The 115,343-nt window shown below is 34.4% G+C and carries 98 protein-coding genes, 2 pseudogenes and 2 riboswitches (2 of these 102 only partly in view); of the genes and pseudogenes, 19 read left to right on the forward strand and 81 right to left on the reverse strand.

What is annotated here, in order from left to right; translation table 11 throughout:
- The 12 genes from sucC to ACONDI_RS06440 form a co-directional block, all read right to left on the reverse strand.
- Positions 1-1,120: the 5' portion of an ADP-forming succinate--CoA ligase subunit beta gene (sucC, locus tag ACONDI_RS06385; protein WP_241080637.1), read on the reverse strand. 17 nt of this gene lie to the left of the window's left edge; 1,120 of the gene's 1,137 nt are visible here — the first part of the coding sequence; the start codon lies at positions 1,118-1,120; its stop codon lies off the left edge, out of view.
- Between the two features lie 56 nt (positions 1,121-1,176).
- Positions 1,177-1,716: a 2-oxoacid:acceptor oxidoreductase family protein gene (locus ACONDI_RS06390; protein ID WP_241080638.1), complete on the reverse strand. Its 540-nt coding sequence runs from the start codon at positions 1,714-1,716 to the stop codon at positions 1,177-1,179.
- On the reverse strand, positions 1,713-2,546 hold the full coding sequence (locus tag ACONDI_RS06395) for a 2-oxoacid:ferredoxin oxidoreductase subunit beta (protein ID WP_241080639.1): 834 nt from the start codon (positions 2,544-2,546) through the stop codon (positions 1,713-1,715). Before ACONDI_RS06395 ends, ACONDI_RS06390 begins: the two co-directional genes overlap by 4 nt.
- A gap of 1 nt (position 2,547) precedes the next feature.
- Positions 2,548-3,690 (reverse strand): 2-oxoacid:acceptor oxidoreductase subunit alpha, encoded by a 1,143-nt coding sequence (locus ACONDI_RS06400; RefSeq protein WP_241080427.1) that lies wholly within the window; start codon positions 3,688-3,690, stop codon positions 2,548-2,550.
- A complete protein-coding gene (locus ACONDI_RS06405; protein ID WP_241080640.1) occupies positions 3,683-3,901 on the reverse strand; it encodes a 4Fe-4S dicluster domain-containing protein in 219 nt (72 codons plus the stop codon). Before ACONDI_RS06405 ends, ACONDI_RS06400 begins: the two co-directional genes overlap by 8 nt.
- Before the next feature lie 143 nt (positions 3,902-4,044).
- The gene (locus ACONDI_RS06410; RefSeq protein ID WP_241080635.1) at positions 4,045-5,124 is read right to left on the reverse strand and encodes a TAXI family TRAP transporter solute-binding subunit; all 1,080 of its coding nucleotides are present in this window, start codon (positions 5,122-5,124) and stop codon (positions 4,045-4,047) included.
- 235 nt (positions 5,125-5,359) lie between these two features.
- Positions 5,360-6,730 carry a sigma-54-dependent transcriptional regulator gene (locus tag ACONDI_RS06415; RefSeq protein WP_241080641.1) on the reverse strand — a complete coding sequence of 457 codons (1,371 nt, stop codon included), beginning with the start codon at positions 6,728-6,730 and terminating at the stop codon, positions 5,360-5,362.
- The gene (locus ACONDI_RS06420; RefSeq protein ID WP_241080642.1) at positions 6,723-8,762 is read right to left on the reverse strand and encodes a transporter substrate-binding domain-containing protein; all 2,040 of its coding nucleotides are present in this window, start codon (positions 8,760-8,762) and stop codon (positions 6,723-6,725) included. The genes ACONDI_RS06415 and ACONDI_RS06420 overlap by 8 nt, the downstream gene beginning before the upstream one ends.
- 130 nt (positions 8,763-8,892) lie before the next feature.
- Positions 8,893-9,633 (reverse strand): sulfite exporter TauE/SafE family protein, encoded by a 741-nt coding sequence (locus ACONDI_RS06425; protein WP_241080643.1) that lies wholly within the window; start codon positions 9,631-9,633, stop codon positions 8,893-8,895.
- 113 nt (positions 9,634-9,746) lie between these two features.
- Positions 9,747-11,462, reverse strand: a complete 1,716-nt coding sequence (locus ACONDI_RS06430) for a potassium channel family protein (RefSeq protein WP_241080644.1) — start codon at positions 11,460-11,462, stop codon at positions 9,747-9,749.
- Positions 11,463-11,739: 277 nt separating this feature from the next.
- Positions 11,740-12,606, reverse strand: a complete 867-nt coding sequence (locus tag ACONDI_RS06435) for a nucleoside hydrolase (protein ID WP_241080645.1) — start codon at positions 12,604-12,606, stop codon at positions 11,740-11,742.
- A 167-nt stretch (positions 12,607-12,773) separates the two neighbouring features.
- On the reverse strand, positions 12,774-12,911 hold the full coding sequence (locus tag ACONDI_RS06440) for a hypothetical protein (protein WP_241080646.1): 138 nt from the start codon (positions 12,909-12,911) through the stop codon (positions 12,774-12,776).
- Positions 12,912-13,184: 273 nt separating this feature from the next.
- Between ACONDI_RS06440 and ACONDI_RS06445 the strand changes: the two genes are divergently transcribed.
- On the forward strand, positions 13,185-13,814 hold the full coding sequence (locus tag ACONDI_RS06445; protein ID WP_241080647.1) for a hypothetical protein: 630 nt from the start codon (positions 13,185-13,187) through the stop codon (positions 13,812-13,814).
- Between the two features lie 24 nt (positions 13,815-13,838).
- On the opposite strand, the gene ACONDI_RS06450 is transcribed toward ACONDI_RS06445, so the two are convergent.
- From ACONDI_RS06450 to ltrA, 13 genes are all read right to left on the reverse strand, one after another.
- Positions 13,839-14,330 (reverse strand): hypothetical protein, encoded by a 492-nt coding sequence (locus tag ACONDI_RS06450; protein WP_241080648.1) that lies wholly within the window; start codon positions 14,328-14,330, stop codon positions 13,839-13,841.
- Between the two features lie 39 nt (positions 14,331-14,369).
- Positions 14,370-15,107, reverse strand: a complete 738-nt coding sequence (locus ACONDI_RS06455; protein WP_241080649.1) for a hypothetical protein — start codon at positions 15,105-15,107, stop codon at positions 14,370-14,372.
- 149 nt (positions 15,108-15,256) lie between these two features.
- Positions 15,257-15,811, reverse strand: coding sequence for a DUF488 domain-containing protein (locus ACONDI_RS06460; RefSeq protein WP_338086486.1), 555 nt, complete (start codon positions 15,809-15,811; stop codon positions 15,257-15,259).
- A 108-nt stretch (positions 15,812-15,919) separates the two neighbouring features.
- Positions 15,920-18,469 carry a pPIWI_RE module domain-containing protein gene (locus tag ACONDI_RS06465; protein ID WP_241080650.1) on the reverse strand — a complete coding sequence of 850 codons (2,550 nt, stop codon included), beginning with the start codon at positions 18,467-18,469 and terminating at the stop codon, positions 15,920-15,922.
- Positions 18,462-21,752, reverse strand: coding sequence for a pPIWI_RE_Z domain-containing protein (locus ACONDI_RS06470; protein ID WP_241080651.1), 3,291 nt, complete (start codon positions 21,750-21,752; stop codon positions 18,462-18,464). Before ACONDI_RS06470 ends, ACONDI_RS06465 begins: the two co-directional genes overlap by 8 nt.
- Positions 21,752-22,843 (reverse strand): restriction endonuclease-related protein, encoded by a 1,092-nt coding sequence (locus ACONDI_RS06475; protein ID WP_241080652.1) that lies wholly within the window; start codon positions 22,841-22,843, stop codon positions 21,752-21,754. The genes ACONDI_RS06470 and ACONDI_RS06475 overlap by 1 nt, the downstream gene beginning before the upstream one ends.
- 148 nt (positions 22,844-22,991) lie before the next feature.
- The gene (locus tag ACONDI_RS06480; protein ID WP_241080653.1) at positions 22,992-23,192 is read right to left on the reverse strand and encodes a hypothetical protein; all 201 of its coding nucleotides are present in this window, start codon (positions 23,190-23,192) and stop codon (positions 22,992-22,994) included.
- Positions 23,193-23,315: 123 nt separating this feature from the next.
- A complete protein-coding gene (locus ACONDI_RS06485) occupies positions 23,316-24,578 on the reverse strand; it encodes an McrC family protein (protein ID WP_241080654.1) in 1,263 nt (420 codons plus the stop codon).
- Entirely contained in the window at positions 24,565-25,518 is a 954-nt protein-coding gene (locus tag ACONDI_RS06490) for an McrB family protein (RefSeq protein WP_241080655.1), read from the reverse strand. The genes ACONDI_RS06485 and ACONDI_RS06490 overlap by 14 nt, the downstream gene beginning before the upstream one ends.
- Positions 25,491-25,991 carry a hypothetical protein gene (locus tag ACONDI_RS06495; RefSeq protein WP_241080656.1) on the reverse strand — a complete coding sequence of 167 codons (501 nt, stop codon included), beginning with the start codon at positions 25,989-25,991 and terminating at the stop codon, positions 25,491-25,493. Before ACONDI_RS06495 ends, ACONDI_RS06490 begins: the two co-directional genes overlap by 28 nt.
- A complete protein-coding gene (locus ACONDI_RS06500) occupies positions 25,988-26,671 on the reverse strand; it encodes a M48 family metallopeptidase (protein WP_241080657.1) in 684 nt (227 codons plus the stop codon). The genes ACONDI_RS06495 and ACONDI_RS06500 overlap by 4 nt, the downstream gene beginning before the upstream one ends.
- 1 nt (position 26,672) lies before the next feature.
- A complete protein-coding gene (locus ACONDI_RS06505) occupies positions 26,673-29,018 on the reverse strand; it encodes a type I restriction endonuclease subunit R (protein WP_277397842.1) in 2,346 nt (781 codons plus the stop codon).
- A 166-nt stretch (positions 29,019-29,184) separates the two neighbouring features.
- Positions 29,185-30,510: a group II intron reverse transcriptase/maturase gene (gene ltrA, locus ACONDI_RS06510; protein ID WP_241079995.1), complete on the reverse strand. Its 1,326-nt coding sequence runs from the start codon at positions 30,508-30,510 to the stop codon at positions 29,185-29,187.
- A 578-nt stretch (positions 30,511-31,088) separates the two neighbouring features.
- On the opposite strand from ltrA, the gene tnpA reads away from it, so the two are divergent.
- The 3 genes from tnpA to tnpC all read left to right on the forward strand — a co-directional run bounded on the left by tnpA (position 31,089) and on the right by tnpC (position 33,369).
- On the forward strand, positions 31,089-31,397 hold the full coding sequence (tnpA, locus tag ACONDI_RS06515; RefSeq protein ID WP_241078388.1) for an IS66 family insertion sequence element accessory protein TnpA: 309 nt from the start codon (positions 31,089-31,091) through the stop codon (positions 31,395-31,397).
- Entirely contained in the window at positions 31,391-31,747 is a 357-nt protein-coding gene (tnpB, locus tag ACONDI_RS06520) for an IS66 family insertion sequence element accessory protein TnpB (protein ID WP_241078389.1), read from the forward strand. Before tnpA ends, tnpB begins: the two co-directional genes overlap by 7 nt.
- A 65-nt stretch (positions 31,748-31,812) precedes the next feature.
- Positions 31,813-33,369, forward strand: coding sequence for an IS66 family transposase (tnpC, locus tag ACONDI_RS06525; RefSeq protein ID WP_241078390.1), 1,557 nt, complete (start codon positions 31,813-31,815; stop codon positions 33,367-33,369).
- A 31-nt stretch (positions 33,370-33,400) separates the two neighbouring features.
- Here tnpC and ACONDI_RS06530 read toward each other — a convergent pair whose 3' ends face one another.
- The 11 genes and pseudogenes from ACONDI_RS06530 to ACONDI_RS06580 form a co-directional block, all read right to left on the reverse strand.
- Positions 33,401-34,411 carry a type I restriction endonuclease gene (locus ACONDI_RS06530; protein ID WP_241080658.1) on the reverse strand — a complete coding sequence of 337 codons (1,011 nt, stop codon included), beginning with the start codon at positions 34,409-34,411 and terminating at the stop codon, positions 33,401-33,403.
- 13 nt (positions 34,412-34,424) lie between these two features.
- Entirely contained in the window at positions 34,425-35,666 is a 1,242-nt protein-coding gene (locus ACONDI_RS06535) for a restriction endonuclease subunit S (RefSeq protein WP_241080659.1), read from the reverse strand.
- Complete coding sequence (locus ACONDI_RS06540; RefSeq protein ID WP_241080660.1) at positions 35,663-38,227, reverse strand: type I restriction-modification system subunit M; 2,565 nt, start codon at positions 38,225-38,227, stop codon at positions 35,663-35,665. Before ACONDI_RS06540 ends, ACONDI_RS06535 begins: the two co-directional genes overlap by 4 nt.
- A gap of 242 nt (positions 38,228-38,469) precedes the next feature.
- Positions 38,470-39,414 carry an HNH endonuclease gene (locus ACONDI_RS06545; protein WP_241080661.1) on the reverse strand — a complete coding sequence of 315 codons (945 nt, stop codon included), beginning with the start codon at positions 39,412-39,414 and terminating at the stop codon, positions 38,470-38,472.
- Between the two features lie 114 nt (positions 39,415-39,528).
- A complete protein-coding gene (locus ACONDI_RS06550) occupies positions 39,529-40,485 on the reverse strand; it encodes a helix-turn-helix transcriptional regulator (protein ID WP_241080662.1) in 957 nt (318 codons plus the stop codon).
- Between the two features lie 164 nt (positions 40,486-40,649).
- The gene (locus tag ACONDI_RS06555; RefSeq protein ID WP_241080663.1) at positions 40,650-41,000 is read right to left on the reverse strand and encodes a hypothetical protein; all 351 of its coding nucleotides are present in this window, start codon (positions 40,998-41,000) and stop codon (positions 40,650-40,652) included.
- A gap of 43 nt (positions 41,001-41,043) precedes the next feature.
- Entirely contained in the window at positions 41,044-41,286 is a 243-nt protein-coding gene (locus ACONDI_RS06560) for a DUF4352 domain-containing protein (RefSeq protein WP_241080664.1), read from the reverse strand.
- Between the two features lie 85 nt (positions 41,287-41,371).
- Entirely contained in the window at positions 41,372-41,878 is a 507-nt protein-coding gene (locus tag ACONDI_RS06565) for an RRXRR domain-containing protein (RefSeq protein WP_241080665.1), read from the reverse strand.
- Between the two features lie 241 nt (positions 41,879-42,119).
- On the reverse strand, positions 42,120-42,335 hold the full coding sequence (locus ACONDI_RS06570) for a hypothetical protein (RefSeq protein ID WP_241080666.1): 216 nt from the start codon (positions 42,333-42,335) through the stop codon (positions 42,120-42,122).
- Between the two features lie 139 nt (positions 42,336-42,474).
- Positions 42,475-42,708 carry a hypothetical protein gene (locus ACONDI_RS06575; protein WP_241080667.1) on the reverse strand — a complete coding sequence of 78 codons (234 nt, stop codon included), beginning with the start codon at positions 42,706-42,708 and terminating at the stop codon, positions 42,475-42,477.
- A gap of 21 nt (positions 42,709-42,729) precedes the next feature.
- A pseudogene (locus ACONDI_RS06580) lies at positions 42,730-43,247 on the reverse strand (methyltransferase domain-containing protein); the annotation flags it as partial.
- Between the two features lie 120 nt (positions 43,248-43,367).
- Here ACONDI_RS06580 and ACONDI_RS06585 point away from each other — a divergent pair.
- Together ACONDI_RS06585 and ACONDI_RS06590 are read left to right on the forward strand one after the other, a co-directional pair.
- On the forward strand, positions 43,368-43,703 hold the full coding sequence (locus tag ACONDI_RS06585) for a DUF3796 domain-containing protein (RefSeq protein ID WP_241080669.1): 336 nt from the start codon (positions 43,368-43,370) through the stop codon (positions 43,701-43,703).
- On the forward strand, positions 43,703-43,915 hold the full coding sequence (locus ACONDI_RS06590) for a helix-turn-helix transcriptional regulator (protein ID WP_241080670.1): 213 nt from the start codon (positions 43,703-43,705) through the stop codon (positions 43,913-43,915). Before ACONDI_RS06585 ends, ACONDI_RS06590 begins: the two co-directional genes overlap by 1 nt.
- 8 nt (positions 43,916-43,923) lie before the next feature.
- On the opposite strand, the pseudogene ACONDI_RS15815 reads toward ACONDI_RS06590, so the two are convergent.
- The 11 genes and pseudogenes from ACONDI_RS15815 to ACONDI_RS06640 form a co-directional block, all read right to left on the reverse strand.
- Positions 43,924-44,010: pseudogene (locus tag ACONDI_RS15815) on the reverse strand (CPBP family intramembrane glutamate endopeptidase); the annotation flags it as partial.
- Between the two features lie 81 nt (positions 44,011-44,091).
- The gene (locus ACONDI_RS06595) at positions 44,092-44,718 is read right to left on the reverse strand and encodes a GNAT family N-acetyltransferase (protein ID WP_241080671.1); all 627 of its coding nucleotides are present in this window, start codon (positions 44,716-44,718) and stop codon (positions 44,092-44,094) included.
- Between the two features lie 44 nt (positions 44,719-44,762).
- On the reverse strand, positions 44,763-45,041 hold the full coding sequence (locus ACONDI_RS06600; RefSeq protein ID WP_241080672.1) for a hypothetical protein: 279 nt from the start codon (positions 45,039-45,041) through the stop codon (positions 44,763-44,765).
- Positions 45,042-45,114: 73 nt separating this feature from the next.
- Complete coding sequence (locus ACONDI_RS06605; protein WP_241080673.1) at positions 45,115-45,231, reverse strand: ketopantoate reductase family protein; 117 nt, start codon at positions 45,229-45,231, stop codon at positions 45,115-45,117.
- A gap of 22 nt (positions 45,232-45,253) precedes the next feature.
- Entirely contained in the window at positions 45,254-46,048 is a 795-nt protein-coding gene (locus ACONDI_RS06610) for a CPBP family intramembrane glutamic endopeptidase (RefSeq protein WP_241080674.1), read from the reverse strand.
- Between the two features lie 194 nt (positions 46,049-46,242).
- On the reverse strand, positions 46,243-47,850 hold the full coding sequence (locus ACONDI_RS06615; protein ID WP_241080675.1) for a SpoIIE family protein phosphatase: 1,608 nt from the start codon (positions 47,848-47,850) through the stop codon (positions 46,243-46,245).
- A 35-nt stretch (positions 47,851-47,885) separates the two neighbouring features.
- Entirely contained in the window at positions 47,886-50,978 is a 3,093-nt protein-coding gene (locus ACONDI_RS06620) for a PAS domain S-box protein (protein ID WP_241080676.1), read from the reverse strand.
- A gap of 263 nt (positions 50,979-51,241) precedes the next feature.
- Positions 51,242-53,029, reverse strand: a complete 1,788-nt coding sequence (locus ACONDI_RS06625) for a sensor domain-containing diguanylate cyclase/phosphohydrolase (RefSeq protein ID WP_241080677.1) — start codon at positions 53,027-53,029, stop codon at positions 51,242-51,244.
- Between the two features lie 27 nt (positions 53,030-53,056).
- Entirely contained in the window at positions 53,057-54,151 is a 1,095-nt protein-coding gene (locus ACONDI_RS06630) for an HD-GYP domain-containing protein (protein ID WP_241080678.1), read from the reverse strand.
- 152 nt (positions 54,152-54,303) lie between these two features.
- Positions 54,304-54,924: a diguanylate cyclase gene (locus ACONDI_RS06635; protein ID WP_277397845.1), complete on the reverse strand. Its 621-nt coding sequence runs from the start codon at positions 54,922-54,924 to the stop codon at positions 54,304-54,306.
- 318 nt (positions 54,925-55,242) lie between these two features.
- Positions 55,243-55,587, reverse strand: coding sequence for a helix-turn-helix transcriptional regulator (locus tag ACONDI_RS06640; RefSeq protein WP_241080679.1), 345 nt, complete (start codon positions 55,585-55,587; stop codon positions 55,243-55,245).
- A 255-nt stretch (positions 55,588-55,842) separates the two neighbouring features.
- On the opposite strand from ACONDI_RS06640, the gene ACONDI_RS06645 reads away from it, so the two are divergent.
- Entirely contained in the window at positions 55,843-56,271 is a 429-nt protein-coding gene (locus tag ACONDI_RS06645) for a universal stress protein (RefSeq protein WP_241080680.1), read from the forward strand.
- A 90-nt stretch (positions 56,272-56,361) separates the two neighbouring features.
- Here the strand turns inward: ACONDI_RS06645 and ACONDI_RS06650 are convergent, their stop codons facing one another.
- Complete coding sequence (locus ACONDI_RS06650) at positions 56,362-57,315, reverse strand: CvpA family protein (RefSeq protein ID WP_241080681.1); 954 nt, start codon at positions 57,313-57,315, stop codon at positions 56,362-56,364.
- 229 nt (positions 57,316-57,544) lie between these two features.
- Here ACONDI_RS06650 and ACONDI_RS06655 point away from each other — a divergent pair, with 229 nt between their 5' ends.
- From ACONDI_RS06655 to ACONDI_RS06660, 3 genes are all read left to right on the forward strand, one after another.
- Positions 57,545-58,933, forward strand: coding sequence for a dihydroorotase (locus tag ACONDI_RS06655; protein ID WP_241080682.1), 1,389 nt, complete (start codon positions 57,545-57,547; stop codon positions 58,931-58,933).
- A 76-nt stretch (positions 58,934-59,009) separates the two neighbouring features.
- Positions 59,010-59,297: a DUF1294 domain-containing protein gene (locus ACONDI_RS15750; protein WP_338086472.1), complete on the forward strand. Its 288-nt coding sequence runs from the start codon at positions 59,010-59,012 to the stop codon at positions 59,295-59,297.
- Between the two features lie 61 nt (positions 59,298-59,358).
- Positions 59,359-60,291 carry a bile acid:sodium symporter family protein gene (locus tag ACONDI_RS06660; RefSeq protein ID WP_241080683.1) on the forward strand — a complete coding sequence of 311 codons (933 nt, stop codon included), beginning with the start codon at positions 59,359-59,361 and terminating at the stop codon, positions 60,289-60,291.
- Between the two features lie 144 nt (positions 60,292-60,435).
- Here ACONDI_RS06660 and ACONDI_RS06665 read toward each other — a convergent pair whose 3' ends face one another.
- Positions 60,436-61,887: a tryptophanase gene (locus tag ACONDI_RS06665; RefSeq protein ID WP_241080684.1), complete on the reverse strand. Its 1,452-nt coding sequence runs from the start codon at positions 61,885-61,887 to the stop codon at positions 60,436-60,438.
- 200 nt (positions 61,888-62,087) lie between these two features.
- Here ACONDI_RS06665 and ACONDI_RS06670 point away from each other — a divergent pair, with 200 nt between their 5' ends.
- Positions 62,088-63,197 (forward strand): AIR synthase-related protein, encoded by a 1,110-nt coding sequence (locus ACONDI_RS06670; RefSeq protein ID WP_241080685.1) that lies wholly within the window; start codon positions 62,088-62,090, stop codon positions 63,195-63,197.
- A 103-nt stretch (positions 63,198-63,300) separates the two neighbouring features.
- Here the strand turns inward: ACONDI_RS06670 and ACONDI_RS06675 are convergent, their stop codons facing one another.
- The 4 genes from ACONDI_RS06675 to ACONDI_RS06690 all read right to left on the reverse strand — a co-directional run bounded on the left by ACONDI_RS06675 (position 63,301) and on the right by ACONDI_RS06690 (position 69,485).
- Complete coding sequence (locus ACONDI_RS06675; protein WP_241080686.1) at positions 63,301-63,810, reverse strand: hydrolase; 510 nt, start codon at positions 63,808-63,810, stop codon at positions 63,301-63,303.
- 161 nt (positions 63,811-63,971) lie between these two features.
- The gene (locus ACONDI_RS06680; protein WP_241080687.1) at positions 63,972-65,657 is read right to left on the reverse strand and encodes an aldehyde ferredoxin oxidoreductase C-terminal domain-containing protein; all 1,686 of its coding nucleotides are present in this window, start codon (positions 65,655-65,657) and stop codon (positions 63,972-63,974) included.
- Between the two features lie 123 nt (positions 65,658-65,780).
- Entirely contained in the window at positions 65,781-67,190 is a 1,410-nt protein-coding gene (locus ACONDI_RS06685; protein WP_241080688.1) for a solute carrier family 23 protein, read from the reverse strand.
- A 381-nt stretch (positions 67,191-67,571) separates the two neighbouring features.
- Positions 67,572-69,485: a sigma-54-dependent Fis family transcriptional regulator gene (locus ACONDI_RS06690; protein ID WP_241080689.1), complete on the reverse strand. Its 1,914-nt coding sequence runs from the start codon at positions 69,483-69,485 to the stop codon at positions 67,572-67,574.
- 145 nt (positions 69,486-69,630) lie between these two features.
- On the opposite strand from ACONDI_RS06690, the gene ACONDI_RS06695 reads away from it, so the two are divergent.
- The 4 genes from ACONDI_RS06695 to ACONDI_RS06710 all read left to right on the forward strand — a co-directional run bounded on the left by ACONDI_RS06695 (position 69,631) and on the right by ACONDI_RS06710 (position 75,469).
- Positions 69,631-71,574 carry a DUF294 nucleotidyltransferase-like domain-containing protein gene (locus ACONDI_RS06695; protein ID WP_241080690.1) on the forward strand — a complete coding sequence of 648 codons (1,944 nt, stop codon included), beginning with the start codon at positions 69,631-69,633 and terminating at the stop codon, positions 71,572-71,574.
- Positions 71,575-71,705: 131 nt separating this feature from the next.
- The gene (typA, locus tag ACONDI_RS06700; RefSeq protein WP_241080691.1) at positions 71,706-73,517 is read left to right on the forward strand and encodes a translational GTPase TypA; all 1,812 of its coding nucleotides are present in this window, start codon (positions 71,706-71,708) and stop codon (positions 73,515-73,517) included.
- A gap of 145 nt (positions 73,518-73,662) precedes the next feature.
- Positions 73,663-73,863: a cold-shock protein gene (locus ACONDI_RS06705; RefSeq protein ID WP_241080692.1), complete on the forward strand. Its 201-nt coding sequence runs from the start codon at positions 73,663-73,665 to the stop codon at positions 73,861-73,863.
- Between the two features lie 211 nt (positions 73,864-74,074).
- Positions 74,075-75,469: an ammonia-forming cytochrome c nitrite reductase subunit c552 gene (locus tag ACONDI_RS06710; RefSeq protein ID WP_241080693.1), complete on the forward strand. Its 1,395-nt coding sequence runs from the start codon at positions 74,075-74,077 to the stop codon at positions 75,467-75,469.
- 68 nt (positions 75,470-75,537) lie between these two features.
- On the opposite strand, the gene ACONDI_RS06715 is transcribed toward ACONDI_RS06710, so the two are convergent.
- The 19 genes from ACONDI_RS06715 to ACONDI_RS06805 all read right to left on the reverse strand — a co-directional run bounded on the left by ACONDI_RS06715 (position 75,538) and on the right by ACONDI_RS06805 (position 97,305).
- Positions 75,538-76,344: a response regulator transcription factor gene (locus tag ACONDI_RS06715; RefSeq protein ID WP_241080694.1), complete on the reverse strand. Its 807-nt coding sequence runs from the start codon at positions 76,342-76,344 to the stop codon at positions 75,538-75,540.
- Positions 76,345-76,346: 2 nt separating this feature from the next.
- Positions 76,347-77,969: an ATP-binding protein gene (locus ACONDI_RS06720; RefSeq protein ID WP_241080695.1), complete on the reverse strand. Its 1,623-nt coding sequence runs from the start codon at positions 77,967-77,969 to the stop codon at positions 76,347-76,349.
- Between the two features lie 202 nt (positions 77,970-78,171).
- Positions 78,172-78,447, reverse strand: coding sequence for a 4Fe-4S binding protein (locus ACONDI_RS06725; protein WP_241080696.1), 276 nt, complete (start codon positions 78,445-78,447; stop codon positions 78,172-78,174).
- The gene (locus ACONDI_RS06730) at positions 78,434-78,697 is read right to left on the reverse strand and encodes a chaperone NapD (protein ID WP_241080697.1); all 264 of its coding nucleotides are present in this window, start codon (positions 78,695-78,697) and stop codon (positions 78,434-78,436) included. The genes ACONDI_RS06725 and ACONDI_RS06730 overlap by 14 nt, the downstream gene beginning before the upstream one ends.
- Before the next feature lie 21 nt (positions 78,698-78,718).
- Positions 78,719-81,013 (reverse strand): molybdopterin oxidoreductase family protein, encoded by a 2,295-nt coding sequence (locus tag ACONDI_RS06735; protein ID WP_241080698.1) that lies wholly within the window; start codon positions 81,011-81,013, stop codon positions 78,719-78,721.
- Positions 81,014-81,853 carry a 4Fe-4S binding protein gene (locus tag ACONDI_RS06740; RefSeq protein ID WP_241080699.1) on the reverse strand — a complete coding sequence of 280 codons (840 nt, stop codon included), beginning with the start codon at positions 81,851-81,853 and terminating at the stop codon, positions 81,014-81,016. It lies immediately after the preceding gene.
- Positions 81,854-81,881: 28 nt separating this feature from the next.
- Positions 81,882-82,412 carry a 4Fe-4S dicluster domain-containing protein gene (locus tag ACONDI_RS06745; protein ID WP_241080700.1) on the reverse strand — a complete coding sequence of 177 codons (531 nt, stop codon included), beginning with the start codon at positions 82,410-82,412 and terminating at the stop codon, positions 81,882-81,884.
- A gap of 187 nt (positions 82,413-82,599) precedes the next feature.
- Positions 82,600-84,705, reverse strand: coding sequence for an acetate--CoA ligase family protein (locus ACONDI_RS06750; protein WP_241080701.1), 2,106 nt, complete (start codon positions 84,703-84,705; stop codon positions 82,600-82,602).
- A gap of 156 nt (positions 84,706-84,861) precedes the next feature.
- Entirely contained in the window at positions 84,862-85,473 is a 612-nt protein-coding gene (locus tag ACONDI_RS06755) for an SOS response-associated peptidase (RefSeq protein ID WP_241080702.1), read from the reverse strand.
- A 131-nt stretch (positions 85,474-85,604) separates the two neighbouring features.
- A complete protein-coding gene (locus ACONDI_RS06760) occupies positions 85,605-86,405 on the reverse strand; it encodes an MBL fold metallo-hydrolase (RefSeq protein WP_241080703.1) in 801 nt (266 codons plus the stop codon).
- 18 nt (positions 86,406-86,423) lie between these two features.
- A complete protein-coding gene (locus ACONDI_RS06765; protein WP_420848185.1) occupies positions 86,424-87,725 on the reverse strand; it encodes a UbiD family decarboxylase in 1,302 nt (433 codons plus the stop codon).
- A 112-nt stretch (positions 87,726-87,837) separates the two neighbouring features.
- Positions 87,838-88,596, reverse strand: a complete 759-nt coding sequence (locus tag ACONDI_RS06770) for an energy-coupling factor transporter transmembrane component T family protein (RefSeq protein WP_241080705.1) — start codon at positions 88,594-88,596, stop codon at positions 87,838-87,840.
- 1 nt (position 88,597) lies between these two features.
- Positions 88,598-90,187, reverse strand: a complete 1,590-nt coding sequence (locus ACONDI_RS06775; RefSeq protein WP_241080706.1) for an ABC transporter ATP-binding protein — start codon at positions 90,185-90,187, stop codon at positions 88,598-88,600.
- Between the two features lie 53 nt (positions 90,188-90,240).
- The gene (locus ACONDI_RS06780) at positions 90,241-90,807 is read right to left on the reverse strand and encodes a hypothetical protein (protein WP_241080707.1); all 567 of its coding nucleotides are present in this window, start codon (positions 90,805-90,807) and stop codon (positions 90,241-90,243) included.
- 130 nt (positions 90,808-90,937) lie between these two features.
- A riboswitch (cobalamin riboswitch) is annotated at positions 90,938-91,115 on the reverse strand.
- Between the two features lie 49 nt (positions 91,116-91,164).
- Positions 91,165-91,554 carry a prenylated flavin chaperone LpdD gene (lpdD, locus tag ACONDI_RS06785; RefSeq protein ID WP_241080708.1) on the reverse strand — a complete coding sequence of 130 codons (390 nt, stop codon included), beginning with the start codon at positions 91,552-91,554 and terminating at the stop codon, positions 91,165-91,167.
- A gap of 4 nt (positions 91,555-91,558) precedes the next feature.
- On the reverse strand, positions 91,559-92,113 hold the full coding sequence (locus ACONDI_RS06790; RefSeq protein ID WP_420848186.1) for a UbiX family flavin prenyltransferase: 555 nt from the start codon (positions 92,111-92,113) through the stop codon (positions 91,559-91,561).
- Positions 92,114-92,213: 100 nt separating this feature from the next.
- A riboswitch (cobalamin riboswitch) is annotated at positions 92,214-92,430 on the reverse strand.
- A 70-nt stretch (positions 92,431-92,500) separates the two neighbouring features.
- On the reverse strand, positions 92,501-93,793 hold the full coding sequence (locus ACONDI_RS06795) for a two-component system sensor histidine kinase NtrB (protein WP_241080710.1): 1,293 nt from the start codon (positions 93,791-93,793) through the stop codon (positions 92,501-92,503).
- Positions 93,783-96,698: a CheR family methyltransferase gene (locus ACONDI_RS06800; RefSeq protein WP_241080711.1), complete on the reverse strand. Its 2,916-nt coding sequence runs from the start codon at positions 96,696-96,698 to the stop codon at positions 93,783-93,785. The genes ACONDI_RS06795 and ACONDI_RS06800 overlap by 11 nt, the downstream gene beginning before the upstream one ends.
- 151 nt (positions 96,699-96,849) lie before the next feature.
- Complete coding sequence (locus tag ACONDI_RS06805) at positions 96,850-97,305, reverse strand: PPC domain-containing DNA-binding protein (RefSeq protein WP_241080712.1); 456 nt, start codon at positions 97,303-97,305, stop codon at positions 96,850-96,852.
- A 361-nt stretch (positions 97,306-97,666) separates the two neighbouring features.
- Between ACONDI_RS06805 and ACONDI_RS06810 the strand changes: the two genes are divergently transcribed.
- Entirely contained in the window at positions 97,667-98,311 is a 645-nt protein-coding gene (locus ACONDI_RS06810) for a TVP38/TMEM64 family protein (RefSeq protein WP_241080713.1), read from the forward strand.
- A 91-nt stretch (positions 98,312-98,402) separates the two neighbouring features.
- Here the strand turns inward: ACONDI_RS06810 and ACONDI_RS06815 are convergent, their stop codons facing one another.
- Positions 98,403-98,633 carry a DUF3892 domain-containing protein gene (locus ACONDI_RS06815; RefSeq protein WP_241080714.1) on the reverse strand — a complete coding sequence of 77 codons (231 nt, stop codon included), beginning with the start codon at positions 98,631-98,633 and terminating at the stop codon, positions 98,403-98,405.
- A gap of 145 nt (positions 98,634-98,778) precedes the next feature.
- Between ACONDI_RS06815 and cls the strand changes: the two genes are divergently transcribed.
- On the forward strand, positions 98,779-100,242 hold the full coding sequence (gene cls / locus ACONDI_RS06820) for a cardiolipin synthase (RefSeq protein WP_241080715.1): 1,464 nt from the start codon (positions 98,779-98,781) through the stop codon (positions 100,240-100,242).
- A gap of 151 nt (positions 100,243-100,393) precedes the next feature.
- Here cls and ACONDI_RS06825 read toward each other — a convergent pair whose 3' ends face one another.
- Together ACONDI_RS06825 and ACONDI_RS06830 are read right to left on the reverse strand one after the other, a co-directional pair.
- A complete protein-coding gene (locus ACONDI_RS06825; protein ID WP_241080716.1) occupies positions 100,394-102,028 on the reverse strand; it encodes a methyl-accepting chemotaxis protein in 1,635 nt (544 codons plus the stop codon).
- 187 nt (positions 102,029-102,215) lie between these two features.
- The gene (locus ACONDI_RS06830) at positions 102,216-103,073 is read right to left on the reverse strand and encodes a stalk domain-containing protein (RefSeq protein WP_241080717.1); all 858 of its coding nucleotides are present in this window, start codon (positions 103,071-103,073) and stop codon (positions 102,216-102,218) included.
- Between the two features lie 174 nt (positions 103,074-103,247).
- Here ACONDI_RS06830 and ACONDI_RS06835 point away from each other — a divergent pair, with 174 nt between their 5' ends.
- Positions 103,248-103,688, forward strand: a complete 441-nt coding sequence (locus ACONDI_RS06835; protein WP_241080718.1) for a TIGR00725 family protein — start codon at positions 103,248-103,250, stop codon at positions 103,686-103,688.
- A 45-nt stretch (positions 103,689-103,733) separates the two neighbouring features.
- On the opposite strand, the gene ACONDI_RS06840 is transcribed toward ACONDI_RS06835, so the two are convergent.
- The 3 genes from ACONDI_RS06840 to ACONDI_RS06850 all read right to left on the reverse strand — a co-directional run bounded on the left by ACONDI_RS06840 (position 103,734) and on the right by ACONDI_RS06850 (position 109,064).
- Complete coding sequence (locus tag ACONDI_RS06840) at positions 103,734-105,353, reverse strand: exo-beta-N-acetylmuramidase NamZ domain-containing protein (protein WP_241080719.1); 1,620 nt, start codon at positions 105,351-105,353, stop codon at positions 103,734-103,736.
- Positions 105,354-105,478: 125 nt separating this feature from the next.
- Complete coding sequence (locus ACONDI_RS06845; RefSeq protein ID WP_241080720.1) at positions 105,479-107,926, reverse strand: AAA family ATPase; 2,448 nt, start codon at positions 107,924-107,926, stop codon at positions 105,479-105,481.
- On the reverse strand, positions 107,913-109,064 hold the full coding sequence (locus ACONDI_RS06850) for a metallophosphoesterase family protein (protein WP_241080721.1): 1,152 nt from the start codon (positions 109,062-109,064) through the stop codon (positions 107,913-107,915). Before ACONDI_RS06850 ends, ACONDI_RS06845 begins: the two co-directional genes overlap by 14 nt.
- 219 nt (positions 109,065-109,283) lie before the next feature.
- Here ACONDI_RS06850 and ACONDI_RS06855 point away from each other — a divergent pair, with 219 nt between their 5' ends.
- Positions 109,284-110,645: a TrpB-like pyridoxal phosphate-dependent enzyme gene (locus ACONDI_RS06855; protein WP_241080722.1), complete on the forward strand. Its 1,362-nt coding sequence runs from the start codon at positions 109,284-109,286 to the stop codon at positions 110,643-110,645.
- 113 nt (positions 110,646-110,758) lie between these two features.
- Here ACONDI_RS06855 and menA read toward each other — a convergent pair whose 3' ends face one another.
- The 3 genes from menA to ACONDI_RS06870 all read right to left on the reverse strand — a co-directional run.
- Positions 110,759-111,646: a 1,4-dihydroxy-2-naphthoate octaprenyltransferase gene (menA, locus tag ACONDI_RS06860; RefSeq protein WP_241080723.1), complete on the reverse strand. Its 888-nt coding sequence runs from the start codon at positions 111,644-111,646 to the stop codon at positions 110,759-110,761.
- A 164-nt stretch (positions 111,647-111,810) separates the two neighbouring features.
- Complete coding sequence (locus ACONDI_RS06865; protein ID WP_241080724.1) at positions 111,811-113,070, reverse strand: efflux RND transporter periplasmic adaptor subunit; 1,260 nt, start codon at positions 113,068-113,070, stop codon at positions 111,811-111,813.
- 21 nt (positions 113,071-113,091) lie between these two features.
- Positions 113,092-115,343, reverse strand: the 3' portion of a protein-coding gene (locus ACONDI_RS06870; RefSeq protein ID WP_241080725.1) for an FtsX-like permease family protein. The gene runs 130 nt beyond the window's last position; 2,252 of the gene's 2,382 nt are visible here — the last part of the coding sequence; its start codon lies off the right edge, out of view — the gene reads right to left on this strand; its stop codon occupies positions 113,092-113,094.

Below are 115,343 nucleotides of genomic sequence, written 5' to 3' on the forward strand. Positions count from 1 at the left end.
CTACATCAGCCCCTTCCTTTGCAAGCTCAACTACTTTTTTGGCCGCTTCATCCATCATCCTATAAGCAGTTATTCCGTTATCTTTTAGCATTTGAACCCCTTTTTCATCGTTTGTACCCATCAATCTAATCACAAGTGGAACAGGGATTCCCGTCTCATTTTTGACCTGTATTAGTGCGCTTGCTACATCATCACACCTGGTTATTCCACCAAAGATATTGATTAACACTGCATTAGGGTTAGTGGATAGAAGTACTTCTAAGGCCTGCTTGGTTAGTTCTACACTTGCTCCACCACCAGCATCCAAAAAGTTTGCTGCACTACCGCCAAAGTAACTGATTACATCCAAGGTGGTCATAGCCATACCTGCTCCATTAGCCATAATTGCTATGTCACCATCTAGTTCAACAAAGGAAAGCCCCATCTCTTCTACTTTCTTTTCAAGTTCTGTTTTGTCGCTTATCTTTGGCAGGTCTTTATGGCGAAATAGCGCATCCTCATCAATGTTTATCTTCGCATCTGCCGCAACGACTTTTTCTCCGGAAACAACTAGTGGATTTATCTCAACTAGTTCAGCATCATAATTTTTAAATAGGTCATAAATTTTCTTCATAATCTTTGTAACCTGTTTACTAACAATTTGGTCTAGCTCTAATTCGTCTAATATTTCTCTTGAAACATAGGGGTCTACCCCCCATTTTGGGTCCACATATCTTTTTACTATTTTGTCTTCAGGAACTTCTTCTATATCCACGCCACCTTCTTTTGATGCTATAACAACAGGCTTTTTATTAACTGGATCTATTGCTATGCTTAGATATAGTTCCTGGTCAATTCGTATTTTTTCTTCTATTAAGATAGTGTCTACTTTATAACCTTTGATTTTCATATCAAGAAGTTCTTCGGCAGCTTCAGATACTTCTTCTGGCTTTTCGGCGAATTTTATGCCTCCAGCCTTACCTCGTCCTCCTGATAAAACCTGACTTTTGATTGCAACAGGCGTGTCCATTTCTTCTGTCTTTTGTTTTGCTTCACTTGTGGAGCCTGCCACCTCTCCTCTTGGTACAGGGATTCCATTTTTACCTAGTAATTCTTTGGCCATGTATTCGTAAAGTTTCATTAATCTTCCCCCTTGTAAAACTCATAGTGCTTAACAAACTAAAATCTAATTCTCTTTTATTGATTCTTTTCCCCAAGCTCGTACCCACTCTCAAAAGCTTTGCAGTTAAGATCTTCAGTACCGGGAGGCACATTTTCTTTTATCGCTTCCTTAGTAGCATCAGGAGATGTCACATCACTGCACGCCACAATGGCGCCAAGAGCTACCATGTTAGCTACTATAGGTTTAAGTTTTTCTTTAGCAGTACTTAATATAGGAACGCTGTACAAGTTCTTTACTTTTGAATCTACCCCGTCACAGTCCACACTGTCGTCAACTATAACCATTCCATCTTCCTTAATGTCAGTTATATATTTGTTTAGAGCCTCTTCTGTTAGAGCTAATAAAAAATCCGGCTCTGTTACTTTTGGATAATCAATTCTCTCATCACTTATCAATACTTCTGATTTACTAGCTCCGCCTCTGGCCTCAGGGCCATAGCTTTGGGTCTGAACTACGTTCTTACCTTCTTTAGTTGCTGCTGCTCCCAAAATTATCCCGGCAAGAATTAGACCCTGACCACCTGATCCACTAAGTCTCATTTCAAATTTTTTCATCCTGTTGTCCCCTCCTTCTTACTGACCTTTTCGATAACTTTTTCGTATTCTTCTACGTATTCAGGTCTATCTGCAACTTTGTGAAGCTCTCCGATCATTATCTTCTCTTGTTGTTCTTCTGGTGATAGCTTCTCGGCAGCCTTCTTTTTGATAGTTACATCCTTTTGCCACTGTAACATGTCTACTGCTGTCTTTAGGTTATTCCTTCTACCATAATAAGTAGGACATTGGCTAATACCTTCAACAAAAGAAAATCCTTTGTGATCTAAAGCAGAAGTTATCAAAGTGGTTAGCTGTTTTGCATGATAGGTTGCACCACGTCCAACGTAAGATGCTCCAGAAGAAATCATAAGATCACATAAATCAAATGCCTGGTCAACATTTCCGTATGGAGCAGTTGTACCATAGGCACCCTTTGGTGTAAGGGGTGAGTACTGGCCGCTGGTCATGCCATATATGTTGTTATTAAATACAACTGTTGTTATATCTATATTCCTTCTAGCTGCATGGATCAGGTGGTTACCTCCAATTGCTGCACTGTCACCATCACCTGAGAGTACAATTACATTTAAGTCAGGGTTACCTAACTTAACACCTGTGGCAAATGCCATTGCCCTACCATGGGTAGTGTGAAGAGTATTAAAGTTTAGATAACCTGTTGCTCTAGAAGAACAACCTATTCCAGATACTACTACAGTCTTTTCCTGATCTAAGCCCACTTCATCTATAGCTCTTATCAGACTATTCAATATTATCCCATGCCCGCATCCGGGGCACCATATATGAGGTAATTTATTAAGACGCAAGTATTTTCTCAAATGAACTGCCATTTTAGGATTCCTCCTTAACGATAGCTTCTAAAATTTCTGCTGGGGTTATAAGCTCCCCGTCTACTCTATTTACACCTACTATATTTTGAGATAGGTTGATACAGTTCTTTATTTCACCTTTTATTTGACCAAGGTTCATTTCTGGAACAACTACAGTTTTTACATCTTTTAGTAGGTCAGTTAGTATTTCTTCAGGGAATGGCCAAATGGTTTTCAGGGTAATAAGGCCAGTTTTTATCCCTTTTTCTCTGGCTTGATCCATGGCAGTAGCTGCAGTCCTAGCTGCTGAACCGTATGCAACAATTACTACTTCTGCATCATCTAAGTTCTCTGTACTATATTCAACAATATCATCTTTGTTATCTTCTACTTTATTTACTAGCCTTTCTGTTAGGCCTCCAATTACATCTGGGTTTTTTAGGTCGGGAAATCCTGTTTCATCGTGAGATAGACCTGTTACATGGAATAGATACCCTTCTCCATAATTTGCCATGGGAGGAATCATATCGTCATCTGCTTTGTAAGGTAGGTAATTATCAAGATCTTTTGCAGGTTTTTTCCTTTCTACAATCTCTAGTTCATCCTGTGTTGGTAAAACTACATTTTCTCTCATATGACCTATTACTTCATCTATTAGTAATACAACAGGAGTTCTGTATTTTTCTGAAAGATTTATCGCCCTTACTGTTAAGTCAAAAGTCTCCCTAACAGAAGCTGGGCACAAAGCTATAGCCGGATGATCTCCATGGGTACCCCATTTGGCCTGCATCATGTCACCCTGTGATGGCAGCGTAGGCGCACCTGTACTTGGGCCACCTCTTTGAACGTTAACTACAACACAGGGCACTTCAGCCATGGCAGCAAAACCTAGATTCTCCTGTTTCAAAGAAAAACCCGGGCCACTTGTTGCCGTCATACTCTTTGCCCCGGCTAAAGAACCACCTATTATCGCCCCCATGCTTGCGATTTCATCTTCCATTTGTATGAATCTACCACTTACCTTTGGAAGCTCTTCTGCTAATCCTTCGGCTATTTCACTTGATGGGGTTATGGGATAACCTGCAAAAAATTTAATACCTGCTGCAATTGCAGCTTTTACACAAGCTTCATTTCCTTGGATTAATTGTGGCTTTTTTTCACTCATTATCTTTCTCCCCCTTTTTTACAACAATCGCAAAATCCGGGCAGCGAAGTTCACATTGTTGACATTTATTACAATCCTCTGGGTTTTTGACATAAGATTTACCCTTGGAATCAAAGTCTAATACTTTCTTGGGACAAAATTCTATGCATATTCCACAGCCTTTGCACCATTTGCCTGCGATAACTACTGAACTAATATTATCATTATCCATATTTAATCCTCCTTCTTGGTCATTGCGCTTACATAGATTCTATTTGTTCGGTTTTGGTCAATGTTATTTCTTAACATAGTTATGTTGGGGAGACCCTAAACAAAGGGGTCCCCCATAACTATGTTAAAAGTTATGCTAAAACATTACTCAGCAACACTGTCGTCCCAATCTGAGTTCCAAGCATCATGGTCTTCCAAGAACATTTGTAAACCTGGATGAATATCTACATGGTCAACTGAAGATTCAATGCCTCTTACCTGAATCTCTACCATATCTTCGTTAATCTGGGCAAATGACTCGTCTTGCTGTGCAAGTTCATCAGAATATTCATGGATTACATTTAACATTTCATAGACATCTTCCGCCGCAACTTCAGGTCCCATATGAAAACCGTAGAAGAAAGGAATCCTTTTTACAGTATCCACATCCATGTCGGATTCAAACACATCTGCATCAATCTCTACAATTTCATATCCAGCTTCATTTAATATTTCTATCTCTTCATCACTAGGGTTTAAAACTTGAATATCAGTTGCTAGCTCTGCCTCCAAAAGCCATCCCGGCACAGTACTTTCACTTGAAGTATAAGCATTGATACCAGCAATGTGACCTGCATCCAAAGAAGATGCAACCATATCTAAGTCAATTTCGTTATATTCGTAGTCCATTTCAAGAGCATCCTGTAGAGGTATTCTAAGTGCTGCTCTTACATCCCAAGCAGCCGGACCGGTAAATAAAACTTCTCCCTCTAGATCTCTCCATTCATCATAATCATCATAATCATTACCATGTACTGCAAGACCTACTTCCAAAGTATATCCCCAAAATGTTTGAACTAGCTCTCTCTCTGCGCCTTCATAATCAAAGTCTTCAAATCGATCACGTTCTTCGCCGTACTCTAAGAATGCAACATCTGCGCCATAAAAACCATCCATTTCACCTTCTGCATACTGACTCATACTGTATACAGCGCCTGGTGTTGGCAGTACAGTATAGTTGTAACCATCCATCTCCCTATTCAAGATTGTAGTTAACGCTGTTAGTGCTGCATGCCCGGTTGATCCAGTGTCAGAGGTTCCCCATCTAAATTCCGTAGGTGATGCTCCATCTCCATCTTCATCTACATCTCCATTTCCTCCACATCCTACCAACGCTACTACACTACCGATAAGAACAATAGACATTAATAAGGCTAACATTTTAAATTTTTTGAACTTTTCCATTAAATGTACCCCCTTTTTAAAATTATAAATCATATAATTTTTCAATCTATTTATATAATTCGCAAATATCGTGCCAAGTTTCTTATTTAAATAGATAAGGGTATAACCTTAAAAGTTGGAGCTATATATACTAAAAAAAGGGGAAGTAAATTCCGATGCGGAAGTTACTTCCCCTTTTTCTTAAACTTTTCTTAAATCCTTCTTAAACATTTTTTAAATATTTTAATATAAGCTTCTATTCATCAGTATCAATATTATATCTCTTAATTTTATTTCTCAAACCTTTTTCACTTAAGCCTAACATTTCAGCAGTTTTTTTCCTATGACCTTGGTTTTGCTTAAGGGTTAATTTTATAAAATATTTTTCTACTTCTTCTAAGTTTTTGCCTATTAACTCTGACATATTTTCTTTCTTCTTAGCAAAACTTGCTGCATCAGAACCTGCTATAATGCCCTCAGGAAGATGGAACCAATCGATATATTCATCCTCTGAGACTACCATAGCCGCTTCTATTATATTTTCTAGCTCTCTAACATTACCTTGATAATCATATCCAAGCAAGTATTTTCTTGCCTCTGAGGTAATACCTTTTATATTTTTATCAAATTCCTTGTTATATTTTTCCATAAAGTATTTTATAAGGAAGGATATATCCTTACGTCTTTCCCTTAATGGTGGTATATTAATCTCTACCACTTTCAAACGATAATACAAATCATCTCTAAAAGTACCATTTTTAACCTCTTCTTTTAAATCCCTATTTGAAGCACTTATAACTCTAACATCCAATTTAACTGGTTTTGTTTCACCCAAAGGAGTAATTTCTCTTTGTTGAAGAACCCGTAAAAGCTTTGATTGAAGAGGCATAGGCATTTCACCAACCTCATCCAAAAAAATGGTCCCTTTGTCAGCTAACTTAAATTTACCTGCCTTATCCGATAGGGCTCCGGTAAAAGAACCTTTCTTGTGGCCAAAGAGTTCGCTTTCTAACAAATTTTCCGGAATTGCGGCACAATTTACTATCTCTAAAGGACCTTCTTTTCGTTTCCCAGAATAATGAATTGCTCTAGCAACTAACTCTTTGCCTGTTCCACTCTCCCCGGAAATTAAGACATTTGTATTAACATCCTTAACTTTTTCAATCATTTTGAAAACATTTTTCATTTTGGGGGACTGACCAATTATTCCATTAAAATTATGTTTATTTATATTATCGTCCTCTGTATTGTTATTAAGGCAAAAAAACTCTTGATCCTTTAGAGCCTGTTCGACTTGTTCTAATAGATTATTGGTATTAAGAGGCTTTGTCAAATATGTGTAAGCCCCTTTTTTAACAGCTTCTACTGATGATGGAATGCTTCCGTAAGCTGTCATTATAATTATTACTAGTTCACTATCAATTTTTTTTAACTCTTCTAATACGTATATGCCATCTACATCTCCTAACTTTAAGTCAAGAAGGACCAGGTTTATATTGTTGTCTTGAGCAAGCCTAACTCCCTCCATAGGGTCTGTAGTAGTTATTACAGCGTATTTATCTTCAAGGGCGAATTTTAGAGAAGAACAAATAGCAGCTTCATCATCAATCACCAATATTTTAGTCATGCCCCTTTTCCTCCTTAATCGGAAATTCTAAATAAACTATTGTATAAAGTCCCCGAACACTATCTATTTTTAACTTTCCACTATTTTCTTCAACGTACTGCTTTGAAAGGGCAAGACCTAACCCAGTTCCAACCTTTTTTGTCGTATAAAAAGGTTCAACGGCCTTTTTAAGTTCTTCGGGGGTCATTCCTCGACCAGTATCTTTAACACTAATTACCGCTTTATTATTTCTTCTCTTACCTTTTATAACTATTTTCCTTTCTTTTTCGCTATCATTAATACTTGATTTATCATCTGCATCTACATGCTCAAACTCGGCTGTTATAGCAGATACAGCGTTTAACGTTAAATTTAACATAACTTGCTTTAACTGGTTTTTTTCCACTTCGATTTTTACATCTTCTTCAATATTAACTTCCATTTTAATTCCATTTTGATTTATCAAATGTTTGCATAATACTACGCATGAATCAATTATATCTGTTAAGCATACTACTTCTTTAGTTTGGGTTTTAGGTTTAGCATAATCAAACAGATTTTCAATTAAGTTACTTAATCTATCCATTTCACTAGGTACATAAGTTGATAATTCTTTTCTGAATTCGGGGTCTTCATATTTTAGGGGAAGAAGTTCTGTGAAAGTTTTTACAGAGGTTATTGGATTTCGGATTTCATGACAAATACCTGCCACTACCCTATTTAAAGCAGAACTTTTTTCCCTATCATACATTTCTTCGCGTATTTTCTTCTCTTCTGTAATATCCTCAAAGGATAAGATGGTACCTATCTTTTCTTTTTGATAATCATATAAGGGATACACATTATATCTAATAGTTAACTCTTTGTTCTGCTTGTTTTGCCAATTGATCTCTTGACCTATAAATTCTTCTACATTTTCATAATCAGAAGACTCTTTTAAATTTTTATGATGATTTTCTAGGATTTTATTAAATAAATCTATCTCTGTTACATTCATCCCCTCAAGGTGCTCTTTACACTCAGCTATTTCAGCACTTCTGCTATTGTAACTAGTTATAACACCGTTTAAATCAAAAGCTAATACTCCTCTTGGACTACTTTCTAGCACCTGATTTTTCATCTGATAGGTGTTTATTAAATCTTTAGTTTTCTTATCCACTTCTTTTTGAAGTTGCTTATTCCATCTATAACCAATTGCTATAAAGAAAGCGAAACCTGTTAATACCACACTCATTGCTATAACTAGAGTTCTTAAAAACCTATCTATAGCTGATCTTTCATCAACAAACCAGTTTTGATATATTTCATTATATATACCTTCTCTTCTGAGATCTGAAAGACTGCTATTAAGCATGCCAAGAAGCTCTCTATCTTCTAAACTCACCGCCATAGAGTATTCTATAGGTGCTACATAACTAGATACTAACTTAAATTCTTCACCCATATTAGTTTCTTCCAAAAAATAATTTTGTGTATATCTTTCTCCTACATAAGCTTCCGCCCTATCTTTTGCTAGCAGCTCTAAAGCCAATACTTGATTATTGGTAACATTATAGTTAATTCTTCTTAAATTTTTGAGAAAATTATATTCCACTGTACCGTATTGAAGAGCTACTAGTGTATTAGTAAGGTCACTTACATTTTCAATCCTTTCATTACTTTGGGATACTACAAGCCCAGCAGACGAAGTAAAATAACTTTCGGTAAAGTTCACTTTATCATCTAATTCCTGGGTATAATTTATACCCAGGATTATATCAATTTCATTGTTTTGTAATGCTACTCTGCTCTCTTTAAGGGATAAAGGAATATATTTAATTGAAAAATCATTTTCTTTAGCAATCTTTTCTATAATATCCACACTAAAGCCTTTTGCTTTTCCTTCATCATCTTTGTACTGAATAGGAGGTAAATAGGGATCATATGCCACAACTAAAGGATCTCTGTCTACTGCTAATCCTGTTGATATGGATGCTTGACATGAGATAGATAGAGCTATCAACATGACTAAAAGCACAACAGGATTTTTTAGTAGCTTCCACCTTTCCAACATAATGATTACCACCTAATAATGAATTCTATTATAAGTCATTTAATACTGTATCACAATTTTCGACAAAAAAAATATATTACCTGCTGTATTTTATTTAGTTAATATGGAAAGAGGTTAAAGAGAGAAAGTGTTAAAAAGCGAAAAATCTAATAGCCATTAAAACAAATACTATAGCTATGACTATTTTTACAGCTTTATCACCTTTTTTCACAGAAACTTTAACAGATAAAAAGGCACCTATAGCAGTTCCTAAAGCTAATGCTATAGCATACTTCGCAAGTATATTTCCTGTAAATCCAAATATCAAAAGTACTGGAACAGTATATGTTAAGACTATATATACCTTATGCATGTTAATCTGTACTAAACTTATTTGCAACAAATTTTTTAAAACAAATATGATCAAAAGTCCTACTCCAGCTTGGATAAATCCTCCATACAACCCTATTCCAAACATACCTAAATAGAGCAATACTTTATTTGGTTCTTTTGAAGTTTTTAATAATTTTTCAGTGGGTATAAATATGGATATTATTAAAAAAAGTATTACAAAGGAAAGAATATTCTCAAATAAAGAATCGCTTACTATAACAGCTAGATAAGATCCTAGTAAGGCTCCTGGCACTGTTAATAATCCCAAATAAAGACTTTTTTTGGTATCATTTTTAGTTTCATAGGAATATGTAACTGCTCCGGATATATTCTGAACTAACAAGCCAATTCTATTAGTACCATTAGCAACTGAAGCATCAAGCCCTAATAACATTAATGTACCAAGAGTTATGGCAGAACCACCTCCAGCCATAACGTTGACAAAACTTCCTGCGACGCCTCCGAGAAAAGTTATTATAAGTTTTAATATTTCGTCCAAAGATTTCTCCTCCGTTTATTTAATCTTGTATTACACAAAAATCTCTTATGTCAAAGCTAAAATAGCAGGGCCTGAAGTTTCAGTGATATCACCCATTCAAAAAAACCTCTTCTTTAATAGCATAAATCTGCTAGCTCTTTAATTTCTTCAAAGCTTCCCAAAGCTACAATAAGATCGTTTTTGTTTAAAGCTAACTCCGCTGATGGCTCCAAAACCTTGTTTTCTCTTACTATACAGATTATTTTAGCATCAACTTTGTTTCTTTCAGTTAAATCTCTTAATTTTGTAGGCTCCCTATTCCACTTAATCTCACGAATCAAATAATTACTAAGCTTGGGTAGTACCCCCATATCAACCATAGCAACCTGCAAAAGCTGAAAGCCCATTATTGTTTCTGATAGAACGTGGTTAACGCCTGCTTGATGTAATCTGTCGACCACGTCTGTACTAACAGCTCTAGATACAATATCTATATTGGGATTTAGTTTTTTACAATTAAGTGCAGTAAAGATATTTATACTGTCATCATTAATGGTTAAAATCAACGTATCAGCCTCTTCAATTTTTGCTTTCTGAAGAACAGAAGTTTTTGTCGAATCACCAGTTATAAGGTTTCCCTTAAAGTATAAAGGCCGTTCTTTAATATCTATAACATCAGGATAGATACCAGCATAATTTAGCATTTTGCCGGCCTCTTGCCCCACTCTTCCAGCGCCAACCAAAACTACATGTCCACCCGGACCAGGTCCACCCATAAATGTTGCAAGGTGATCAACATTGTCTTGAGGCCCAAGGACTATAAGAGTAGAATTATCCAATATAGTCTTAGCAGATGGTGCTGTAACTGTTCCATCCTCATTCCATATAGCTACTACCGTAGCTCCAGTAGCACTTCTTATCCTAATATCACCGATAGTTTGTTTGTTAAATTTATCATGTGACCCAATATGAATAATACTTGGCTTTAGCTGTTTTATTATGTCAGTAGAGACTTCTACATTGATTAGTTTTAGAAACTCTGTTGGACTTGCATTAGCAAGTATTAAATCAACTAGCTGTTGACCGAGGGTTTCTTCAAGACTGACAACATGTTTAGCACCAGCATTATAAGCAAGCTCTGCCCTTGTTTTGTTCTCCATCATTGCAAGAACAGGGGTATTACTCATAGTAGAGATGCCTAAAGTTATATTTATATTTACTGTATCATCATTTGTAACTACTACAAGACGAGCTTTTTCAATATTTAGGTTTTTTAACCCTTCGTCATACCTTGGGTTAACGCATATTGTGTTTATTCCCTTTCTCATAAGTGTAACAGCGTCAGATTGTTCTTCTGAGGCCACAACATAAGGGATATTATTTCGTTCTAATAATTTTATTGTTTGGGCAACAGAACTGTTGAAAGCTGTAAAGACAACATGTCCGGTTATTTCAGTATGATTTGGTGCTTTTGGAGTTATACGTTTTTCGATCAAAGTAGCCATAAGAGTTCCGGCTATCATAAATATAATGAAAACACCAGAAACCATCAAAAATATTGATAAAGCTATCATTGGATAAGAATCAAATGGCAAAAGTTCCCCATATCCAGTGGTTGTTAAGGTTTGCATTATAAAGACTATTGCCTGGCCTGTAGTAATTTCTCGTCCCTCAAAAGTAGCCATTAGATACCTTACGATAGGTATGAGTAAAATAATCAGAAATAGACCAATAAAAAACACTCTAAAAAGTAACCACATACTGTAATCTGTAACTTTATTAAAACCTACTAATAACTCATTATTTGATTTGCTATTTTTGTTTGGGAAAAGGTTTTTGATTAATTTCATGTTATTATTATACCACCAAGTATTTAGAATTTAATCAATTTTCAATTTATGATCAATAATTTTCTTTCATCTTCTGTATCATTTTTTCAAAGTTAGTTACAAATTTTGCTTTCTAAAGTAAGTTATTTCGACAAAAATAATATTACGACCTTCTATTCATTAGACTTAGATTATAGCTGATATAGAAGAAGTTTTGGAGCAGCTAAGATAATATCAAAAATACTTTTTACAAATAAAACACCTTCCTGATATTAAATTTATAATCAGCAAGGTGTTTTCAAACGATTTTGATTTCATTGATATCTACGTCTACAGCTAGTTGGTCCCTGTCCCCTTGATTAATTTTTAGTTTTGTTTTTTCCAAAGTTAATTTACCCTTTTTGTAAGTGAAGATATCTGGATAAAGAAGCGATAATGCAGCCACTAGGTCATGGGCAACTGCAACAAAAACGCCTCGCTTTCTTGCTAGCTCTAAGTACCTTTTACAAAATTCAAATAGTAAGCTATCGCCGTTTGAATAATTATTGAAATGATTAAACTGTATAATATCTGAGGTTATTTTTAGTTTTTCGGTTACATCCAAAGGAACAACCTTTAGCCTACATTCGGTGTTAGAAAAAACTTTCTCAACTGAGGATGGATCCATACCAAAATTAAACTCATGGCCGTTTTTGTAATTACCTTTTCTTTTATAAGCTCCTCCCATAATAGTTATAATTTCAGGCTTATTAGTTATTTTAGATTCTAAAAACTTTAACAGCATAGTACAAGGACCAAGAGACAAAATCTCATAGCTTTCATCTGTAATAGCTTGTATATCTCCAAAATCTCTTACATCAAAGCTAAAGTTCCCAAGTTCTATTCTTTCAGTGATGTCACCCATTCCATCCTTTCCGTGGATAGAAGATAATATATTATAGTTTTGCGAATAATTTAATGTAGAGAATATAGGAATATGACTAAGATTTAGCATTGACAAAAGTTTTTTTGTATTTCGATGTGTTTGTTTTGGGTTATGATTACCGGCGACTGGTACAATTCCTTTTATGTTAATCTGCTTTTGTTTGGCTAACCAGATTAAAGCAATAGCATCATCCATACCGGGATCTGTAAATATTATTATGTTTTTTTGTTCATTTCTCATGTAATACACCTTCCCTAGAGCTACCAAAGCCAATCGATCATATCGATCTTCCTAACCTGGTCTTTATAGGGAGACCAACTGTCAAAAAATCTTTCTCTAACCTCTTTAATATTATTTCTGATTCCCTCTTCTATCCGGTCGTCTAGTTTATAAATTTTTTTAATTTTTTACTTAAACAAATTTCTTAGCAGTTTACCAGTAGCTCTACCAGCTACCCTTCTCTTCACCCTTTGATTAACTCTGCCCTTCTTAACAGCGTTAAAATCCCCCAATAATCTTGCTAAAGTATAAAGAAAACTCCTCATCTTGACACCTCCTATTTTTCTTTAGATTCATTTTAACAGATTAATTTGACTATTAGCTGTCATAATATTTACAGTTTTAATCCTTGCCACATCAAAATCTAACTTAACCTAATTATAACATGGCATCTGTAATAAATTGCAAGTTATTTTGCAACTTTTGTTTTATTGGTTCGCTATATCACCTTTAAGGGTGATACAATTTTGCCTTTGTTATCTTATAATATATTACATGAAGTTAAGTTCAAACTCCCAGATAGCAAGGAGATGATATTTATGAACTTTTATACATGTGATTCTGAGTTTTACAAATGCGAGGACGGAGTAATAAGGTGGATTTATGAGCTAAGTTTGTGGAAAAACCCAACTATTATTATCAGTTTATTAAAAGTATTTTTGCTTGCCTCTTTTTTCCCGGTTACTATAGTAGGTTTAATCACCTTATTTGAAAGTGGATTTGTAGAAGCTTTTAAAGCTTCATTAACTGTATTTGGTATTATTTTGCCTATCATGTTAGCATTGTTAGCTTTGTCTTATCCAATTGTAGCAATTTTGTATGGTGGCAAATATTGTGTCTTATTTGAAATGGATGAAGTAGGTGTTAAGCACAATCAATTAGATAAAAATATAAAGAAAAGTCAAGCAATTAATATTCTAGGTATAGCAGCAGGTATAGTTAGTTCTAACCCAACTATAGTAGGCGCTGGAGTTTTATCTTATTTCAAAAAAAGTTCTTATTCCGAGTTCTCAAAAGTTAGAAAAATTGTAACAAAAAAAAGACGCAGTGTTATATACCTTAATGAATTTTTGGAAAGAAATCAAGTTTATGTTCCAAGTGAAAATTTCGACATGGTATTAGATTATATTGTCAGCAGGTGCAATGGTGCAGTTGTTAAAAAAGGTTAACATTTAAATTTATTAATATGCACCCTACCTCAAACCAGGAGCCGCTATGCCGGTAGTTTCTACCCATTCCCCTTTCTCCTTATCATAGACTTCAACTATTCTAAACTCATCAAATCCAACATCCTCCACGGTGAGATCCCCGTCTCCGTATTCCTCCACAGGTATATAGTACTGCCGATGCTTCGACAGTCCAGGATACTTATAGCTCTTATAATAGGTAACCACATCGCGTCCCAGGTTCTCACAATAATAAGAATGATAGTCCCTTCCTACATACCTAACACTCGTTGTTGTAACTTCATTCCCCGTATCTGGTTCTGTCCATGTATTTTCCATCGGTTCCGTCATGTCTTGTGCGGCTTCATCTTCCCCTTCTTCTCTTTCTTGAGGCTCACCTTCTTCGAAAAGGTCATCACAAAAACAGCCGGGAATAAAGGGCGGCGTCAACGAGATCAACATGACCAACACCAACAGTAACCATTTACGCATCTTCATGCGATCTATTTTTCGATTCATAAATTATTCCTCCTTTTTGAAAGTCCATTTTTGAACTGATTACCAGTGGGGTGACCACGAAGGCAACTCACCATCATACCTCAATTCGCCATCTTGAACGTCCAGGCGTGTCACAGAGACCTGAGGCATTTTGGCGATCCCATCGGTCAAGTAAACATCTATATCATGCTCGTAGCGGTTGGCCAGAGCAGTCAAAGGAGCGCGCCCTAGTTCTACTCTAGATATCTGCAGGTCGACCTGGTTGTTGACCACCGCTCCTTGTGCACGAGCATAGAAAGGCATATCCCTGTTCAAAATCAAATCGGTCGCGAAGTTGTCAAAAGCCTCAGCGGAAATGCCCGTTCGAACTGCAAACCCACGTAATTTATCCGCATCAACCATGCCGGAAACTTCGGCGCTGCCGTCAGGATTAAAGCGCGTCTGCACATCGTATAGGGGCCAGTTATACCAGCTGCCTGTTTGCAGTAAACTGGTAAACTCTTCCGAGGAAAATCCAGTGTTTACGGCAACCGGCTCAAAATTTATGGTACTTAGCCTTTCCCAGGCTTCTTGTTCATTCTCACTGGTCAGTATGATGTCTGCTGGGTTTTCTAACCTCATCCCAGATAGCTTCCCCCGGACGCTCTGCAAATTCTCGTAGTATTCCGGACGCACCCCTAAGTCCCGCGGGCGGTTACTGCCTAGTATATCGGATACACCCGGGATTATGCCTATATAACCTAGTAATAAAACCGGCACAATTATTATGAAAAGCAAAAGAATCAGCAGTTTGCGCAATACAATCACTCCCCTGTTAGTTTGTACTTATTTTACCAGCAATGGCACAAAAAAATATCACCCAAAAGGGTGATATTTGATAATTCATTAAAAAAGAAGAAAAAAGTCTGCAACATTTTTGTAGCTTAGATCAATCATCTACTTAGCGATCAAAACATTTTTTTATGCTTAGTTTTTATTCTTTTTTTAAACGCTTCTTGAATAAGTTCGGACCTATTGTTATCAAATAAGGAAATCTGTTTATATTCGGGACAAAATTCTTCAAGCATCTTTTCTTCTAAATCTTGATGAGAGATCAAGTCACCACTGGCTAGAATGTGGTAAATATTTATACCTCGTCTAACAAAAAAAGGACTTAAGAGAAAACTTCTGTGACACCTGGTGGGGTCTTTTTCAGCACATAACAAAGCTACATTTTTCCCCATTTCAGTCTCATTATAAATCCTTTTAAACCCTTTATCTATATTAAGCGAATCATTAGGACTTCGCTTTCCTCCCATTATATCTCCTAAAAAAATATATTCATATTCTTCATTTTCTAGATTCTTTTTTAAACTTTCTCGATTATACTGTTTAACAAATTTGCTAAAAGGATTTCTTCTTACATCTGCTACTACTTGGATATTATGTAATTTTAATAATTCTATTAAATTTTCAGTAGGATGATTTGAGTGACCTAAGGTATAAATAAACTTAATAATTATTACTCCTTCCTTTTTAGTTTAAATCATGTCATTTGGAACTTTTACTAGAAAGGTTTTACCTCAACTGGTAATAGACATGTCTTTTAACCTTCAATATATCAGTCACTTTTATAATAAATACTCTTCTGCCTTTTTCGCCAAATGTAAAGGTGCAGGTAAAGTAGTAGAATCTTCATAATGTACTGACATAGCCCTTAACCTGTGTATTACAGTACTCCATTCTAGAGAACTGTCTTCTGGTGATATAATAGCGGGTAGAATCTCTAGTATCTTATTAGCCTGAAAAGTCTTTTGAGGGCTTTTAATTTTAGAAATTTTACCAGATATCCCTTTTTGGGTCTTTCCTTTTGGGGGTATACTCCAATATATTCCTTTGTTTACCTCAAATACGCCAGAGGTAAAGCCAGTTTCTCTATTATTGTTTTCACCATACCACGTTGGTGTTTCTTTGCCAGCACGCACTCGAATTATTCTAAGATCTGGGCAATCATTCTTTGACTTTAGATGTTTTGGGTTATCAAAATAAAGCTCATTTGACCTTATGTTTTTATCTTGTACCCATTTCCAATACCGTCTTATGTTAGATGCCTCAATTAAAACAAGAGAAGGGCCAGCATTAACTGCATCATTGTTAATAACTTTGCTTATAAATTCGATTATTTTTTTATCATCTAACTTTTTATCAGCTTTATATTTAGCTAGATCAATTAAACCTTCACGATAATTTTTCCAGCCTTCAGAACCGGGGTAGCTTATTTTCACTTCAGTTTTTCCAGTATGCATATATACTGCTACTGGAATTTTTGCACTTTCACCTTTCTTTCCTTTTCTTCTATTTAGATTTATTAGGCAAATAGCAAATATTGAATATTCTTCAGGCAACTTACTATCATTAGATTTTAACATAACATGAGGTGGTGATATCAAAACCCCTAGTTGCCTTATCAAGTCTAAAACTGCATTTTCGCTTCTTTCTATTAAATTATTTTTTTTATCTTCAGCTTCTCTATATTCAGGAGTAATAAACTGAGAAACCCTTTTGGTTTTAGCTAACCCTTTACGCAAAGCAGATTTTGGATCACTTTTGCCAAAGTAATCTTTATCATCTAACTCAATTAGTGTTCCTGTAGGCACTTGAGGAAAGGAGGCCTTTTTAGTTATTTTATTTATTCTCTCAGTTTCTGATTTCTTAAAGGAATTTTTGTCTAACTTATCAGCCCAATCTCCGATTTCCCTTTTATTTATAAATACTTTAATTTCCGGAGTTTTATAAACTCCATTTATATCTGTTTGATAATCTTTAAGTCCTAAAATTGAAATAATAGATTTTTCAAGGGCATTTTTAGTAACATCAGTCTGGTGTAAAATTTCAAAATTTAATTCACCACCTATATTATCTGCTAATTCCTGTCTAAGCTCACTATGCTTAGGCTCGACTCTTTTACTGCTATCTTTTTTATAGTTATCTTCATCCTCGAATTCTTTTGTACTCAAATTTTTAGGTGCAATCCTTAAAGGTGTAGAGCTAGTTACTATTTTTCGTCTATTTAACTCAAAATTTTCTTTGAATGATTCTAATTCAGAAAACACATTATCTATTTGCTCAAAAATTTCTTTTTTATCCTTTAAACTCAAACCTGTTCCAACTCTATGCTTTATTTCAGTTAAAGCATTGCCATAAACGATAGCAGCAGTAGGATCATTATTATACAAGTAATGACCAGGGTCTCTAATTAACTCATTTGGCTCTGGCAATTTAGTATTCAAGGTGAGGTTTGATAGAATTTTATTGATTTTATTCCCCCAACTCACTTTCCCTTCACCGTAGTTTTCTAGATATAAGCTTGTTTCAGTAAAACCTGGCGACTGTTTTTCATCATACCAATAAGCGGAAGACTTCAAATAAGTTGTTATATGTTCTTTAGAAGGTAATTTAATATACCCGTTATTTTGAAGACTAGTAGTAACCCATCTTTTAATACCTGGGTTAACTAAAATAACTGGTTTTTCATAATAAGGAATTGTTTCTACAGAAAATGTCAAAAAGAACGAATAAGAAAACTCATTCTTGCTACTTTTATAAATGATCGGTGGCCAGGAAACTAGTGTCGATGGGTCACACTGTTCAAAATTGAGAATTTTATCATTCAGATACAATTTTTGGCCTATTAATTTGTTGCACAAATATGATGGGACACTTTTGAAATAATAAGATCTTGGATTTGCAGTACCATTTTCATGAGTATTTGTGTTAAATAGGCTTGTATATTCTTTTTCCCAGTTTAATTCAGTTGTATCAATAAGTTCATGAATAATTTTAACCCTGTCTGGCTTAGTATTATTAAATTCTGCATTAATCCATGCTTTAATGACTTCACGAAATCGCTCTAAGTTTATCTCACGACTTGAGATAATCCAATAATTATCTTTTTTAAAAGCATTTTTATTCACATCAATTATCTCAGGGAATAATGCTCTGATAACAGAGTTTAAGGATTTTATTGGTATATTATAATCTTTTCCAGTTTCTAGCTGATATATGGATTTTAGCTTTTCTTTCCATTTTTCAGGTAGGAATAAAACATAAAAATCTATATAAACATCAGCATCTTTTGATGGAACAAATGATAAAGGAATTAATTTGTTACCACTACTCATCTTTTATCCCCCTCATATTTTCAAGTGCCTCAGCCAAAGGATCATACAAGGCATTAGCAATCTTTATTTCATATTGACTGATATTATCTTCTTTAGCATATTTACCTAGATATGGTCGTAATACCTCTTTGATTCCTACAAGTAAACTGGTTTCAGAGGTGTCTTTCCCCTCTTCTTTTGCCGTGTTTGGAGCAAAAGATGCATCACTGAAATAAACTTTAGCTGGCTGACCTCCTCTAATTAACCTGCCTATAACCTGCCAAATAAGGACTAATTGAGTCCAGCATAAAGCTTCACGATCATTCTTAGACAAAGACTTAAAATCTTTATATTTACTTAAACGCGTTTGCCATATCTTAGTTGCCTCACGTCTGAATTCTTTTCCAACATTTCCAACGTTATATATTTCCCATTTGTTTTGAGTTTGTCTTCTATTTATTGCCCAGTGGTTAAGATACAAAACATCTTGCATAATGTCAGTAGGAACAGGCATTGGACGTACTAAAAAATAAGCTGTCCCAAAGGCTGCTACATTATCCTTATTCAATATGTTATGACCTCTTTCAAGAGCCAGCAACGGAGCTACCAAGATTTTTGCTTCATAGGTTGCAAATTTATCAACTTCTCCTCTTCTAATTACTGTCCCATCAAAATCTACCTGATCATCCTTTATCAGTTTGCAAATTTTATCTTCAGACCAGATGCGAGTAGCATCAAGTTGTTTTTTGACTATACTAGCTTCTTCATAGCTTCCAACCAATAATAATATTCTCTTTCTATCTTCATCCAAGTTATCTAGTTCCTCTTCTAATTTGCATTTATTATTTAATGATTGATCTGTAAGATAGTTGATTAACCTTTCAAGGTTATTTTCCCGTTCAATCCCTGATTTTCCTGAAACACTTATAGGCTCGCCATCTTGAGTACAACCAGGTTCAAAAATAAAGTTACTCTTTTTGATAGCTTCTAATTCTTCATTAGGTGATTTTAATATACCGTTTGGTTTAATTTGCACATGATAAGCAGGTGATTTTGGCGCCCAGCTAGTTCCAGACATTAAAAGTGTATGAGGACCATATATCTCTTCTGATTTAACAAACAGGTTATGAAAATTTAGTAACAGTTCTCTCCCAACTCCCATAGCTCTAAATGCTAACAATTTCCCTACTTTTTTGTTTTTATTATCGAATTGGGGGCCATTATCGAAATATTTAAAGCCAAAAACATTTCCTTGTGGAGCTTCTGGAACTAAAGGTATGTAATCCCATAATGTATTTTTAAAGAACTCTAAGTTTTCAGCAACCAAATTGAACTCTTCTTCTGCTAAATCCCAGTCCCTTAAAATTGTCCAAAGCGATCTCTCTAATACAGCTAAAGTAATTATAAACTTTAATTTGGTCAGGATAGAATAGAAATTTTCTTTATTAATATTAGCACTAGTTATATCATACATAGTCAACCAATCAACAAACTTATGTTGTAAAAGGTTTGAGTTAGTACCAAGAAAGGTAAAAGCAGCAGTTTCATTAAGTAAACCTGGATTTTCAACTCTCTCTCCAAAGGGGTCTCTTCTAAAACTTTCGAGCTGAGCTTCCATATTTTCAGTATTAGCATTAAAATCATTTTGTTCTTTTTCAAGCTTTATTTCTTCTATAAACTTCTCTATTAACCACTGTGTAGTAAAAAATTCCCCCCGCACCCATTTTTTTAGAGTAACGTTATCATTAAGCATGGTATGAACATTATTAACAGCGCCTTGAATATTTTGGTGATTACGATACCAATTATTAATATCTCTGTGAAGTAGTTGAGCTCTACCATAGGTATAAAACGATGTTTCAACTTCATTGCCTAGCTGGTTTAACCATGAAATGCGAGTTTCATCTGCTAACATTTGTTCTGATGTAAAAAAACTATCTAGCTGTAATTGTACTCTGTCAGCCTCATCAAATACAACTACGTCTGATTTTCTATATACCGCTTCCAAAAAACGCAACCGGCGACTATCAATTTGCCATGGTAATCTAGTATAAATAAGGCTAGCAGGAGTAGCAACCCAAATATTTGCTATGTTTAGAGATCGACTACTCTTATGAGTAGGGCAATTATAAAAAGCCGGACAACTTTTCTTCTTTTGTTTTATATCTTCTTCGTTTGGGTTTTCTTCTAACAATTGATGACAAGGTTCTCTTCCAGGTTCAAGATAATAAGTAGTGTTGCTACTCAATCCATTTAAAGGACAACTTGTACTCAGCCAGTCAAAAACATCTAAACTTTCTTCTTGCCATGGGTCCAAACTATTAACTTTATTATTTTGGTGTACTTTTTTAAGCTGCTCTGTTTTATTTGAAGAGCCTAAAATAGGAGCAGCATTAATATTAAGTTTTCTCATAACCTCTACAAAATTTACTACAGAGACAATAGTATCCAAAACTATAGTGATATGTAAGTTGTTTTTTGCAGCCCAAACTGCTAGAACTTCCATTAATGTTGACTTACCAGAACTAACCATTCCTACAAGATGAAATGCACCATCTAAAGTTAAAGTTTTATCCTCGGAATCTATATCTTGTTTGTCATTATCTAGTAGGATTTCTAAATCAGTTCTTTCTAAGCGAGAATACCAACTTTTATCCCCGGGAAATTTGTCATCCATCCATCTAGCAGTTTCATATAGCTCTTTTAACTTTACACTTATAGCGGATCTTGTTTTTTTGTCAGGATAATTCAACCTATAATCTTGCGAATTTTTAAGCTGTTCCCATGATGAAGGTATTATAGCAGAGTTTAATTTGCGGTCATTCCAAAAGTAGACCTCTTTTCCTGTTTTGATCCATTGTCTATCTTCAACCTTGTGCCTCGGGCATGTTCTAATTGTAGTTTCATACAAATGAGGCCTAGTTGATAAAACACCTGGATTTTTTCTCTCTAGCATTCCTTCATCATCAATATTATAAAGTCTGATCCTATCAGTTATCTCTTTGTATTTATCAATACATTCTTCCCAAAATCTTCTAGATTTATAATTTTGCAAGTAAAACCTTAGGTTGGATATTTTTTTTCTTTGCTCGACTGTCAATTCATTATAAGAATCTGTGTTAAAGTTATATCCTGCTAATATTACCCATAGGTCTTTGCAATTTTCTTTTGGAGCAAGTTGTTCCCATAAAAATAGACCAAGCTCAATATCCAATATTCGCTTTGAGTACAAAGGTGAATTATCATCTAAAATCCTTTTAAGCTCATTAGCAGCTTTCTTTTTCCAGGAAGATATGTCTCTCATTAGTTTCCTTCCTTTCCTAGCTCTTTTACTCTTTTGATAAATTCATTATCAAAATCAAAACTTACTCCTGTTTGATTGTTACTATGATTAATAAAAATTTGTTTATAGTTTGGAAACGAATCTTTTCTATACTTTGGAACAACTATAAATGCCTTATCCCAGTAAGGTGTATCAGGTATAGTTGCGTTTTTAGCTAATAAGTATGGATTTGACCAGTCTTTTACATCTACAGCCCACACTGTTTCATCTGGGAAGGTTATACGTAGGTCATATTTATCAAAATCAGGCCAAAGTTCTATTTTTAAATTTAATTTTTGCAGTTTATTTGCTAGCTCTAATTCCCATCTACCAGGACGGGCAATAAATCGCTGAATTCCCCTTTTTAATCGTTGATACATTTTGGGGGTTTCTAAAACTTCTGGCTCTGGGTCGTTAAATTGATTAGTATAGTATGAACATAAATTACTATCACAAGCCGGTCTGTTATTTTTCCATTCAATAATCCAACCACAATTACTGCATTTATACACTTTCCCATTAAAAAAGGCAGACGCAGGTATATCTTCATAAGCTTCACTTATGTATTCTGCAGCACAACCGCTATCAGGATTGTTCTTAAAATCTATAAGCTTTTTTTTCTTGATTGTAGGGTGTTTTATAATGAATTCTCTAAATATTACATAGTCGATTGGTGCATCTTCCAAATTGCAAACATCTCTAACTTTTAAAAGCAGTCTTTGGGTTAACTCAGCCTCTATATCCCCTGTCTGGACAGCCAGTTGATTACATGTTTCAGTAGGTATACCATCTTCTAATAAAGCTTCATCACTAAATATTTTTTTATCATCTAATATCCCCCAATTTGAAATTGGTTTATGAAAAAATTCCAGCAAATCCTTAAGGTTTTCTGGAAATGAAATGCTATGATTAATACAATAAGCAGCCAACCTGTCCCAACCAACCTTAATCTCTTCAGGATATGGATAGAATTTATTTTCTTCACATAACTTAAAGTCCCATTTAACAAAACCAGTAGCTAAATAACTAATGATCTTTTCAGGAAAATCTTTGTTAAAAGCCGTAGTATCCATATAGGAGCTTTCCTTTCATAAGAATAGAATTTACTTTGCAATAATATTTTAACAATATGTTTTGCCAACTGTTTGTCAGGAAAATAGATAAACCAGGAAAAATTATAACCTGGTCTTTCGGCTACATTATTTTTATACTCATTCTAAACTATTTTAACCTTCCCTCAACAACAACTTCACCTTGCCACTGATTATAAAACCGATCATATATTGGTGTGCAGACTTCCATGTCAACCTCATATTCTTCTAGTAAGGGTAATTGGGTTTTTAAATGAGAACCTTCGAATACAGAAATAGCTACTTTTAAGCCTTTGTACTTCTTTAAAACTTCCTTATTTACTTGATACAACTTTTGCAGGTCCTGCCAACCGTTTGCTCTTCTATCTAATACAATCGCAGCTGCAGTACTTGGTGAGCTCTACGGTGTAAAAATTAAAATAAAGTTGAGATTTTTACAATTAGTGTATAAGCACTATTTAAAAAAATATTCAATGAGATTTTCTTTATATTCACTTATAATTGTACTCCCATCATGACTAATACTTTCTATTAATTCTTCTAAAGGTAGCCCCATCAATGTTATATATATTGCTTTTCCATCAGGAAGTGTTAATCTAAGAGTATCATTTTTATCTTTCTCTTTTTTCCTATTATCCTTATCTGAAGGGTAATAGATTACTGCTTTACTGAAATTACCTACCATAGAATACACAGTCAACTGATACAGGTCACTTTGACTGACTCTTATTTCATCATATAGCTTATATTTGGCATCAGCTATGAAAAGTTCTGTGTTTTCCTTATACACCTGATAATCTGGGTACATAGTACTTGCTTTTTTATTTGAAGAGTTATAATAGTAACTGCCTATACTTTTTTGATAGTAAATATCTACTTCTTTTGGAGCAACTTCTTGAAGAGCTTTTGCTATAAATCTTTCAAACAGCTGATTCATATCAATTAAAAAGGAAGGGTGTAATGATTTGGTGCTACCTTCATATTCAAACATAAGACCATTATAGATTAAATAACAAAGCTCAAAAGCCTTTTCATAATAACCTGCAAGACGGTCTTTATTTCTATTAAGTTCATCAAACATCTCTTTAGATAATAAACAATGAGATACTTCTTTTGATAACATATCTTTGACAAATTGAGTTTTATGTTTAAGTGGCGCAGAACTAATAAGCGGCAAAACCTGGTTTAAAGTAGCAAGCAAGATTCGGTTTTCTAAAATATTAATCGTTAAGTCCTCATATCTGCAGGGTAAGGCCATTGAAGCCTTGGCATATTGTCCTGCCATCCTAGAGAATTGAACCTTTCCCCTTATAAATGATACATTCTCCTCCCTTTCTCTGTATCGTTTTAGTAATCCTTTTTGGATCAAAGCTTCTATTTCCTTAATAAGACATGCTACCAGAAGGTCCGTCACCAGTCCTTCATTTAGGTTACTCTCAAGATACTTCTCATAGGTCAATATATCTTCTAATTCTAAAGTATAGGATATTAGTTTTAGAAGCTTTTTGTTGTTATTAATCTTCGGATATATTACAAGCTGAAAATTATCAAAAGATACAGTACCTATAAATGAAGTAGATTCTACTTGGATTCCACTTGAGAAGGAATTAATATAGACACTGCCTCTTTTAGCTAAGTCCATTATATGTAGTTCATCCCGGGGCGAGAGATGATACCCCGGGAAAAATTTCTTTGACCATTCTTTAATCTTTATCAACTTGATCCACCTCAGTAAAACTTTTAAGTGCATCGATTAGACGTTCTTTATTTTTGGGCAGGAAGATCTCCTGTTTGAAGGATTGGCTTTCTACATCTACAAAAGATGATCCCAAAATTCTAGATAGGCGAGAATAATCATCATAACAATACTCCTGTAGAAGTGGAAGAATCTTGTCTTTAAAACAATTGGAAAACTCTTCAATATATTTTATTGGTCTTTCTCGTTCCATGAAATATGAATGCCCGATCTGAAAGTTCCTTCCTACTTCCTTTGCAATACGGCTGTTAATCTCCTCCAAAAAACTTCCTAAATTAATTCCTTCTACTTCTTCACCTTCTAATAGCTCAGAAGTAGGCATTAGTTCAAAAAATCCAAACCTTCTTCTAAGGGCAACATCTAACAAAGCTATACTTCTATCTGCTGAGTTCATAGTACCAATGACCAAAACATTATCCGGCACATAGAAAGGTTCAGAAGACATAGGTAGTACAACGCCTACACCTTTATTATCTTCATCCCTATAACGCTTGTCCTTTTCAAGTAAGGTTATTAATTCTCCAAAGATTCGAGGAATATTTCCCCTGTTTATCTCATCGATAATCAATACAAAGGTTTTGTCTAGATTTGCCATGGCTTTTTGGCACATTTTTTTAAAAATGCCTTCCTGTAGAACAAATTCAGGGCTTCCCTTCTCCCCTGGTTTTGGCCTATATCCTTCAATGAATTCTTCATAACCAAAAGCAGGATGAAAAGTACAGAAGTAAAGATAGTTTTCAGAAGCCTGTTCCAAATCTAAGTATTGTCTTTCTGATTTTGTAAGCTCATGGTAACTTTTTTCAAAGTTATTTTGGGCAATTATTTCCCTTGCAAACTTTAGCGCATAATAAGTTTTGCCTGTACCTGGAGGTCCTACAGTATTATTTGCTTTTGCCTCCATAAGAGGCTAAATAGTTCATCGAGCTGTGGATCTTCTTCCACGGGATCTTCAGTATCGTTCTCCTCATTATCCGTTTTATCTTTTTCAGGTCCATCCTGCTGTTTTTTGCCAGGTTTAGTTTCTTTCCACTGCTTAAATATCTCTGGCAGATAAAAATTAAAATATGTGTCTGGATAGTCTTCTTCGAAACTCTGTCTAATCTGGAATAACTGTTCTTCTATGTCTTTATCTCTATCTTCTTTTGAGATACGCTCTTTAAAAGTATCTGCAATCTGTTCTTTATGTTTAGTCGATATAATGGGTTCATAATTATCTGGAAAAGCCATGTGCAAGATAGCATGTCTCATATCCCATGCCCTGTCGGATTTATTCTCTAAACTATATAATATGTCATCAAGTATTTTTTCTAATTGCTTATCATTTATCAAGCCATTTTTTTCATTTCTAAAAAACTCCATTAATTGTTTATTCATAACTCCAAACTAGCCCCATTCTCTCTCAACCAATCCTTTCTTTTTATATAATCAGGTAAAATTTTATCAACGGTATTCCAGAACGCATCCGTATGATTTTTGTATATAAAGTGAGTTAATTCATGTACCACTATATAATCAATAACTGTTATGGGGACCATTACAACTTTCCAGTGGAAGTTAACAGTACCATTGTCTGAGCATGAAGCCCAACGGTTTTTTAGTTCCATAATTTTAACACACGATGGATTAACTCCAAGCTTGTCTTTGTAATAATCCACCCTTTCTGAAATCTTCTTGTGCCCTTTTTCCCTATAAAAATCTTTAAAGATTTCTCTGGCATTGTCTACATCTTTTCTTCTCAAATAAAAGTACCCCCGGTATAATTTTAAGGGTACATCTTGGTCTTCTACTAATTTAAGGCGATAAGACCTGCCCAGGTATAAAAAACCTTCTCCATTTACAAACTGCCGATTTCTTTTCTTCCTGTTTAATTCTCGCCATTCTTCTAAGTTAGAATATATCCAGTATCTTTTTTGTTCAATTACCTCCTCGACTTCTTCTATTGAAAGCTTTTCAGGAGCCAAAACTTTTACTGTACCATCTCTTTCTATATAAATACTCATAGTTTTTCTTTTTCTTTTTTCAAGTTCGTAGCTGATATCTTTATACTGCCTCAATTTATTTCACCAACTTGTTATGTTTGTTTTTTGCAAGCTCTAGGAAATCAACAGCTAGCTGGTCTTGACATGCAATAACTTCATCTATCCCTGTACACACAAGTAAATCATCAATTTCAGCCATAAGCCTGTTTTGTTCTACTCCTTTGTTCCAAAAGTCTACAATCTTGATATGGCTCTTTATAGCTTCAACTATTTCTTTAGTTACCTGTTTTAGATTTTCTTTGGTAGCTTCAGGGATATCCTCTTTATTATTAAAGGCTTTTGTTAACATCAAATCATAAAAAGGTGCTTCTGTTTCCTGGTCTAAACCTTTTGTTTCTTCATCTTCCTGCCTACCTTCTTGTAGTTCCTCAAAGAGCATTTTAAGCTGGCGATATTTTTCTTCAATATCATTTTCATAGGCTTCAATTATCTTTTCAAGTTTTTCACTGAACCTTTCATAAAGGGCCGGATCTTCCTCAAAGTTTACCTTGCAGTGCTTTCTAATGGCGTGTTCCATTTCGCTAGCCTTGGCTTTTTGAGTTTTGTTCTGATCTAAAGAGTCTTTAAAATCAGTTGACATTAATTCTACAGGTGGAACTTTGGGGTCTATTCCAAGAGAAACTAAGTGTTCATTGATTAATTTTTTAACTTTATTGCCCACACCCATTAAGTTGGTAGTATTATCTTTATAGCGGTGTCTAACCCTATTTTGTATATGTCCAAAGGCTTTCATAGGAGCCATATAATCATCTGCTGCCGGGTTTGGTAAAATTATGTCCATACTCTGTAAAAACTTCTTGTAATAAACATCAAAACTTGCCCGCAGATGAACATCTTCTAAAAGTTCAACACAGGATTCTAATACTTCTAGCTGTTTTTCTGGATCTTGGATCTGATACTCCACGTATTCTTGGATTTTGTCAATGCCCCTTGATTTAAACAGATCTAGCAGTCTGTAATAGCGATCTCTTAAGATAGGAAGCTCAGAATTAATATCTTTCATGGCACCATAAACGTCTTCTTTTTCTTCATCTCCATAAATCTGTAGGGCTTCATGCAGGTGATTTCCTATACCAATGTAATCAACTATATACCCTCTGGTTTTACCCTTAGCTCTACGGTTTACCCTGGCTATAGCTTGAAGGAGGGTGTGTTCTACCATCTTTTTATCTATATACATTATCTGTTCTATTGGAGCATCAAAACCTGTTAGAAGCATATCACAGACTATTAAAAAAGCTATCCCGGTGTTTTCTTTTTCATAATCAAACTTCTTCTTGAAGTTTTCAATAGCATCCATTTTCATTGCTTCTTTTCTAACCTTGGTCACTTCAGGGTCTTCATTAGTACCTTCAGAAGAAATCACTACTGCAGTCTTTAAAAATTTTAGCTTTTTTATAAATTCTAGGTCAGCATTAGATTTTGTTTCTTCTTTTTCTATTCGTTCTTTAAGGGCCTTTTCAATAGCTTTTTGATATCTTATAGCAGCCCGTTTTGAGCTAGATACCACCTGAGCTTTAAAACCATTTGGTAGAATATTATCAATGTAATGGTTGACTATATCTTTGGCGATAGCTTCTATTCTTTTTTCTGCTTCCAAGATATCGCCCATTGTACCGTACTTTTTCTTGATTTTAAGTATTTCGTCATAGCTTCTTTCTTTAAATAGATCTTCAAATTTTCTATCAAACTCTGCTTTTTCATTTATGGCAGTATCAGCAGTTTTACCTTCATAAAGGATAGGTACAGTAGCACCATCTTCTACAGCATCCTGGAGCTTGTAGGTATCAATATAGGATCCGAATGTCTCATGGGTTCTTCTGGTATGTCTTTTAGTTATTAAAGGTGTACCGGTAAAAGCTATTTTAGTGGAATTGGGAAAAGCTTTGAACATATTCATACTTAAAGTACTAGACTGGGTTCTATGGGCCTCATCAATTAGAGCCAGGATTTTTTCAGATTCATTAATGGTTCCTAAAGTATTATATTCAGGTAAAAGTTTATCTTCAGCAACTGCTAGAGCTTTTTGAAGTTCTTCAGGTTTTTTGCCATGGTCTCTTTCTAGAAATTTATGGATCATTATCATTAGTATATTTGATGTTGTAGTTGCCCCTTTTTCTTTTAGTTCCTCTGTGCTGTTTGCATAATCTACTTTTTCATTTGTAAGTTCCATGGTTTCTCCAAGTTGTTCTTCTAGATCTCTTCTATCATTTATCACCAAAACTTTAAAGTCTTTTAAATCTTCCATACTTCTTATTCTCCTTACTAAAAAGACCATGGTAAGAGATTTACCCGAGCCCTGGGTATGCCAGATAACACCTGAACGTTCTTTGTTGTCTTTTCCCGTCCTGAGTCTGTGGATGGTCGAGTAGAAGTGCGCCTCTCTACCTTAGGAACAGGTTTGTTTTCCCCGTTGCTCTCTGTCTCCTTTGAGAGTGTCACAATATTTGTTCCTTAGTGGATTGAGCGCACAACCCTCTTAGAACCGTGCTTGCGCTATTAACGCACACGGCTCCTCATAACATCATTCACGTTACATTGCCAATTATATCTTCCGTATCATATATATTTACATATACTTTAGGTTTAAGAACTTCGTGCTTCGTCAAGAATAAGTTAAATTTATCCCAGTCAAAACTTGATTTTTGGCTTCTTCTATTCAGCCACTTAAACAAAAGAAGTTTAGTATCATTGTTGAAATTGCTTATCCTTGAGTTGTCTGTAATACCATAAAACTGGTAATGTCCACGTAGTTTGGCATTTAGTTCTTTCATCAGCTTGGGCGTTGGTGTCGTCCTGTTGTTTCTGATCCATTCCTTCATGTTTAATAGGGCTGTTTTGTACTTCTTACGGCTTGTCCTTCTTTTTACTCGGAATTTCCCTCGCTGGCTTTTGCTGCAATAGTGAGTAAAACCTAAAAAGTCGAATGTTTCTGGTTTCTTTCTACCTTCCCTGCCACATTTTTCTTCTGCAAATCTACCAAAAGTTATTATCTTGGTTTTTTCAGTAGATACACTTAGATTGAATTTATTAAGTCTTTTTTGCAAAGCTCCGTAGAATTTGTTAGCATCATTTTTGTACTGAAAGCAGCACACAAAATCATCGGCATACCGAACCATGTAGGCTTGCCCTTTACATTTCGGTTTTACTGCTTTTTCAAACCAGACATCTAAAGCGTAATGTAGATATAAGTTAGCTAGTATTGGTGATATTAGTCCCCCCTGAGTAGTTCCTTCCTCTGTTTTGTGCATAATTTCATGTTCCATATACCCGGCTTTGAGGGTCCTTTTTATCAACTGTTTTAAACTAGGGTCAGATATTCGATGGGCTATAAACTCCATTATCCACTCATGGCCTACATTGTCGAAAAATCCTTCAATATCTGCATCTACTACATAGTTGGTTTTCCTATGTTCGAGGATGATGTTTAGGTGTTTTAACGCACCATGACAGTTTCTGTTAGGTCTAAAACCATAGGAAAAGTCAAGAAAGTCTTGTTCATAGATTGAATTTAATATCTTTGCAATCCCTCGTTGTAGTAGTTTGTCTTCATAGGCAAGTACACCCAGTGGTCGTGTTTTATTAGTCCCGGGTTTAGGTATGTTGACTCTTTTAGCCGGCTGTGGACGGTATGATTTGCTTTTGAGTTTTGTTACTAACGCTTTAACATTGCTTTTAAGTTCTTCTCCATACTTAGCTTTAGTCACTTTGTCAATTCCAGTTGCTTTATTTCCACTTATTTCATTGTGGCATTGGATTAACATTTCTTCATTGATCAGATGTGCCAGCGATGTAAACTTTTCTTTGGGTTCTTTCTTGGCAATTTCCGCTATCCTATCCAGTTTCGTTTTCATTCTTTACCACCTCTGCGTGTGTCGAATGTGTCCCTTTTTAGGGAATGTTATGTTACTGCCTTTCCTCCTGCAAGAGTTACCCTGCTTCATCGGTACTACGCAGTAATCCGATTCCCTGCCAGTCATTTGGCTTTCTCACTTTGTTATCGCTTGTACACCATACTCCTTTCGGAGAACTAGCAGGGCCTCCCGGGTTGCCGTGTTATATTAATGTCCAACGTGCCAAGGTCTCCGACCCCGGAGAAGCCAAAGCGGTCTCACCATTTCGTCCACTTTGGTATTGCCTTCTGCCCGCTTAACAGCATCGGCCTTCTCATTGTTTATTTCAGGGCTCAATCCCTTCAGCTTTCGCTTTTGGCCCGTTGTCTCGCTATCCTACGCTTAAGCTTAGCTGTTACCAGTTAAGCTCCAAGGACTTGCTACTGGTTGCTGGTTAGGCATTACCAGATGGGGTTCACACCCACTATATATTCACGGCCTAGCCCGGCCGCACTAAGCGTCAAACAGTACCCACCTAGATTTTCTTCATACAATATGCCATAATCTTCCCCAAATAACCACGAAGGGGATGATTTTTTATGGCAAAAACAAATGAACAGTTAAGAGCTGAGTGGAAAGAGAGAGTCTCAGCATTTCGGGCCAGCGGCCAAACAGCAAAAGATTGGGCCAAGGCTAATGGTGTTAAACTCAATCGATTACGCTACTGGTGTAGAAAATACAAAGAAGATGCTCCTTCCAAAGAAACTAAATGGTCACCAGTAGAAGTAGACTATTCAGATGAAAGTAATATTACAGTAAAAGTAGGTAAAGCCTCAATAGAAGTAAAACCTGGCTATGATAAAAGTCTTTTAAAAGACTTAGTTAATACATTGTCTGGACTATGTTAAATGAAGCTACCATAGAACGAGTTTACCTGGCAAGGGGCAAAACGGATCTTAGAAAATCAATTGATGGCTTAGCAGTAATTGTAAAAGAATCCTTTGATTTAGATCCCTTCTCTCCCTGCCTTTTTGTCTTTTGCAACAGGAAAAAAGATAAATTAAAAATACTCCACTGGTCAAACAACGGTTTTTGGCTATATTATAAGCGTTTAGAAGAAGGCAAGTTTAAATGGCCAGATGAAGGTTCTCCTGTTCCTATGAAAATAACCTACCGCCAGCTACGCTGGCTGTTGGATGGCCTCTCCCTTGATCAGGGTGATGCCCATAAAGAAGTAAAGGCAAGAACAATATTATAAATTTTTTTCTCCAAAAAGCCCTGATATTAAAGGGCTTTTTACCATTTAAGTAGAATTAATTAAATATGGAAAATAAATCAGAAACCATTAACCAATTAAAAAATAGATGTGACCAACTGGAACGCCAAAATGCTGATTTAAAAGAACAAAACGACTGGCTAAAGGAACAGTTTCGTCTTAAGCAAAAAAAGCAGTTTGGAAGTTCTAGTGAAGCCACCCCTCCAGATCAGCTGCAGTTCTTTAACGAAGCTGAAAAAGAATCTGATTCTAATTCTAAAGAACCCGAACTGGAGGAAATTACATACAAGCGCCGTAAAAGTAAAGGGCACCGTGAAGACCAGCTTGACGGTTTGCCTGAAGAGACTATCGAGCACCGCCTTTCCCCCGAGGAGCAGGTGTGTTCCTGCTGTGGTGACGAGCTTCATGAAATGAGTACAGAAGAGAGAAAAGAACTAAAGATCATTCCTGCTAAGGCAAGCGTAGTTAAACATGTACGCTATGTTTATGCTTGTCGCCGCTGTGATAAGGAAGGCACTGAGAACTCCATAATTACAGCTTCCATGCCTAACCCGGTTTTACCCGGCAGTGTAGCATCCTCTTCTGCCGTAGCTCATATCATGAACCAAAAATACGTAGATGCTCTGCCCCTTTATCGTCAGGAACAACAGTTATCTCGTTTGGGTATAAAACTGTCAAGACAGACTATGGCTAACTGGATGATAGAATGCTCAAATCGCTGGCTCACTCCTTTATACAATAGATTACATGAACTATTAGTTGAAAAAGACATTTTGCATGCTGATGAGAGCAATCTTCAGGTACTTCGTGAAGATGGTAGGTCTGCAAAGAATAAATCATTTCTTTGGCTTTACCGTACCGGACGAGAAGATGAACCAATAATACTTTATGACTACAGAACCACCAGGGCAAGTAAGCACCCCCGAAAGTTCTTGGCTGATTTTGAAGGATTCTTACAGGTTGATGGCTACTCAGGGTACAATGATTTATCTGATATCAGCCTTGTTGGGTGTTTAGCTCACGCTAGGCGTAAATTTGATGAAGCATTAAAAGCGCTCCCAAAAGACCAACAAAATGCTCAAGTAAGTGCTAAGAAAGGACTGGAGTTTTGCAACCAACTCTTTGCCATAGAACATGACCTTCGGGATAAAACGCCCGAAGAGCGTCACAAAATTCGGCACGAGCGTAGTTTGCCGGTATTAGAAGAGTTCTACGCATGGCTTAAAGAACAAAAACCTAAAGTTCTTCCTAAAAGTGCCTTTGGTAAGGCTATCAACTACTGTTTAAATCAGTGGCCTAAACTTGTGAAGTTTTTAGAAGATGGTCGCTTAGAGTTAGATAACAACAGAGCTGAGCGTTCCATCAAGCCTTTTGTAGTGGGTCGAAAAAACTGGTTGTTTGCCAATACTCCTAAGGGTGCTAAGGCCAGTGCTACAATTTACAGTATTGTAGAAACAGCCAAAGAAAACGGTTTGAAACCATTTGAATACCTCAAATTCCTGTTTGAAAACCTTCCTAATATTGATCTTCAAGACCAAGAAGCTATTGATGAGTTACTACCATGGTCTGATGCTATCCCTTCAGAGTGTAAAATCCAAAAGTAATCTTTATTTCAAGGTGGGCGCTATTTGACGCTCACAAAAAGACCATGGTAAGAGATTTACCCGAGCCCTGGGTATGCCAGATAACACCTGAACGTTCTTTGTTGTCTTTTCCCGTCCTGAGTCTGTGGATAGATTTATGAACAGCTCTATATTGCTGGTAACGACCGACTATTTTGATGGTTTTACCGGCTTCTTGCTTGTACACGGTAAAATGACGCATGATATCTAGTAGGGTTTCTGGTGGTAGCATGCCTTGTATTAGCTTTTCCTGAGAGCGTATTTCACCTATAGGTGGAGTGAAGTTTTGATACTCTGGAGGATAAATATCCTTCCACTCAAGATAATGTTCATAGGAAGAAGTGACTGTGCCAAAACTTGCTTCATCTCCGTAGGTTGCTATCATAAGCTGATTGAAGTGAAAGAGTCGTTCTTCTCCTTCTTTTTCTGAAACTCCCTCTACATCTTGTCTTTGATTGCTGTATCTAAGCAGCTGTCTAATTCCTTCTTCTAGAGGATTAGATTGATAGCTACTGGTGTATTTACATTCTATAACTACCAGGGGGATTCCGTTGACAAATAAGACAATGTCAGGGATGATATAATTTTTCTGAGTACCAGGGGTATCCACTCGGAATTGGTTAATAGCAAGGAAATGATTATTATCTATATTATCAAAATCAATAAGTTTAACCACAGGGTCTTCTTCTCCTGTGACATTATTAATATCGGCATTTGTATTTTCTGTTAGGATTTTAAAAACAGCTTCATTAGCTTCTACTAGTGATTTAAATGGATGATCGGACAATTCTGTTAAGATATCATCTGCCTGGGAATCTGTAAGCCATGTTGTACCATCTTGTAGTTTGTTGATTTTTTTAATTTGATCTTTGAAGACTTCTTTTAGTACAACTTCTTTGAAATTACTGCGTAGGCTAACAGATGGATCTTGTGGTATTTCTGTTTGAGGTTGTCTTATGACTTTCCAACCCAGTTGTTCTAGCTGGGTTAGAAAGGGGTTTTCAACATAATTATATTCACTCACGTAAATATCCCCCTTAGACCTTGACTCTTACTTTACCTGTGAGCAGGTCTTGCATGAGACCTTGTTTGAGTTTTTTGAGTTTATTTAAGTACTTAATCTCATTTTGAATTGTTTTATCTTCTAAATCTAGTACTTTTATAGAAAGTGATTGTTCTAAATTATTCTGAGGCATTGGAATTTTTAATCTACTGAATTTATCTTTATTAACAATAGGTACAGCCTGTAACCCTGCTTCAACATTAAGTTGTTTTTTTAAATAATATTGTATTAGATAATATAATAATTTATATATGGTTGTATCATGTGGAATAAGGGTATTTATTTGTTGATTGGTAGCACATGGTTCAGAAGTTATAGCTATTTTACCTATAGTTGAGCCAATACACGTTACACATATTGATTTTTCTGGGACAACTCGTGTCTGTTTAAGTCCTAAAGTAGTAAGTGTTTTATCAGTACTATTAACAAAAATAGTGTTCTCATTTATATCATAAGGAGAAATAAACAAATAATCACCTTTGTAATATTCAGGGTTATCAGTTGAAGGAGTATTTCCAGTGATAATCTCACCGTGTTCATTTAAAGAAGTTAATTTCCAATTCTTCGGAATCATCCCTAGTTCAGTTTCTTTATACAAATGAGGTGCTTCTTCATAACTTGGACGAAGATTTCCGTTTTCATCAATTCCTCTGGTAAATAGGTTCTGCATCATCCCTTCTTTAACTTTTTTGTACTTTTCTATAAATTGTTCTGTTTTTTCAATGATGTTGTCAACTGTGGTAAGAATTTCAGCGATTTTTTGTTGTTCAATTAATTTTGGAGTAAAGATTTTTAGATTTCCAACTAGTGTTGTATTTAAGTTAACTTGCGTACCTTGTTGCCCATATGATTTTAATTTTTCTTCTGAAAATTGTAGGGAATAATAAAGATAGTTCTTATCTACACCATTTAAATCATAAAATTTTACAAAGCCGTCATGAATACATGCAGGAATGTCAGCTATAACTGGCTTGCCAACAGTACCACATATTGACATAATAAGTTGACCTTTCTCTACTTTTACACTGTTCTTTTCACCTAATTTAGAAACATAATCTTCTGTTTTTCTTAAGTATTTGTTTGAACGTGTTACATCTATAATTCTTACCCAACCAACATTTCCCCCGAAATACTTAGGGTCAGAAATAGGTCTTGGAGATGCCCCCCTGCAAACATTACATAATTCTTGTAATTTCCTATTTTCTTTAGTCTTCATTTAATATACCCCAATTCCTTCATGAAATTTTCTAATTTATCTGCTTCAGCATCACGCTCACGTTCAATGTCTCTAATAGTAACTTTATATTTATCCCAAAGTTTCTCAATGTATGAAATTATCTCTAACAGGTGATTTTTAATGTAACGATTTAACTCAGCTTCTAAAACTACATAAAACTTCTTCATTATTAGTTTCTTTGCTTCATCATCCGTAATCTTTTCACGGGCTTTATCAGCCAATTCTTCTTTTTGTTTCTCAATTGATTTCAATTCTGCTCTTAAGTCTTTCATTTCATTTTCTAATTTTTGGTGTTCTTCTAATTTTGTATCTATAGAAGATATTTCACTTTGGTAATCATCTATTTTATTTTTGATTTTTTTAATTTTATTTTCTAATTCTTCTTTGCTGTAGTCAGTGTTTACAGTGCCTGCTTTTTTAACCTCTTTTAATGTATCTTCCAAAGGCTTTAATTCATTTTTCTTTAAAGTTTTTATCTCGTTATTTAAGTTTTTCTTTTTTTCTTTTAATTCATTTACTAGCACTTTAGGTAAGATTCCTGGGAGTTCTTCCTCTTCAATATCTTCTATTTCTTTAGTTTCAGCTTCGGCAAACATTCCCTCAAGTACTTGAAGTCTATCTTCGTTTTTCCTTTGCCTCTTAATCACTTCAGGAAATTGGCTATCTATTAATTCTTCATCAGGGATTAATGATGGTGTCCATCCTGAAGCCGCAATAGACTTTAGATCAGCTTTTAGCTGTTCCCAGAAGTTCACGAAGGCTCCTTCAACTTCATGTAAGCTAAGCATATTATATTCAGAAAAAGTATTTACAAACGAGTCCATAAAATCTTGTCTTATACAAAATACATCCTTGTTTTTAGGCAAAGCTTCCAGCCTATTTTGGTTTTCCTTCCACCAGTTATTAAGCTCATTTAAAATTTCTTCTTCTTTTTCTCTCACTCCATTATCATTTTCTATAAAAGTTTTTATTTCTTCTTTTTCCTTTAACTCAGAAGAAAACTCAAAGTAATCTCCATTTTTTTCTCCAAACAGCTTGTATATATCAAGACCATGAGCACTAAGCATATCTTTTTTTTCATCTACTTCTTTTTTTGGCACTCCACCAACAATATGAGCTCTTACATCATGAGGCTCTGGTTCAGGAGTGTTGTCTACATATCTTCTAATATTAAGGTTAAAATCATTTTCTTTTAATTCATCTATGGAAACAAGCTGTGAATACTTATTTATTTCTAGCTTTTGTTTATAAACGTGAGTTATTTTTTCTATATCTTCAGGTCTTAGGTGATTTTGATTTCTTCCTTCCTTGTATTCTCTGTCGGCATTTATAAAAAGAACTTTGTCTCTATCTCTAGTGCCGTTTTTGTTGATTACAAGGATACATGCAGGTATACCAGTGCCATAAAAAAGATTTTCAGGCAGGCCGATCACTGCTTCTAAAATACCATCTTTAATGATACCTTCACGGATATCTTTTTCTTTTCCACCTCTAAATAAAACCCCGTGGGGCATTATAGTGGCCATTTTCCCGTCTTCTTTAAGGGAAGCTATCATGTGCTGAACAAACATTAAATCGCCTTTTTTGCCAGATTCCGGGCAAAAACCATACTTGAACCTTTCTTTAAATTTCATACCCTGTTTGTTGTAGTTCTGTGAAAAAGGTGGATTTGTAACGATTCTATCAAAGCGTTTTAATTCACCGTCTTTTTCAAGATGTAAGGGGTCTTTAATAGAATCCCCGTTATAAATATCGGCTGACATAATATCGTGTAGAATCATGTTCATCTTACACATGGCCCAGGTGCTTCCTGCAAGTTCCTGACCATAAAAACCCATATCTCTGGTATCTCCACCTGATTCTTCTACATATTCTTTCGCCTGGATAAGCATACCACCACTACCAACACATGGGTCATAAACGGTCATACCCTGTTTGGGTTCCACTATATTTACAACTAAACGCACTACCTCTGGAGGTGTGAAAAACTCTCCGCCTTTTTTGCCGGCACTATCGGCAAAGTATTTGATTAAGTATTCATAAGCAGCACCCATTAAATCGGGAAACTCAAAGTCTTCATCTTTCATGGGTATGTTATCGAAATGCTGTATAAATTCTACTAATGTTGCATCATCTAAAGAGCTTTGTCCAACTCTTCTGTTAAAGTTTATACCCTTTAAAACATCTTCAAGGGTGTTAGGGTTATTATCCTCAAGAGTACCTAATGCCTTGTTGAGACTATCACCTACATCTTTTTTTAAGTGTCTGATGTTTTCCCAACGGGCTTCTTCTGGGACGAAGAAACTATAATGATGGGGGTTATTAAGCTGTTTTTGTATCAACTCTTCTTTTATTCCTTTTTCTTCATATTTCTTTCTAAGATCTTTTCTTTCTTCTTCAAATTTATCTGAAAGTCGTTTTAAGAAAATCATTCCAAAAACAAACTCTTTATATTCATTGGCTTCCATTCTGCCTCGGAGAATGTCACATGCTTGAAGTAATAGTGATTCAAGGCGTGATAAGGTAATTTTTTCGGTCATTATTTAATTTCGGCCTCCTTGTTACAATATTAATAATACAACAAAATCATTTTACATGTTTTCTAAATGTACTTCGCTTTTGATTAAATATTATCCTTGTCTATCCGTTAAATAAGGTTTTATAAGCAATCGTAACAATTAAGTGTATATGTTCCTCATAATTCATAAGTGAAAAAACTGTCCTTGCAATATATTTGCGTGGAATAGGATATTAGATAGATATATTTCAGGTAACCGGGTTTTCAAGCAAGATATACATTTTCATTGTGCCATCTTAAAAATTTTTCAGAGGGTTTTTCTTGTTGTTTTTCTGGTAAGGTTTTTAAATTTTTTCCATGATAAGCATAATAATTACGACCATTGCCATAGAGGTCTTTTAATTTTCTACTAACTTCGATCTTTAAGTCCTCATTCACCGTAATATATCCCCGATCAAACAAGGTGTGTAGATCACTTCTTAGGAGTAATCCGTTATTGGGTCTGTGGGGGCCATTTTTGGAATAAGGTTTAATATGAGAGGCTTCAAGGACAGGTAATGCTTTTTCGCCTGTAACAGCACAGCGACGCTTATATGCTTCAGTTACAATGACTCTAAATGCTCCCTGCCCTAGCCTTGGGGTGACAATTTGTTCTGTTCCATATCTATTATCTAAGTTATTTGTTTCATAGATATAATTTTCTTGGATATTTAGGTCCAATACTTCTTGTATCTTTTTATATAGTTTTTCTCCTATCACACTACTTGTATCGTATGTTTTACCTTGAACAATATTTGGACTCCAATCTTCAGGAACTTCAATCCAGTTATTTTCATTAAAGAAAAAAGGAGAAGCAAGAATTATACACCCTATTACCGGGTCCGGGTCAGCCTGTCTATTAGTTCTTCGATAACTTAGAATGCGTTCTAGCAAACTATAATAATCTGGCATTCCATTTTTATCACCAAAGGCTTCCCAAGCTAGTGAAACAGGTAGAAAAGAAAATCTAACAAAAAATCCTCCCCCTACAATATAATTATATGGGCTATGTAATTTAAACAAAAAAAGGTCACCTTCATTAAGGGCTTTAAAGCCCTGTTTTCCCCCGGGACGCCAAAAGTTAACCTCATTAGGTTGTTTTTTTGATAGGTAGTTAAACCAGTTGTAATCTGTTACTCCAACATAGAATTTGATTGGGGCCACCCCCATTTTCATGACTTATCCTTTACTTTATTATTTTCGACAATAATCAGACTATTACCTGCAAGTATTTTCCATACGTTTTAGGATTAATGCAATAAAATTTTGCTTACAACTTTATAATTACCTTTGCCTAATCTTTTGACCATATAATGCCTTCATATCATTGATCTCTTCTAGCATCTTTTCTCTCAACCACTTTGGCTCTAGTATTTCAGCTTTTCGGCCAAAAGATAGTACCCAGGAATACACGTCACGCCAGTTGGCTGCAGTTATTTGGTAGATAATTTCACCGTCTTTTTTAGTTTTCTTTTCTTTTGGGTTGAAGGTGGTTTCTTCAATAAGTGGAGCTACTTCTTCAGTGAATTTTACTGCTATTGTTGCAGGCTCCCCCCTCATCAAATCAAAGCTATCTGTTAAGAATTCTTCTAGTTCGAAGCCCTTTGGTATTTCATATTTATCCGGTAAGGTCTTTAATTGTTTTATTCTACTGCATTTAAACATCCTAATTTCATTATTATTATGACAGTATCCAACCATATACCAGGCCTTTTTTTTGAAAAACACCCCGTAAGGGTCCACCATTCTCCAATTAAGATCCTTTGAAGAATGTGAGCCATAATACATATTAACCCGGTTTTTTGATTCTATAATATCTTTTAATCGTTTGATATGTTCTCTACCATCATTAGTATTATTGTGAGGATGAATAAGCAGGTTTTTTTGAAGTTTTTTGTATTTGTCAATCATTTTTTCAGGCAGGTAGTCTTTTAATTTTTCATATATATTATCCGGGATCTCTTCGTCTATTTCATACCGGGATAAGAAGTTTGTTATTAGCAGTAAGAACATTACTTCATCAGGGTCGAATTTGACCTTTGGAAGTTCTACATCACTCATGAATCTTAATCCATTGTAGTTTTGTATGGGAAGACCTGCTTCTCCTAAGATGTCTATATCTCTTCTGATAGTTCTTTCTGATACCTCCAAATCTTCTGCAATATCTTTATACTTAAGCCCCGGTTCTTTTCTTATCTTTTCAATAACCGAAATTATTCTGACAAGCCTATCAAGCTTCATAAAGCACACCTCAAGATAAAAATATTAGTATTATTTTATAAATTCTGCCTAGGATGGTAATTTCCTTCTAAAATATTTTTAAATACATTATTTTAAATATATTAATAATAAAATTAAGAAAGCCCTAAATAAGGGCTCTCTAAAAAATATTATATTAACTGATACTAACTAGTATTAACTTGCAGTTCGTTTTTGGCCCCGATTATGGCCATAATACCACCTAATAGCGCAAGTACCATGAAGATTGCCACGAGAGTACCACCAAATATTGCTGTAAGGATAGATAATACGATTATTCCAATAGCAGGCTTGGTAGATGGCATTACAATCACTACTACTGAAATAACAATTAGAAGGAAAGATAAAAACAATCCCGCCCAGCCAAGCCCTGTGACAGTACCTGCCTCTTCAGCTCCAAAGGCACCGCCAACACCACCGATGAAAAGTGTTACAAATGCCATTCCCACAGCTATAATTGAAGCAATCAATGATATTATTCCGCCTGCAAGCCTCATGAGCAATTCCCCCTCTCTCTAATGTTGTCATCCAAGTTATTTATTAGCCTTCGATCTCGTCTGCATGAATCTCAAATATTGCCTGACCAAAGCCTAGAAAATCCGGCTCAAAAACAAGTTCGAACCTTTCGCTATCTGCTGGCACCTCAAAAGGCAGCTCACCGCGCATCTTCCTACCTGCACCAAGATCTCCATCTAACTGGCCTTCTATCTCACTAAATGCACCTGCTGCTACATCCGCTGATCTGTTCTCATCATCATAGACATTAAACATCATAAAAGCCATAGGTGTGGAAACCCCCGGCTTTAAGCCGTGGGAGGAAACACCTAATATTTTAAGATACCACTAATCCATTACAGAACATATAAGGCTATAATTTATTTACCGCCACAGATTTGTTGTTCTCCTTTAACATAACCCTTGTGCCTTTACAGTGTGTACCTTTAACTGTAAACACTTGATTTTTAAATTTAACTAAATCGTTTGGCTGATAAAAATACCTCTTTCTTATTATAGTCCTTTTGCCTTTAGCTGTCTTATGGCCACGATATTTACGCAGGTTTTCACCATCTAGGTTTTTATCTCTTTTTCTCCTGCCGCTAAACAACTTCTGGCCTTTTTTCTTTTTACCGTCTCTTATATCAGTGTATTTTGCATCATAGAATTTTTCTAAACTCCTGTTGTTTCTTCTGTACTGGTTAATTATATAAGGCTCTAACCTTTTTTGTTCCTTACCACCTGCTATGACAAAGGCATCATTTACATGGGATTTAGTTAAACCCAGTGCTATCCTTTTGCTTTTAAGCAGTCTTCTTACCTTGCCGTATCTTTCTGTCGGCATGAGCGGTTTACCATCTTTTGAGATAACATACACCATAGTTCAAAAACTCCTTTACAGAGTAAGTCAGGTTTTAAAACAAAACCTGTTGGCTCACATCCCCAATGTTATCCCACGGTTTAAGATTGACAGCAGCACTTTTCCTAACCCTGCAGAAATGTTTAACCACTGCCCGTAGAGGTCGGGGACTTGTGAAGCATCTCCGACATACCTATTGTTTAATTCGTGGGTAACGTAGCACTCGAAGTGCTTAGGGTAATCAACAAGGCTTATAGATTTTCTACAAGCCTGTGGCTTTTAGCCACGGGTAGTTGACCCATGATGGCAGGTCAAATTGTGAAAGATAATCTCTTAGGACAAAAACCACACTGTCTATACCTAAGAATTGAAACCAGGAGAACATTAACAAAGTATCCGGGCGAAAGCCTATGTATATTAGACCTCCAATGATTAAGGGAAATACTGTTAATGTAGTTATAAATAACATATAAAACATCTTCATCACCTAAAAAAATTATAACTAACAGCTTTGACCACTGTTTGTCATAATTTTTTGACATTTAACAATTAATTTTTTTAAAAGAGTCGCCACGCACTCTCGGTGACTTTAGTCATGAGAGGTTCACTTAGTTTGTTTAATCTGGTTTTTGAAAAGAAATGAAATATATTCGATTATTCCATAGTTTGCGTTCAGTTACATTTTCCATATGATCAGGTATCATATCCACTGGCGCTGTGTATATATCAGGATTTTTATCAGGATCAGGCACTTCAAAAAGTCTATCTAAAAATGACGGTTGTTTTTTAACCACATCTTCTGTTTCATCTCCAATATAGAGCTTAGCTCCAGGTTTGGCTACCCGGATCATTTCTAGAATAGCCTTCTTTCTATTATCAAAAAAGTTTATCCCTCCAAAATGATAAACTACATCAAAAGATGCGTCATTTCGGCATTTCCTTGCACAAGATCTATATTAGATAATAGTTTAGTTTTACTTTGACACTTTTTTAGCATTCCATAAGAAATATCCAATCCTACAAATTGACCAACTTTTCCATGATCTAATAAGTTTTTAACCTGGTTTCCTGTACCCACGGAAGTTTCTAATACTAGATCGTTTTCTTCGATTTCAATAATATGAGCTATTTCCTTGGCAACTTCATAGGCGCTACCATAAACCTTGGCATACAATAAGGTAAGTGTATCGTAGAAATAACTAACCCAATCATACATCTTTTGGTACTTTTTATTTTGACCTATAACTTGGCCATCTTTAAGCATAATAGGTATTCCATCTTTAATGGTGAACTCTTCCCCTGTTTCAGTATCTATTAACTTCTGTCCTTCTTTATTGACTTCATTGCCAGTGTCTGGATTTATTAGGATTGAAATAGTTGTTTCCCTCATAATAATTTTCCCCCTTTTAAAAAGTACTTGCTAATATACCTCTTTTGTTATATAATCATCACAAGATGTTAATTATTTTTAACATTTAGTTATCTATAAATCACATAGGAGGTAATAAAAATGAAAAAGAATAAACTTAAGTACATGGGATTATTAGGTCTATTTGGTTTAATTGGGCTGTTCACGGGTAACTACGGTTTCTTTGGCTTTTTTGGGTTTTTCGGATTTTTCGGGATTTCTTCTCAAACAAATGATGAACTCCTAAAAAAGAACCTTGCAAGAGCTGGATTTAATGCCTTCATTGTAAGCAATATAGCCTTAGTACTATCTATTGTTGGAATCACCTTAACAGAAACTATTGAATTTGCCGCTGTAATGATTGCTGCTATATTCGTAATTCAGTTATTTGTATTTATCATTTCATTTAACTACTATGAAAAACGTGGTGATGTATAATGGAAAAAATCACATTTAAATCCAGAATTAAAGAACTCCGTGCCCGATATGATCTGACCCAGGAAGAGCTCGCTAATAAAGTTGATGTGAGACGAGAAACCATCGGGCATATAGAAAATAATAAATACAATTTATCATTGATTTTAGCATATAAAATATCTAGGGCATTAAACAGTACAATTGAAGAGGTATTTATATTTGATGAACAATAATTCTTTGCTGACCAAAGTGGAGCAAAACGCCGCTGCAATAAAGGGAGTGCTAGACCACGCCAGCCAAACTCTTCTACAGGTCCTAAGAGAAGCATATTTAACAATGCAGGTAAAACAAAATACCATGGTTCGTATTGGAAAGGATCAAAATTCCTCCAATAAAGAGATGTTAATCTTTAAGAGGATGAGGAAAACTCATAATACATATGATAAGCCGTGATTAAGTCTAGATTTCTTTCTTGAAAAATATTATATCCTAAGCCTTCATATAAGGTTTTATTCTTCTCATCACTAGTAAATAAATAGATTCCAGAAATTCGGTCTTTTTTAGATGCCTCTTCATGAATTTTTTTAATAAGAAGTTTACCGATTCCTTTACCCTGGTGGTGAGGATGTACAGCAAGTGCTTCAAGAGTTGCATGAGGGCTTTCTATACATGTTGGTTTCTCGCTAGCTCGTTTTAGTGTATTTAAGTTTCGATAGTTAATTCTAAAAAGAAAAGGAGTCAATTTTATTAACGGCAAAATACATTTCAAAATGTCCTTAAATGGCAGTTTTTTTTGATCATATTCTTTCAAAACCCCAACACCTACTACTTGGTCGTCTACTATCGTTACCCACATGGGTTGTCCTAACTTATTATAGATAGAAATTTTTAATTCCATGGCCTTTGTGAAAAGATATTTACTTTGTTTGTTTCTTAAATTAAACATTCTTTTAGTAAAACCTTCGTTCAAAAAAGCCTCACCAATTACACTAGCAGCTTGAGGAATTTTTTTGGCTGGCAAACTGATAACTTCCATATGTATTACCCCCTCTAGATTAATGGTAATTGTTTTCATTTCTTTTATTGCTTTTTGCCTACCTTCTCTACTTTAATAAACTGAACCCCAAGCCCTAAATCCCTTAACTTAAGAATCAAACCATATACAGCAGGTAGATCGGATAACTCACCTGATAAAAGAGTACTTCCATCTTGTTTCAGATCAAAGGTTAAATCGCCAAAGTAATCATATAATCTTTGGTCAGGATGACCTAAAAACTTCACCAAAACACTCCAATAGTGCTCACCACCGATCTTATTATCGATATTATCGGTCAGCTTGCTGTCCTTTTCATCTCTCATTTGACTCTCCCTCCATCCCTTTGTTCTAAGTCAAAGCATCTGTTAATTCATTAATCAACAATAGCCGGAGGCATTATCTATTACCCCTAGCTACAATAGTCACATCTAAACCCGCTTCCTTCATTTTGGCAGCATATAGACTACCTAGTACACCCGCTCCAAAAAATAGTACTTTCATTTTTTTGTTCATAATTGGCCACTCCCTTGTCTTGTTATTTAAGCTTATCATACCCTAGATTTCTGTTATTTGTACCTGACAAAGGTTTGTTTTTTGTTACAATAATCAAAATAACTGAAACAAAAAAAGTACTTAAAGTCATATAAGAATAAGAACTCATCAGCTCTAATGGCACCCATCCTGAAGGTGCATTAACAGCACCATGTAATAACATCGCTATAAAGATACTGCCTCCTGTACTATTGAAAAACCACGTAAAAATAATCGAAAGAAAAATTGTATTTAGAAGATACCACCCAAAAGGGAAATTGGCTTGATATGTAGCTGAAGCATAGAAAAGGGGAATGTGCCAAAAAGCCCACATCACACCCAAGATAACACTGCTTGTAAAGGGGCTGTATTTTGACTGTAAACGCGGCAAAGCAAACCCTCGCCACCCTACTTCTTCTTGTCCTCCTCCAAATAAAGTGGCAAAAATAAGAGCTATGGGGTAGAAAAATATACTCGGGGTAACAAAGTCCTCTACTGTGCCACCCCGAAACAAGTACATCTGATAGGCAAAGTAATAGATTATTATAGGTAGGATAAGGGCAAAAAAATACCAACCTAGAGCAACTTTTAGCCTAAAAATCCCTTTGATAAATTGCTTGGCTTGGGACTTCCCTTCATTATTAAATACAACGAGTACCGCTGCAATTAATGGGCCAAACCCACCTAGTAACCAGAAAATACTTGTACTTGAAAAGATAAAGGGCAACCAAAAAGTCCAAGAAATCAAGTAGGCTAATACAAAAAAGCTCACTATTGGATAGTGTTTTACTAATTTCATAGATTCACCACCATATATTTGATAATAATTTTTGCCCTAACTTAGGTTGGTTTTTCTCAAGATTAGTTCATTTTTATTATACTAACAATGGCAGATATTCGCTCAGGATAATTGATAGCTGCAAGCTGGCTCACGTAACTACCCAAGGATTGTTCAACTACAACTGCTTTTTAGCTTTTTAACAAGTAACAGCCTCATCTTTGGAAGTTGCAACCAAGGATTAAAAATGTAACATCATCGGCTATCTCATTTTCACCAATGAATAGTTTAAAGTCATTTATAATTAGTTCTCTAAGTTCTTTTGTAGGAGTATTCAGATTATTTTTCATAAGCTGACGAAAGCGATTTTCATATTTTTCATCATTATTATAAGCCTCGATTAACCCATCTGTGGTGATCAATAACTGATCCCCAGGTTCTAATTCTAGCTTTTTTTCATCTGAGTTTAATAGCTCTACCGGGATTACACCAGAGATGGGAAGTCCGCCCAGAGGGAACTCAAGCAACTCATTTTTTTTATTTAGCATTATGCTAGTGTGAAATCCTGAGGAGCTATAAGTTAAAGTATTACTAGCGGGGTCAAAAACTCCTAAAAATAAGCAGGCGAAGTAATCATTTGGATACCCCATTTTTTGAAATTGGTCACATACAAATTCCAAACCTTCTTTCACATTTGGCTCCTTATCACCCAGTGCTGCTACCCAGTTCATAATACAACTTTTTATGAAAGTGGCTATCATTGCACCGTCTAAACCGTGACCACTAACATCTACTAAAACAATTAGCAGTTTATCTTTATGCTTTATTAAGTCATACAGATCACCACCAAGACTCATTGCCGCCTTATAATATGCTTCTATCACAGTTCCGGGCATACTAGGTATTTTTGTAGGAAGTAGCCGATTGTGAATTACTTCGGCTTTTGACATTTCTTCAACAAGTCTGTTATTAAGCCTTTCTAGTTCCTCTGCAGCTCTCTTTCTCTCTGTTACGTCACGCTGTATCCCAAAATGCCCCACTATTCTACCCTCATCATCATATATACAAAGGTACTCTCCTTCTATGTACATGGGTTCTCCTGATAATCTTTGTTCTTTTGTTTCTATGTACAAAACTCCCCTGTCAAAGAATTCCCTCCAAACAGCTTTGCCATGATCTATGTCATGGGCAAAAAGCTTACGTACTGTTAGCCCGAGAAACTGTTCTTCCGTCGTCCCGTATTGATTTAGCATAGACTGGTTAACTTTCGTAATCCTCTGATGATCTAAAACATATTCTAGGGTAGAATCTTTGTCCACTGTATCATCCCAAGTAATGGGTTTATCTATCATCATATAAAAAAATCCGTCAGATGAATTATCAAATAACATCTCTAAATCTTTTTCTCTTGAAGCAAGTTCAGTTTGGATCTGTTTTTGTCTTGTTATATCTATATTAGTGCCTCTTTGTCCTAAGTAGCTTCCTTCATCATCAAAAATAGGAAAACAAAAGTGACTTATCCAGCGAATATCTCCATCATTGTGAACAATACGAAACTCTAGTTCATGATTGTCTCTTTCTCCATATAACACCTCTTCTATATGACTTTTGAATCGTTCTTGATCTTCAGGGTGTAGTATATCAAAAAGCAGGTTGGGATTATTAATAAACTCTTCAGCAGAAATCCCTGTTATTCTTTCGCAAGAAGGCGAAATATATTCTAGCTTGCTATCCTTATTAACAAAAAACTCTATACAATAACTTTGATCTAACATAACTCTGTATGAAATACTGGTATCAAAATTTTCAAACTTTTTTAGCATAACTAACACACCCCTTGTCATCTTGTACAAATGTATTACATCAAAACAAGATAAGCTTTATTTCCTTTATCATTATAGAGGAGGGATTTGCATATCATTTTGGTCATCATAATACCTCTTCCTCTTTCTTTTTCATGATTTAGGTCCATATCATCTTTTGTTTTTTGCCAATCAAAACCTGCCCCTTCATCTTCCACTATTGCGAGTAGATAATCATTTGTTTCTATTATCTCTAAGTAAGCATTTTTTTCAGGATTAAATTTGTTACCATGTTCAATTGCATTAACTACTAACTCATAAAGTCCCTGAAAGGTTATCTCATTGTCTTCGCCTAATAATTCTATAATATAAGGATGAACTTCAGAGTAAAGTCTGTTTATTTCTTCTAAGGTGCTATTAAAAGTCCATCTTTTAGTTTTTTTATCATCCTGTTCATTTTGGATTATCAGATAGGATATATCATCAAAGGTCTCTAGATTACCAAAATTAAAATTTCGAAACTCTTCTTTCATTACCTGCTTAATATATTCAGGGGGATATTTACTGTTTTCAAAGAATATTTTATTTTTCCTATTTAGAAAAAGCTCATTTTCTACCATATGCTCGGACAATCCGTCTGTATTAACAAAAATTGTAGATCCTTTCATTAGCTTTGCGACCTTTGGCCCAAAACACATAGCTTCAATATCGATTGTATTAGATATAGGAGGCCCTTCGCTATTTAGTTCAAGATATTTATCTTCTTTAGCACAATTACTGTAATACATAAGTATGGGTTCCTGAAATCCAGCCCCGGTATAACTAAGTTCGTAAGTTTCTAAATCCAAAATTCCTATAATAATGCTGATAAAATAATCATCCGGGTATTCATCTTGTTTAAACTGTTTGTACAAATGCTCTAGTATTTTCCCTACACATATGTTATCAGGCTTTAAGGTAATATAACTGTCTATAGCTTCCTTAATGAATGCACTAATTAGAGCTGCTTCAATTCCATGACCTGTAACATCAGATAGATAAAAAATTAGCTTATTATTAATTTTTGTAAAATTATAAAAGTCTCCTCCCATAATTTTTGCAGGTTGATAATAAGCAGCAATTCTGATACCTTCTATGTCAGGTAAGCTTTGTGGTAAAATTGCCTTATGGATTTTTTGGGCTTTGTTAACTTCTTTACCGAGTTTTTCATACAAATTTTCTGCTTCTAGTTTTTTAATTTCCAATTCTTTTTGATTTTCTTTTAACTTATGTTCTATTTCTTTTCGATCAGTTATATCCAAAAATGAACTCAGATAATTGTAGTTATCTAATTTAGTCACATGAATATCCATCCATCTACTTTTCCCCTGTTTGGTAATAACTAACACTTCTCCACTTGTATATCCTTTTTCTTGTAAAATATTCATGCTTTGTTTAACTTCATCGATGTATCTTTCATCTGTAAGATCCAATAGATTAAAATTTAATAATTCTTCTCTAGAATAGCCAAGTAGTTCATGCCCTTTAGTGTTTGTATCTATATAATTACCATTTTGATCTATCAGGTGTATCCCAGCAGGTGAATTATCAAAGTATTTTTTTAGGAGCTGTTGATTTTCTTTTAATTTAGCTTCGGCATTTTTATATTCAGTCACATCTGTGATGTATCCATGCCAGATAACACTGCCATCTAGTTGTTTTTCTGGTCTTGCACTTCCTTTTAACCATCTTGTACCTTTAGATGGTAAGTTTACCCTGTATTCTTGTTCCCAGACTGTCATTGTATTGTATGATCTTTCTATTGAACTAACAACTTCATTGTAATCTTCTTTATGTAACCTTTCATAAACTTTGGTAGCATCAGTTTTTATCTCTTCGGGTTTTACCTCATAGATATGCCATATTCCATAACTAGCAAAAGGAAAACATGATGTACCGTCAAGAAAAACCTGATACTGATAAATGGCGCCAGGAACTTGCTCGGATAGTTTTTCCAAAAGTTCATCTCGTTTTAGTAATTTTTCTTCTGTTCTTTTTTGATCAGAGATATCAGTAGATACACCCAATGTACCAGATAAATCGCCTTTATCATCAAACAAAGGTTCTAAAGTAAAAATAGCGGGAAACATTTCACCATTTCTTCTGACGAGTTCTGTTTCAATGGTAAAGCCTTTTTTGTCAAATTTAAGTTTTTCTATATACTCGGATAATTTTTTTGCATCTGAAGGCTCATGAAGTGGGCTTACACATTTTCCTATAACCTCTTCTCTATTATAGCCAAATGTAGTCTCAGCCCCGGGGCTAAACTCTTCGATTGTTGAATTTAAGTCAGTAACTATTAATGAAACACTTTTGGCAGCACTTACTATTGAGCGAAACTTTTTTTCACTTATTTTTAAAGCTTTTTCTATCTCTTTTTGTTTTGTAATATCTCGACCTGAACCGATAATTTTAATCACTGTATTATTTACAATTACCGGAGACAAAACAGTATGATAGATTTTTTTGTCTTTTGATAGCTGTAATGTTTCTTCATAATCAATTTTTTCTTTAAGCCTACAGCATCTTGTATAGTTTTCAACTACTTGTTTGGCTGTTTTTTTGTCAAGGACTTCATAAGGAGTTTTCCCTCTAAGTTCTTCTAAAATTAAGCCTGTCAATTCTTGATGCTTTTTGTTATTTCTTTCAAAGTAAAAAGTCTTTTCATCTTTTACATTTATTACAAATACAGCATCATGTGTGTTTTCCATAATTATTTCATATTCTTTTGAAGAAGTTATATCTCTAAAAATAGTGGTAAAATAACCTGGTTTATGACTATATGCAGAAATTTCATACCAACGTCCAAGGGGTTTTGAGTACTGTTGAAATTTATCACTAATTTCACCATTTAATGCAATTTCACCATACTTTTTTATCCAATCAAAACCATTATCTTTAATATCCGGCAGCACCTCTGTGACTTTTTTATTAATAATTTTATCTTTTAACAAACCAGTCATTTCTTCAAAAGCAGGATTAACATCAAGGAAAATATAATCAGTGGACACACCATTATCATCTGTAACTATTTGATGATATGCAAGGGCATCCGGGAAATTTTTTATCATTAAATTATAATAATCTTTTGAGATATTATCTTCAGACACATAATCACCCCCAAATTAAAAAAATTAAAAAAATTTAATCGTTAGATTAGTTGATAATAACTAAAGCCCGGTTACAATAACATCAAGTAACCGGGCTTATAAGTAAATATTAATTAAATATAATTAAGTCACATAATGCTTGTAAACTTTAAATTATAATTCTAATCGCGTTTTTAATCACGCTTTGCTATATTTAATTAATAACATTATAATAAATTTTGTAGATTTTATCTATACAAATAACAAAATAAATAACAAATTAATCAAATATATTTTAAGAAAATTTCTACTAACTCAGGGTCAAATTGTTTCGCGGAACATCTTTTGAACTCATCTATAATTTCTTCCCGAGAAAGAGATTCTTTGTAGGGTCTTCCACTGCTCATAACTTCATAAGCATCTGCTATAGCAACTATACGAGCTAATATAGGTATTTTCTCACCTTTTAATCCCCGGGGGTAACCACTTCCATCAAAGCACTCGTGATGTGCAAGAATATCTTCTGCTATATGGGCGTATTCTTCTGTAGCTCTCACTATCCTATATCCTGTTTCTGGATGCTTCTTTATAATATCCCATTCTTTTTCTGTTAAAGGTTCTTTTTTCATCAATATATCTTTAGATATATTGATTTTACCTATATCATGTATTTTAATTAATTGTTTTAACCTTTCAAGGTCAGTATTAGAAAGTTTAGTATCCTGAGCGATTTTCAAAGCTATATCTTGCATTCGTCGGGCATGTTCTTTGGTTTCATAGCTTTTAGCTTCCAAACCTTCTAGTAATGAATTTATAATATTCCTTTTAGTTTCTTTACTTTCTTCAAGTTTATTATTGTACATTATATCTTCTGCTTCCTGAATAATTAGTTCCCAACTTTTGTCAAGTTTATCCTTTATTACAGCTCCTAAAGATAAGGAGACAGGTATATTCTCTACGTAAGTGTCTTTGCTATTTTCTTTTATTCTTTTACTGATATTGTCCGTGTCTTCTTTTGTGACTTGAGGAAGAAAGATTACAAATTCATCGCCACCCCAGCGAGCAATTATATCTTCTTTTCGACATGAGTTTATTAAAATTTTAGCTGCATACTTTAGCATATCATCGCCTACTTTGTGTCCATAGGTGTCATTAGTCAACTTTAACCCATTTAGGTCAACCATTATAATCCCAATTGGCAGCTGTCTTTTAGTCTCTAGTCTTTTCATCTCTTCTTCCAAAAAGCGGCGATTATAAAGGCCGGTTAGACTATCATGAAAACTTAAATAACGTATTTTTTCTTCAGCTTCTTTTCGTTTGGTGATATCAAAAATAACCATTACTATACCATCAATTGTCCCTTTATAGTCTCGTTTTGGAGCAAGAGAAAAATTTACGGATATATTTGAACCATCTTTTCTAAAACAACTAAGTTCCAAATCTTTTGTGATATTACCTTCTAAAGCACTTTCACAATAACTGTATAAAATATTATCCGGATCATTAAGGTATAAAAATAGTTCTTTTTCTATTACATCTTTTTCGGACCATCCAAGGAGGTATTCAGCAGCTGAACTCCAACTTTTTATATAAAAATCTGTATCAATAGAGATAACAGAAACTGGAGAAGCATGGAGAATAGTTCTGTATTTTTCTCCTAGTTCTTGTAAATCTTTCTTATCCTTTATCTGGGATGTTAAATCCGTTCCGTTTAAGATATGATATTTTATAACACCATCTTTTACATTTAAAGCATTATATTTCCATAATATTGTCAAGACTGTATCGTTTTCGTTCTTGTTTATAAGTTGAGTTTCCAGTTCGAGAGGGTATTGATCTGGCCTGAGCATCGAAAAAAAAGATTTATACAATTCTTTTTCTTCAGGTAAACAAAAAAGTTCCCAGTAATATTTGCCCCTTGCTTTTTCTAATTCAAATCCTGTTATATTTTCACATGCTTTATTGTAATACTCAATTTTACCTTTTTGGTCTAATATTATTATAAGATTATCTAAATAGTCGGTTATAATAGAGTAAAAATTGTATTTATTATCAGTATCTTTATTATTCATAAGTTCTACCTCCAAATATATGAATATCTATTCTAAAACCTTGGTTATAGTTAGATTAAGATGTTTAGAAAGGTCGAGATCATAAGGACTTGGATGAGGGGCTAAGTCTTCACCTACATATATAATTCTTACCACCGGCCGAAGGGTTAGTTCAGAGTTGTTAGCAATTACTAGGCCGCTTTCTTTATTACTTAACAAAACGTGGGTTCCTATAGGATAAGCGGCAATACAAGTAAGAAAATACTTTAATATTTCTAGATTGAAGTTAGTTTGGCCCCAACTCGCTAACATTTCTACTGCTTCATGTGGTTGATAAGCATTTCTATATGGCCTTACTGATGTCAAAGCATCATACACATCTACAACACCTGCAATCTGTGCCAAATAATATATTTTTTGGTCTTTTAAACCTTGAGGATAGCCCTGCCCTTGAAAACGTTCATGATGTTGTAAAATTATTGCACCAGCGCGGGAATCAAAGATTGATGTGTTTTTAAACATTTCATACCCGTAGATCGGATGTCGTTTGATAGATTCGTACTCTTCTTCAGTTAGGTTACCACTTTTATTAATTATAGCTTCTGGTACAGCTGCCATTCCTATGTCATGGAGTAAAGTTCCTGTTGATAAGAGTTTTAGATTTTCATTATTTAAGTTCATTTTTACCCCTACAAGAGTTGCTAGAACACAACAGTTAACACTATGTGCAAAAACATATTCATTAAGTGTTCTTAAATCTTGAAGCTGCGCTGTCAGTTCTTTGTTTTCTAAAAGTTCTTCAATAATCTGAGAAACTGCTTTAACAATATCATTATCTCTTAGGTTAATTCCTTTTTTCTTTGAGGTACTCTTTGAGGTACCCATTTGTATATCATTCATAATATCCGAAACCAAAGAATGTGCTTCGCGGCGTGTTTCATCCGTTATTATATCATTTACTTCAATATCTCCCATTCTGCTATCCTGGATATAAATTTGATTTATCCCCAGCTGTTTTAAATATGTTAAATACTGTGGTTTTATTTCCACTCCTGCTTTTAATAGTACTTGACCATTACTTCCAAAGATGGATTTTGCTAATGTCATTCCTGTTCGCACAGAGTCTAATGAAACTTTTCTCAAAACAAAATCACCTTCTCTTTCACTGGTTAAATGCGTTTATATATCTTCCTTCTTATATAACTTTCAAAAATATATCTACTAGTTCAGGATCAAACTGGGTGCCTCTGCATCTTTTAAATTCTTTAACGATTTCTTCAGGGCTCATAGGGGTTTCATTCTTCATTTGTTAACTTTTCTTTTTTGGTAAGTATACTTTCAGGCATGTTTATTTTACCTATGTCATGTAAGGTTATCAAAATTGATAAGCGGTTAAGTTCAGATATGGGAAGACCAAGCTTTTTACCTATTTTTCTAGCCACTTCTTGCATCCTGCGGGTATGCTTACTCGTCTCGAAGCTTTTTGCTTCTAATGTTTTTAACATATTATTTAATACAGCACTTCTAGCACTTTTGCTTTCGACTATCTTCTGTTTATACATATCATCTTCTGCTTCTTTCATTATAGTTGTTAAGCTTTTGTTAGCCTGGTTCATAGTTGAATTTCCTAGTGCCATGGAGATAGGAATATCTTTTACAAAATTATTTCGGCATTTATCTATAACAAAATTGCAGATATCATTTGCTTCTATTTCTGTTGATTTTGGAAGAATAATAACAAACTCGTCTCCTCCCCATCTTGCTATTAAACCTTTTTTCCGGCAGGATTCTTTTAATATTTTTGCAGCTCTTTTTAATACTTCATCTCCAATTTTATGTCCATAAGAATCGTTAATCATCTTCAAACCATTGAAGTCAGCCATTATAATACTTAAAGGTATTTGTTTTTCATTAATTAGCTCTTCAAAATTTTCTTTTTGTCAATAATAACTTCAAGACATATTATAGGATCAGGAAATTTTTCAAATAGAGATAAGATCCTTTGTCATTCCATCACTCCTCATTTCCCACATAAATAAGTAAAATAAACTATAGTCAACATAATGATGTTTTTATTTAAATATAAATAATTCTACTTTATTGATATAAAATCCTGCTAAAACTTGGTAATATATCACAATCTTTTTGGATTTTTTTCAAATATTGACAAAAAATAACCACCTCGATTAGGTGATTATTAATATAATTTTATTTTGTTGTAAAAATATTAATATTTACTTGCTAGTAATCTTTTTAGGTAAAAATTTGCTTAATTTTTTGTACATGCTATCAGGAACTTCACTTTCTAATTCATAACTAGACAAAAAATGTGTAACTAATAATAAGAATATTAACTCATGAGAATTAAGCTGTACTTTTGGAATTTCTATATCGCTCACTAATCTTAAGCCATTACAGTTTTTGATAGGAATTCCTGCATCTTCAATGATATTAACATCTCTTCTAATAGTTCTTTCTGATACCTCAAACTCTTCTGCCAGCTCTTGGTATGTTATTCCGGGCTTATTCCTTACAATTTCAACAACTGACATAACTCTTAATAAGCGATCTAGTTTCATATTAACACCCCACACCCCAGTTAAAATTATTAGATTAGTTAGCTACATTATTTTAATTCTTTTCTATATGGTAAAATCCTCCTAGAACATCAAGTATTTTTTAAAATTTTCAAAATGATTTTATAATTAAGTTAAGTTTGACTTTTATTAATATTTGCGCAAGTTAACACTAAAAAAGCAGGTGACTTAACATATTTTGGCGAATATATTAAAATAAAATATTTCAAAATCTAAAAAGAAAGTGTGGTGATGTTAATGAATATTTTAGTTTGTACAGATGGTTCAGAACAAAGTTTTAATGCTATCAAAAAAACTGCAAAAATTGCAGAAAATTTAAAAGAAGCCACCATATCTATCCTATTTGTTTTTGACCCTGCCCCATTAAACACAGAAACTGAAGGATTATCAATCAGTAGGGTTCAAACCATTAAAAGCGAAAGAGGTCAAGAGGTACTTGAACAAGCAGAGGAGTTATTAAACAAATATAATATTAATATCGCAAACAAAATAGTTAGAGAAGGGCACCCGGTTAATGAAATTACAGATGAAGTCTCTCAAAACAATTATGACCTAGTAGTAATTGGCAATAGAGGAATAGGTAGAATCCAGAGTATGTTTTTGGGAAGCGTGAGCAGTGCTGTCGCCCAAGAAGCCAAAACTGACGTTATGATAGTCAAAAAGTAACAGATAATGTTAGTATCCCTACTATATGTTTTGGTCAGTTGACTAATTTGTATAGGATCCTTTTCCCAGGTTATTTAGCGGATAATACAATCAATCCGCAAACTTCTGGGTAAACATAATACCGTGCCTTCCACCCTGAACAGCACCTATACCTACACGCTTAAACTCTGAACGTAGTATATTTTCTTTGTGACCGGGACTATCCATTAGTCCCTGGTGTGCCATTGGCACTGAAGGGGCAACAGCAAGGTTTTCACCTGCATAAATATAATTCACCCCACCATCAGACATCCTATCAAAAGCTGTGACCCCTTCTGGGCCTACGTGGGAAAAATATCCCCTCTGAAACATGTCTTTAGAGTGCTTTCTTGCAACATCTCTTAATGTTTCATCCATAACTAGTTCTTGTTGTCCTCTTTCCTCTCTTTCTTTATTTACGAGCTGAAGCATTTTTTCTTCTGCTTCTGGGTCAACTTCTGGGTTTTCAACTGTATAATTAAGCTCTATAAACTCATCCTCTGTTGTCTGAATTGTAAAAAATCCTATTGCATGTCTAAGTGGCTCTCCAAAAATATTACTTCCGATAGTGGTGATAACAGTAGAATATTCCAAAAATTTAGGTCCAAAATGGGACTGTTCAGCCCTTTGAGAGGTAAATACCGGTACCGGCATTGAGATAAGAAGTGCAACTACAAGGGTTATTATAATCAAACCCTGTAAAAAACCAGGTATAACCCCAAGGGTTTTGTTTACAGTTGAGTCCCGCAACAGTTTTGGAACCAGTCGGTATATAAATAATGAAATTAAATTATATAAAACTGAAACCACAGCCCATATTATCAAAAAGGCTATAGCTCCTGAATAAATTTGGGAGATACCAAGCTCCTCAATAAAACTTCCCAGTGGAATATAAAAAATCAGTGCAGCTAAAACTGAAACAATAATTCCCCCAAGTTCTATTACAGAGGATATAAAACCTCTCTTTGCACCTATAACAATAAAAACTACTATGAAAGCTATAATTAATATGTCAAAAATATTCATTTATTATGCTCCTTTCTTGACTACAATATTATTTTAGAGCATTATTATGAACAAAATCAAATAAATTTATTATTTTCATAAATTTATTTACAAGTTTAGGGAACTGCCTTCAGATGAATATAATTCATGTTGATTATAATTCTTAAAGAAGGATTTTAGTTGATTTATTAGAAAGTTAACTATTATATTATTAAGCTTGTATTAGATCATGTTAATGGGGGGATTTAAATTGATTTATGACTTAGTTTTGAAAAACGCCAGAATTGTAGATTATAGCAGCCAGTTAAATGATATTATGGACATTGGAATTAAAGATAATAAAATAATAGAAATAAGTAGGGATATTATAACTACCTCTAAGAATCATATTGATCTATCAGACAAAATAGTGATTCCAGGAATTATAGATGTTCACGTACATATATCTAGTTTATTAGGTGGTCCTGAAGGACACAAAATGATGGCGAAGTCTGGTGTTACTACCGCAATAGATTTTGCTGGACCATTAGAAAGTGTGATCCATTCCTTATATAACAAAGGTAGTGGACTAAATATTGGCTGCTTAGAGTCGTTAAGGCCAGGGTATAATTTGTCATCTGATGCTGACAAATCACAAGTTAAAGAAGTTATTGATGACACTCTTAAACAGGGAGCTATGGGAATAAAAATTATGGGTGGTCACTACCCTTTGAGTAAAGAAACCACTAAGTATATATTTGAGTATTGTAATGAGAAAAAGGTTATAATCGCATTTCATGCAGGAACTCTTTCTTCTAGAAGTGATTTGAGAGGATTTAGAGAAGCTGTAGAATTAGCAGGAGATTACCGTGTTTATATCCCTCATGTAAATAGTTATTGTAGAGGGATGACAAAAGAACCTCTCGATGAATTAAAGGAATTGCTCCAAGAATTGAGCAGTAACGACAATATCATCTCCGGCTCTTACCTGGCCAAAATAAATGCAACTAGTGGTTACTGTACTAACGGAGAGCCCCTGAGTAAAGTAACACAGAACTGCCTAAAAATAGGAGGATATGACCTAACTAAAAAGGGGTTAGAAAAAGCAATTACAGATGGCTTTGCTATGGTTAATGCTATCAAAAATGATGAAAAAATATTACTCAAAGGCGAAAATGGAGTTCAGTACTGGCTAGATAATAAGACTGATACCACTGTAAGTTTTCCCGTTAATTTGATGGATGTTGCGTATCTTTGTGCAACATCAAAAGATAAGAATGACGAATTCATAGTCGATATGATCTCTACTGACGGTGGTGGGATTCCACGTAATGTGTCATTACATCAGGCGTTATTACTTGTTAAGTTTGGTGCTTTTAGCATATTAGATATGGCTAATAAGATGAGTTACAAACCAGCAAAAGTTTTTGGATTTGAGAACAAAGGTTTTATCAAAGAAGGTGCTGATGCAGACTTAACAGTTATTGATTATGACAAAAACAATGCTTATATGACAATTGCTGGTGGAAATATAATCATGATTGACGGTACTGTTATTGGAGAAAAGGGTACATTATATACTACTGATTTTTGTGATAAAGAATTTGGTAACATAAAAACATCAAAAATCGATAGAGATTCGTTCTATTTAGATGCCTAATACACAACCAATTCTATGAGGGTTTTGTAGAGAAATGAATGAAATATTCTATAGTTTATATTAACATAGACTTGAGGTGATAAAAATTAATATTTTATTAATTATAATAATCTTAATTAATATAACAGGGTTTGTTTTAATAGGCTTAGACAAAAAAAGAGCGGTAAAAAACAAATGGAGAATACCAGAAAAAAATTTATTATTTATAGCTGTAGTTGGTGGTTCACCAGGTATTTTTATTGGCATGAAAGTATTCAGGCACAAAATTAATAGAAAAGTTTTTAAATACTTTATTCCATTTTTAATACTGCTTCACCTGTTTGTATTTAAAAAATTATTTGAATATCATGCAGGGATTTTTTAAAAAAAATATAATTTAATTATGAAAATAATTTAACTCAAACTAAAATATGGAGGTAGAACTTATGAAAACATTAGAGCGAATCAGTAAAGTTGCAGGAGATTATTTTGCAGTGTGGGTTATTATTGTTGCTGTATTAGCTTTTTGGGCGCCAGCCTCATTCCAGGGCATACCTGAGAGAATACCTCTTTTACTTGGAATTATTATGTTTGGTATGGGAATGACCTTAAAAACTGAAGATTTTAAAAGAGTTCTATCACAACCTAAGTCAATCATTGTTGGAGTTATAGCTCAGTATACTATAATGAGTCTAGTTGCTTTTGCTTTAGCTACTATAATGAACCTGCCACCAGAACTTGCCGTTGGGATGGTCCTTGTTGGTACCTGTCCCGGAGGAACAGCGTCTAATGTAATGGCTTATCTTGCAAAAGGAAATGTTCCAGTTTCTGTATCTATGACTTCTATATCAACCATTCTTGCACCATTACTTACACCAATCATTACATTGGCTCTTGCAGGTCAGTGGCTTCCTGTAGCTGCTGGTGATATGTTTATTGAGATAGTTCAAATAGTAATATTACCTATTGTGCTTGGTATTATTGTTAGAAGTTTATTCAGCAAAATTGTTGAAAAAGCTATTAAAGTCTTACCATTAATAAGTGTTCTTGCTATCGTCGCTATAGTAGGTGGTGTTGTTTCTGTAAATACAGAAGAGCTAGTTACAAGTGGCGTCTTAATTTTTCTTGCAGTTATTTTGCATAATATTATTGGGTTATTTATTGGATATAGCATTGGTAAATTCTTTGATATAGATGAAGCATCAAGAAGAGCAATATCTATCGAAGTAGGTATGCAAAACTCTGGTCTTGCATCATCTCTTGCCATGGCTCATTTTAGCCCATTGGCTGCTTTACCAGGTGCAATTTTTAGTGTTTGGCATAATATTTCTGGTCCACTTCTTGCTACTTATTGGGCAAGAAAATCGGATAGAGAATAAGCATCTTTCATTATTTTAAGTTGTAAGATTTCAATTTGATAAGGGGCTGTCCCAAAATTTGGGGTTTAGCCCCTTATTTTTTTATGTTCTTTTAAGTTTTTTTAATAGTATCTTTGTTATTGCCTCGTTTTCATTTGAATTTAATTACAAACTATCTCCAAAATCTTCTTTAAACTTTTGATAAAGTTCATCTGGCCAATCAGTAATTGGCTTTAACCTTCCAAAGAAAAACCTTAATACCCTTGGCTCATCAACAAATTTTAGCCCGCCAATTAACTTACGATTTTCATAAAGCCAGGCAATACGATCAACTGCATACTTGATTTGAGACAGTGTAAAGACCCTTCTAGGCAAAGCTAAACGGAGAAGCTCCATATGAGCGAGAGTATCATTTCCATCTTTATCTCTTTCTTCAGATAATGTACCACGCTCCATCCCACGAACTCCGCTTACAAGATAAAGGGCAGAAGCAAGTGCGCCAGCAGGATACTTGCTTTGGGGGATATGATCAACAAATTCAATAGCATTCAAGTGACAACCTAAGCCTCCCGGTGGTGTTACAACAGGAACTCCTTTTTTCTCTAGCTCTTCAGTCATATATTTTATGAATTTTGGTCCTTGTTCTATAATCCCTTCATCCATAGTTTCATCAAGTCCAACAACAATTGCTTCCATTTCGCGAACTGACATACCACCATAAGTAAGAAACCCTTCATAGAGAGGAACGTATTCACGCATCTGCATATAAGCTTCTTCATCATTCATGCACATGCCACCGCCACGGGCACAGCCAAGCTTACGAGCTGAAAAATAAATTATATCCGAAAGGTCAGAAATAGCCTTAGTTATCTCTTTTATACTCATGTTTTTACACTTTTCTTCTCTATTTTTTATGAAATATAAGTTATCCTGTAACAAACTAGCATCTAGTACAAGTTTTAAGCCAAAATCATCACAAACTTTTCGTACTTCTTCTAAGTTTTGAAGTGAAAAAGGCTGCCCACCTATAAGATTAGCGCCAGCCTCCATCCTTACAAATGGAATTTTATCAGCACCCTTTTCTTCTATCAAATCACGTAATTTTTTAATATCCATATTGCCTTTAAATGGGTTTTCACTTTTTGCAACTAAAGCTTCATCTAAAAATAGTTCCTCTACAATGCCACCGTTAATAGTAATATGTGCTTTAGTGGTAGTGAAATGGTAATTCATAGGTATAACTGAATCCTGAAAAACGTAATTTTGAGATAATATATTTTCACATGCTCTACCCTGGTGCATTGGCAAAAAATATTTTTTACCAAAGAGTTCTTGTATTTTGTTTTCTAATCTTGTAAATGTTTCAGACCCTGCATAACTATCATCAGCCTGCATCATTGCTGCCTGCTGATTATCACTCATGGCATTGACTCCACTATCAGTTAGCATGTCTAAGTAGACATCGCGATTTTTTAACAAGAAAGTATTGTAGCCAGCTTCATTGATTGCATCAAAACGCTTTTCAATTGGAAGCAAATTTAGTCTTTGTACTATTCTAACTTTGTGCATTTCAAGAGGTACATTTTCCCCGTAAAAGAATTTGACATTGTCGTCCATTTATATTCACTCCTGTCTTAAATTATTAAATACACTGCTGAAATCATGACCAAAATTCTATAATTATAAAGTTTTTTCCTTCTAATAAAGCAAATAAAGCAAAAATTCAGCGCATGGTTCATTAACCGGGAGGAAAAATAAAAATAATCAGCGAAATATAGCAGGGTACATATTGATATAGACTCTAGGAGGGAAATAAATTGAAAAAAATTGAAAAAGCTCTTATGCATGGTTTGTTTGTTCATTTGCACCACAATATTGATAAAGCAATTGATTTTGGTAAGTTCAAAACGCTAAATGATAAGGTGAACGAAAATTGGCCAAACGCCCTTGTAGTAGGACCCGATGCCGATGATGACGCCGCAGTGGTTGATGTTTCTGAAAAAGGGGGCCTGATTGCAGCTAAAATGGAGAGCCACTGTTCGCCTTGTGTCCCAAGACCGTATGATGGTTCTGCAACAGGTGCTGGTGGTGCTATGAGAGATGTTGTAGCAATGGGTGCTAGACCTTTATTTTTATTAGACTTCATTGGTACAAGACCCTTAGAAGATGAGGTTATTATTGGACCCTGCGGTTTTCAGGGAAAATGCACATGTGGTAATTGCAAAGTGACCACAAGCCAGGAAAGACTTGATATAATGCTACAGGGTATTAGGGATATGTGTGATAATATGGATGTTTTTGTTGCCGGTGGAGGGTTTTCTACATCGTTTAGTGATATAGTACCTGCAGTTGTAGTGTCCGTAATTGGAAAGTTGGTTACAGAAAAACCACTAACTAAGCCTGCCAAATCAACAGGAGACAAACTTATTATAATTGGTAAAACCGGAAACGATGGAAACGATACATTATATAGAGCTGGACTTGTAGAAGAAATGTTACCTGCCCAGGCACTTTTTGAGGAAGAAAGAGAAACCATGGAAGCTAGTTTAGCAGCTTTTAAAACAGGAAAGATAAATGCTTGTTCTGATCTTGGGGCTGCAGGTGTAGGTGCTGCAGTATGTGAATCTGCCCGTTTTGGAGGCCTTGGAGCAAAGGTAGATTTAACAAAAGTGCCGGTCAAGGTAGATAATATATCTCCTGAGGAAGTTCTGATTTGTGAAACTCAAGCTAGAATGTTAGTCCAGGTTTCACCAAACGATGTAGATGAAGTTTTAGAAGCTATTAAGTCCCAAGACAGTAATGTTGCTACAGCTGTAATTGGTGAAATGACAGATGATGAAAAGGTTGTATTTGAATACAACGGCGAAGAAGTTGCAACAATTCCAAACAATCCATCTGAGGAAACTATTGAAAAGCTAAAAGAGTAGAGCAATTATAGTACAAAAAAAGGATTACCCTGCATACTTAGTACTGTTGTAGCAAGGTAATCCTTTTTTATTTTCCAAAGTTTAGTATTTAATTAAATTATACTTACTTAATCAATGGAGATAGTTCTTTGAATTCCGGGGTTCCTGCTTCTTTCATTAGATCAAAAAATACGCTTTCGGTATTAATGATTACTGCTCCCATTTCCTGCATTAAAGCTAAGCCATTGAAATAATCTTCTTTTTTCCTCGAACAGACCCCATCATTTACCACAAAAACTTGATATCCTTCTTTTAACAAATCTCTTACTGTCTGATAAACACATACATGGGTTTCCATTCCTGATACTATTATTTTCTTTTTACCATTTTCTTTTAAATAACTTAATAATTCCTCCGTACAGCTTGAAAAAGTCATTTTTTCAAACACTTTTACCTGATCAAAGTATTTTGTTACCCTTTCAACTGTTCTTCCCAGGCCTTTTGGATATTGTTCTGTAGCTATTACAGGCATGCCTAATTTGTTAGCTATCTGGGTTAATATATTAGTTTTTTCAATAATTTGATTGCCATATTTCATTGATGGAAGTAGTTTTTCTTGAATATCGATCACCATTAGTAAAGATTCTTCTTTTTGATATAATATTTTTCCATGCTAATAAATTCCACCTCCCCAAAATTATTTTATCTTATACTTCTTATAATTCTTATACTTCGATATTTGTTAATTAGTTCCTTTATAAAATAAAAAACTGTTGAAGCAAAATGCCTCAACAGTTATTTATCAAAAAACTCATCTAATTTTTTTGAATCAACATCAAAGGAAACGTTGCTATCAGGATTTACTTCTTCGTACATGTAATGAGGAAGCCGGTCTGCACCTTCACTATAACCTGCTTTATTATTAAATTCTTTTTCGAGAAGTAAGATTTTTTCACCTAACTCTCTTAAATATTCTTCACTTTTTTCTCCTCCAAGGCGAGCATTCAAAGCTTCAACTAAAGACTTTTGATTTGCTCCAAGTCCTCCAACGGTGAAAAGACAAATACCCAAGGCATCAATTGCAGTAGATAAAAGCTGTGACTTTTTTGATAAATCAATTTGTGGTTCTGGGTCTTTATGGTCAACATTTGCTCTAACTGTATTACCTGCAGTATGATCTGCTCCCATAGGAGAAGTAGCATATGTCACACCTAACCCTTTAATTGACCTTGGATCATACGCGGCAAATGATTGCCCTTTGACAGTAGGGATTCTCTTAGATCCAAATACCTGACCGGTTGTTAATGCTCCTGAACCAATAATTCTACCGATAAGGCTTCCTTTATCTATTTCTTGTAAAAGCTCTTTTGCTTTTTCATAATCGCCAAACTCACATACATCTTCGTCCATCATAACCCCTATTGCTGCTCCCACCTCAATGGTGTCAACACCTACATCGTTACATATATAGTTCAGATGGGCTATCTTATCCAAATCACCTATTCCCAAATTAGAGCCCAAAAGTCCAATGGTTTCATATTCTAAAGGAGCTACAATGGTTTCACCCTTTTCATCTGGGTATATATTAGAACACCTAATAATACATCCTGGCATACAAGGGTGGCTTGGACTCCCGTCTCCCCCTCTTTTTTCAATAATATCTCTCAAGTATTCACCATTTATTTTGTCTGCTTCACTAAATTTGCCCCTAGAGAAGTTATAAGTTGGAAGTCCACCCAAAGCATTAGTAACATCAACCATAGCAGGGGTACCATAATCCCTATAAGTTGGTGTAGTGGGCGCTTCTTTTACGACTTTATTTAACTCTTTCACCCAGTTTTTATATTCTTCAGTTAATTTTTCTCTTTCACAACCTTCATCATTCACTATAATTGCCTTTAATCCTTTAGTACCCATTACAGCTCCAAGGCCACCACGACCATTCATCCGACTAGGATTATCGTCCATATCCAAATTAGCAATACATGCGGTTGAAAGCTCTTTTTCTCCAGCACTGCCAATAGTTATTAAAGCACTGCCCGGATATTTTTGTAATAGCTTTTCACTAAGTTCATAATTGTTCATTCCTCTACATTCTTCAGCATCCTCCAGCCTTGCTCCATCTTTATCAATTACTAGGTTATATAGTCCTTTTTCTGGCTTTTCTTCCACTATTATGCCCCTGTAACCAAGTCTTGCGATTTTGTGTCCGGTTGTTCCTCCTGCATTAGACTCTTTAATCCCACCCGTAAGAGGGCTCTTAGCTCCAATTGATAGCCTACCCGAGCAAGTAAGATTTGTACCTGCAAAAGGACCTACCGCAAATATTATCTTATTCTCTCCACTTAAAGGGTCGCAGTTAGGATTTACTTCCTGACTAACTACATGGGAAGTTAAAGCTCGTCCTCCAATACGTTGAAGTTCATTATTTAATTGTTCGTCTGTAATTTTTCCTTCTTTCATGTTAACCCGCAAAAGCATGTTTCCACCCCCAAATCATAACAAGATCAATTAATTGTAAATTGTAATAAACAAAATAAGAGTAAAAGTTCCGTGTAATTATGCATATGACACGGAACTTTTAATTTATTTATTACTTATTTATTACTTCTCTTCATTTTCTTCATCTTCTTCATCAATTCCTTCTGCAAGTGCAGCATCTTCTTTTTCGAATTTGCCTCCATATTCTATGATGAAGTAAAGAATAACTCCTGAGATCAATCCCTGTGCAGGACCAACTATAGCTATTATACCTGCCATTACTATCGCTACAGATCTTTGTTCGTTAGTCTGTAGAAGCCTCATTCCAATATTACCACAAACTACAACCTGAACTGCCATTGTTATACCAAAGAATATATCAAAAGCTGGCTTGATAAGTGTAACAAGAGGCATAAGCATAACTGCTATAACTGTTGCAGCTCTAAATGTACCAAGTCCATCCCAAATTGAATCCATAGTCTTTTTACCCATTTTATATCTTTCTGTTATAGGCACAAGCCCAGCTGCCCAAAGGGGTCCGTTCATAGGCACCCATGGTGTGAATAAAGCCATAAGTCCATTTCTTATACCATTAACCAGGTTTGATCTATTTGTATTTATTTCAATTGTTTCATCAGGCCTTTTTTCGCGGGATTCTCTAACAATATCCTGACCAAGGATCATATCTCCAAAGGCTATTACATAAGCCATTAAGGCCATAGGGATTGCCAAAACAAAAAGGTTAGCGTCAGGGACTCCTATACCAAAGACTGTATAGTTTTCAAAAACATGTCCAAAATTAAGCGGTGTAAAGCCCCATTCAATTTCTGGAATAGGAAGCTCTCTTATCAAAAAAGGTCCGGCAAAAATAGCAAATAACTGCGGTGGAACAATTCCAAGTCCTTTTAGAATTTTAAACCTACTGTCTCTTTCAGCAAGTTTAGTTAAAACTTTAGAGAATAGGAAGAAAAATGCTATGATAACGGAAATAGTTAATGTGACTGGTCCTTGCGGTATTCTATCGTTAATAACATTTAACGCTGCTGCAAAACCTGCACCAAGAATTATACCACCTCTGACAGAGATAGGTATTATATTTACCAGCTTGGCGCCAAGACCGGTCATACCCATAATAAAGAATAGTAAGGCTACAACAAGTTGCAATGCAATCATTGCATGAATTCTCTCGGGCCCAATTGCAAAATCAGATAAATAAGCAATCGTAAGCGGTAATGCCGGAGTAATCCACCCTGGAACTACTGGATCACCAAAGTGAGCTGGAACTGCATACATAATAGCGTTCACTACTGCAAATGTAAGTGCAATCTCAAAAGAGTCAACTCCAAGCACGTCAATTGTAATTGCAGTACCTGCACCTAGGCAAGCAACACCCAAAAATAAAGCTGCTAAAAACTCAGTCCATGCCCATTTGTAATGTACTAGTGGTAATCTGATCTTAAATGGTCCTAAAGGAAAATAAGGCTGTTCTCCTCCCTCTTCTCTTTTACGAAGAGGAAAAGTCTGTTTAGACATTTTATTCCCTCCTTTGGTTAATAGTAAAAAAAGTATGAGTTTATAAATTCTTCGACCTTACTTTAGTTGCAAATTCTATGCCAATAAATAAGATACTAAATAATTAATTTTTATTTAACTGACATGTCTTCCGACAAAAAGCGACATAATTAAACATTATAAAAGTTTTATAATCAAATAAACTTTTATAATGTTTAGAACTAAGATAAAATTTCCTTGCAGGGATTTGGCAATGTGTCAATATGGTACACTTGAACAATAAAAACCCGAGTCAGTGTTTCAAAACATCACACTTAACTCGGATTTTTAATAACTTAATATAACTCAATGTGTCATAATTGAACAGTTTTGTGTCAGATTAATACATTTTCGTTGTATACATCATTTGTCTATGCTGTACTTTTCCATTTTTCTGTACATTGTATTTCTAGAAACATTAAGAATTTTACTAGCTTCTTTGATATTTCCATCTGTATAATTTAATGTTCTTATTATTGCTTGTTTTTCTAGCTCATCCAAAGGTTGCAGAACAATATCATCTTTTTTACCTTCTATTGTCACATCTATTGTAAAATGCTCTTTTTTTAAAGTTTTTCCTTCAGAAAGTACAATAGCTTTTTCGATAACGTTACCTAGCTCTCTAATATTACCCGGCCAATCATGGTTTATCAAAATTTCCATAGCTCTTTTATCAATTTTTGGCGCTGGTAAGGATAGCTTTTTACTGATAACTTCAATTAGATGATTTGATAAAACTGGAATATCCTCTTTTCTTTCTTTTAGAGGTGGGATTTCGATTGTCATTACATTTAATCTATAATATAGATCTCTTCTAAATTTCTCCATTTGTACTTCGTTATAAAGATTCTTGTTTGTTGCAGAAATTATTCTCACATCAAATGGTACTGGCTCTTTTCCTCCTACCCTTGTAACCTTATTATCTTGTATAACTCTTAAAAGTTTTACCTGCATTTCTAAAGAAAGTTCTCCTACCTCATCTAGAAAAAGCGTACCACCATCTGCTAATTCAAATTTTCCTAATTTGCCACCTTTTAGGGCACCAGTAAAAGCACCTTCTTCATAACCAAATAGTTCACTTTCTATTAAGTCTCTTGGAATGGCACCACAGTTTATTGCAACAAAAGGTTTGTCGGCTCTTTCACTTGAATTGTGTATTGCCTGTGCAAAGAGCTCTTTCCCTGTACCGCTTTCTCCCTGTAAAAGTACAGTAGAGTTACTTCCTGCAATTTTTTTGGCAAGTTTTGTAGCCTCTAAAATTTTAGAACTTTTCCCTTTAATATCTTCAAAAGAAAATCTAGCATTAGAGCCTGTAACTTTGTTAATAAAGTTACTAACATTACTTTTTTCCTTCAAAGTTATTAGACTACCAATAAAACTGTTGTTTGATTTCAAAGAAGTAGTTTCAATTAAAAATCTTTTTTTGCCTTCTTTTGTATCTAGGGAAATCTCACCTTTGTTCTTACCTTTCTTACCTTTATTCTCTTTTATAATCTTTCTCAAATTATCCTTATATTCTAAATCAAGCATTTTAGCTGCTTTTTTGTTAATATGAATTATTTTATCATTATTATCTACAGCTATTACACCATCCGAAAAAGCTTCTATGGTAGCTAATAATGAATTGTTTAAATTCATCATCTTTTCATTTTTATCTTTTAAAAGTAATTCATTTTCAATCGCCTTAACGATGGAGATTACCATACCTAATGTATGTTTGTGGACTAAGTTATAATCTCCAGACAAATTAAGGGCTCCAACTAAATTCCCTTCCGGACTGTGTATAGGCGCTGAAGAACAGGTCCACTTATGAAATTGAACATTATAATGTTCAGCGCCAACAATTTGGATCGGTTTTCTTTCAGCTAGTGAATAACCTATACCATTTGTGCCAACTAGCTTTTCTGATCTACATGCACCAGGAACCAAAAAGTTTTTCTTAGCATTCTCAACAACATGATCATCTCCAACCATTTCTAATAAATAGCCATCTTTATCAGTTAAGATAACTACAAAGCCTGAGTTTTCTACTGATTGATGCAAAATCTCCATAAATGGAATACATACATCAATTAATGACTTGTTTTCTTTTAATTTCCTATTTAATTCCCACTCATCCAACAAGAGTTTTTTAAGATCTAATTCCGGATCTATTCTATTTCTTTTTGATCTCATCCATGAGTTCAAGATTTCAGGCCGTATAATATTATCTGATACTTGAGTACCTTTTTGAAACTTTGCCCATTCCCGTTTAATTTCAGATAGGCTATGCTTCAATATAATCACCTCATTATTTTATTCAGCGTAATTATTATATCAAGAAGTTCATATACATGCTATAGTTATCACTTGTTTAAATAATGATCTTGGTATAAAATTTAGTTAAGTTTTCAAAATATTTCAACAAAACCAGGTGGTTATTATGTATTACTTTGACTGTGAAATTTCAACTGATTACAAACAGCTTATACAAAATTTAGAACCCTTTACCTTTATTAAAGAAGATACCTTGAGAAGCTTTTTAGAAAAACTTCAGATTAGAAGATATCCCGAAGGTAGCTATGTGTTTCGACAAGGTGAATCTAATAAAGAGGTTATTTTTATTGTCCTTAAGGGAAGAATAGAACTATTAACAAAGGACAACCAAGGAAGACAAGTGAAACAATACGAAATAATACCTCATAACTTTTTTGGAACCCCTACTTTCTTCTCAGACGGCAGGTATGCACTATCTGCTAAAGTTGCAGAAACAACAGATTGTTTAATACTAGACAACGAAACTTTTAGAAAACTCGCTAGTGAAACTCCAAAATTTTCGCGCCACTTCAAAAAAAACCTTGGAGAACGACTTAAAAGCATATATGAAAGTTATATAACAGTAGAAAAAAACAGCTCATTAAGTCAATATTTTAAAAATAATAACCATTTATGGATTCCTATTGAAGAAAAAATGAAAAAACCTGTTGTAGTATGTAATAAAGAGGACTCAGTAAAAAGGGTAGCTCGAATTATGGAACACAATGATGTAAGTTCAGTTATCGTCCTAGATAATAACAACAAACTATATGGAATAATTACCGAAAAGGATCTAGTTCAAAATGTTATAGCTAATGAGATATCTCCAAAGTATAATAAAGCTGAAGGTATATGTCATGAAAATGTTATAACTTTGCCCCCTGACGAGTATATGTACAAAGCCCTTGTCTTAATGGTGAAGTATAGATTAAAGCACATGGTCATAACAGACCCAAATAATGAACCAATTGGAATTTTAAGTTTAAGGGACTTAATCAAATCAAAAAAGTTGGGAGCAATTTATATATCCAACAAAATCGATAAAGCAAAAGCATTTGATGACTTACTACACTCAAAGAACGACATAGATTTTCTAATGATAGAATTAGTAAAAGAAAGAACTAGTACAAGGATAACTTGTGAAATTATAAATGAATATTACGATCAGCTAAATAGGAAAATTATAAAATTAGCAGAAGATGAAATGATTCAGGAAGGGCATGGAGAACCCCCGGTAAATTATAGTTTCATAACTATGGGGAGTAATGGTCGTAGAGAGCAATTAATGATTACAGATATGGATAATGGAATTATTTATGCAGATCCTATCAAGCAAAATGAACAAGAAGTTAAAGATTATTTTTTAAAATTAGGAGAAAAAATTATTTTTGGATTAATTAAGTGTGGTTTTAACGAGTGTCATGATAACGTGATGGCTAATAACCCTAAATGGTGTCGCTCTTTTAAAAGCTGGAGAGCGCTTGTAAAAAGTTGGACTGATTCACCTAATGAAAAAAATACGAAATCCATGTCTATCTTTTTAGACTTCAGACATTTATACGGAGATAAGAAGTACTATGATTTATTGAAAAATTTTGTTTTAAGACAATTCAGAGAAAGTACTGTCGCTCATCACTATATTGTAAAAAATGCAATGACAACAAGACCTATAATTAGTACTTTCAGGAGAATAAAGGCAAAAAAGGATAGAGAATATGGCAGGTATATTGACCTTAAAGAGTCTGCCTGTGTTCAAATTGTTGACTCTATAAAAGTTTTTGCTTTAAGAGAAGGAATTATAGAAACAAACACTCATGAAAGATTATCCCAATTAGAAGAAAAAAATGTTTTTAATAAAGATCAGGCCAAATTCATACAAGCTGCTTATGAGACCTTTATGATGTACAGATTAAAAGAAAATGTTGAAAAGAAAGAAAGAAGAGAAGTACCTAATAATTATCTGTCTCTAAAAGACTTATCAGTATGGGAAACTAACAATTTAAAAGATTCGCTTTCTACAGTAGATAAATTACTTAATTTAGCCACAAAAAGCTTTCACGCTTATGTCTAAAAATAGCGCATTTATTCTAAGATTCAGCGCACTCAAAACGGTGCGCTTTTTTAATTTATTATTATACTTTTATAAGTATCAATTATTTGCTATAATAATAAAGTTAACTATATATGTAGGAGGAATACAAATTGGATATTAACGAGATTAAAAACATTGCTTTGATAGCACATGTTGATCATGGCAAGACCACCCTGGTAGATGGACTATTAAAACAAAGCGGGGTTTTTCATGAAAGAGAAAGTGTAAGTGAAAGAATTATGGACTCCAATGATCTAGAACGAGAGAGAGGTATTACCATATTATCAAAAAATACCGCTATTAAATATAAAGATACTAAAATTAATATAGTCGACACACCTGGACATGCAGATTTTGGTGGAGAAGTTGAAAGAATTCTTAATATGGTAGAAGGAGTTTTACTTCTTGTTGATGCTGTTGAAGGACCAATGCCTCAAACAAAGTTTGTGCTAGAAAAAGCTCTCTCCCTTGGACTAATCCCAATCGTTGTAATAAATAAGATTGACCGCCCTATGGCAAGACCTCAGGAAGTAGCCGATGAGGTTTTAGATCTTTTTTTTGATTTGGATGCTAAGGAAGATCAGTTAGATTTTCCTATTGTTTATTCAGATGCCCTAAAAGGGATTTCTTATTTAAATTTGAATGATGAAAAAAATATTAAAAATCCAACTCTTGAACCTTTATTTGAATCAATTTTAAGAGAGGTCCCTTCCCCAAATGTTGATCCATCAGGCCCCTTTCAGATGCTTGTGACTAGTACTGAATATGATAGTTTTTTGGGGAAATATGCTGTCGGGAAGATAAATAGAGGGTCAATATCAAAACATGATGAAATAGTTATCCTGGGAGAAAATGATAAAAAAACCAAAACCAAAGCTGGTCAAATTTTTACCTATGAAAACCTGGATAAATCTGAAGTAAATACTGCGTCAGCCGGTGATATAGTTGCCATCTCTGGTATAGATCAGATTAATATTGGAGAAACCCTTGCGAACCCTGATCATCCAGAGAAACTACCTTCTCCTCAAATAGACGAACCAACAATATCAATGACTTTCGGAGTTAACAATAGTCCTTTTGCAGGAAAAGATGGTAAATACCTTACTTCAAGGAAATTAAAAGAACGTCTTTTTACAGAACAGAAGTCAAATGTAAGCTTAAAAGTAGAAGAAACTGATAATCCTGAGCTATTCAAAGTTTCAGGCCGTGGTGAACTCCACCTTTCTACGGTAATAGAAAAAATGCGCCGTGAGGGGTACGAATTTCAGGTATCTAAACCAGAAGTTATCTACAAAACCATTGATGGTGTAAAATGCGAACCAGTGGAGTCTGTAGTTATTAACTTGCCAGAACAATATACGGGTTCAGTAATTGAGGCCTTAAATCAGAGGAAAGGCGAACTACTAGAGTTCAAAAATATATCTAATGAAAATGCCAGATTAAAGTTCAAAGTTCCAGCAAGAGGCCTTATTGGATTTAGATCACAATTTCTAACCCTTACTAGAGGTGAAGGGGTTTTCTATCATAACTTCTATCAATATGAACCTTATAAAGGTGACTTCTCTACAAGAGTAAACGGGGTTTTAATCGCCCATCAAGACGGAGAAGCGACATTTTATAGTATTAATGCTATGGAAGATAGAGGCGAATTTTTTATCTCACCTGGGACTAAGGTTTACGAAGGTATGATCGTAGGAAAAAGACCTCAAGAAGGTGATCTAGATATAAACGTTTGTAAAGAAAAACATCTCACAAACGTCAGAGCAGCAGGATCAGACAACACTGTTAAAATTGCTCCGCCAAAGCTAATGACTTTAGAAGAGTCTTTAGAATTCATTAATGATGATGAGTTAGTTGAGATAACTCCTAAGCATATAAGACTTAGGAAAAAAACATTAAAAAAGCAGTTTAGGAAAAATTAGATAATTAATTAGGCAAATTTTGTTGACATGGCCAAATATTGATGCTATAATAATTATTGTTGTATTAAAGAAGTGAGTCCACATAGTAGACTTTTAATTCTTTACATACTACAAAATATTTAAATTTTTTTGGAGGTTTTTTTTAATGAATACTGGAACAGTTAAATGGTTTAACTCAAACAAAGGTTACGGATTTATCGAGCAAGAAGAAGGAAACGACGTATTCGTTCACTTCTCAGCTATTCAAGAGGATGGTTTCAAGACTCTTGATGAAGGTCAAAAAGTTGAATTCAACATTGTTGAAGGCGACCGCGGACCTCAAGCTGCTGAAGTAGTTAAGTTATAGATTAGATAACTTTGACTACAAAAACTGCCCCAATTTCAATTTGGGGCAGTTTTTTTATGGCTAATTATAAATTCGAATTAACCTTTTGTAATACTTTTGTAATATTTGATTAATTCCAATGTAATAAATTTTATTATAATATAAACGTGAAAATTGTTACAGATTTGTGTCGAAAAATATAAGAAGAATATAAAGGAGGGATTTCGAAAACATGAAAAAAGTAGTATTTCTTGTAGTTTTATTTTCATTAGCACTCATTTTCACTTTTCATGCAATTGGCTGTGACCCGGGCGAAGTTGACGAGCCAGACGAAGTAGACAAAAAAGAAGAAAAGCCTGATGAAGGTCTAGCAGAAGAACCAAAAGAATTTACAGGATTAGATCTTGAAGAGGCCGCTGATCCTGATGCATGGAATGAATTCTTCCCAAATCAATATGCCACCTGGGAAGAAACATCAGAAATGAATGAAATGGGTGTGGACACTACTTTTGGTGGCGCTTCGAAAGATGGAGAATTGATTGATTATACTGAGGTGTATCCATTTTTACAGACAAATTATGACGGATTTGGATTTGCAGAAAGTTATAACAGGTCAAGAGGTCATTATTATGCTTTAGAAGATGTCAAAGAAACTGGAAGGCTTCCTGATTGGGAAGATAGACCTGCTACATGCCTTGCGTGCAAAAGTTCTGATGTAGTAGTAGGTGAAGAAGAACATGGTGGAGATTTTTATGATGCGTCTTTTGAAGAGGTAGTAGGAGATAATACAGTTAGCTGTCTAGATTGTCATAGTCATGAAGATGGCTCTGTACAAGCACAAAGAGGATATGTTGATCAGGCATTCGAGATTTCTGAAGATCAATTTAAGAACATCGATCCTTTTGATGAAGACTATGAAAATGACCAGACCTGTGCACAGTGCCACGTGAATTATTACTTTGAGTTTGACACTGATAAAGAATTCGTAGAAGCTAAAGGTCAGCCAATATTACCATGGTCTGAAGGATTAGCAGCTGAAGAACAATATGAGCATTATGAAAAAGTCGGTTTTGACGGGGAATTTGAACACGCAAGAACAGGAACACCAACAATTAAGGCCCAGCATCCTGAGTATGAGTTGTTGCATGAAGGTAAAGAGTCAAATGTACATTCAGATATGGGATTAAGCTGCGTTGACTGTCATATGCCAGAAACAGAAAGTGATGACGGAGAAACTTTCTCCTCTCATAAATGGACTAGTCCTCTAACAGATGAAGATTCAATAGATGATTGTTTAAGCTGTCATTCTGATTGGGAAGACCAGGATGAAGTTAAAGAAAAGACTGCCGAGGTCCAAGAAGGTGTATATGAAAAACAAAATAGAATTGGTGAAAAACTAGAAGAATTTATCGACAAATTAGCTGATGCAAAGGATGATGAGGAACTTACAGGAGAAAACTTAGAAGAAGCCCAGTCCATCCATAGAGAAGCACAATTCTACTGGGATTTTATTTGGGTAGAAAACAGTAATGGATTCCATAACTGGGACGAAGCCTATAGAGTCTTAAACAAAGCTGATGAAATGATCGATGAAGGCATGGAATTTTTAGAAGATAACATAGAATAAACTGAAAATATGAAACTCTAAAACCCCTAACAAAGAAGACAGCTATTGGCTATAAAAAAACTTAAGCCTTAGCTGTCTTTTTTATTAGCTTCTTCAACTTTATAACCCACACCCCAAACGGTTTTAATCACCCCTGGCTCTTCTGGGTCTTTTTCAATTTTGCTTCTAAGTCTTCTAATCATTACATTAACTGTATTTATATCACCTACATAATCAGTTTGCCAAACTTTTTGAAGAAGTTTTTCTCTGGTAAATACTTTATTTTTATTTTTAGCCAATATCCATAACAATTCAAACTCTTTTGCAGTAAGTTTAACCTCTTCCCCATCAACCAAAACTTTTCTTGTGTTTTTATCTACAACTATATCTATACTAGAATTAATTTTAGCTTTATCATTATCCTCATCTTTGTCAAATTCAACTTTCTTCTTTGTATTTTCTTGACTAACTTGACTATTATGAGTCAAAGTCTGTTCATTGTTATTAGTACGTCTAAGTATGGCAACAATCCTCATATAAAGTTCAGTAGGACTAAAAGGTTTCGTTACATAATCGTCCACACCTAAAGAAAATCCTCTGCTTTTGTCCTTTAGTTCATCTTTAACAGATAGAATTATAACTGGTACGTTGGTGTCATATTCTCTTACTTCTGCCAAAACATCAAATCCATCCATTTCAGGAAGCATCAAATCTAATATTATTAGATCCGGATTATTCTCAAAATAACTATTCACACCTTCTAAACCATCTACAGCTGTTATTACTTCAAACTCTTTTTTCTTCAAAAACTGTGATACTACACGACGAATTTTTTCATCATCATCTACAACCAGTATTCTTTTCGATTTTAAATCCTTCTCGACAAAACTATCCATAATTATTCCTCCTCTAGAGGAAGATTAATTGTAAATCTACTTCCCCACTCTGGACTACTCACTAAATTTATTTTCCCTCCATGTAGTTCAACGAGCTCTTTAACAAGAGATAATCCAAGCCCTGTTCCTTTGTATCTTCTAGTAGTAGAACCATCAAGTTGGGTGAATTTTTCAAAAATCTTTTCTTGTTCTTGTGTGCTAATCCCTTCCCCATTGTCTTCGACAAAAATTTCAACATGTTTATCTTTTTGCTTTGTACCCATACTGATAGTTCCCCCGTTTGGTGTGAATTTTATTGCATTAGATAAAAGGTTTTCTAATATTTGTCTAATCTTTACCGGGTCACAGTATATTAGGCTCTTTTCATCTTTAAGATTAACATCTAGCGTTATTTCTTTTTGTTTGGCCCAAGGACGCAGTTCTCGCTCACAATCGTATATTAGTCTGTTAATATCAGTCAATTCTTTATTTAACTCCAATGTACCTGCTTCCGCTTTTGAGAAGTCCAATATATCAGTAATCATAGTAAGTAATTTGTCGGCACTTTCCCTAATATCTTGTAGATTTTCTTTATCTTCTTTGGTAAGTCGTTCTTCTTCGTCTTCTTGCATTAGCTCACAACATGCAATTATGCTAGTTAAAGGTGTTTTTAGTTCATGGCTCATATTTGCCAAAAATTCAGATTTTAGACGATTATTATCTTTTAATTTTTTATTTAGTTTTCTTAATTCCGCAGTCCTTTCCTGAACTTTATCTTCTAAATTCTCATATAACTCACTAAGCTTTCTGGCCATATTATTAAACTCATCAGTCAATAAAGCTATTTCACCCATAGCATTAACATCAATAAATTTGTTTTGTTTTTTCCTAAAATCTCCTTCGCCAAATTTCATCACTTCATTTGTAAGATTTCTTAACGGATCATCAATTAAAAAACGCATTAAACCATATACACCAAATATTAATGCTGAAACTAGAATTAATGTAAACACACTATAACTCAAATAAGTACTTGTAAGGTTGTCGTAAAAACTTTTCATTGGAACTTTTATACTCAAAGCCCCTGCCAAATCTCCTTGTTCATAGCCTTCTCTTTCAAAACCCGCTATATCTTTTTCTCCTTTAGGGTTTCCATGGCATTCTAAACATGATGTTTCTATATGAAGTGGCTTAAGATATCTGAAATAAGGTTCGCCATTTACTTCAGTTTCACTGTAAATTTCCTCTTTTTTGGAGTTATCCTCTAAAATTTTTAATTTATTTTTTTCAAATTCATCGGCTTCATTGTTTGGATTTCTAGCATCAACAGCTGCTTGTTTAATACCATAATCAGTTTTTTCATCAAAAATTGCTGAGACACCTTGACCAACTGCTGCTGGGTTTAAGCCTTTAAATTCAAAATTACCGTCTGAATCATAGTTAATTTTATCTTGATTTATGGCCATGAACCTCCGCATGGACAAAAATTGTTTGCTTATTATTTCGGATTTTTCTCTCATATCATTCAAAGCTTGCTCTTTTTGGTTATTAAGTGTCCAGGCAAGATACAGGCCGTTTATTATAATTACAATTATGACAAGATAAAACACAAAAGTTTTTATTAATGGACGCTTAATCCTTTTCATGATACAAATTTCCTCCAGTAATTTGAGAATAAAATAAGTAATTATTTAAATAATAATTCTTCGTCTTTGTGATATTTGCTACAAGGTTCTACAAAATAATTAATTTCCCTTCTAATATCTAATTAATAAATACTAATATTTATTGAATTATTTATCAAAAATCTCACTAACTAATATTAGGGGCTAAAATAGCCCCTAATATTTAAAAAGTATAAACTTTTATTGCTGATGGTTTTTTTACGCAATTTGATTCGCATTGCCCACAGCCTTGACATTTACTTTTATCTACTTTTGGGTATAGCCCTTCAATAATTTTAATGGCATTGTTGCGACATCTGTTATAGCATAATTGACAAAATGTCTTTTGATAGCACAAACAACGGTCTGTATTTATCTCTGCTTTACCTTTAATAATATCTCCTTTTTTTAAAAGTTCTTTAAAAAAATTTCTTCTATCTAATTTACTATCTTTTAACATTTTGCTCTTCCCCAAATGCTAATTCTTCAAAATTGATGTAAACTGGAAATACACCATGTATATTTGCATTGGAATTCTCAATCTCTTTGGATAAGCTTTCTAAACCATTGGTATTTGGAGCTTCTAATACTACAGCAATTTCCCCTTCTTTTTTTCCTTCTACTTGAGCACCTGATAGTTCATTTATCTTATCTTCCACTTCTTTTTCGAATCCTTCTTTTAGTTTCACTAAAGCACCTGCAAAAATCAATTAAATCACTCCCTAAAATTCTTAAGCTTTTTTAATATTAACTGCACTGATCTTGTATTCAGGCTGCTGAGAAGCTTGATCAACTGCATCATTCACTACTATATTAACTAATCTATCTCTATCATCATCGTGAAAGTTCATGTATAACAATCCTTTTTGAGGTTTGCCTCTACCATCAAGTTTAATTCTACTAGTTATCTCTCCACGCTCCGACTCAATCTTAACTTTTTCTCCATTTTCTAAACCTAACTCCTCAGCGTCTTCAGGGTTCATTTCTACAAACCATTCTATACCATCACGTTGTACTTCATCTATCTTAATCAAGTCTGGAACTTGTCCGGTCATTGTCATGGTATGCCATTGTTCTAATAATCTACCAGTAGTTAAATAGAACGGGTAATCTTCAGTTGGTTCTTCTGCTGGACCTTTGTGAGGTCTTAGGAAAACTTTGGCTCTACCATCAGGTTGACTATAAAATTTAATTTCATCCTCTTCATCAACATATGGATCCTCCGGTGCAACAAACCTTCTTACTGTCTCAGGTCCATCTGGATCAGGTACAGGCCAACGAAGCCCCCGTTCTTCCCTGTATCTATCAAGCGGCGCTACATCCATTCCTGTATCGAGTGTGGTTTCTCTATATTCATCCCAAATCTCATCAAGAGATTCATAATTAAAGTTTTCTTCATATCCTAGTCTTTTAGCAACTTCCAAAAGTGCCCATACATCAGGCTTTACCCCTTCTGGAGGTTCTATCGCCTTTTCCATATGCTGGGTTCGTCTTTCTGCATTACCATATACACCTTCTTTTTCACACCATACTGCAGCAGGTAAGAGAACATCAGCAAGCTCAGAAGTTCGTGTTGGATGATAACCTTCTGATACTACCAAAAAGGCCTTTTTCATACCTTCTCTATAGTGATTTACATTTGGAAGCGAATGACCTGGATTAGTACACATTACCCACATGCCTTTAATCTCTTCATCAACAGTTGCCTGAAACATATCCATTAGAGGTTTTCCTGGTGCATCCTGTATATCATCAGTGTCACAACCCCATATTTTTGCAATTTCTTCTCGATGGTCAGGATTTTCTACAACTCTATGTGCAGGTAACATATGGGATAGTGCTCCTACTTCTCTTACACTTCCACACGCACTTGGCTGACCAGTCAAAGAAAAGGGCGTGGAACCAGGTCTACATATTTTTCCTGTAATCAAATGTATATTATGAATAAGATTATTAGCCCATACTCCTCTTATCCTTTGATTTATTCCCATGCACCACATTGACATCATATCTTTGTCAGGGTCTGCTAGTTTTCTTGCAAGTTCTTTGATTTTTTCTGCATCTATTCCGACTATTTCTTCTACATCTTCTGGTGAATAATCTTTTAGAAATTGCACAAAGTCATCAAAGCTTCTTTCTTCATCATCTTCTTCAAAGTTCACATGATTTTCAATAAATTCATCATCTGTAAGTCCTTCTTCCACTATTACATTAGCTATACTATTCAAAAGAGCAAGATCTGTACCTGGTTTAAATATAATTTTTTCGTCTGCAGCATTAGTTGCTCTAGTTTCTCTTGGATCGGCAACTATCAATTCTACATCTGGATCGTCAGATCTTCTTTCAAGCATTTTGGCCCAGAGAACAGGGTGAGCTTCCGGCGCATTACTACCGATAAGGAAAAAAACATCAGCATCTTCAATATCATCGTAACTTCCCATAGGCTCGTCCGAGCCAAAAGTAGTTACATAGCCTGCAACGGCACTTGCCATACAAGTTCTAGGATTTCCTTCCACGTTATTAGTCCCTATAAAACCTTTAAAAAGCTTGTTATAAACATAAGACTCATCTGCACTGCATTGACCAGAACCATAGAATGAAAGAGCATCTGGGCCATAATTGTCTTTTATTTCGGTAAATTTTTCGGCAATCAAATCTAGAGCTTCATCCCAGCTTGCTTCTTCTAATTCTCCATTTTTCCTGATCATAGGAGTTTTTAGACGATTATCTGTATACAGTATATCTGCTAAAAAGTAAGCTTTAACACAGAACTGTCCTTTATTGACTGGGTTGTCCTCATCAGCTTTAACTTCTGTTACTTTACCTTCTTTTACTCCTACCATGGCACCACAACCAACACCACAGTATCTACATACTGTTTTGTGCCATGTCTTCCCCTCTTCTTCTTCTGGATCTTTTACCTCCTCTTCATCTGTTTCTTCTGTACCACATCCCCCTCCTAAAGCAGCAAGTGCAGCACCTGCAGCAGTAGCTTTTAATAATTGGCGTCTTGTTAAATAAAACAATTAATAACCCTCCTTAGTTAATTTTTCTGATGATGTCTTTTTATTAATTAAATTTGACTTATTAAAGTCAAATTTCAAAGCATTTTGGGGACAATTATCTATACAATCACCACAATTGATACAATCACTTAATACTTTTCTTTCACCTTCGGAGATAATATGAGGTCTTAAGATGTATTCTCCTCCTTTACAAACACTTGTACATTTTAGGCATTTAATACAACTTTCACTTTTTACATTGATGCTTAAAATACGTCTTTTTGCTAAAAGGGAGTAAAATGCTCCCCAGGGACATAGGCTAAAGCACCAACCACCATTGTTTTTTGAACTTATATCATATGCAACAACTGCAAATATGAATATTATTTCCATGGTAAATCCAAATAAAATAATCCTTTTAAACATTGTTAAAGGTGAAAAAACTTCTAAGATAGAAACTCTTGTGATTAAAGTAACAACCAAAAGAACCATTAAAAAATAATATTTGAATTCATAAATTGTTTGGGTATTATTATCGGTTTTTACTATATTTACAAATAATTTAGAGCGGGCTTTATGTAAAAGTTCTAAAAAAAATCCAAAAGGACAAATCCACCCACAAAATATCCTGCCTAGCAAAATATATATTAATGTCAAAATCGCAACTATTGATAAAAAACTTACTGTCAAAAAAGCAGGGCTTGTAAGTAGTGCTTGTAATCCAAAGATAGGATTGATATAAAGTAACGTATTACTTAGGTTCACACTTGTCCAAGTAAAAAACCCAAACTTAGGTAAAATCAAAAGTAAAACAATAAAACTTCTGGTTAAATAACGGCTTACAGTATAGTTTTTAAGCAATTAACTGCCTCCTTCGCTCCTTCGATCGTCACGGTTTAATTTTTACTGCTGGCTCCTTATTAACACAAACATATTCACAAATACCACAGCCCACACATTCATCTTCATTTATTACAGGTCTTCTATAATTCTCTAATTCTATTGCATCCTCTACTTTACATGAAAGATAGCATACCCTACATTCATCTCCTGCCCAGGCATTGCATTTACTGCGGTCAGTTTTTGCAACGCCCATTTTAACTTGTTTTTTATCTTTAACAGGTCTAAGTGCATCAGTAGGACATACTTTAGTACAATCAAAGTTATTACATAACCTGCATGGCTGCTTTTGAGGAATAATAGTAGGGGTACCAACGGATAACCCCTTATCTGCAGATGCAATTTCAATACTATTATAAGGACATGCTAGTGCACATTTTCCGCATCTAGCACATATAGCCAAAAACTCATCTTCCGGCAACGCCCCTGGCGGCCGTATTTCATTTTTATGTGTACCTTTTAATTTATTGATAAAATAATAGCTTATAAATCCTAAGATAATGAAGTATAATTTGTACATCTTCTACTCCTTAAAAATTTATTTTAATATTTTGCTTGTGAAAAATTATACAATAAAATAATTACTTAATCATTAATCAATTATTACAAATTCATTACAAATTAAAGCAATAAAAAAGATGTGCTTGAAAATCCAAGCACATCTAACTAATTTTACTATATTTTATAATAAATTATTTTATCACTTTTTATTCTATCCTTACCCTTGCATCAATGGTTAAAATACTGTTTTCTCTAACCATAACCGGGTTTAAATCAAGTTCTATTATGTTAGGAAATTTGTAAAGTAATATAGAAACTCTTTTTATCATATCTACAAAAGAATAGATGTCCCCAGGGGTTTTCCCCCTAGCACCTTCTAAAATTTCATATGCATTTAGACGTTCAAGATGTTTTCGTATGCTCTCTTCTTTGGCAGGACATAAAAGACTTGCTACATCCCTAAACACCTCTATATAGATCCCTCCCATCCCAAAGGAAACTACCGGACCAAAGGATGGATCTTGTCTCCCTCCTACAAACATCTCATACCCCTCGGTTGCCATTTGTTGAATTCTTACCCCACTAAACCCAGCTGATTTATCATACTTTATTAAATTTTCTCTAATTGTATCAAAGCTTTTTTCTACTTCTTCTGGCCTATTAATATTTAGCATAACTCCACCAGCATCTGACTTATGTAATACATCAGGCGAAACCAATTTCATTGCAACAGGAAAACCAAGTTCTCTAGCATAATCTATAGCTTCATTTTTGCTTTTAGCAATTTTTGATTCTGCAACGGGAATATCATAACTCGATAAAAGTTCAAGAACTTCTTCTCCAAGATCTCCTTTTTTACCATCCATCCAATTTTGGGCGGCATTGTGATCTATTCCTGGAGGAAATTCCAACTCATTTTTTGTATCTTCTAGTAGCTTTTCTTTTTGTTCATAAAATTTTTGCTGTTTTTTTAGAGCATTAATCATGCCATCAGGACTATTAAAAATAGGGAAATCAGATATATTTTTAGCTTTAGAAATCATTTTATCCGGACCAAATAAACATAAGCCAAAAGGTTTATTGGAGGAAAGCATGTTTCCTTTGATTTCTTTTGAAAAGTCAGTTAAAAACATATCATGAAATACACTCTCACCCTCTGGCATATCTGGCCTCTGCGTCACATATATCGCTCCATCAACTTGATCAGAATGCATTACAGTGTGAAAAACATTGGTTATAGTATCTGTATCATATATATTACCCATATCAAGAGGGTTGGAAAAATTAATTATATTAGCACTGCTGTATTTTTTAAGCTGTTCGTAAAAGTCATCCCCCATATCTGCAAATTCAAAACCTATCTCTTCGCACATATCTGCTGCTGAAACAGTAAATCCTCCTGCTGGACTCATTGCCATAATTCGTCTTCCCTTCATTGGAGGAAGATGAAAGGCTTTTGTTACCTCTACAAAATCTAAAAAATTATCTATCCTAATAACTCCAGCTTCTTCAAAGGCAGAGTTTATAATATCTTCATTATTACTTACTGCAGCAGTATGACTCATGGCTGCTTTTTCTCCTGCAGAAGTAGTATTAGATTTATAAACTATAATAGGTTTGTCTATGTCTTTTACAACATTAATAAAATCTCTTCCTCTATCAACACTTTCAAGGTATAAACATATTATCTCAGTGTTAGGGTCATCACCTAGATACTCGACAAAATCTACCTCATCTAGATCAAGTTTGTTTCCAATACTTGCAAATTTAGCAAGACCAATTTTTTCGTCTTCAAGGTAATTTAGCATTGTAAGTGCAACAGCTCCGCTTTGAGATACAATGGACATCTTTCCTTCAGGTGGCTTATGTAATGACACAAAAGGAAGACATAATCCACTTTTTGTATTTGCTACCGTTACACCGTTCGGACCTACAAAGCGTATACCGTATTTTTTTGCTATTTCAACAGTTTTATTAGCTAGACTTTCACCTTCTTCACCAAATTCAGAGAACCCTCCTGAAGGGATTGCCATTCTTTTTATCCCAAAATTGCCACAGTGCTCTACGATACTTGGTACAAACTTAGCCGAAACCATGCAGTAAGCCAAATCCGGTACTTCTGGCAGATCTTCTAACCTTTTGTACATCTTTACTCCATTAACGTGTTTATCATCAACCCTTGGATTAACTCCAAATATACGTCCTCTATATCCCCACCTAAGCAAATTTTCAAGGGTAAGTCTTGGTATATTAGATGATTTAGAAGATAATCCAATGATAACTATTGACTTAGGATAAAAAAACTTTTCCATTATGTAATACCCCCAACATTTATTGTAATTAACAATATTTTTAGCATTACTTTTTTATTTAATAACAGAATATTAATTCAACTGCAAAAATTCTATTCACATAAGTAAACTGTTTTTAATTAGTATTCAAAAACAAAACTTTGTCCATATAATTTTTCAAATTATACTTAGTTTTTGCTCGTATGGCCTAATAATCTGTTTTAGTGCTGTAATATTATTATTTAAAGGTTCAAGCCATTTATCTTCTTCTTCTCTAGCCAATATAACAGGCATTCTATGATGAATATCTTTTATCTCATTATTTGCTTCAACAGTCAAAATTGAATAAGCAAAGTATTCATTGCCTTCTTTATCATGAAATTTGTCATATATACCTGCTAGAGAAAAAATTTCTTGATCAGGTACAAATATTTTACGTTTTAATTTTTTATTATCAGCCTGTTTTTCCCACTCGAAAAAAGCCTCAGCAGGAATCAAGCATCTATGTTTTAAAATAGATTTTTTAAATGTAGGTTTTTGATCGACGGTTTCCCCCCTTGCATTAATTAGTAGCTTATTGGTAAATGATGGAGCAAAGCCCCATTTCATTTGAACAAGCTTTTTTGAATCTTTTGTTAACACTACAGGTGCATCTTGAGATGGAAAAATCTCTCCACCAAAAGATTCGTCTGTTAGACTAGTCAGGTCATAATGATTATTACCTTCATCTATATCATACCTATTAAGAAGTTCTCTAAAGCTTTTTGAAAGAAAGTACCTTCCACACATATAGTTGATCACTGCCTTTTTAAATATAATTAAGCAAATATAGTTAATAATGACAAAACATGCTACAAGTATTATACCGAAAATGAATGATAATTCATACACCTGAATAAAAAAATTATTTCTTTTCTGTTCTATTCATCTTCTATTACAGACTTAACCATATTCCTTGAAGACATCTCAAAGTTAGAAACTAAAGAAATAAATTTTGTGTCCTTATAGTGCAGGGCTTTGTCAATCTTTTTGATGCTTAAGCCTTTTCTTCTTAACTCTAATATTTTTTCTTTTTCTTCTTCTAAAAATTCTAATTTATCTCTCAGCATTTTTTTGCCATTTGGTACAGCTCCGGCATGACTACAAAATAACGTGTCAAAATCATATTCTAATAACTTTTTTATATCTCTCATTAGTTGATAGTAATTTTCCTGCTTATAAAAAAGTTTAGTTTTAGTAGAAATAAATACATCACCTGTAAACATCACGCCTTTGTCAGGGACAAAAAAGCAGACATGGTCCCTTGAGTGACATGGAGTATCAATCACATTTACTTTGTTTCCAGAAATGCTGAAAGTGTCGGGGAGTTCTACGGCTTTAATACCAGGTCTTACCCCCCAAAACACTCTTCTATATAGTGGTAAAGATGGTCTTTTCTCCAAAAGCTTTATGGAGCTTGAATTTGCATGGATATCAAGCCCAAATCTTTTAAGTAAGAATGCATTACCACTGTGATCTTCATGGTAGTGGGTCAGGATAACCTTTTTGATATCTTTGCTATCAAAAAAGTCCAAAAAAAGCCCGGATGCACGAACCGGGCCAGTATCAATCAATAATCCATCAAAGTAATAAATATATACATCCATAGAATTACCAAAGACTCTTATAGTAGTTTTGGCACATGTAACTCCTTCACATGAAGATATCTCTAACCTTGCCAAAAACATCACCTCAAAGTTTTACAAATCTGATATTATCTTTTTTACTTTATTAAGGACCTCTGGGTCTGTTTTTATTCGAGGCGAAAAGTCATCAAGGGACATAGTAGCATCGATTCCCATCTTTGCCGTACGACTAAGTTCATCAGTTGAAGGGTCTAAAGTTTCACCCATACCAAGATTTTGTGGAGTTATAATCGTATCTTGATCTGCCTGCATCCTTGTACATATCGCCCATAAAACTTCTTCTTCGTTAAACACATCCACATCTTCGTCAACCACTACGGCTAGTTTTATATGATGATCAATTGCAAAGGCATTAAATATAGCCTGCAGGGGTTGGCCTTCGGCTGTCTTTTTCATGGCAATATAACAGTGAAATAGACCGCAGCTCGAGAGCGGGACATGGACATTTTTAATATTGGGAAGCTTTTCATTTAGAGCATTAAGTAAATCCCCTTCTCGCTGTACAGCAATTATTGTGTTGTGTTCAGCGCACATTCCTGGTGTAATACATTGATATATCGGGTTATTACGGTACTGAATATTTATCACCTTAAAAACATTCTCCGTGCTTCTATGACAAGCATATCCTGTGAATTCTGCAAAAGGTCCTTCTGGTTCTCTTTCATTAGCTAAAATCTCGCCTTCTATTACAATCTCTGCCCAAGCAGGTACTTCTAAATCAATTGTACTACAAGGTGTTAATTCCATAGGTTCATCAAAAAGTCCTCCCATTGCTTCAAATTTTCCTAGATGATAAGGTACAAGGGCCATAGAACCAAGGGAAATATTTGGGTGAACACCTAGGACAACTGCTGCTTCTAAATTTTGATTATTCTCTTCAGCGCGTCTAAAGTATTCCCACAACCTTTGTCTAGAGTGAAGACTTATCCCAAGTTTATCTTTACCTTTTAGCTGCATACGGTGATAACCAGCTGTGTTTGCACCTGTTTTTGGATCTTTGGTAACTACAAGCCCTGCTGTGATATATGGACTGGCATCAATGGGAAAGTGCGTTAATATTGGGAATCTATTCAAATCTATATCTTCTCCAGACAAATTATTTTCCATAAAAGGAGCCTTGTCCAAAATTTTGGGTTCTATTCTATTAGTTATACGTTTGGCGTATTCAAATGATATGTCTTCTTCATCTACACCCATTGCAAGGGCAAAACGTTCTCTACCCGCTATAGTATTTGCTACCACAGGTATTTCATTATCATCAATATTATTGAATTTGATTACAGGCTTCTTACCCATCCTTTCTAATTCTAGGACCATTGCTGTAGGTTCATACTTTGAAGATAATTTGTGATCTATCTCTAGTAATCCCTGTGAATCTTTTTTCTAACTTCATCCAAAAATGTCCTCCAGTCTTGTTTCATGCCAATACCTCCCAGAGATGATTTTAATATATGTCATGAATAAACTTTTAATTTAGAGTATTTATAAATATGACTAGAAAAAATAATACAAATGATGTTGTAGAAAATACTATATCTTTAGAATTAAATTTTAACTCTTTTAAGAAAGTTCTTTTTGAAGCATAACCAAATCCTTTAAGTTCCATTGACAGTGCCACCTGATGAGTACGTCGAAGTGCTCTAAGAAGGAGGGGCAGGATCACCGGAATAAAACCTTTGATTTTTTGTGAAAGTGTTGATAGTTCAAGGCCCCTAATTTGCTGGCTATCATATATAGTTTTTAATTCTTTTTCTAATAAAGGCAAGAATTTGAAGGCAAGGCCACCTAATATAGCATATCTATAGGGCAATTTGAATTTGACAAGCATAAGAGCAAGTTCATCAGGATGACACCAGGTCAAAAACTGCATAAATAAATTCATCCAGATAAATAATCTAATCGAAACCAAAAGCCCAAGATAGATCCCTCCACTGTAAAGTTTGATTAAATTCCATTCAAAAAGTAAATCTCCTGTTTGGTGAAATAACCCTTGAATTATAGTAAGCTGGATCAAAAGGATTAACATTATTTTTGTCATTTTCCATAGTTTTGACCATTCTATTCCACCTGCACTACCTACTAGGATAACAACTGCTAATTGCATAATCATAAGCCATAGGTCTGTTGTGATTAACGCAGCAGCCGCCATTAATAAAGCCCAGAGAAGTTTTGACCTTGGATCTAAATCATAGATTTTATTGTTGTTGATTTGGCTTGACTTTTCCACTTCAATGAGCCTCCGTTTCAAGGATTTGTGGATTTGTAGTAAATTCAGAAGTAAATTCTAGCGGCGAGTCATCAAAAATTACCTTGCTATCGTCTAACATAATTATCCTATCTGAATATTTCAAAGCCATCTCTATATCGTGAGTTATTAATATTACTGATCTGTCTTTATTAGAGAGCTTTCTTAATAAGTTCATTATTTTTAATGTTGTATTATAGTCAACACCATTACAGGGTTCATCCATAATAATGACATCTGGATCATTAATTAATGCAGATGCTATTCCAAGTAGTTGTATATTTCCCTTAGAGAGCCTATATGGATGCAGCTCGGCTACGTTTTCTATGCCTAGATTTTGAAGCAGTTTATTTACTTTGATTTTTCGTTCTTCATTAGAAACCCCCTGTATCTCTAGGCTGTATTCAATCTGTTCAAATACAGTATTTTTGAATATCTGCCACTCTGGATTTTGAAACATATAACCAATTTTATTTGCTAGTTGCAATCTTCTATATTCCTCTAAAGGTTTATTATCTAATATCACTGTTCCTTCTGTCGGGGTTAATAGTTTAACTATATGCTTAGCTAGAGTAGTTTTACCAGCGCCGTTTTTACCAATCAAAGAGATAAACTCTTTTCTTCCAATATCCAAATTCACATCTTTAATTCCACATTCACCACTGGGATAATAATGGCTTAAGTTTTGTATCTTGATTATAGGTTCAAAAGCTTTTATTTTATTTTTATTGTCATTTAAATCATCTGTGTTATCTGTCTTATAATTTGTCTTGTCCCTTAACTCATCGGTTCTTGTGCCTATGTTAGATGGTATCCTGATTCCTAAACTGTTTAGCTTATCAAGATTTTCATCAGCCCAGAAATAATCAGCGTCCTGATCGATCACTATGTTGCCGTTTTTTAGTACAATATATCTGCTGGCAAAATCAATCACCTCATCAAACCTATCTTCGATCATTATCATTGTTTTATTTTCCTGATGGCATAGCTTTTTTAGGTTTTGATAGATTTGCTTTCTGCCTAACGGATCAAGCTCCCCAGCAGGTAGATCCAAAATTAAAATATCCTGATTAAGGGCAAGAATACTTGCAAGGACAACCCTTTGTGCTTCTCCTCCAGAGAGAGTTTCTGGGTTTCTATGACGATAATTTTCTAAACCAACAGATGACAAAGCTTTTTCTACTCTATTTTTTATTTCGTCTTTTGGCAGCATTAGATTTCCCGGTCCAAAGGCAACATCTTCTTCCACGCTCAAATGAAAAAGTTGATTTTGAGGATCCTCTAGAACAAGACCAATATCTTTAGCTAACTTTGGAAGTGATATAGATGAAATATCTTTGTCATCTAATCCTTTGTCTTTTAGGGAAACGCTGCCGTTGTAATCTCCTTCCACAAAATTCGGAATAGCTCCACAAAGACAGTAAGCAAGAGTGGTCTTACCAGAAGCACCACCTCCGGTTATAACTACAATTTCTCCCTTTTTGATATCTAAATTGATATTTTCTAAAGCAGGAGTTTTTGTTCCAGGATAATAAAAATAGTTTATTTGTGCTTCTAAAACATTCCTTGTCATATAAAATCACCTATCTTCTTAATAACTTAACTTATTAGTATTTTTTGTATTATTTAGATTGTAAGCCCTGCTCTTTCAATCAAGCGTGAAATATATATTGTTGCCGCTGTTCCACCAGCAGTACCAACTGCTGCAGTCAAAATTGAAAGCCCTAATACCACAGGTACTGGTAAATTTAAAATATAATACATCCCAAGTCCAGTACATATATTCCCTGTAATATTTGTGGCTGCCTGTGCCAAAAGAAAATGATACCATTTTTCCATAGAAAACATTGAAGAGGAAATAGAAAAAGCTATTGAACCAAGCCCGTTAGCGGGGATAAAAAATACAGCAAGGGGCGAAAGACCAGAAGCTATTGCAATTAAAGCCTGGGTCTCTCCCATAATCACTCCTGCAGGTTGACGTAAAAGATATGCAACAAAACCCGTAAAGGTAGCCCACGACACCCCACCGATAATTAAAAGTCCAGGAAAAATCATATTGTCAATCCTGTGTGCAACCTGCTGGGCAAGAACAAAAACCACACCAATCAAAATTGCTCCAACTAAAGCTTTGGTATCTACCCTCCAAAACTTTTTGGTGCTTACGGTACTTTCAAAAGTTTGATTTGGTAACATAAAGGCGGACCCTCCTAGAATTAATTTAAAATATTATTTAACTAGTAGTACCTAAACAACAAAAAAAGCCCCCAAGCAATGCTTGAGGACTTTACCATCGTCCTTCAAGGTAACCTTCTAGTTCATAGTAGGCAACCCGGCTGTACAGGCAGGTCTACTGGCTCCAGTTCACAGTTTCCTTAAACCTTCCCATTCCCCTTATTTAATCTTGAGGAACAGTGGCATAACTTAAGGTCACTCCCCGTTACAGTGGCGGGACCGCTCAGGTCTTTCACCTGATTCCCTAGCACCTGCACGCCGTTTTATATTAAATTTCATTCAATCTCTGTCAACCCTGACGACTATTCAGTGAAAATTTTAGCTCAATTTCAAAGTTCTGTCAAGTAGGTCATAAGCTACTTCATAACAGTTGTTTGATAACTTTTCTATATCTTTTTGGTCAGCATTTGGTACATGAATACCTGCTATAACTGTCACAACCTGATTTAACTCTTTAGCAAACATCTCTGATATGGGCTTAGCTACAATATCATCTTTGTGGCCTGTCATATTAAAGACAGATGTTGTACAGCTTGTCTTAATACTATTTTCATTTTTGGTTTTTCTTGGAATGCTAATAATCACAGTACCTATATGAGGTTTTTCACCGCCAAGTATTTGTATTATCACACCCTCACTAGTGTAAGTAAGCTGACCGTACACAATAAAATTTTGCTCCCCTGTTTTTGAAACCAAAGTTTCTATCATACTGTTACTCCCACCTTTTGATCAAGTCATTTTCTATTCCTAACTGATCTAAGACCCTTGAAACAGTATGGTCTACTATATCATTAATGCTTTGGGGTTTGTGATAAAAAGCAGGCAAAGGAGGCATTATAACAGCTCCAATTTTGGATAGCTTTAGCATATTTTCTAAATGTATTGCAGTCAAAGGCGTTTCTCTTGGCAAAAGAACTAGTTTCCTGTTTTCTTTAATAGCTACTGATGCAGCCCTTGTAACTAAGTTATCATCATAGCCTTGAGAAATTCCTGCAAGGGTCTTCATACTACATGGTGCTATAACCATTCCATCATGTCTAAATGAACCACTAGAGATTGATGCACATAACTCATTTTCATCATAGATTGTATCAGCAAGTTCTTTTATGAAAGAGACGTTATAATCTGTTTCTATTTCGATTGTTTTTCTAGCCCAGCTTGTCAAAATCAAATGTGTTTTAATATTCTTATATTGACTTAAAATTTCTAATAATCTTATCCCATATATTGCTCCTGATGCTCCAGTGATAGCAAGTACTATTATCATAAGCTCTCCTCCTTTGTAGATTTTTGATACTTCTATTAACCCCAAAAAAAGTCCTCCATCAAATACAATATTTTGATGGAGGACTTTGCCATCATCCTCATCACCCGAAAATAATAAGGCAGGTCTCCTGGCTATCAAGTCATGGCCTTTTGGACAGAGCCTTCCCAACTTAAATTAGCCAGTGGCTGCTGCCCGGCTCCTCGAATACAGTGGTGGGTCCGCTCCGTTCATGACATATGACATTTGGGATAAGTACCCAAATACCACTCAGATTCCCTATTATCCCTGAAACAGGCACCTTATTATCTTAGATGTTATTAACTTTTAACAGTATATTATCATAAAGGCTAAATTTTGTTAACTATAATTTTAGTAAAATAATATAAGTCAACTTTCATGTGCAGGAAGATAAATTATAAAGCTAGTCCCTTTGTTTTTCTCAGATTCAGCTTTTATACAGCCTTCGTGAGACTCAATTATTGAATAAGCAGTTGAGAGTCCAAGGCCACTACCTTCAGCTTTGGTAGTAAAAAAAGGATCGAAGATTTTTTGTAAATTTTCATCTGTAATTCCTGGACCATTATCTGTTATTGTTATTTTTAAATAATCTCCTTCTGGCAGTGGCACTATATTTTGACTTTCTTTTTCCGTTAAGTAAATATTTTCGCCTTTAACCCAGGTTGTGCCCCCTTCAGGCATAGCTTGTGTTGCATTGAAAAAAATATTATAAAAAACCTGGTAAATTTGTTCTTTATCAATTTTTACCGGATAAAGATCATCAGGTAACATAATATTACTAGTTATTTTTGTATTGTTAAATGCCAAGTAAGCACTATCATTAATGATTTCATTTACATAACTCACCTCTTTAATTGGTTCCTCTCCTCTAGCAAGAATTTGAAGTTTTTTAGTTATGTCTTTAGCTTTATTTATTACCATTTCCATATTATTTAAGTTCTTAGATATTTTATCAGGTTTATTTTTATATTGTATTATATATGAGAGATTAGCAAGCAGAACAGCAAGATAATTATTAAAATCATGAGCAATACCTCTAGCCATAACACCAAAGGATTCGAACTTGTCTGCTCTATATTTGTATTCATTAAATGTTTTTTCTATTTTTTCTAACTTTTTACGCTCACTTATGTCTATCAACACGACACATTCAGGTTTAATCTCCATTTGTACCCACAACTCATCATCACTTTCTACTCTTCCTACCATTCTTAATTCGCATACCTGTTTTTCGCCAGTTTCAAGCGATTTACGGCGAGTAAAATAATATTTATCTTGATCATAAAAATCAACAAAACGATTTAAAGGCTGTTTAATTAGTTTATTTTTCTCAACTTGCAGGATTTTTGTAGAAGCACTATTAGCCTCTTCTATTATTCCGTTCTTATCAAGTTTTAAATATCCAACAGGAGCTTTTTCAAATAAATCGTAATAATGTGCTTGTGTTTTTTTAAGTTCAGATTGTGTTCTTCGAAGTTCCTCATTTTGCATCTCTAGCTCAACTTGATGTAATTTTAATTCTTTTATTATTTCTTTTGAATCTTGTTCATGAAGATACTCGGTGATTTCATTTAGAACTTCATTTGAATTAGTATTTATAACACTTTCTGCTTTTTTTCTTAGATCTTTTAAATCCTGTATATTTTCCTCACTATAGACCATTTGAATCACCTCCTATTTTTAAACAACGCTCGGTAGTAGCTAAGGCGTAAGGGGTCCCTTCCTGATCTACTAATGCTGTAGCTGTTAATATTATGTCTATAACATTACCTTCTTTTGTAAGTCTTTTGGTTTCGTAAGGTTCTATTTTTTCGTTTAAGGCAATGTTTTTAATCATTTTCATAGTCTCTACTTTTCTACTAGAAGGTATTGTATTACTGATATTCATTTGTAATGCTTCAGCTTCACTCCAACCGTATATTAATTCTGCCTTGTTGTTCCAAGCCTGTATATTACCCTCAAAGTCCTGAACTGTTATCACATCACTAGAATCACGCACCACAACTGCCAGTCGATTAACTGAATCCAACATATCTTTTTGCCTTGTTATGTCAACAAAATTTATCACAGCTCCTTCAACAACATTCTCCATTGTTCTATACGGCAAGATACGCATCAAGTACCAATAGCCATCCTTTGTTTGAATCTCTCGCTCTTTTTGTTTAAGTGTATCAAGTGTATACTTTATATCATCCTCTAAGGTGTAATATTCATTTAGCTTTGAAGTTATATTATTTATCGGTCTACCAATATCGTCTTCTATTAAATTAAAAACCTCTTTCACTGCAGGGGTGAAATTTTTGATACAATATGATTCATCCAGAAATAAACTTCCTACTCCAGTCCCTGTAAGCATATTATTCATATCGTTATTAGCCTGTCTTAATTCTTCTATTTTGTTTTGTAGGTCTTTGTTAACAGTCATTAGTTCTTCATTGACAGATTGGAGCTCTTCCTTTGAGGTTTCTAATTCTTCGTTGGTTGACTGATACTCTTCATTAACTGACTGCAGTTCTTCACTATAAGTTTCTAACTCCTCGATGGTTGACTGAAGGTATTCTTCTTTGTCCTGTAACTCCTGTTCTAAAGCAACAATCCTTTTATCTTTTTCACTAACCAAATCACTAGCTACAGCTGTTTCTTTTTCACTTAACCTTTCAAGTACATCTGGTGAACTTAACTCTTTAAATATTATCATAATCATTCCCTGCAAATCTGCAAAACTATCATTGACAGGAAAAACCTCCAAGTTAACAATTGATAAGTCTCCGTTCGACACTACCCTTAGACCTTCATAAGATACTGGTTTGTTTTGTTGGTTAACATTTCTTACAGCTTCCATCAATTCAAGTTTTAGGCCTTCTCTAGCCATTTTAAAAATATTCATACTAGCCTGTCCGGCCGCTGGTTCCAAATACTTCCCGGTACGTCCATGGATATACATAATATCTCCTCTTTCATTTATGACTACTGCAGCCGGAGTATAGTGCCTTAGAAGTGTTTTTTCTACCAGATTTTTTATGCTACCCTTTTCTTCATCTCCTTTTTTTAATGAAGGACGGCGTGAAAACTTTAAAATATCTTTAGAAGAAGTAGCATCTTTTCCTGGTGTTATATACAGGTTACTTACTGAGCCTTTTCGTTTATATATTTTGTGTGTCTGGTCCAAACTTTCAAAGAGATCAGTCATTTCACCGATCGACTCTGAACTTCCAAGAAATAAATAGCCATTCTTGTTTAATGCATAGTGAAATAGGCGAAATATTTTTTCTTGCTGTTTTGGCTTCAAAAAAATTAATAAATTCCTGCAGGTGATTAAATCAAGTTTGGTAAAGGGAGGATCATCCATTACATTTTGTTCGGCAAATATTAACATATCACGTAGTTCTCGATTTATTTGATAGGTGTTACCCTCTACATTTCGATCAAAATACCGCATTATACGTTCATTTGATATATCGGCTGCTATACTAATTGGATATATTCCCTGTCTAGCTTTTTCTATAGCATCACTATCAATATCAGTTGCGAAAATATGAACTTTATAATGCTGTTTTCGTCTGTCAAGTTCTTCTTTGATCAGTATAGCTATAGAATAAGCTTCCTCACCTGTAGAACAGCCCGGCACCCATACTCTGATAGCTTCTCCAGGTTCTTTGCCTTCAAAAAGTTTTGGTATAACTTTTTCTTTAAGAGCTTCAAATGATTCGGGATCACGAAAGAAACTGGTAACTCCTACCAAGGTGTCTTTGAATAAAGCTTTAGTTTCTTCAATATTATTCTCCACATATCGCACATATTCTTCTAAAGATTTAATCTGCATCACAGCCATACGACGCTCAAGTCTTCTTCTGATAGTATTTAATTTATACCCAGAAAAATCATGTCCTACCTCTTGTCTTAAAAGATCAAAGATCTTTTGAACTTGTTCGCTCTCTTCCATTGTCCCCTCTGGAGCGACAGAACGTTCTTTTATTTCAAATACGTAGTTTATATATGCTAAAAGCTGGGGTGGCATCTTATCTGGAGATAAAACATAATCCACCATACCGGTCGTTATAGCACTATTGGGCATACTGTCGTACTCGGTGGTATCTGGATCTTGAACAATGGTCATACCACCTTCACCTTTTATCGCTTTAAGACCTAACGTCCCATCAGTCCCAGTTCCTGATAATAAGACACAGATTGATTTTTCCTTCAGATTCTCGGCAAGCGAACGAAAAAAGAAATCTATTGGTAATCTCATCCCACGCTCATAGCTTGGTTTACTCAAATGAAGTTTCCCTTTTTCCAAATTCATAAACCTATCAGGAGGAATTATATAGACGCTATTTAGATTAATTTTCATCCCGTCTTTAACTTCACATACTTCCATATTAGTACACTTATCTATTAGATTAACCAGGTTGCTTTCATGTTCTGTGGATAAATGATGAACAATAACATAAGCAGCCTTATTATCCATTTCAGAAGGTATATTCGTAAAAAATTTTTTTAAAGCTGATAGGCCTCCAGCTGAAGAGCCTATCCCAATAACCGAAAAGTCAACATTTGATGATGACATTAGCATTAAGCCTCCAATTAAATAATTGCATTAATGTATTATGGTATTAGCATAAATACAAAATAGCAAAATTTCATATTATATAATTCGATAAAAGTTTAAAAACATCCTGTTATAGAAAAATACTTTGTATCCATTTAAGCTAAGCCAATTATTTATTATCTTTTAGATTCAGTAATTTAACACCTAACTCATCATCTAAAACACGTTTTGCGCTGCTTCCAATCAACTCAAACATTACTATCTCCATTATCTGCCATACTTTTATCCCTGACCTTACACAACCTGTTATTGTTTCTTCGTTTCTACCACAGGATGAGTGCATATGAAGTATTGGATTACCTTCTTCATCTGTAAATAAAGTTCCTGTGCCGGCTAATTCATGCACATCATCCAAGTTATGAAACATCGGTACTACAGGTCTTTTATCCCCGTCTTCAGGGCCTACAACTAGTTTGCTTCCTTCGCCCACACCACCAACCGCAATCAATGCTGCAGACTTTACTTCTTTTTCTCTTGCAAACTTTTCAATCTCCTCGTGTAATACTTCTCCTTCTTCCAGACGTAATATAAAGACTCGTCCATGTTCTGCTTGAGTATACTGCACTTTCTACTCCACCTCTTCCAAAATAATTTATTAGCAAACTTTTATGCTAATCCTACTTTGCCTTTAAAATAAGCAATAATAAAATTTTATTTACAGATAATTCTATCAAATCACTAACATTACCTTCTTTATCTACATTATTAATTATTTTAAACGAAAAAACGTTAACATTATAGATAAAATGGGAAAACTTAATATCATAGCTAATGAATTATATATAATAAATTGAGTTATATTATTAATAGATTATAGTCAAATTTTTAGTTTAAAATTTGTTTACAATTTACCTATAATAAGTTTATAATATAGTAAACAAGATATTAATGTTGAAGCAAGATATAATGGCGAGGTGTTAATGTAGGTGAAAGTTAAAAAAGTAATTGTTTTATCATTTGTTGTTTTAATTTTTTCAGTATCTTACTATTTATTTTTTAGTGGATTTTTCTCTGTAGATAAGTTACAGAATTTACTTGTGGCAGGTGGATGGATAGCGCCTTTGATTTATTTGGTGTTACATGCATTTCGCCCTTTTAGCTTTTTACCGTCTTCTTTGTTAGTTCTTGCCGGAGGACTTGTTTTCGACTTTTGGTGGGGTGTGTTTTTGTGTATTCTTGGTTTTATGGTAGGATCATCCCTGGTTTATATTCTAGGCAAGAGATGGGGAGATCTTGGTACCCTTAACAAAAAATACACAGAAAAAGCAAAGCAGCTAACAAGGGTGCTAAAAGGTAAAAGTAAGTATTTTTTGGCTTCTATATGCTTAATACCTTTATTACCTTCAGATCTAGTAAGTTATGCCTCGGGAGCATCGGAAATGAATTTTTTTGATTTTTTTGGCGGGAAATTACTTGGTTCCCTACCAGGTCTAATCTTAGTATTTCTATCTGGAAGTCAAATCAAAACTGGTGACTGGACCTATTTAATCATCTCTGTTGTAGGGCTTGTTTGTTTAACAGTACTAGTGTGGTTTAAGAAAAAAGATTTAGCCAGTGCTTTGGAAATATAATTTAAATTAGTTATAAATAGCAATTAAAACTCTCGTTATCTATTTAGAAAACGAGAGTTTTAATATTTTTTAATTTGTTTGCAAACTAAAACTAAAATCGAGGTAAGTTGTCAAGATTATTATCTGGGTCTTTATCCGGATCTGACCTTAAAGTTTTTTCCCCATTTCTTGTAGCACCAGTATTTACGTTTTCAATAAGGCCTGATTCAGCCATTTCTATTACGGTGCTTATATCAAATATTCTTCCGTCATTTAGCATTACTTGAACAATATTACCCCTATCATCTTTACTTACTCTGCTAATTCTATAGGGTGGTGACAATTTAACACCTCCTGCCTGTTTGTTTTTTATTTATTTTTTCACAATAACATTATTTTTAATCTTAGCCCCAACCTTGTGGTATAATATTAAAGAATATAAGTTAAATTTAAATACGTAAATGATTAAATTTTATGGAGAGATTCTCATGCTAGTTATGTTTATAATCATAAAAATTATTTTAATTGTGTCAGTTCTTTTCATTGAAAAAAAGCCACCTATGGAAGCAATTGCCTGGATATTATTAATTGTTTTTTTCCCGATTGGTGGTTACATATTATATATTTTGTTTGGTGAAACATGGACAAAAAAACTAGCAAAACAGGGCAATGAAAAATACTTAAAGGAGAATTATGAATCCCACCTTCATGATAGAATAAGAAAAAACGCACCAGGTACAAATCCTACCCCTATAGCAAAATTAGCTCCTGAAGGTTTTGATAATTTTCATTCGTTATTACAATTACACAAAAATCACAGCAACAGCACTTATACTTTAGATAATAATGTGAAAATCTTTACCTGTGGTGAAGACAAGTTTAAACAGCTATTTGAAGACATCGAAAATTCTGCACAAAGCATCCATATATTATATTTTAGGATATATAAGGATGATATTAGCACTGAGTTTGTCAATAGATTAACAAGGAAGGCTAAACAAGGTGTGGAAGTTAGATTAATATATGACGGGGTTGCTAGTTTTACCTCAAAATCATTTTTTAAAGATTTGATAAACGCAGGTGGCAAGGTATATGCGGATGAAAGATCTTTTTTGAAAAATTTATTTAAGATAAACTTCAGAAATCACAGGAAGCTGGCTGTTATTGACGGCCAAATTGGTTATATAGGTGGAATGAACGTAAGTGATAGATACATGGGCAAACACAAAAAGAAAAACCCCTGGAGAGATACACATCTCAGGGTAACTGGTTCAGCAGTACTGAGTTTGCAGTTTTACTTTATTCGTGATTGGTCACGGATAGTTCCCTCATTGCTTAATGATATACCAAAAAGTGAGATCGAAGAATATTTGCCTCTACCAAAAGAAAAAGGAAATATTGGTATGCAGATTGTTATAAGTGGAGTTGGTCCTGAAGAAGAAAGGGTTAAACTTGGATTTATTAACATGATCACTCATGCCACAGAAGAGATTCAGATACAGACTCCTTATTTTGTGCCTGATCAGGAAATATTACAAGCATTAAAAGTAGCTATATTATCAGGAGTTAGAGTCCAGATAATGGTTCCAGGGATATCAAGTAGTATGTTCTTACATCCCGTTACGCTATCATATGCTAAAGAATTGTTGATGGAAGGTGCTGAAGTTTATTTATATAAAGGGTATATACATGCAAAAACCATTTCTGTTGACAAAAAAGTTTGTTCTATAGGGTCAACGAATTTTGATCAAAGAAGTCTTAATCTTAGCGATGAAATTAATGCTTTTGTCTATGACAGCGACTTTGCTAGGTATCACAAAGAAATATTTAATGAAGATATAAAGAATTCTATTAAAATAAGAAAAGAAGACTACGAAAACCAAGATAAAACTACTAAATTCATGGATGCTGTTAGAGAATCCACCCTAAGGCTAATAGCCCCATTTTTGTAAAATATATAAAATAGTATAATATACAAAATAGATCTACATTAAGAACTCCTCTTTCTTAAAGTCTTTAAAAAGAAAGAGGAGTTCTTAGTTCATTAATTATTCACCTTGATTTATAAAACCTCTAGAAGGTCTATTGCAATAATAATCCTCCTTATACTTGAAATCTCTTGATCAATTTATCCATATCTTTTGCCACTTTTGCTAAGTTGTTAGCATTTGCAGTAATCTCTTCAGTCATAGCATTTTGTTCTTCTATAGTCGCAGCTATATCCTGCATAGCATTAGAAGTTGTACTTACTGTTTCATTTATTGTAGTTGTTTTTTCTTCAAGCTCCAAGCTATCTTTAGCTAATGAAGTAGTTAATTTTTCATTTTCTCGTATATGCTCTGTTGTAGACTGAACAGAGTTAATTATTTCAGTGATTTTTTCGCTAGTTTCATTTATTACTGAGTTCCCTTTATCTATTTCTTCACTTCCTTTTTTCATTAACCCCATAACTTCTTGAATTTTATTTTGAGTATCCTTTACAATTTGCATTATTTCATTTGCTGACTGATTAGAGTTTTCGGCCAGAGAACTTACTTCCTCAGCAACAACGGCAAATCCTTTTCCATGTTCACCTGCCCTTGCTGCTTCAATTGCAGCATTAAGGGCCAGAAGATTAGTCTGCTCAGATATTTCTGTGATTGCATTAATTATAGTGCCAATTTTTTCTGACTTTTCTTCTAAGTCCTTAATAGCTTCTTCAGAAGTTTTAAATGATGATCTAATTATATCCATTTGATTTTTTGAATCTTCGATAGCTTCACTGCCTTCTTTTCCTTTATTCGCATTTTCTTCACCAGCTTGCACAGCTTTTTTCATGCTGCCATCTAGATTATTCATGTTTTTGGATACTTTTTGCATGAAATTTGCTATTTCACGCATGGCTTCTTCTTGCTCCTGAGCACTAGAACTTACTTCTTCGCTATTAGCAGCCACACTTTCTGTAGCTTTTTGTAGTTCATCTGTCGAAGAGTCCTGCTCTGCAGAGCTTTTACTAACTTCTGAAGATATATTGATAAGATCGCCTATTAATTTTCCAAGACCCATGCTTAGTTTGTTTGCTTCTAAAGCTAACTGCCCGAAACTGTCCTGTTTTTGAACTTCTTTATATCTTTGTACATCATTATTTTCGTGAAAGGTCAAATTGCCATTTATTACATTTTTCATTCCTTCTTTTGTTAAATTTATAATTTTTTCATGACTCTTCTTTAAAAAATATGCTGCCACTCCACTTACAACAAAGCCTAATATAATGCCTATAATTAATGAAAGGTAATTAAAACCACCTAACCATATTGTTAATCCAGAAGCTACAACAGGTATAAAAGCTGCAGCAAAGTTTTTATAAAAAATAACTTCTTCTTTCTTTTGTACTCCAACTCTTAATGTGTACCCTTTTTTTCCATCAATATATATAGGCGTTGATGCATCATATAGAGTTTCACCGGTATCTCTATGATACAGTTGTGTTAAAGGCTCATTACTATCAACGGTTTTCTTCCCAACCTCATCATCAAATACCATTCCTTCTCTAAAAGGGTTAGTATGTACTACACCTACATAGTTTTGGTCCATTAAAACAAAGTATTCAATATCTTTATCTTTTAAATGGTCTTTGAAATATTTATTTAACTTCTCATAACCACCCTTTTCTAGAGGAGTTTCACTAAGTAACTTTTTGACATCCCCAGCCATCTCCTGACAAACATTCATAGCCCAACGGCCATTATTTGAGCTCATTTTGGAACCCCCTTTTTATTCAAAAGACAAAGTTTTGCTCGAATATTCTGAACATTCTGTTATCTCGTTATACTGTTCTTCTATACTGTTTTTAAAATCCCTTCTAAACTCTTTTAAATTATTAACTCCACCGCAAAAATTATATAAAATTAATTGTTGCGGTGGAATTAATAAAAGGTTAGTCTTATTACGAATCTATCTTTATTATTTTATCCTTATTTATCTCTATGTCTGGATTAGTTTTATTTGCATCTGGCATTGCCCATCCAACATAACCTTCATACAAATAACTTCTATCTTTTTTGACAATTTTGTCAGCATGAATATATTCAATTTCGCCTATTTCACCTTCTTCAAGGGCAATACCTACATGTCCCCAGTTCTTCTGAGTACCATTGACATTACCATACCAATCAAAAAATACCAACGCACCTTTTGGTATAGTTTTGTCTACATTATCTGGTGCATTCATTATCTCAGCCGCATTTCTTGCAGAACCCCAGGGAAGTCCTTTTAGGCCTATTTCTCCTCCATTTTTATAAGCATCCTGCACAAATAATAGGCAGCGGTGATAGTAATCTGTATTACCTTTTCTGTTTTTGGCCCATGAAATTGCATTTTCAACAATTTCATTAGAAGAATTTTCCCACTCGATTATTGTATCAAAACTATTTGAAATAAAATCTAAGGGCACAATAAGCCTATTTTTTTCTGTTACTTGAGGCTTAAAGTCTAACTCTTTTAGCTCACCGTTTATCTTATATTCTCTTTTATCTAACCATAGCATAATTTCTTTGTCCATATAGTTAATCTCTACTGCTTTTTCTCTCTCATTCCAACTAATATCAGCATCTAATTCTTCTGCTACGTGTTTAAGTGGAACCAACAAATTGTCATTATCATCCACGACTGTATCCTGATCAGGAAATTCTAAAACTTCATCATTAACATGAATCTCTACATTTTCATAAGCATTCACATTGCTAACACCAAGTAAGAGAAAGCATAGCAACGTTACAATAAAACTGATTCTAGTTCCCTTCACGGTTCCACCCCTCTCATAATAAAATAAAATTTATTGGTATATAAGCTTTTATTTTATATTATTAACCAACGGTTTCCATTGTAAGTAATTTTTTTGATACTTGCAATGCAAATAGTGGAAAATTCGTATATAATTAATTAATAAGCAGTAATTATGAGAAAGGAGTAGAATTTTATGCAATATATCGGTGTTATTGGTGCAGGGGTAAGTACAGAGGAAAATAATAAGCTAGCTTACGAAGTTGGCAAAAATATTTCAGAAAATAACTGCATTCTTGTATGCGGGGGTATGGGAGGTATAATGGAAGAAGCTTCCCGGGGAGCCAAGGAAGCTGGTGGTGTTGTTATTGGGGTTTTGCCTGGTCATGATTGTAGCGAAGGTAACCAGTTTCTTACTTATGCTCTTACCACCGGCATGGGTGAAATGAGAAATTTTCTGGTAGTAAGGTTTAGCGATGTATTAATCTCGATATCAGGTGAATATGGAACTCTCTCTGAGATGGCAATAGCCCTTAAAGAAAATAAAAAGGTTGTATCAATAAATCCCACTTATAATATTAAAGGATTAATTGAAGTTTCTTCACCCGCTGAAGCTATAAAAGAAGCTATAGAATAATACTATATAGAAAATAGAGTACTCTATTTTCTATACAGTATCACATTACTCAATATTCACTATCTGCCATTTTTCATTCCATTCTACATCTGCTCCAAGATATTCACTCACATAACGAGCTGGAAGCATAGTGCGCATATCATTAATAACAGGGGTTGTATCCATAGTAGTTGATTCGTTATTTACATATACATCCTGACTATCTATAGTAAAAATTACTTCATCATTACCCTTATTGATAGTAACAGTTCTGTTTTGATTATCCCATTTTACAGAAGCTCCAAGAGCTTCTGTAATTCTTCTTACAGGCACCAGTAACCTGTTATTATTGTCTATGTATGGTTCTGTATCAAACATTAATGGTGTATCATTATATCGAACCATAATTTGTGCATCATATTTATCGATCAAATAATTCTCACGTTTTTCCTTAAAGTCATTTAGAGAATCAGAGTATTCATTCTCAATTTCTTCTGGTGCAAGGCCTTCTTCTAACCAATTTCCAACTTTGTCTGTACCCATAATTTTATCAAACATAACAATATCATCACTGCCATTGTTATTAAAACTGCTCTTTGGCGCATCAAACTCACCAAATTGAAAGGCATAGGTAAGAGCATATATTCCCGTCCTTGCCGGGTTAAATTTGTGATAATCTGTTATATTTAAGTTCACTCCACCTGCCTCACCTTTATATTCTGGGGCGAATTCTACACCTTCAAGGTCTGAATTATTTAAGGTTTCGGCGAAGTTTGATGCATCAAGATCGCTGCCGCCAATCCAGTGAAAATAATCCGCCTGATATACACCTGTTCCCTGTCCAAGCCCAGTAGCCATATATTTGTATGATGAGTCTAACTCCGGTATATTAGGAGAAGTTTGCTGCCAGGGAAGTCCTGTGTCCTGAAAAACCATATTTCTTTGATAGCCCTGCATCGGTACAATTTCTATTTGTGCATCTATATTTCTATTAAAATACTTAGCAATTTCACCAACAGTCATTCCATGGGCTTTGGGGAGCTTGTCCACACCAACAAAAGATTTAAACTTTTCTTCCAATACCGGACCTTCTACAGTTATTCCCCCCAAAATATTTGGCCTATCTAATACAACTATTGGAGTGTCATATTTTTCTCCTGCAACCATACAGTAGTTCAATGTTGAAATATAAGTATAAGTTCTAGCACCTATATCCTGAATATCAAAAAGTAAAACATCTACATCTTCTAGCATCTCTTCAGTAGGTTCTCTAGTGCTGCCATATAAGCTGTAGACAGGAATATCTAAATCTTCATGAGTGTAGGATTCTACATATTCACCAGCACTTGCCTTACCATCAAGACCATGCTCAGGTGTATAAAGTGCTGTCAAATTAATACCTTCATCTTCTGCTAATACATCGACAGTACTTTTTCCTGCACTATTTATTCCAGTTTGATTGGTAACAAGGCCTACTTTCTTCCCTTCAACTAAATGATAATAATCATCACTAAACAACACTTCATTACCGAGCTTAACTATTGGTGATTCTTGTGGTTGTGGTGTTGCTTGTGTTTGCTGCGTTTTTGGCATTTCTTGACCGACAACCGCCCTGCCATGATAATACACTGTTACAGATATTAACAAAACAAAAATAGACAATATGTACACTAGTTTCTTTGGCATTATGTACTCCACCTCTCATTTTTCGTTAATTCTTACATTATTAGTTACTTATATTTAAAGTATATATCATTTTTTCTACATAGTCTATTATTATTTGGCAATTATAGACAGGTAATCGTTGGCAATTAAAATTCTATCCTATTCCCACCTAATAACTCAGCAGTAGAAGGGTCACATGTGGTTATAATGATTTGCTTTTCATTTGCGAAGTCATTAATCATCTTTGAAGCTTCTTCTTTTCTGTTGGGGTCAAGGTCAACAAGGGGATCATCCATAATCAAAAATCCATACATTTCACTTAATAAATATTCAGCCATAGATAATCTAATTGCAAGGGAAATTCCAGATTTAGTTCCTGCAGAAAGAAATTCAACAGGAAGTTTTTCACCATCTTCTCTAATAACATTTTGAGGTTTTGCACCATCTAATACTCCTATTTCATATCTATCGTTTGTAACTCTTGGAAGGTAATTTGAAAAAGATTTTTCAAGGGAGTCAAAATTATTTAAGTCTTTCTCTTCAATCAGTTTGTCAAGTTCCTGCTGGATAATTTTTAAACTTTTAGCTTTTTTCTTTAATTTATAGTATTGTTCTTTAGCATTTATCTCTGCCATCTTTAATTCTTCTAAAGAGATCTCTGGTAGTTCATTTTCTAGTCCAATCTTTTCTTCTTTCACTTCATTAATCTTACTAGTTAGTTTATCATATTCATTTCTTGAGTCTTTCAAATCCCAGAAAAACTCATCTTCACTTTTATAATCCTCCGGTAAAGGCGAAAGCTTTTCTAGCTCTTCTAATAGCTCTTTTTCACTGCTTTTTAGTGTACCTAATCTATCCGTCATGTTATCAAAAGTACCATAAGTTTCATTCCAACTGTTAATTTTTTCATGAAGTGAGTCTATCTTTGACTTAAGACTGCTATTGTATATTTTGAGCTTATTAATCTTTTCTGAGATTATATCTGGATCTTCAAATGATTCATCTTTTTCTTGAATTAACGCTTTACTTTCATCTAATTCTTTAGATAAGGTATCAAAATCATTTTTCCCCAAGAGGTTTTTTTGTTTGTCTTCCAAATTATTTATTTTGTTTGTTAGCTCAATTTTTTGCTGATAAACTTTTTCTGCATCTTCTAAAGCTTCAACTTTTAATTCCGTTAATTTATTCTTAAATTCTAATTCATTTTCTTCTAACAAATTTAAAAGAGAATCAATGTCTTCTTCGCCTGACTTAATCTCTATACTCCATTCATCAGTTACAAATTTTATTCTACCTTTTCCTTTTATTTCATAGCTTCTTTCCACATTAACACTACTTGATTCTCCAGCACCCGTTTCAATTTTGATTTTAGTTGGCTCTTTAGTAGTAAATGTTCCCTTAAGACTTACAGCTTCCACCTGCGCTTTTATTTTTATCATTTCAGTGTTTATTGATTTTAATATTTCAATATCTTTCTCTTTAATATCTGGATATTCTTCATATTTATTTTTTAGTTGATTCAACTCATCTTTTATAGGCTTTACTTGTTCTACAAGGTTTTGTTTTTCTGTAATATCTTTTATTTTTAATGCCCTTTTGTGTTCTTTTTCCAATTCACTGATTTTATTCAAGTTATCATTGTGCTCTTTTTGTTTTCTTTCTAATTCATCTTCTACTACCGGCCAAGTTCTAGTAACTTCTTTAATTGATTCAAGTTCTTTATTAACTGCTTCTAGCTTTGGACTAACACTTGCCCTACTTCTGATATCATCTTCTATTTGCTCTAAGTCATTTATTTTTTGCTTCAATTGTCCAATTTTAGTTTCTAAATCTTTATATTCTACATTTACCCTCTCAAGTTCTAGTTCAATTTTCCGGGCTTGTTTTATGTCTCTTTTTATATTTTCAAGCTGATAAAAAGCTTTTAATAATTCTCCGGGATTTTTGTAGGGGTTGTCTATACCCCGGTTATTTTGAGGCCTATCCCGTTCATAATCCCAATACTTAAGTAAAGAATCTAGCTCCTTTTCTAATTCGTATTTAAAATCGTCAATAGAAACCCCACCGCTTTCAAATACCATCGATCTTAATATATAACCAACATCAAATACCGCTTCAGAGTTATTGCTTAATCTTTCTAGCGTATTCAATACTTCTGTTTGTTTTGTGAACATAACTGCTTCGTAAGTTGCTTTTCCATATTGCAAAGATTTTTTAAGTTTTTCATTGATTCTATTTTCATCAGATAAAACTTTGCCATCTGGCAAATACAGGCTGCAGCTTTTTTCTCTTCCCCAGCACTTTACCAGGGTATATTTCTTTTTTTCAAAACTACACTCAAATGACAAATTTACCTTTAAGTTTTCTTCTATATTATTGCCAATTATAGGAAAATAAGGTTTGATAAAGTCTTTATATTCACTGCTATTTTTTCTCAAATTTGAAGGAAAAAAAAGAGAAGCAAATATTGCATTTATATGAGTACTTTTACCTGATTCATTAAGACCATAGCATACATTAAGACCCTTGGATAATTCTACTTTTGAATTTTGCACCCCACCAAATTGTTCTAAAAAAACTTCATTTATAATCATTATTTTTCACCTTCCTAAACATTTGAAAAGCAATCTGAAGTGAATCATTTTCATCCATGTCCCCCAGGCGATTAAGTAAAAGAGCAGGAAATGAATCCTCCGGAAATTCTTCATTTATTAAACTAGGTGTAATAGCAATATTGACTTCAGAGTCATCAAATTCTAGATACAAAAACTCTTCATTTATAATTTTGATTGCATCGTATAAAAGGTCAAATTCTTCTTTGTCAAGGGTTCCACTTAAGTTAAGTCTCAAAAGAGTTTTGTCAGGTGCTGATTTAACTTTATCTTTTATCTCTAATATTTGTTTACTGCTTGAAATATTTTTCTCCAATACAGTAAATTTAAATTCACCAGTTTCAATAATTTTACTTTCAATTCTCGGTTTTTTGCTTTTGTCATCTTTAGTCGAAATCTCTGCTATCCTTGCATAGCCTCCATGTTTACAGTCAAATCCATCAGGTTCAGGAGTGCCACAATATGTAAATGTTGGGTTTATAGAATTTGTTTCTGGATATGTAATATGAGTATGTCCCAAAAACCAGTGATCAAGGCCCGTATTCTCCAGTTCATCCTCTTCCATAGGATAATACTGGGAATCAAAATCAGGAGAGACCCCTTTTATAGAACCATGGGCAACCCCAAAATTCCAGGTTGTACTAAGCTTGTTATTATCAACCTTAGATATCCAGCCAATATTATTGTTAGATGAATGTTTTTTATAGCATGGTGCAGGATATAAGGTTACATCTAACCCATAATCTGATAAATCATAAGAGATCTCTTTATCTAACAGCAAAACATGATCCGAAACTTCTTTTTTAAAGCTTTCCCAAATACTATCATAAGCTTCTAAGTGATCATGGTTCCCCGGAAGAATAGCACAACAGTTACCTTCAAATCTAGAAATAATTTGTGCTGTCTTTAATATGTATTCTTTTTTTATCTTTGTTCTATGAAACATATCACCTGTAACAAGAAAAAGGTCACATTCGTTTTCATTTGCTATATCGATAAGTCTTTCTAAGGTATTTATTCTAGAATTTATAAGCTCTTGTTTAATTTCAGGGGGATAGTCTCTATTTCCGTATGTCATCCCAATGTGTAAATCCCCTGTATGAAAAACCTTAATAGACAAGGTTAACACTCCCCTCGTGTTATTGCTGAATTTAAGTTATTTTAAAATTAACTGTCTATAAAATAATTCATTAGTCATCTATAAAATCCTTCATTTATATAAAAACGTTATAAAAATCAAAAAATTTAAAAATAATAATTTAAACTATACCTTTTTCATTTGTTAACAACCGTGGTAAAATAGAAGTGTTGAAAAATTATCGATAGGAGGACTTCAAAAATGAAAGAACATAGAATATTTCTACCTCAAAACGAGATACCTACCAAATGGTATAATATTCAAGCAGACATGCCAAGTCCAATGAAGCCACCCCTTAACCCAGAAACCAAAGAACCTATTAAACCACAGGATCTTGAAGCTGTTTTTCCTATGAATCTTATTGAACAAGAGCTATCAACAGAAAGATGGATAGATATACCAGAAGAAGTTCTGGACAAGTTACTCCTTTGGAGACCTACACCATTACAAAGAGCTTATGGCTTAGAAAAATATCTTGACACTCCTGCAAAAATTTATTTTAAAGACGAAGGTATAAGTCCTGCAGGAAGTCACAAACCTAACACGGCTATTGCACAAGCTTATTATAACAAGGAATTTGGAATAAAAAAGCTAACCACTGAAACAGGTGCCGGTCAGTGGGGAAGTGCATTAAGTCTTGGCTGTTCATTATTTGGACTCGAATGTAAAGTATATATGGTAAGAGTAAGTTATGACCAAAAACCTTATCGCCGTATGCTCATGCAGCTTTGGGGCGGCAACTGTATCCCTAGTCCAAGTAACGAAACTTCTTTTGGAAGAAAAATTCTAGAAGAAGACCCTGATTGCCCTGGAAGCCTTGGAATGGCAATTAGTGAAGCTATAGAAGAGGCTGTTAGTGATGATGATACCCGCTACTCTTTGGGCAGTGTACTAAATCATGTAATGCTTCACCAAACTGTAATTGGACTTGAAGCGAAAAAACAGCTCAAATCTATAGAAGAATACCCTGACGTAGTAGTAGGATGTGTAGGTGGCGGTAGCAATTTTGCCGGGATAGCCTTTCCATTCATTAAAGATAAAATAGAAGGAACCGATGTAACCATAGTAGGTTCTGAGCCAAGTGCTTGTCCAACATTAAGCAGAGCTCCATTCGGTTATGATTTTGGAGATACTGCAGGGACAACTCCTTTACTACCAATGCATACTTTGGGGCACGAATTTATGCCTCCTCCAGTTCATGCTGGTGGCTTACGTTATCACGGTTCTGCTCCCCTTGTTAGTCAGCTTACTGAAGATGGGTTGATCGATGCCCGTAATTACAACCAACTTCAAAGTTACCAAGCAGGGGTAAATTGGGCCAGAGCACAAGGTAGTGTTGTAGCTCCAGAAACTACTCATGCCCTCGCGGCAGTTTTTGAAGAAGCAATCAAAGCAAGAGAGGAAGGCAAAGAGAAAACGATCCTGTTTAATTTGAGTGGACACGGTTTGATGGATTTAACAGGCTATGATGCTTATTTAAAAGGTAATTTAAAAGACATACATTTAACAAATGAAGAGCTAAGAAAAGGACAGGAAACTATATCTAAATATCCAAAACCGTAAAACAAAGCTTCTAGTTAATACAATTCAGTTTAATACAATTCACTAAAAAACGGCTGCCACTATGACAGCCGTTTTTTACTTTTATTCATTTATTCTTCTGCTAATTTCCTGAGTTAACTTAAAGCCAAAAAAGTTATTGAAAATACGTATACCAAGCCAAAGTTAAGATGAAGCTTGGCTGTTAATAAGTCTACTGGTACTAATTCTTTGGGGCTAGAATCTTTTATAAAGTAAGTTAGTTTGACTGCGGTTGGCCATGTAATTAATGTAATCAAAATAAATGGAGAAAGAACACCTATTATTACGTACAAAATAATTAAAAAGTAGGCCCCATGTACTAGTATGTAATAAAACATTTTTGCTTTTTTTTCACCAAGGAGCATGGATAGAGTTTTGATTCCTACTTTATTATCATGTTGTATATCTCTCAGGTCATTAGAGTGTAAAATAGCTGTCACAAGTAATCCTATTGGTAAAGCAGCAAGTATTACCTGTATAGAGTGGTTTTGTACCTGGATGTAATAAGAACCCCACACCATTAGTGGGCCCATCATTAAAAATACAAGAGGAGCACCAAGAGCCCTGTACTTCAGTGAAAATGGTCTTCCTGTGTATCCATAACTACCTAATAAACCAATAATTATTAATACCGCCATAAACTTCCCACCGACTAAAACAAAATAAACCCCAACAAGGGCTGCAACGCTAAAGCAAAAATAAGCAAGTTTTAAAGTTTGTTGTGGAGATATTTCTTTTTGGACAAGCATACCTGTTGAAGAACCAGGAATATCAACACCTTCCATATAATCAAAATAATCATTAATAGTGTTAGTAGCACCATGAACCATAATACCACCAAGTATCGTTAATATAAATATCCCGGGATGAAAAAACCCTTCATAATAGGCAAAAACACCTCCGAAAATAACGGGGACAAGAGAGGCTGTAAAGGCCCATGGCCGGGTAGCTTTAAAATATAATTTAAAATTTTTATAATTCATCCAAACACCTCACGATATACTTACTGATATCTTCCATTATATCCTTTTTCTAAATTTTAAATACATAAAATATGCTTAAAACAAAAAAAGCGAATCAACTACAGTATTATACTGTGTTAATTCGCTTAATATAACTTAAAATTCTATTATGACCTTTATTCTTATTATTCTTTAATAATATTAGAAACTCTAGTTCCAACATCAATTCCTTCTGCTTGCGGATCTATAACTATAAGATCTCCACTCTCCAAGCCATCTGTGATAACTACATCCTGCCTGGTTTCTAAACCTTTACTAACCTCTCTAACTTCTATTATCCCGTCCTCTACAACAAAAACAGCATCTTCGCCCTCATAAGAAAACATTGCACTATTTGGAACAACCAGTTGATCTGACAGTTCCTGTGTTGTAAATTCTACATCTAGTTTGTACCCAGGCGCAACATAGAGATCTTTTGGTATCTCAGGTAATATAGTTATTTTCACCCTTTCTTCTTCGAGTCCAAGAGGCGAAAGATCTTCTCGAGCATACGGAGCTATATCTTTAACTTTTCCTGTAAACTCCTTATCCTCACCACTCAGTTCTAAAGTCAAATTCACTTCCATATTTTCTGTTATATCATAAACATCACGAGTTAAAACTCTGGTTTCTAATCTATAATCACCATTATAAAATAAATTCATCGCTGGTACCTCTGGACTAATTGTACTTCCTTCTTTTGCTTCTAGGTCAGTTATTATTCCGGTTTGTGGGGCATAAATACGATAGTAATTTTCTTTTTGGTGACTTATAAAGTTTATTTGTGAATTGATAGCACTTTTCCTAGCTTCTAAAATCTCTTTACTACCTGCTTGTGGCTCGTAGGATTCTTCTATTAGTTCTATATTTTTCTTTTGATTTTCTAGATTATATACTGCTTCGTTTACTAGGTTATCAGCCTCCTCTAACTCCTGCTCTGAAACAAAACCACTATCATAAAGGGATTTAATTCTTTCATAATTGTTTTTTGCGTATTCTTTTCCTTCTTTTGCATGTTTAACACCTAAATCTAAGCTTTCAAGCTCTGCGTCCCCCGGCTCTTGTTCAAGCTTCTTTGCTTCTCCATCTATAGCTCTTAAGTTTGCCCTTAATTCATTAATTGAATAATCTAGTTCGCTATCATCCAAAACAATAAGCAACTCTCCTTTTTGGACCCTATCTCCCTCTTCTACCTTTAACTCATCTACTCTTGTGCTAACCATCGAGTGAACAGTACCTTCTTCCGGGGATTTAACTACACCTTCTTCACTGAAGCTTTCTTTAACGTCTTTGTAGTCTAACTTTTTTACCTCTACTTCATCTCCTCCAATAGCTTGAACAGTTATAATTCCAGCTGCTACTATCAACAGAGCAGCACCCAAAATTATTTTCCATTTCTTTTTCATTAACTCCCCTCCCACTTACATTTATTCTCGAGATTTTAATACATCTACCAAGCTCAAATTCTTTACTCTTCTAAGGGCGAATCTTTGTGCTATCCAAATTGACAATGCAGTAAGTAACACAGCAACAGCCAAAGACATAATCGAAATATCTGATGGTATGATGTAATGGTCAGTACTTAACTCCTCTGATAAACTCCACTGCATTATTTTTGCAAGAGGTACTGCTGCCAATATAGCAAAAAAGCTTATAAACCACTGTTCAAAAGTAATTACAGCAAAAACTTCCTTTGATGTCATTCCAAGAACCCTCATTGAAGCAAGCTCTCTGCTCCTTTCTGACAAAATAATAAAACTTGAACTATATATTATAGCAAAACCTATTATTATTCCTACAAATACGTAAATATAAATGACACTACCGAACATATCCAAGAGTTCTTCTGTTTGCTTAATCCGTTCTGCTCTAGCATCAACTCCTGTAACTATTTCACTCTCTCTGTATTTATTTCTTAAATCTGATATACTGGCTGTATCATTTTTATCGTCAGTATTAATCAAAAATGAAGTTGCTAAACTCCCCTGATCTAGAACCTCATCCAAAGCATTTATCTCCAAATAGGCGTTCATTCCAAGGTACTGGGGAATTATTTTGCTAACTTTTATATCTTTTTTTTCGTCATTATTTCTAAAATAAGGACTTTCAAGTTCGATTGTAGAACCTACAGAAACATCTAATTTTTGCGCTAGTCTCTCAGAAAGTATAAGACCCTTTGCAGTTGGTGTGACACGTCTGCTGTCAGAATCTAAGATATTATAAAGCCTAGTGTTTTCTTTTAAACCAATGAGCAAAACGTTTTCCTCGTTCCACAAATAAGACAAAGTTACTGGAACTTCGCTCATCGGCTCTATTCTGGTGATTTCATCATGATTTCTCAATTCTCTTTCAACCAACACCCTGTTCATTGGGTTTGCTAGATTGATTTTTGCGTCATACACCTCAATTTCTTCATACTGACGTAAGGTCAACTTATCAACCATATCATTCAGAGACCAGGTCATGGCCACGATAGAACAGCTTAACATTATTCCAATAAACATAAAAATACTTCTGCTTCTATTTCTAGACAGGTTTCTAATCGCCATTTTACCCTGAATGGTGAGCATATTCCAAAAAAAACTTATTCTTTCCAGAAGGGTTTTTCCTTTAAAAACAGGCGCTGGAGGTCTCATTGCTTCTGCTGGTTTTAATTTTAATGAATATTTGCACCCCTGATATCCCGCTATCAAAAAAACTATAAGGGATAGCAACAACCCTAATAACAGGTAATAGTATGAAAACCTCTCATACATTTCGGGTACATTAAAAAATTCAAGAAGTAAACTCGTTAGAGGTGTAGCAGAGATAATCCCTAGTGTACCTCCTATAATTCCACCTAAACTACCGATTAACAAAGCATAAGATATATAATGAGTTACTATCTCTTTATTTGTGTAACCAAAAGCTTTCAAAATACCTATCTGGCCTCTTTGCTGTTCTACAAGTCTTTTAAGCATGATATATATAATGATAGCTGCTATTCCCAAGAACAATAATGGAAGTGCTGTCGAAACTCTTTCGAGCATAGCAACTTCTTCACTTAACATCATGTGACTTGTGTGTTCGTCTCTAGAATACGTCCTCTTTACACCATATCCATCTAACTCACTTTCTAGCCTCTCACTTACTAAATCAGAGTTTGCATTATCCTCTACTGTAAAAACCAAGTTATTAACTCTATTGCTTTTATCAGGAAATAAATTACCGGCATCATCTAATGATAGAAAAGCAATTCCAAACTGTTCTGGATTTGGGAACAAATCAGTCTCGTTTCTCAAAGGATAAGTAAACTCCGGACTCATTCCAACACCTTGAATGTGAAGCTCCCTTATTTTACCTGAAGCTATCACTTCAATTACATCGTTTAATTCTAGATTGTTAGCATCATAAAACTGATTGTCTATTATTATATTAAGGCCTTCCCTATCAAGAGCTTCGCCATTAAGTAGCCTAACATCATTTAATCTATCTGTTTTTGAAGTATCAAAAAAAACAAGTTTTAAATAGATACTTTCCTCTCTATCTTCATCATTAACTCTCAGCTCCTCAATAAGACGACCATTTATTTCTTTTACTCCTTCTATATTATTTAACCTTTCAACACTAGATCTGGGCATTGAATCAAGTTCAACAAAACCATCAGAAAAATTTTGTTCTGTATAAAATGTTTCTTTAG

Origin of the sequence: Natranaerofaba carboxydovora (genome assembly GCF_022539405.1) — a bacterium.
Classification (GTDB): Bacteria; Bacillota; Natranaerobiia; order Natranaerobiales; family Natranaerofabaceae; genus Natranaerofaba; species Natranaerofaba carboxydovora.

What these genes read in the sequence shown, in the direction of transcription:
- ACONDI_RS06390 (WP_241080638.1), bottom strand. Translation starts at nt 1,716, where the DNA reads ATGAAAAAATTTGAAATGAGACTTAGTGGATCAGGTGGTCAGGGTCTA.
- ACONDI_RS06395 (WP_241080639.1), bottom strand. Translation starts at nt 2,546, where the DNA reads ATGGCAGTTCATTTGAGAAAATACTTGCGTCTTAATAAATTACCTCAT.
- ACONDI_RS06400 (WP_241080427.1), bottom strand. Translation starts at nt 3,690, where the DNA reads ATGAGTGAAAAAAAGCCACAATTAATCCAAGGAAATGAAGCTTGTGTA.
- ACONDI_RS06405 (WP_241080640.1), bottom strand. Translation starts at nt 3,901, where the DNA reads ATGGATAATGATAATATTAGTTCAGTAGTTATCGCAGGCAAATGGTGC.
- ACONDI_RS06410 (WP_241080635.1), bottom strand. Translation starts at nt 5,124, where the DNA reads ATGGAAAAGTTCAAAAAATTTAAAATGTTAGCCTTATTAATGTCTATT.
- ACONDI_RS06415 (WP_241080641.1), bottom strand. Translation starts at nt 6,730, where the DNA reads ATGACTAAAATATTGGTGATTGATGATGAAGCTGCTATTTGTTCTTCT.
- ACONDI_RS06420 (WP_241080642.1), bottom strand. Translation starts at nt 8,762, where the DNA reads ATGTTGGAAAGGTGGAAGCTACTAAAAAATCCTGTTGTGCTTTTAGTC.
- ACONDI_RS06430 (WP_241080644.1), bottom strand. Translation starts at nt 11,462, where the DNA reads ATGAAATTAATCAAAAACCTTTTCCCAAACAAAAATAGCAAATCAAAT.
- ACONDI_RS06435 (WP_241080645.1), bottom strand. Translation starts at nt 12,606, where the DNA reads ATGAGAAATGAACAAAAAAACATAATAATATTTACAGATCCCGGTATG.
- ACONDI_RS06440 (WP_241080646.1), bottom strand. Translation starts at nt 12,911, where the DNA reads ATGAGGAGTTTTCTTTATACTTTAGCAAGATTATTGGGGGATTTTAAC.
- ACONDI_RS06445 (WP_241080647.1), top strand. Translation starts at nt 13,185, where the DNA reads ATGAACTTTTATACATGTGATTCTGAGTTTTACAAATGCGAGGACGGA.
- ACONDI_RS06450 (WP_241080648.1), bottom strand. Translation starts at nt 14,330, where the DNA reads ATGAATCGAAAAATAGATCGCATGAAGATGCGTAAATGGTTACTGTTG.
- ACONDI_RS06465 (WP_241080650.1), bottom strand. Translation starts at nt 18,469, where the DNA reads ATGAGTAGTGGTAACAAATTAATTCCTTTATCATTTGTTCCATCAAAA.
- ACONDI_RS06470 (WP_241080651.1), bottom strand. Translation starts at nt 21,752, where the DNA reads ATGAGAGACATATCTTCCTGGAAAAAGAAAGCTGCTAATGAGCTTAAA.
- ACONDI_RS06475 (WP_241080652.1), bottom strand. Translation starts at nt 22,843, where the DNA reads ATGGATACTACGGCTTTTAACAAAGATTTTCCTGAAAAGATCATTAGT.
- ACONDI_RS06490 (WP_241080655.1), bottom strand. Translation starts at nt 25,518, where the DNA reads ATGGAGGCAAAAGCAAATAATACTGTAGGACCTCCAGGTACAGGCAAA.
- ACONDI_RS06495 (WP_241080656.1), bottom strand. Translation starts at nt 25,991, where the DNA reads ATGAATAAACAATTAATGGAGTTTTTTAGAAATGAAAAAAATGGCTTG.
- ltrA (WP_241079995.1), bottom strand. Translation starts at nt 30,510, where the DNA reads ATGAAAACGAAACTGGATAGGATAGCGGAAATTGCCAAGAAAGAACCC.
- tnpA (WP_241078388.1), top strand. Translation starts at nt 31,089, where the DNA reads ATGGCAAAAACAAATGAACAGTTAAGAGCTGAGTGGAAAGAGAGAGTC.
- tnpB (WP_241078389.1), top strand. Translation starts at nt 31,391, where the DNA reads ATGTTAAATGAAGCTACCATAGAACGAGTTTACCTGGCAAGGGGCAAA.
- tnpC (WP_241078390.1), top strand. Translation starts at nt 31,813, where the DNA reads ATGGAAAATAAATCAGAAACCATTAACCAATTAAAAAATAGATGTGAC.
- ACONDI_RS06535 (WP_241080659.1), bottom strand. Translation starts at nt 35,666, where the DNA reads ATGAAGACTAAAGAAAATAGGAAATTACAAGAATTATGTAATGTTTGC.
- ACONDI_RS06540 (WP_241080660.1), bottom strand. Translation starts at nt 38,227, where the DNA reads ATGACCGAAAAAATTACCTTATCACGCCTTGAATCACTATTACTTCAA.
- ACONDI_RS06545 (WP_241080661.1), bottom strand. Translation starts at nt 39,414, where the DNA reads ATGGGGGTGGCCCCAATCAAATTCTATGTTGGAGTAACAGATTACAAC.
- ACONDI_RS06550 (WP_241080662.1), bottom strand. Translation starts at nt 40,485, where the DNA reads ATGAAGCTTGATAGGCTTGTCAGAATAATTTCGGTTATTGAAAAGATA.
- ACONDI_RS06555 (WP_241080663.1), bottom strand. Translation starts at nt 41,000, where the DNA reads ATGAGGCTTGCAGGCGGAATAATATCATTGATTGCTTCAATTATAGCT.
- ACONDI_RS06560 (WP_241080664.1), bottom strand. Translation starts at nt 41,286, where the DNA reads ATGGCTTTTATGATGTTTAATGTCTATGATGATGAGAACAGATCAGCG.
- ACONDI_RS06565 (WP_241080665.1), bottom strand. Translation starts at nt 41,878, where the DNA reads ATGGTGTATGTTATCTCAAAAGATGGTAAACCGCTCATGCCGACAGAA.
- ACONDI_RS06570 (WP_241080666.1), bottom strand. Translation starts at nt 42,335, where the DNA reads ATGTTTTATATGTTATTTATAACTACATTAACAGTATTTCCCTTAATC.
- ACONDI_RS06575 (WP_241080667.1), bottom strand. Translation starts at nt 42,708, where the DNA reads ATGATCCGGGTAGCCAAACCTGGAGCTAAGCTCTATATTGGAGATGAA.
- ACONDI_RS06585 (WP_241080669.1), top strand. Translation starts at nt 43,368, where the DNA reads ATGAAAAAGAATAAACTTAAGTACATGGGATTATTAGGTCTATTTGGT.
- ACONDI_RS06590 (WP_241080670.1), top strand. Translation starts at nt 43,703, where the DNA reads ATGGAAAAAATCACATTTAAATCCAGAATTAAAGAACTCCGTGCCCGA.
- ACONDI_RS06595 (WP_241080671.1), bottom strand. Translation starts at nt 44,718, where the DNA reads ATGGAAGTTATCAGTTTGCCAGCCAAAAAAATTCCTCAAGCTGCTAGT.
- ACONDI_RS06600 (WP_241080672.1), bottom strand. Translation starts at nt 45,041, where the DNA reads ATGAGAGATGAAAAGGACAGCAAGCTGACCGATAATATCGATAATAAG.
- ACONDI_RS06605 (WP_241080673.1), bottom strand. Translation starts at nt 45,231, where the DNA reads ATGAACAAAAAAATGAAAGTACTATTTTTTGGAGCGGGTGTACTAGGT.
- ACONDI_RS06610 (WP_241080674.1), bottom strand. Translation starts at nt 46,048, where the DNA reads ATGAAATTAGTAAAACACTATCCAATAGTGAGCTTTTTTGTATTAGCC.
- ACONDI_RS06615 (WP_241080675.1), bottom strand. Translation starts at nt 47,850, where the DNA reads ATGCTAAAAAAGTTTGAAAATTTTGATACCAGTATTTCATACAGAGTT.
- ACONDI_RS06625 (WP_241080677.1), bottom strand. Translation starts at nt 53,029, where the DNA reads ATGAATAATAAAGATACTGATAATAAATACAATTTTTACTCTATTATA.
- ACONDI_RS06640 (WP_241080679.1), bottom strand. Translation starts at nt 55,587, where the DNA reads ATGAAACTAGATCGCTTATTAAGAGTTATGTCAGTTGTTGAAATTGTA.
- ACONDI_RS06645 (WP_241080680.1), top strand. Translation starts at nt 55,843, where the DNA reads ATGAATATTTTAGTTTGTACAGATGGTTCAGAACAAAGTTTTAATGCT.
- ACONDI_RS06650 (WP_241080681.1), bottom strand. Translation starts at nt 57,315, where the DNA reads ATGAATATTTTTGACATATTAATTATAGCTTTCATAGTAGTTTTTATT.
- ACONDI_RS06660 (WP_241080683.1), top strand. Translation starts at nt 59,359, where the DNA reads ATGAAAACATTAGAGCGAATCAGTAAAGTTGCAGGAGATTATTTTGCA.
- ACONDI_RS06665 (WP_241080684.1), bottom strand. Translation starts at nt 61,887, where the DNA reads ATGGACGACAATGTCAAATTCTTTTACGGGGAAAATGTACCTCTTGAA.
- ACONDI_RS06675 (WP_241080686.1), bottom strand. Translation starts at nt 63,810, where the DNA reads ATGGTGATCGATATTCAAGAAAAACTACTTCCATCAATGAAATATGGC.
- ACONDI_RS06680 (WP_241080687.1), bottom strand. Translation starts at nt 65,657, where the DNA reads ATGCTTTTGCGGGTTAACATGAAAGAAGGAAAAATTACAGACGAACAA.
- ACONDI_RS06685 (WP_241080688.1), bottom strand. Translation starts at nt 67,190, where the DNA reads ATGTCTAAACAGACTTTTCCTCTTCGTAAAAGAGAAGAGGGAGGAGAA.
- ACONDI_RS06695 (WP_241080690.1), top strand. Translation starts at nt 69,631, where the DNA reads ATGTATTACTTTGACTGTGAAATTTCAACTGATTACAAACAGCTTATA.
- ACONDI_RS06705 (WP_241080692.1), top strand. Translation starts at nt 73,663, where the DNA reads ATGAATACTGGAACAGTTAAATGGTTTAACTCAAACAAAGGTTACGGA.
- ACONDI_RS06710 (WP_241080693.1), top strand. Translation starts at nt 74,075, where the DNA reads ATGAAAAAAGTAGTATTTCTTGTAGTTTTATTTTCATTAGCACTCATT.
- ACONDI_RS06715 (WP_241080694.1), bottom strand. Translation starts at nt 76,344, where the DNA reads ATGGATAGTTTTGTCGAGAAGGATTTAAAATCGAAAAGAATACTGGTT.
- ACONDI_RS06720 (WP_241080695.1), bottom strand. Translation starts at nt 77,969, where the DNA reads ATGAAAAGGATTAAGCGTCCATTAATAAAAACTTTTGTGTTTTATCTT.
- ACONDI_RS06725 (WP_241080696.1), bottom strand. Translation starts at nt 78,447, where the DNA reads ATGTTAAAAGATAGTAAATTAGATAGAAGAAATTTTTTTAAAGAACTT.
- ACONDI_RS06745 (WP_241080700.1), bottom strand. Translation starts at nt 82,412, where the DNA reads ATGTACAAATTATACTTCATTATCTTAGGATTTATAAGCTATTATTTT.
- ACONDI_RS06750 (WP_241080701.1), bottom strand. Translation starts at nt 84,705, where the DNA reads ATGGAAAAGTTTTTTTATCCTAAGTCAATAGTTATCATTGGATTATCT.
- ACONDI_RS06755 (WP_241080702.1), bottom strand. Translation starts at nt 85,473, where the DNA reads ATGTGTGGAAGGTACTTTCTTTCAAAAAGCTTTAGAGAACTTCTTAAT.
- ACONDI_RS06775 (WP_241080706.1), bottom strand. Translation starts at nt 90,187, where the DNA reads ATGACAAGGAATGTTTTAGAAGCACAAATAAACTATTTTTATTATCCT.
- ACONDI_RS06780 (WP_241080707.1), bottom strand. Translation starts at nt 90,807, where the DNA reads ATGTTACCAAATCAAACTTTTGAAAGTACCGTAAGCACCAAAAAGTTT.
- lpdD (WP_241080708.1), bottom strand. Translation starts at nt 91,554, where the DNA reads ATGATAGAAACTTTGGTTTCAAAAACAGGGGAGCAAAATTTTATTGTG.
- ACONDI_RS06790 (WP_420848186.1), bottom strand. Translation starts at nt 92,113, where the DNA reads ATGATAATAGTACTTGCTATCACTGGAGCATCAGGAGCAATATATGGG.
- ACONDI_RS06795 (WP_241080710.1), bottom strand. Translation starts at nt 93,793, where the DNA reads ATGGTCTATAGTGAGGAAAATATACAGGATTTAAAAGATCTAAGAAAA.
- ACONDI_RS06800 (WP_241080711.1), bottom strand. Translation starts at nt 96,698, where the DNA reads ATGTCATCATCAAATGTTGACTTTTCGGTTATTGGGATAGGCTCTTCA.
- cls (WP_241080715.1), top strand. Translation starts at nt 98,779, where the DNA reads ATGCTAGTTATGTTTATAATCATAAAAATTATTTTAATTGTGTCAGTT.
- ACONDI_RS06825 (WP_241080716.1), bottom strand. Translation starts at nt 102,028, where the DNA reads ATGAGCTCAAATAATGGCCGTTGGGCTATGAATGTTTGTCAGGAGATG.
- ACONDI_RS06835 (WP_241080718.1), top strand. Translation starts at nt 103,248, where the DNA reads ATGCAATATATCGGTGTTATTGGTGCAGGGGTAAGTACAGAGGAAAAT.
- ACONDI_RS06840 (WP_241080719.1), bottom strand. Translation starts at nt 105,353, where the DNA reads ATGCCAAAGAAACTAGTGTACATATTGTCTATTTTTGTTTTGTTAATA.
- ACONDI_RS06845 (WP_241080720.1), bottom strand. Translation starts at nt 107,926, where the DNA reads ATGATTATAAATGAAGTTTTTTTAGAACAATTTGGTGGGGTGCAAAAT.
- ACONDI_RS06855 (WP_241080722.1), top strand. Translation starts at nt 109,284, where the DNA reads ATGAAAGAACATAGAATATTTCTACCTCAAAACGAGATACCTACCAAA.
- menA (WP_241080723.1), bottom strand. Translation starts at nt 111,646, where the DNA reads ATGAATTATAAAAATTTTAAATTATATTTTAAAGCTACCCGGCCATGG.
- ACONDI_RS06865 (WP_241080724.1), bottom strand. Translation starts at nt 113,070, where the DNA reads ATGAAAAAGAAATGGAAAATAATTTTGGGTGCTGCTCTGTTGATAGTA.